Source organism: Pseudomonas sp. D2002 (assembly GCF_013385735.1).
Lineage (GTDB): Bacteria > Pseudomonadota > Gammaproteobacteria > Pseudomonadales > Pseudomonadaceae > Aquipseudomonas.
Genome location: NZ_JACAPL010000006.1, coordinates 1 through 115343, shown reverse-complemented (window position 1 = coordinate 115343; position 115343 = coordinate 1). Strand labels below are relative to the sequence as shown.

Below are 115343 nucleotides of genomic sequence, written 5' to 3'. Positions count from 1 at the left end.
GCCGCCGGCGTTTTCGCCCTTGCTTGCCGGCGCGGGTGTTTCGGCGGCCTGGGTCGGCGACCAACTGGTGCTACCGGCCACCAACATGGCCAGGGGCAAGGACTTCAACAGACTCATAAGCGGCTCCGGAACCCGGAAATATCTGGGCTCAGATATTCCATAAGGTTATTTATTTATGTTTTTACGAACATTTACTGCATAAGAGATAGCCTTTATAAGGAGTCGACCTAATGCATAGCCAATGCATTTCCCGGATATTTTTGATGTGAAAAATGCATATCGATTTGCGCCAGCTTCGCCACTTCATCGCCCTCGCTGAACAACGCAGTTTTGTCGCGGCGGCGTTGGCCGTGAACCTGTCGCAATCGGCGTTCAGCCGCAGCATCCAGGCGCTGGAACACAGCGCCGGCTGCCAGCTGGTGGACCGTGGTCGCAAAGACCTGGCGCCGACCAAACAAGGCCAGGTGTTGCTGGAACATGCGCGGCGGCTGGTCAGCGGCGCGCAGCAATTGGCCAACGAGATCAGCCAGTTCAACGGGCTGGAGGCCGGTGAGTTGCGCTTCGGTTGCGGCCCGGCACCGGCCGCCGGGTTGATCCCGCGTGCCATCGGCAGTTTTATCGGGCGTTACCCCAAGGCGCGCGTGCAGTTCCAGGTGGATGACTGGCAAAGCCTGAGCAAACGCCTGCTCAGCGAAGAGTTTGAATTTTTCGTCGCCGACACCCGCCATTTCGAAGCCAACCCGGACTACCACACCCACCGCCTGCGCGCGCGGCGCTGGTATTTTTGCTGCCGCGCCGGGCACCCGCTGGCCAACCGCGACAGCGTGAGCGCCGCCGAGCTGATGAGTTATCCGCTGGCCGTGACCATCCGCCCACCGAACCTGCGCAAGGTCATCGTCGACTTAAGCGGACGGCCCGATTACCTACCCAATGTGGAGTGCGAAAACGGCTACAGCCTGATGGGCGTGGTGCTGCGTTCGGACGCCATCGGCATCGTCAGCGCCAACAGCGATGTGCTGCACATGGCGCGGGGCGAGTTGGTGTGTTTGAAGATTGACGGGCTGGCCGAGGACTTGGAAGAGCGCTACACCCGCTACGGGATTGTCAGCCGCGCGGGGTATCGGTTGTCGCCGTTGGCGGAGGCGATGATTGAGCAGATCAAGCAGATCGATGAGGCGGATGAGGATGTGTGTGCGCTGGAGAATGTGGCTGTTTGAACTGACGCTATCGCAGGCAAGCCAGCTCCCACAGGGGAATGCATTCCCTGCATGAAACCCAGTCCTCAAATGCACTTGCCAGTGCACCTGCGAACAGCGAAAACCGTGGTCTTTCTTCTGTTCGGTGAAGCCCCATGTCCCAACCAAAACCTGTGCGCAATGTGCTCTACATCATGTGCGACCAACTGCGTCGCGATTACCTGTCGTGCTACGGCCACGCGCATTTGCACACGCCCAATATCGACCGCCTGGCCGCCGCCGGCGTGCGCTTCAGCCGTGCCTACACCCAGGGCACCATTTGCGGGCCGTCGCGGATGTCGGCGTATACCGGGCGTTATGTCAGCAGCCACCAGGTGGCGTGGAACGCGGTGCCGCTGCCGCTGGAAGAGTTGACGATTGGCGACTACCTGCGCCCCCACGGCATCCGTACCGCGCTGGTCGGCAAGACCCACGCCACGCCAAACGTGGAAGCCTTGCAGCGCCTGCACATCGACCCCGACAGCGCGCAAGCCGAACCGCTGAATGAAGTCGGCTTCGACGCCTATTTGCGCCACGACGGCATCTACCCCGACAGCCCGCTGTTCGAGGACAAACGCGAGTCCGCGCCCTACACCCATTACCTGCGTGAGAAAGGTTACGACGGCACCAACCCGTGGCATGAATGGGCCAATGCCGCAGAAGGCGAAGGCGGTGAACTACTCAGCGGCTGGCACATGCGCAACGCCGGGCTGCCCGCGCGGGTGGCCGAGGAACATTCAGAAACCGTCTACACCACCGACCGCGCCATCGACTTTATCCGCGAGCAGGCCGAGCAGCCGTGGTGTTTGCACCTCTCGTATATCAAGCCGCACTGGCCCTATATCGCCCCGGCGCCGTATCACGCGTTGTATGGCGCCGAGCATATCCAGGCGCCGATTCAGCCCCAGCAGGCCAGCGATCACCCGGTGTACCAAGCCTTCCGCCAACACCAGGAGAGCCTGAATTTCTCCCGTGATGAGGTGCGGCTGACGGTGATTCCAACCTACATGGGCCTGATCAAACAGATCGACGATCAACTTGGGCGGCTGTTCGATTTTCTGCAAAGCAATGGCCGTTGGGATGACACGCTGATTGTGTTCACCAGCGACCACGGCGACTTCCTTGGTGACCATTTCCTCGGCGAAAAAGAATTTTTGCTCGAGCCTGCGGTGGGCGTGCCATTGATCGTGCGCGACCCGCGCGCCAGTGCCGACGTCAGCCGTGGTTCGGTGGACGAACGCCTGGTGGAAACCATCGACGCCCTGCCTACTTTCCTTGACGCCCTGGGCCTGCCAAACGCCGACCACCGTTTGGAAGGCCGCTCGCTGATCCCGCTGCTGCACGGCCAGCCCATCACTTGGCGCAACTACGCCATCGCCGAATACGACTACGCCTTCCAGGCCCCGGCCCGTGAGCGTCTGGAGCAGCCCATCGACCGCTGCCGCATGACCATGGTGCGCAGCGAGCGCTGGAAATACCTGGCGTATGACGGCTTTCGCCCGCAGCTGTTTGATTTGGAAAAAGATCCCCAGGAGTTGAATGACCTGGGCGAAGATCCGGCGTATGCGGGGGTGCGCGAGACGCATGTGGGGTATTTGTTCGAATGGCTGCGCGGGTTGAAGCGGCGCACCACTATCAGCCACGCAGAGATCGATCAGCGTGGGCAATGGTTTCGGTATGGTGAGCCGGAGTCGGAAAAAGTGGTGCAGATAGGCGTCTGGTAAACACCACAAAACCAATGTGGGAGCGGGCTTGCTCGCGAATGCAGTCTGTCAGTTGATACATACATCGACTGACACTCCGCCTTCGCGAGCAAGCCCGCTCCCACATTTTGATCTTCCAACTTAGCCTAGAGCCCCTTTGTGGTCTGGCTCCGCTGCCCTTGCACACCCACCGGCACATCGCCCTTGAGCGTTACCCGGCGCACGATGCGTTCCTGGGTGCCGTAGTCGTCCACCGCGTAATGCTGGGTGGCGCGGTTGTCCCAGATCGCCACGTCGCCGGTGTTCCAGCGCCAGCGCACGGTGTTTTCCAGGCGGGTGACGTGGCTTTGCAGCAGGTTAAACAGTTGCGTCGAGTCCGCCTGGGAGTAGCCCTTCAGGCGCTTGACGAAGTGCCCCAGCAGCAAGGTTTTCTCGCCGCTGACCGGGTGCACACGCACCACCGGGTGTTCGGTTTCGTACACCGTGGAGGTGAAAATCTTGCGGTATTCTTCAAGCTTTTCCGCCGACACGTCCGGCTTGCGCCCGGCGTAGTCGTATTCGTTGCTGTGCACTGCCCACAGGTGGTCGGCAAGTGCGCGCAACTCGACGCTGAGGTCGTTGTAGGCGCTGGCGGTGTTGGCCCACACCGTGTCGCCACCGGACTTGGGCGCCAGCACCGACCGCAGGATCGAGGCTTTCGGGTAGGCGTCGACGAAGGTCACGTCGGTGTGCCAGGAATTGGCGCGCTGGCCGCGCGTACCGTCCAGCTCCAGCAGGAACCGCGTGCCGTCACGCACCGGCACGGTCGGGTGGGCAATCGGCTCGCCCAGCAGGTGCGCAAAGGCTTCCTGGCTCTGGTCATCGAGGTGGGTCTGCTCGCGGAAGAAGATCACTTTGTACTGCACCAGCGCCTGCTGGATGGCCTCGACAGTGGCGGCATCCAGGTCACCGGACAGTTTGATGCCACGGATCTCGGCGCCAATGCGGCCGGCGACCGGGTGGATGTCGAGTGCCTGGGCGACGGGTTGAACGGCTAATGCGGCGTTGCTCATGGTGATGCCCCTCATGTGCCTGCTGATGGTGGGATGCTTTCCAGCAACGCTCTATTCATATGCAATTTAGATCTAGCAAATGAATGAATGCTTCGTTGACGGAATAAGAGCTTGCATTTAAAACCTCAGCTCCCCGGGTCGCAAATGCCTTCGACCTATTTTTCAAATGCCGGGAAAGCATATGGATCTTCGCCAACTGCGCTACTTCATCGCCCTCAACGAACACCGCAGTTTCGTGCGCGCAGCGGACGCCATGGGCATCACCCAACCGGCGTTCAGCCGCAGCATCCAGGGGTTGGAGCAAGAGTTCGGCTGCGTGCTGGTCGACCGTGGCAATAAGGATTTGCGCCCCACGCCGGAAGGCCAGGTGGTGCTGCAACACGCGTTGAGCCTGGTGCACGGCGCCGCCCTGCTGAGCAGTGAAGTCACGCGCATGACCAAGCTCGACGCGGGCGACCTGCGCTTCGGCACCGGCCCGGCGCCGGCGGTCAAATTGGTGCCGGATGCAGTGGCGCGCTTTATCAGCGCCCACCCGAAAATCCGCACCAGTTTCCAGGTGGATAACTGGGAAAAACTCAGCCGCGCCTTGAGCCGCGAAGAGATCGAATTCTTTATCGCCGACATCCGCCAATTCGAAGCCGACCCGAACTTCCAGACGCGCGCGCTGACGCCCAAGCGCGGGGTGTTTTTCTGCCGGCCGGGGCATCCGCTGCTGGCCAAGGACAGCTTGTCGACCAACGACATGTTCGACTACCCGCTGGCCTCGCCGCTGATCTCACAAGGCATTCGCAAACTGCTGGCGAACCTGAGTGGGCGCATGGACTTTTCACCGAGCATTCAGACCGAACACTTCCCGGCATTGGTCAAGATTGTGCTGCAGTCCAACGCCATCGGCGTGGGCACCGAGGAAGCCTTTGCCGAAGACATCGCCCAAGGCACGCTGGTGCTGCTGCACTGGCGCAACCTGCCGCAGAACCTGGAGACCATGAGCGCGCGGTGCGGGATTGTCAGCCGCACAGGGTCGCGCTTGTCGCCGGCGGCGAAGGCGATGATTGAGACGTTGGTGGAGGTGGACAGGCAGGAGGTGAGTGTGGCGGTTTGACGGGCCTCATCGCGGGCAAGCCCGCTCCCACATTTTGACTGTGTTCACAGATCAAATGTGGGAGCTGGCTTGCCGGCGATAGCGATAGCCCAGACACCACCAGACTCAGAGCCCCGCCGCCGCCAGGTTCGGCGCCACCCAATCACTCACCTGAAACGACTTGCGGATCAGCCGCTCCTTGGACGCCAGATCCACCGCGTCCTGCAATTTGCCGAGGAACGCCGGGTCCAGGGTCGACGGGAAAATCTCGCTGAGTTTCTGGTCTTTCAAATCATTGGCCAGGATCACCGGCGGGTAACTGGCCCGCGTCGACACCAAGTCAATGTAGGCCTGCTTGTTGCTGTCATCAGTCAGCCATTGCACGGCTTGCTGTTGGGCCTTGAGCAACTTGGCTACGACCTGCGGGTGTTCGTCGACAAACTTGGCGCTGCCCACCAGAACTGCCTGCACGCTGCCGGCGCCACCGATGTCCTTGGTAGTCAGCGGTATCTCGGCCAGGCCCTTGGCTTGCAGCCCTGTGAGGCCTGAACCGCCCCAGGTGGCGTCAATCTGTTTGGCGGCCAGGGCGGCAATGGCGGCGCTGAAGTCCAGGTTGATGACTTTCAGGTCTTTTTCACTCAAACCCTGGCTGGCCAGCGCGCTGTCGAACGACAACTGGCTGGCCGTGCCACGGAACACCGCGACGCGCTTGCCCTTGAGGTCTTGCAAGGTCTTGATGCCGGAGCCCGGCACCACGCCGAGGTAGTGCTTCACACCGCGTGCCGAGGCGCTGAGCAGGCGAGTATCCAGGCCGTTGGAACGACCGATGATCGCGGCCAGGTCGCCGAGGTAAGCCAGGTCTACCTGGCCGTTGGCGAAGGCCTCATTGATCACCGGGCCGGCGCCCTTGAAGTAATTCCATTGGATCTTGATGCCCTGGTCGGCGAAGGCTTTTTCGAAGATCTGCTGGCTTTGCAGCACGTCGGTCACCCCGCCGCCGCTGTGCTGGCTGCCCGCACTGAGGTCGGGCACGGCGATGCGGATTTCCGTAAGGTCGGCCGCGTGCACCAGCCCGGCCAGGGCGGTGCCCGCGAACAGGCTGATCAGACGTTTGAAGGGCAGTTTCATAAGCGCAGCTCCTGGTGGGCGACGGTCGCCTGGGGAGCAGAAAGTAGGCACAGGCCGGACAAAACTTTAAATACTATAAATTCACAATTTAATAGCTTTTAGACCTATGCAGGCTAAAACGCAGGCTCCAGAGGGTTATGCATAAACAGCATCGAAAATATTCTTCGAATGCATTGGATGCGTGCCGGGCAGAGGCTTTAAATGATTTTTCTTATCCCACAATCATCTTGATTGCGTTTTTGTAAGATCGAAATCACATAACGCCCTCGGCGACAACGGAGGTCCTCCATGGCCCGAATTTCACTTTTGAGCCTACCTCTCGCGGCCCCCGGCAATAGCGCCGCACCGCGCTGGCCGAGGCTGAGCGAACGTTTATTGCCATGGTTGCTGCCACTGGGGCTGTTCGCACTCTGGTGGCTGGCCAGCCGTAATCATTGGATGAGTGAACAGATTCTGCCGCCGCCGTCGCTGGTGTGGAGCAGCGCCGTGGAACTGGCCGGCGGCGAGCTGTGGAGCCATTTGGCGATCAGCTTGCAGCGCCTGTTCTGGGGGCTGCTGGCGGGTGTCGGCGCAGGCGCCCTATTGGGTGCACTGCTGGGGTTCAGCGCCCGCGCCGAGCGCCTGATTTTTCCAACCTTCAGCGCGCTGTCGCAAGTGCCGACCCTGGCCTGGATCCCGCTGTTCATGGTGTTTTTCGGCATCGGCGAAACCCTGAAACTGGTGGTACTGGTGAAGGCCATCGTGGTGCCCGTCACCCTGCATACCTTGGTCGGCGTGCGCGACGCCCAGCCCAATTTGCGTGAAGCGGCGCGTGTGCTGCGCCTGCCGACTCATCTGTTGATCCGCCGCCTGATCCTGCCCGCCGCGCTGCCGGCGTTCATGGCCGGCGTACGCCTGGCCCTGGCGGCCGGGTGGACGTCGCTGTTGGCGGTGGAGTTGCTGGCCTCCAGCGAAGGCATCGGCTACCTGATGGTCTGGGCGCGCCAGCTGTTCATGCTCGATATCGTCTTTGTGTGCATTGTGGTTATTGGCGTGCTGGGCGTGGTGATGGACCGCGGCATCGGTTGGCTGGACCGCCAGTGGGTGCACTGGCCGCACCCGGCCACCGCGCAGATTCGTCGCGGGCCACGCTATGAAGGCTGGCAGCGCCTGCAACCGTGGCTGTTACCGCTGCTGTTGCTGGCGCTGTGGCAAGTGGCGACGCAACTTGGCTGGGTCGACCCGAACATTCTGGTCAGCCCGTGGGCGGTGCTGCAAACCACTGGTGCAGGCGTGCTGGATGGCAGCCTGTCCGGCGCCTTGGGCAAAAGCCTGGGGCGCACGTTGAGTGGCTTGCTGCTGGGTGGCGGCCTGGGCTTTGCCATGGGCCTGTGGCTGGGCCTGTCGCGGCGCAGTGAGCGGGTGCTCGGCCCGACCTTGGCCGCGCTGCGCCAGATCGCGATTTTTGCCTGGGTGCCGTTGCTCACGGCGTGGTTCGGTTTGGGTGAATTGGCCAAATCGGTGTTTATCGCCCTGGCGGCTTTTTTCCCGCTGTTTATCGCCACCCAACGCAGCGTCCTGAACCTCTCGCCGCAGTTGCGCGAGGCGGCGCAGGTGTTGCGCCTGAACCTGTTGCAACGCTTGCGCCGCCTGGTGTTGCCAGGCGCGGCGGCGGGGATTTTCGCCGGCCTGCGCCTGAGCCTGATCTACGCCTGGCTCGGCACCATCGGCGCGGAATATTTCATGCCGTCCAACGGCGGCATCGGCAGCCTGATGATCGGCGCCCAACAGCTATTGCGCATGGACGTGATCATGAGCGGCATGCTGCTGGTCGGCCTTACCGGCGCGACCCTCAATTTTATCGGCCAACGCATCGAAACCCGCGCAACCCGCTGGAGACACGCATGAACGCACCTATCGTCAGCTTCAACCATGTGGGCAAAACCTTCGACGTCGATGGCTTCGAACTGGAGGCTATTCGCGAATTCAACCTGGAGATTGCCGAGGGTGAATTCGTCGCGATTGTCGGTTCCAGTGGCTGCGGCAAATCCACCCTGCTGCGCCTGTTGGTTGGGCTCGATACGCAGTTTCGTGGCGAGATTCAGGTCGACGGCAAAGCGGTAAGCGGCATCGGTGGCGAGCGCGGCATCGTGTTCCAGGAACACCGCCTGTTCCCGTGGCTGACCGTGGCGCAAAACATCGGCCTGGGCCTGGTCAACGAGCCGCTGAGCGAGGCCGAGCGCAACCGGCGCATCAGCGATTTTATCGAGCTGGTGGGCCTCACTGACTTCACCCGCGCCTACCCTCATCAACTCTCCGGCGGCATGGCGCAGCGGGTGGCGATTGCCCGTGGGCTGGTGGCGAGCCCGCGCATCCTGTTGCTCGACGAACCCTTCGGCGCCCTTGATGCGCTGACGCGCCAGCAGATGCAGGACGAGCTCCTGGCGATTCGCGCCCGCGCCAAAATCACCACGGTGCTGGTGACCCACGATGTGGAAGAAGCGATTTTCCTCGCCGACCGCGTGGTGGTGATGGAGCCGCGACCGGGGCGGATCAAGCAAGTCGTGGATATCGCCCTGCCCCATCCGCGTCAGCGCAGCAGCTTTGAATTCCATCAACTGCGCGAAGAACTGCTGCACGAACTGATCAGCGACGGCCACTACCAGCCGCCCGTGCGCGAGCAGATTCGTGACCTGCCCTTGGCCTTTATTGCTTGCTGAACGCGAGTTCGGCCTCCGGCTGCGCCTGGCGTTCAAGCCGATTGGCGCGGGCGAAGGTACCGAAATCATTGAAGCGCACGCCCATCTCGCGCATTACGCTGTGCGCCACCTTGGCCGTCATCTGGCGGATGTAAAACGGCTCTTTCACCACAAAATGGTGGATGCCATGGGTGCTGCCGAAGTTGAAGCAGAACGCCTGCAGCGGCCACATCCACCACGGGTTGAGCACTTGGGTTTGCTGGATCACATTGCCCAGCTCCACATCGCCGTAGTAGTGCATGTTGGAGCTGACAAAGTGCAGGCAAAAAGTGCGCAACACGTTGGGGCCGATGATCACTACGGCGGCGATGTCGATCACCTGCATCATCTGCAATGTGCCGGCTGACCACTCGATCGGCGTGCCCGTCAGGCTGGCAATGCCATTGGCGGCATGGAAGCCGAGGAACACATACCACGCGCCCCAATGCAGTAGCGCCAGCGGTGCGTAAACCAGCAGGGAGCGCTTGAGAATCTTGAGTTTGTGCTGCCAGGTCTTGGCGCGCAGCATGCGGATAAAGGCCGACATGACGTTGTCACCCACCATCAGCAACCGCGCAATGCCCCACGGCTCGCCATTGGTGATGGCGCGTTCTTCCATGTCGGTCTCGGTGCCTGACACCTTGTGGTGATTGAGGTGCAGGTGGCGGCGGATCCACGGGTTGATGGTGCTCGGCCGCGCCAGCCACACCAGGCCCATCATCAGGTTGTGCGCAACGCGCTGCTTGCGAAAGTACATGCTGTGGATCAGGTCGTGTTCCAGCTCATGGGTCAGCGAGGCGAAGAAGGCGTTGAGCAGCAGGCACACCCACCAGGCCATATGCCCGGTCATGTACAGCGCCGCAGAGCCGAGCATGCCGAGCAAGGCAAACGCCAGAATGCCCGCGCCCAGCGCGTCCTGGTGCCGCAGCCAGGGGTGCTGCTGGCGCAACCTGAGGCCTTCGGCGAGCACCACTTCACGGATATGTGCTGAACGCTGTTGCGCGTTCATCTGTTGGGGACTTGCAGAAGTACCGTCCATGCTCCCATCCTCTTGTTTACTGATGCGTCCATCCTGCCCCAAGCGATCTGGCAGGACGCTAGCCCCGGACGCCAACTTGTTGACCGCAAGCGCCAATCGTCATGACCGAAGCCACTTCCCTCGCCAGCTGGACCCGCGCCCTGCGCAAACAGCTCGATGCCCTGAACCTCGACAGCGCCGCACTGTGCGCCCAGGCCGGACTTGACCCGCAGCAGATGGACGACCCGAATGCGCGCTACCCGTTGTCGGCCACCACACGCTTGTGGGCGCTGGCAGTGCAGGCCAGCGGCGACCCGGCCATTGGCCTGCGGGTGTCGCGGTTTGTCAGCCCCACCACCTTTCATGCCCTGGGGTATGCGCTGGTGGCCAGCGGCAGTCTGCGTGAGGTGTTTGAGCGGATCGTGCGTTACCACCAAGTGGTCAGCGATGCCCTGACACTGGAGCTTAGCCGAGAGGGCGAACGCTATCGCTTTCGTCTGCTGCAACCGCCCGGCAGCCCGGCGCCGGCGCTGGAAGCGATTGATGCGTTTGCGGCGATCTATGTGCGCACCTGCCGTAATCGTCTGGGCCGTGAATACGCGCCGTTGGCGGTGTACCTGCGGCGGCCGGAACCGGCTGATCCCAAGCCCTGGCACACGGTATTTCGCGCGCCGGTGTTTTTTGGCGCCGAGGAAGACCGCCTGGAGTTTGCCGCGCGGGATTTCGACAGCCACTTGGACGACGCCAACCCCGAGTTGGCCGAACACAATGAAACCGTGCTCAAACGCACCCTCGCCCAGTTGCAACCGCTGACCTGGGAGCGCAAGGTGCGCGCGATTATCGAGGCGCAGTTGCCCGAAGGTGAGCCCAGCGCCGAGCGGGTTGCCCAGGCGCTGCACTTGAGTTTGCGCAGCTTGCAGCGGCATTTGGCGGATGAAGGCTGCCGGTTTGATGCGCTGCTCAATGAGTGCCGGGAGAACCTGGCACTGCTGCACCTGCGCGATCCGCAGTGCTCATTGGCTGAGATCAGCCATTTGCTCGGGTTTGCCGATACCAGCAGTTTTAACCGGGCATTCAAGCGCTGGACGGGGCTGACGCCGGGGCAGTTTCGGGATGGGTTGCGGTAGGTAGATATTCGGTGACTGTAAGGGCCTCTTCGGGAGCAAGCCCCCTCCCACATTTGACGGTGTTCACACTTCAAAATGTGGGAGCTGGCTTGCCTGCGATGGCGATAGCCCCGGCAACCCATAACCGGGATCAGTCAGCGCCCACGATCCCGGCGCAATAATTTCCTTACCCGCGCCACCAGTGCCTTGGCATCAAACGGCTTGAGCAAATAATCATCCTCATGCAATTCCAATCCCCGCAACCGGTCCTCAATCCCGCCCGGCGTGGTCAGGAACAACATCGGCGTCTCACCCTTGAGCCGAATCGCCTGCTGCAACTTCCAGGCATTCAAGCCCGGCAGCATCACATCCAGAATCACCAGCTCGTATTCAGTGCTCTCAACCAGGCGCAACGCCGCCATGCCATTGGCCGCGACTTCGACACTGTAACCGGCCTCGTTCAAGCCCTGGGCCATCCGCCGTGCCTCTTCGGCTTCATGTTCCACTAACAGCACACGCATAACGCACCTCGATTGATCAGGCTTGCAGGCTAACACCCTCAGGTGTGCGCCGCCTCACGCAGTCGCGGCGCATCAAGGATTTCGATCTCGCCATAGCCCAGGCGCACGATGCCTTGGGCCTGCAAGTCCTTGAGCAACGCGTTGGTGGTTTGGCGTGACAGGCTCAACATCGCCGCCAGGTCTTCCTGGGGCAGTTGCAGCACACTTTTTGAGCGCTCGGTATCGCCATAACCTTCCACAATCATCAACAAACGATGGGCCAGGCGAACCGAAGCCGGCATCAGGCTCAACTGTTCGATGTTGATAAAGCTCAGGCGCAGTTTCTGGCTCATCAGCAGCGCCAGGTCGCGCCAGTACTGGGGCGACTCATCGAGGACTTTCAGCAGCGCGTGCTGCGGCACCTGCAACAGCGTGCACGGCCCGACGGCGCAGGCGTCGTGGGTGCGTGGCAGGCCGTCGAACAGGCATATTTCGCCAAACCAGTACGGCAGCTCCACCAGGCTCAACAGCGCTTCCTTGCCGTGCTCGTTCACCGCGCTGATGCGCAAGGTGCCGTCGAGTACGGCATACAGGCCACACGGCGGGTCGCCGCGCTTGAACAGATACTGCCCCGCCGCCAGCTGGCGCGGCCGGGCGTGGGCCAGCAGGCTATGCTGAAAAGCAGCAGGCAAGTGGCTGAACCACTGACCGGTGGCCAGCTGCGCGTGCCATTTCTGTGTGTCCATGAGCACTCCGAAGATTGTCGCCCAGCTGACAGTCAGTGGCAGGCCGACAGGGCATGATCAAACATCCTACAGGAGGAACAACAATGAAAAGCCTCGTCGACCACCTCAGTCAATACGCCGCCTACCACCGCGACCCGCGCAATATCGCCAGCCACTTTATCGGCATCCCGCTGATTGTCGTCGCCGTGGCGGTGCTGCTGTCACGCCCCGAATGGGCCGTCGGCAGCCTGTGGATATCTCCAGCGGTGCTGCTCGCGCTGTTTTCGGCGTGGTTTTACCTGCGCCTGGAATGGGCGCTGGGCGTGCTGATGACGCTGTTGATGGGCTTGTCGGTGTGGGCCGGGCACGTGTTGGCCGCGCAGAGCACAGCGGTGTGGCTGAGCAGCGGGATCGGGATGTTTGTGGTGGGCTGGGTGATTCAGTTTGTCGGCCACTATTACGAAGGCAGGAAGCCGGCGTTTGTGGACGACGTGTCGGGGCTGATTGTGGGGCCGTTGTTTGTGGTGGCGGAGTTGGCATTTCTGGTGGGGTTGCGGGGTGATCTGAAAAGCCAGATCGAGCAGCGCTCGGGGCCAGTGGAACGCCGCGATCTAAAGCCGAGCAAGGTCTAAATGTGGGAGCGGGCTTGCTCGCGAAAGCGGTAGATCAGTCGGTATATCTGTTGACTGACACTCCGCATTCGCGAGCAAGCCCGCTCCCACAGGGGTCTTACGGTGTTTTTAAGCTTTTTGCCAGACCTTGGGTTTGAAGAACAAGGTCTCGCCACGGGCCAAACCGGTCAGGCTGTCGTGGTCTTTCACCACTTCAGCCTCGATCAGCTCGCTTTGGCCTTCGACCTTCAAGGTCACCCGAGTCGTTGCACCGAGCGGCCGAATATCACGTACTTCAGCCGCATGGTGATCTTCCAGCTCATGCCGCGACAGTGACACTTCATGCGGACGGAACAGCACGTGCTGGTCCTCACCCAAATGCAGCCGGTTGGAATCCCCCAGGAAGTGGTACACAAAATCGCTGGCCGGGTTTTCGTAGACGTCGCCCGGTGAGCCGATCTGCTCGATCACGCCCTTGTTCATCACCACAATACGGTCGGCGACTTCCATGGCCTCTTCCTGGTCGTGAGTCACGAACACCGAGGTCAGGTTGATGTCTTCGTGCAGGCGCGCCAGCCAGCGGCGCAGTTCTTTACGCACCTTGGCGTCGAGGGCGCCGAAGGGTTCGTCCAGCAGCAGCACCTTGGGTTCTACCGCCAGGGCGCGGGCCAGGGCGATACGCTGGCGCTGGCCGCCGGAGAGCTGTTCCGGGTAGCGGTCCGACAGCCAATCGAGCTGCACCATGTTCAGCAGTTCGTGGACTTTTACCGCGATCTGGCTTTCATTCGGTCGCTGGTTTTTCGGCTTCATGCGCAGGCCGAAGGCGACGTTGTCGAACACGGTCATGTGGCGGAACAGCGCGTAGTGCTGGAACACAAAACCGACGTTGCGATCACGCACATCGTGGCCGGACACGTCCTCACCGTGGAACACGATGCTGCCGTCATCCGGGGTTTCCAGGCCGGCAATGATGCGCAGCAAGGTGGTCTTGCCGCAGCCGGACGGGCCCAGCAACGCCACCAGCTCGCCACTCTGGATGTCCAGATTGATGCTGTTCAGGGCCTTGAAGGCGTTGAAGTTCTTGCTGACATTACGGACTTCGATCGACATGACTTATTCCTCACCGGCGCTTTTGCGCAGGCGGTTGATACGGTTCTCGCTCCACTGCTTGAGCAGCAGGATGAAGAGCGCCAGGATCAGCAACAGGCTCGCGACGGCAAACGCGGCAACGTGGTTGTATTCGTTGTAGAGGATCTCGACATGCAGCGGCAGGGTGTTGGTCACGCCGCGAATGTGGCCGGACACCACCGACACCGCGCCGAACTCGCCCATCGCCCGTGCGGTACACAGCACCACGCCGTAGATCAGGCCCCATTTGATGTTCGGCACGGTCACGTGCCAGAACATCTGCCAGCCATTGGCGCCGAGCAGGCGCGCGGCCTCTTCTTCCTGGGTGCCCTGCTCCTGCATCAGCGGGATCAGTTCACGCGCCACAAACGGCACCGTCACGAAGATGGTCGCCAACACAATGCCCGGCAAGGCGAACACGATCTGGATGTCGTGGTCTTGCAGCCACGGGCCGAAGAAACCCTGGGCGCCGAACATCAACACGTAGACTAGACCTGCGATCACCGGCGACACCGAGAACGGCAGGTCGATCAGCGTGACCAGGATGCTCTTGCCACGGAACGAGTACTTGCTCACGCACCAAGCGGCGCTGACGCCGAACACCAGGTTGAGCGGCACCGAAATCACCACGGCGATCACCGTGAGTTTCAGCGCCGACAGTGCGTCGGGTTCCAGGATGGCAGTGAAAAACGCGCCGAGGCCATTCTTCAAACCCTGGGACACCACGATAAACAGTGGCAGCAGCAGGAACAGGAAGAACACCAGCCAGCCCAGGCTGATCAGGATACGTCGCGACACCGCGCTGCCACGGCGGGCAGCGTTGGCCGAGGACGCGGCGGAAATAGACGATTGGGACATGTTCCGCGCCTCCTTATGGACGTTCGATGCGCCGCTGCAACAAGTTGATCAGCAGCAGCAGGACAAAGGAAACCACCAGCATCAACACGCCAATGGAGGTGGCGCCGCGGTAGTCGTATTGGTCGAGTTTGACCATGATCAGCAACGGCAGAATCTCGGTTTTCATCGGCATGTTGCCGGCGATGAAGATCACCGAACCGTACTCACCCACGCCACGCGCGAAGGCCAGCGCGAAGCCGGTCAACCAGGCGGGCAGCAAGGCGGGCACGAGAATGTAGCGGAACACCTGCAAGGGCTTGGCGCCCAGGCAGGCGGCGGCTTCTTCGATTTCCCGCGGGATGTCGGCGAGTACCGGCTGCACCGTGCGCACCACGAACGGCAGCGTGACGAAGGTCAGCGCCAGGGTAATGCCCAGCGGGGTGTAGGCGATCTTGAAGCCCAGGTCGGCGGCGAACTGGCCGACCAGCCCGGTGGGCGTGTACAGCGCGGTCAGCGCGATACCGGCGACGGCGGTGGGCAGGGCGAATGGCAGGTCGATCATCGCATCGATGATCTTGCGACCGGGGAAGGTGTAGCGCACCAGCACCCAGGCCAGCAGCGTTCCGATCACGCCATTGATCAGCGCTGCGTAGAGCGCGGTGCTGAAGCTCAGTTTCAATGCCGCCAGCACGCGCGGTGCGGAAATAATGGCCCAGAACTGATCCCAAGTGAGTTGAGCGGCGTGTACGAACATCGCCGCGAGCGGGATGAGTACGATCAGGCTGAGGTACACCACGGTGTAGCCCAGCGTCAGCCCGAAGCCGGGTATGACGGGGGAAATACGACGCGACATAAGAGTCCTTGGTTAAAAGGTAGAAACCACTGTAGGAGCGCACTCTCTGCGGGACCTGGCTCTTCTGTGGGAGCCGGGCTTGCCCGCGATGCAGGCACCTCGGTGTGTCAGCCACACCAGGGTGATGCTATCGCAGGCAAGCCAGCTCCCACACGAGCCCAGCGCCTACAGAAAATCACGCTCCTACAGGTACTTTGGCTTACTGCGCCGAGTAAATCTGGTCGAACACGCCACCGTCGTTGAAGAATTTCGGTTGGGCAGTTTTCCAGCCGCCGAAGTCTTTGTCGATAGTCACCAGGTCCAGTTTCGGGAACTGCTGGGCGTATTTGGCGGCGACTTTCTCATCGCGTGGGCGGTAGAAGTTCTTCGCCGCAATCTCCTGGCCAGCCGGGCTGTACAGGTGCTTGAGGTATTCGGTAGCGATTTCGGTGTTGCCCTTTTTCTCGGCGTTCTTGTCGACCACGGCCACTGGAGGCTCGGCGAGGATCGACAGCGAAGGTACGACGATGTCGAACTTGTCGGCGCCGCCGTCTTCTTTCAGGGCCAGGAAGGCTTCGTTTTCCCAGGCCAGCAACACGTCACCCTGACCGTTGTTGACGAAGGTGATGGTCGAGCCCCGAGCACCGGTGTCGAGGATCGGCACGTGCTTGAACAGCTCTTTCACGTATTCCTGGGCCTTGGCTTCGCTGCCACCGGCTTTCAGGCCATAGGCCCAGGCGGCGAGGAAGTTCCAGCGCGCACCGCCGGAGGTTTTCGGGTTCGGGGTGATCACCGAAACGTCTTTCTTGATCAGGTCGCCCCAATCCTTGATGCCTTTAGGGTTGCCCTTGCGCACCAGGAACACGATGGTCGAGGTGTACGGGGTGCTGGCGTCCGGCAGGCGGGTTTGCCAGTTCTCCGGCAGGGTCTTGCCCAATTTGGCGATTTCGTCGATGTCACCGGCCAGGGCCAGGGTCACCACGTCGGCGCGCAGGCCGTCGATCACCGCTCGGCCTTGCTTGCCCGAGCCACCGTGGGATTGCTGGATCTTGACGTTGTCGCCGGGGTGGGACTGTTTCCAGAAGTTGGTGAACTCAGCGTTGTAGTCCTGGTACAGCTCACGGGTCGGGTCATACGAGACGTTAAGCAACTCGTAGTCCTTGGCAACAGCGGAACCGGCAAACACAGCGCTGGCCAGTGCGGCCAGGGCGTAACGGCGAATCGACGACATAGAAGGCTCCTGAAATTCTTGGGTGTTGGCTTTTCTTATAGTTGCGGGTCTATCGCCGGTGGTGCTTAAGCCGGTTTGTTGCCCGGGTTCTGCAAACGGAATTTTTCCTTGCGTTCGATCTGTACCACTTGGGCGTTGTGCACAGTGATTTCCACCGCGCCAAACCGCAGGTCGCGCAAGGCGCTCTGGATCTCACGCAAAATGGCTGCTTCGTCCTGGCCGTCGACGCTACGTAGAGATGCGCTCATGGTCTCGCTCCTGAAATGAATAGTGCCTGGCAGTGGCGGCACTGCTTGCGGCGTGAGGGCGATAGTAGATAAGCGCGGATATTCTTAAAAATACTATTTAAGAATGTTTATATAACCAGAAAGAATTTTCTGGCAGGACGTGGGGTTGCGCGGGTTTTTGCGACGTCAACACTGTAAATAAGCCGTGCCGAGATCAAAATGTGGGAGCGGGCTTGCTCGCGAAGGCGGTGGCTCAGCCACAGATTTATTGACTGACACTCCGCCTTCGCGAGCAAGCCCGCTCCCACATTTGATCGTATTTCAAGTCCGGATAGCAGGTGCCCGGTGCCAATCAATCTCCTGTGCCGGCATCGGCCGCCCAAACCAATACCCCTGGCCCAGATCGCACTCCTGCTCCAACAGGAACCGCGCCTGTTCCACTTGCTCGATCCCTTCGGCATGCACCTGCATGCCCATGCTTTTTGCCAGGGCGATCACCACGCGCACAATCGCCGCGTCGTCCTCATCCCACGGCAACCCGGCGACAAAGCCCTGGTCGATCTTGAGTTTCTGCACCGGCAGGCGCTTGAGGCGCAACAACGACGAATAGCCGGTGCCAAAATCATCGATGGCCAGGCGCAAGCCCAGCTCGCGCAGGCGGTGCAGTTGCTCAAGGGCGACTTCGGGGTCATCCATCACCGCGCTTTCGGTGACTTCCAACTCAAGGAACGCCGGATCGAGACCGGTGGCGTGCAGCACCTGGGCAACTTGCTCGTACAGCTCGCGCCGGGCGAACAGGCGGCTGGAGACATTCACCGCAACAAAGCTCAGCGGCGCGCCGTCCGCCAACCATTGGCACATCTGGCGACAGGCCTGATCCATCACCCAGGCGTCGATATCGGCTATCAGCCCGGTGCGTTCGGCGATGGGGATAAAATCCCCCGGTGGCACCAGGCCGCGCTCCGGATGCTGCCAGCGCACCAGCGCTTCGACGCCGATCAGGCGGCTGCCGTGCAGGTCATGCACCGGCTGGTAGTAGACGCGCAGTTCCTGTTGGTCGAGGGCACGGCGCAACTCGCTGGCGATTTCCACGCGGTTCTGCGCGTGGGCGGTCAACTCTTCGGTGTACAAGGCGTAGCTTTCGCGGCCGGCGCTCTTGGCCTTGAACAGTGCGGAGTCGGCATTGCGCAGCAGTTGCTGGGCGCTGAGGGCATCACTGGGGAACAGGCTGATGCCGATGCTGGCGCTGATAAACAGCTGGTGGCCATCAAAGATAAACGGCTGCTTCATCGCATCGAGCATGCGCTGGGCCAAGGCGGCGGCCTGCACCACCTGTGGACAACTTTCGGCCAGCACCGCGAACTCGTCGCCGCCCAGCCGCGCCAAAGTCACGCCGGGGCCGAACAGACCTTTGAGGCGCTCGCCCACCGCCTTGAGCAACTGGTCGCCGACGTTATGGCCGAGGCTGTCATTGATGATCTTGAAGTGGTCCAGGTCCAGCAACAGCAAGGCACAGCCACGTTTATGCACCTGCGCCGAGGCCAGTGCCTGCTCGGCACGGTCGGTGAACAGCAGGCGATTAGGCAGGTCGGTCAGCGGGTCGTGGTGAGCGAGGTGGGCCAGTTCGTGCTCGGAATCCTTGATGGCGCTGATGTCGGAAAACACCGCAACGTAGTGGCTGACCTTGCCTGAGTCGTCGTGGATCTCGCGAATGGTTTGCCACTGTGGATAAATTTCACCGCTTTTGCGTCGGTTCCAGATCTCGCCGCTCCATTCGCCCGTGCGCTCCAGGGTCTGGAACACCTGCTGGTAGAAACTCGACGAATGGCGCCCGGACTTGAACAGGCTCGGCCGTTCACCCATCACGTCCTCTCGGCTGTAGCCGGTGATCTCCATAAACGCCCGGTTGACGTGCACGATCAGCCCCTGGGCGTCAGTGACCAGCACGCCTTCTCGGGTGCAATCGAACACGGCGGCCGCCTGGCGCAGGCGTTCGCGGTTTTCTTTCAGCGGTTGCTGCAACTGGTGGGTACGCGCAAACCGCGCGCATAGCAGGTAAATCGCCAGCGCGCTGAGGGCCACCCACACATAGCCGCGCACCTGCAGCCAGCGCCCCAATGCCTGCGGGTCATCGAGAAAGTTGATCAATAGGTGGTGACTGAGCTGGAGCCACACAATGGAAACCAGCAGGTATACCAGCCCCACGCGCAGGGCACCTCGGTACGAAAACAGCATATGGTCAGTAATCCTTACCAAAAAAACAAAATCGCCCTACAAAGGCTGCGGATTATAGAATAAGAAACATCCAGTCACTTCTATCTGAAAGGGCGGCTGGTTTTCTCTGTAGGCTTAGTGATAATGCGTGAGCTGGTTTTTTCTTTATCTGAGGGCCATACAGCCTATGTGGTACAACGGTTTTCTTGACCTGTCAGCCTGGCAACTGGTGGCAGTCACTCTGTTGATGACCCACGTGACCATCGTTGGGGTCACCGTCTATCTGCACCGCTATTCAGCCCATCGCTCCCTGGAGCTCAATGCCGGCCTGAAACACTTCTTCCGCTTCTGGCTGTGGCTGACCACGGCGCAGAACACCCGCGAGTGGACCGCTATCCACCGCAAACACCACGCCAAATGCGAAACCGTTGACGACCCGCACAGCCCGGTCGTCAAAGGCCTGTCCACCGTGTTGCGCAAAGGCGCCGAGCTGTACCGCGCCGAGGCCGAAAACCCCGAGACCCTGCGTATCTACGGCAAAAACTGCCCGGATGACTGGATCGAACGCAAAATCTATACGCCTTACCCACTGTTGGGCGTGGCGATCATGGGCGTCATCGACCTGCTGCTGTTCGGCACCATCGGCATCACCATCTGGGCGATCCAGATGATGTGGATTCCCTTCTGGGCGGCCGGCGTGATCAACGGCCTGGGCCATGCCGTGGGCTATCGCAACTTCGAATGCCGTGACGCGGCCACCAACCTGGTGCCTTGGGGCATCATCGTCGGCGGCGAAGAGCTGCATAACAACCACCACACCTACCCCAACTCGGCCAAGCTGTCGGTGAAGAAGTGGGAGTTCGACCTGGGCTGGGCGTGGATCAAAGTGTTCAGCTTCCTGCGCCTGGCCAAAGTGCAGCGCGTGGCGCCCATCGCTCACCGTGTCGAAGGCAAAGGCCATCTGGACATGGACACCGCCATGGCGATCCTCAACAACCGCTTCCAGATCATGGCCCAGTACCGCAAGTTGGTGATTGGCCCGCTGGTCAAGCAGGAGCTGCAGAAGGTCGATCACTCGGTGCGCCACCAATTCCACCGCGCCAAGCGCCTGCTGTCGCGTGAAACCAGCTTGCTCGATGACCGCCACCATGTGCGTATCCAGAGCATGCTGGAGCACAGCCACGCGCTCACTGTGATCTACGAGAAGCGCCTGGCGCTGCAGCAGATCTGGCTGAAGACCAGCTCCAATGGCCACGACATGCTGGCCGCGATCAAGGAATGGGTGCACGAGGCCGAGGCCAGCGGCATCCAGTCCCTGCGCGATTTTGCCCACCAGCTGAAGACCTATTCGCTGCGCCCTGCAGCGGTCTGACCCGGCGTTCACAGCCCGCTTGTTGTGGTGAGCGGGCTTGCCACAACAAGCCCGCTCGCCACAGTAAAAACACGCAGCAAAACTAGCCCATTCTCCCCGAAAATCGGCCTACAACCGGTTTCTGACGCCATTTCTTAGTCAAGCCGCTCACGGAACTTCACCGCAATTCCCCTCTCTCAATGAACACTTCGCCATCATGGTGACCCTTGTAGTGATCGCTGCTCCATCCTGCGACGCGCCCAGAGAGAGTTGTACCGATGGTTCACGAAAACACCTGTTCACTCGATGCTCCTACTGCCGAGGCTCCTCGCCCGGCGGCGGCGGCCACCCTGTTGGCGCTCATGCACGCCCAGGGTGAGGTCGAACGGTTGAGCGAGCGCGAGCAGTTGCTGAGCTCGCTGCTGGTCAGTGTGAATGCCGTGTTGTGGGCCATTGATTGGGAAACGCGCCGCGTGCTGTACGTCAGCCCAGCCTACGAGCGCGTCTTTGGCCGTTCAGCCGGTTTGCTGCTTGCCGACCACCGCGAATGGCGCAACAGCATCCACCCCGAAGACCTCGACTACGCCGAACACAGCCTCGCCCGCGTGCTGGAGCAAGGCGCCGTGGAGGACCGCGAGTACCGCATCATCACCGCTGACGGGCAGATTCGCTGGCTGAGCGACAAGTGCTACATCAACCAACAGGTTGAGCCCGGTAAGCCGGTGATTGTGGTCGGCATGGCCGAAGACATCACCGAAAAGAAACAGATGGAGCTGGAGCTGCACCGCCTCGCCACCACCGATGTGCTGACGCAGAGCAGCAACCGCCGGCACTTTTTCGAATGCGCCAACCAGGCCTTCGACAGCGCCTGCGCCCAAGGCTCGCCATTGGCATTCCTGTTGCTGGACATCGATGATTTCAAGGACGTCAACGACAGCTACGGCCATCTGGAGGGCGATCAGGTGTTGCGGCGTATCGCCGAGAGCGGGCGCGGCGTATTGCGCCGTGGCGACCTGTTCGGGCGCATTGGCGGCGAAGAGTTCGCCGCCGTGTTGCCCGGTTGTGCGCCGGAGATGGCGTTGCAGGTGGCCGAGCGGCTGGGCAAGGAGATCCAGGCGCTGAGCTTCAGCTTTGAAGGCCGGCAGTTCACCGTGACCGTCAGCCAGGGCTTGGCCAGCTTGCGCGAAGAAGACTCAACCCTGGACAGCCTGTTTGCACGGGCCGATGCGGCGATGTATGAAGCCAAGCGCCAGGGCAAAAACCGCGTAATCGCGGGTTAACCCGAATCAAAAATGTGGGAGCGGGCTTGCTCGCGAATGCGGTGTGCCAGGCGCCGAAAATATTGACTGATCCACCGCATTCGCGAGCAAGCCCGCTCCCACACTTGATCCTCGTTATCAGCTAGGCTTTGCGCACCCGCGTCAGCTCTGACAACCCGACGCGCAGCAAGCGCGCCGTCTTACTGCCGGCCAGCGCTTCCAGCCCTTCGTGCTCAGTCAGGCGCGCCATTTGCGCCGCCAGGTTCATCACCAGCGATTCACGCGAATACACCCCGCCTTCGAGCGAGTAGATCGCCGCAATCAGCTGGCGCAGTTCCAACGGCAAGCGCCAACGCGCGCGCAAGGCCGAACCATAAGCCGCACCAAATGTGTCCAGCGACTCACCAATCGCTTCGTCGTCCAACGCCCCGCCACCCTGGCACCAGTCTTCCAGGCAACGCAACAACGCCAAATCGCCCAGCCGATGCAGAATACCGGCGCTGTAGCAGCGCTCGTGGTCCAGCTCCAGCATGCGTGCCAGGCGGCGGGCATAGTCGGCGGTGTCTTGGGACAACTGCCAATGGCGCTCGGCATACGCCAGCAGCGCCGGGTCACCCAACACGACGTTGTGCTTGAGCGCCAGGCCCAGGATCAGGTTCATGCTTTGCCCGGCCGCCAGCTTGTGCAGCGCCGCCGACAGCGTTTGTACCGGCGTGCCGTGATGGCCGGCGCTGTTGGCGGCGGCGATCAGTACGGCCGTGATTTGCGGGTCGATGCGCACCCGGTCTTCCAGCTGTTTAAGGTCCAGGCCATCGGGTGTGAGGCTGTGCTGGACGGCATCTTTGACGTCCACCCGCAACGGCGCGCCGTCGCAGGCGTCACGGCGGCGCTCCAGGAACACCGGCAAGGTCATGCCGGGCGCCAGCGGCGGGATCTCGCAATACACGCTTTCGCCTTCGTTCAGCAGCAAATCTTGCAGGCGCTGCGTGAGGCCTTCCATGTTCAGCGGTTTGGTCAGGTACGCCGTCGGCGCCAGGGGCAACGCTTCACGCACGCTGGCGCTGTCATTGCGACTGCTCAGCAGGATGAAGGGCAATGAGCGGCGCTTCTGGCGCACGCTGCGCAGCAAGCTCAGGCCATCAACGCCCGGCAGCTCCCAATCCGCCAGGATCAGGTCGTAGGTTTTATCTCGCAGCAGCGTGGCCGCTTGCTGCCCATCTGCACACACGTCCAGCCGTGCGTCGCAGCGCACATTCAACAACACTTGTTTGAGTAAGTCCCGCGACCAAGGGTCCGCCTCGGCAATCAGCACTCGGGGTACAGCCGGTAAATCAACAGCAGTCATCCAGCACGCTCCATCGGCAATGCTGCAACCTTAGACAATCAAGCCCCCTGCGTACAATGAACATGGCCTGAATGTGTTGCATCGGGCACAAAAAAACCCGCCGAAGCGGGTTTTTTCTGTCGATCAGGTCAGCTTGCGCTTACAGCTCGGAGAAGCACTCTTCGATGATCGCCAAACCTTTGTCCAACTGCTCGTCCGGCGAGGTCAGCGGGACCAGCACGCGCAACACGTTGCCGTAAGTGCCGCACGACAGCAGGATCAGGCCCTTGTCACGCGCCTTGGCCACCACGGAGGCAACGGCAGCGGCGTTCGGCTTGTGGCTGTCGCCACCTTCGAACAGCTCCACCGCGATCATCGCGCCCAGGGCACGCACTTCGCCGATCACCGGGTACTTGGCTTGAATGGCTTTCAGGCCAGTGACCAGGCGCTCGCCGACGGCCTTGCAGCGGTCCAGCAGGTGCTCTTCTTCGAACACTTCCATCACGGCCAGGGCCGCGGCGCACGCGATCGGGCTACCGGCGTAGGTGCCGCCCAGGCCGCCTGGGGCGATGGCGTCCATGTATTCAGCCTTGCCGCACACACCGGCCAACGGGAAGCCGCCGGCGATGGATTTGGCGAAGGTGGTCAGGTCGGCGGCAACGCCCATCTGTTCCATGGCGAAGAACGTACCGGTACGGCCTGCGCCAGTTTGCACTTCGTCGGCGATCAGCAGGATGCCGTGCTTGTCGCACAGTTCACGCAGGCGCTTCATGAAGGATTTAGGCGCGACGTAGAAGCCGCCTTCGCCCTGCACCGGCTCGATGATGATGGCAGCGATATCACGCGGCTCGGCATCGTTTTTGAAGATGCGTTCGATGCTGGCGATGGCATCGTCGTCGCTCACACCGTGCAGTTCGTTCGGGAACAGCGCACGGAACACGCCGCCTGGCATCAGGCCCATGCCGGCCGAGTAAGGCACGACTTTGCCGGTCAGGCCCAGGGTCATCATGGTGCGGCCGTGGTAGGCGCCGGTGAAGGCGATCACGCCGGCACGGCCAGTGGCAGCGCGGGCGATTTTCACGGCGTTTTCTACGGCTTCGGAACCGGTGGTGACCAGCAGGGTTTTCTTGGCGAAATCGCCTGGCACCTTGGCGTTGATTTTTTCACACAGTTCCACGTACGGCTCGTAGGCCAGAACCTGGAAGCAGGTGTGGGTCAGCTTGTTCAACTGTTCAGTCACGGCAGCGATAATTTTCGGGTGCACGTGGCCGGTGTTCAGCACGGCGATACCGCCGGCGAAGTCGATGAACTCGCGACCTTCAACGTCGGTCACGGTGGCGTTCTTCGCGGATTCGGCGAAGATCGGGTGAATCTGGCCAACACCGCGCGGTACAGCGGCTTCGCGGCGTTTCATCAGGGATGCGTTGGTCTTGCTCATAAAGTCCTCATTCGCCACTCATCGGGTGGCGTGGTCCAAGGAATACGTGGCGGGGAGGCAACTACGGCAGCATGCGATGATCGACTGCCACAGCTTTCCCGGCCACTACGAATAACGGTGTGAAACACGCAAAGGGTCAGCGCTCTCGTGCCCTCTGCGTTTGCTGCGATCTCTTACCGGTCAGATGCCCAGGCAGAGGTATTTGATTTCCAGGTAATCCTCGATCCCGTACTTGGAGCCTTCACGGCCCAGGCCCGAGGCCTTGATGCCGCCAAACGGCGCCACTTCGTTGGAGATCAACCCGGTGTTGACGCCGACCATGCCGTATTCCAGGGCTTCAGCCACACGGAACACACGGCCCAGGTCGCGGGCGTAGAAGTAGGATGCCAGGCCGAACTCGGTGTCGTTGGACATCGCGATCACTTCGGCTTCGTCTTTGAAGCGGAACAGCGGCGCCAGTGGGCCAAAGGTTTCTTCCTTGGCAACGGCGGCGTCTTTCGGCACGTCAACCAGGATGGTCGGCTCGAAGAAGTTGCCTTCCATCACCTTGCCACCGGCCAGCAGCTTGGCGCCTTTGCTCAGGGCATCAGCGATGTGCTCCTGAACCTTGGCCACGGCTTTTTCGTCAATCAGCGGGCCGGTGGTGGTGCCTTCTTCCAGACCGTTGCCGATCTTGAGTTTGGCCACGGCCACTTTGAGTTTCTCGGCGAACGCGTCGTACACCGAATCCTGAATGTACAGGCGGTTGGCGCAGACGCAGGTCTGGCCGTTGTTGCGGTATTTGGAAATGATCGCGCCTTCGACGGCCTTATCCAGATCTGCGTCGTCGAACACGATAAACGGCGCGTTGCCGCCCAGCTCCAGGGATACTTTCTTGATGTCCTTGGCGCATTCGGCCATCAGCTGGCGACCGATTTCAGTGGAGCCGGTGAAGGACAATTTACGCACGATCGGGTTGCTGGTCAGCTCGCCGCCGATGTCGCCGGCACTGCCGGTGACCACACTGAGCACGCCTTTAGGGATGCCGGCACGGTGCGCCAGCTCAACCAGGGCCAGAGCCGAGAACGGCGTTTGCGAAGCCGGCTTGATCACCATGGTGCAACCGGCGGCCAGGGCCGGGCCAGCTTTACGGGTGATCATCGCGGCCGGGAAGTTCCACGGCGTGATCGCAGCAGTTACGCCGATCGGCTGCTTGATCACGATCAGGCGCTTGTCGGGCTGGTGGCCGGGAATTACGTCACCGTAGATGCGCTTGGCCTCTTCGGCGAACCACTCGATAAAGGAGGCGGCGTAGACGATTTCGCCCTTGGCTTCGGCCAGTGGCTTGCCTTGTTCCAGGGTCATCAGGCGACCGAGGTCGTCCTGGTTTTCGATCAGCAGCTCGAACCAACGGCGCAGCTTGTTCGCGCGCTCCTTGGCGGTCAGCGCACGCCAAGCCGGCAGCGCCTTGTCGGCCGCTTCGATGGCGCGGCGGGTTTCGGCAGCGCCCATCTTCGGCACAGTGCCGAGAATCTCGCCCGTGGCCGGGTTGTTGACCTTGATGGTTTGACCGTTGTCCGCATCCACCCAAGCGCCATCGATAAAGGCTTGTTGGCGGAACAACTGGGTATCTTTGAGCTGCATGTCGGCTTTCCTTAACAGCACCGCGCGCACGCGGAGCGAATTAGAGTTGTTGAAAGGCGCCTTGTGGGCTGCCGTCAGGGAAATCAGCCCCAGCGCGCGGGAACAGTGAAAGAGCGCACGGGAGACAGAGCGTTTGAAATCTCAAACGAATCCTAGGATCAATGGGGGTACAGGGCAATAGTCTGTTCGAAAAAAAGAACGAAAACGGCGCATTTGCCGAATCTTTCTGATCAGCGTGATACGACCGGGTTCCAGCGCCTCGACCACCGGCACCCGGCGCAGGGCCGCTGTGCAGCAATTTCCTACCCATAAACGGCCAAAGACCGGCATGGACGCCCAAGGGCGACATGGGTATGATGTCGCCCGCACAAGCATCCGTAGCTCAGCTGGATAGAGTACTGCCCTCCGAAGGCAGGGGTCGTGGGTTCGAATCCCGCCGGGTGCACCATCTTCTTTCCCTTGTATTACAAAGGGATAGCGCTCCTGACAGAAACCTGTCCTAGTCCTGAAAATCGTTTTTGCCACAAATTTGCCACACTCAAAAGTGGCGGGAATGGTCGAAATGGCAACAATCAGGAATCGCGGCGAGTATCAGTGGGAAGCGCAAATACGCCGTAAGGGCTACCCAGCCCAGCGCAAAACCTTCGAAACCAAATCCGATGCCCAAGCTTGGGCACGCATGATCGAAAGCGAAATCGACCGGGGCATTTTTGTCTCTCGAGTTGAGGCTGAACGCACCGCCTTTCATCAACTTATTGATCGCTACATCTCCGAGATCGCTCCGAAGCACAAAGGCGCGTATTCGGAAATCAAACGCCTGGAAGCGCTCAAGCGGCACCCACTGGCGACACGCATCGTTGCGACCCTCACCTCTTCAGATTTTGCCCGCTACCGTGACGAGCGCTTGAAGATCCGCAAGGGCAATACGATGAAACGTGAGCTGGCTTTGTTTCAGTGCGTGATCGAGGTCGCTCGCCGCGAGTGGGGAATTCATTTGGCCGAGAATCCAGTCCGGATGGTCAGCCGCCCCAGCTACAACGACGAGCGCTCGCGACGGCTTGACCCAATTGAAGAGCAATACATGCTCAGCGCCCTAGAGCTTCGTGAGCGCCATGCTGATGGCACATATGCCGACGCATCGCACAATCCATGGATACGGCCCATCGTCCAACTGGCGATTGAGACAGCGATGCGCCGTGGCTAGATTTTCGAGTTGCGCTGGAAGCACGTGAACCTGGATCGTAGAACCGCGCACCTGCCCGCTACCAAAAACGGCCTGCCCAGAACCGTCCCGCTTTCACCGAAGGCTATTCAGTTTCTCAAGGATTTACCGCGCTCACTGTGCGGGCGAGTCTTCCCCACCACGGCTTATGCTCTCAAGAAGGCGTTTGTGAGAGGTCTGGAGCGTGCAAGGCTGAAATACTTGGGGGATTGCGACGTAGCGCAAGTCACGCCTCAGGAAGACTTCCTGATCAATCTGCGCTTTCACGACCTGCGGCATGAAGCGACCTGTCGGCTTGCGACCAAACTGCCGAATTTGATCGAGCTCGCGAGCGTTACGGGGCATCGGGAGGTGAACATGCTCAAGCGATACTACAACATTACTGCGGAGGAGCTAGCGGCCAAGTTGGGGTGATAACCAACCTCCGTCTTAACCGAGACACTATTTGAATTTAGTGCGCCTTGGTAAATCTTTGCATGTAGGTAGCCCGAAGCGAGGCTCCGCCGTCGCGGATATTCCGAAGCTATTGGTAGGGCCGCCACGCCAATAGGCAGATGGTTCAATCTCAGCAGCAGTTTCCGCAGCTGCGTAGTGGTGCTCTATCGTCTCGCCACCGGAGCACTGCACCTCCTTAAGCGCTGGTGGCTTGGAAATTTAAGCTCGTGCAGCTACAGTACGATATCAAAACGACATCAGACACGGTACAAGGACGAAAAATGACCAGTCAATATTCAAAAGTTCAAGCTCTGACATTGCTCTATAATCTCGCCCCACTAGTACCCGCAAGATTTTTGCAGCAATCATTTTGATGTGTAGCAACCGAACGTTACTGATGTCACGCCACAAAATCTGAGCGACTGCTGCTGACACTCTTACAGAATGTAGCGCATTCATTTAGCAAATCAGGGACAGTCATGGCCATAATCACATCTATACATACAGAACATTTGCACTTAAACATCGACATGCCATGGAATATGCCTACAAACAGGATAACATTGTTAACTGGACCAAATGGCTCTGGAAAAACACAGCTACTCAGCTCGACAGCTCGCTATTTAATTTCTACAAACTCATTAAAAAATAATAACTATTTAACAAACGTGACTTTCACAGGCCAACTTTCAAGTGTAATTTCACAAACATTTAGTCCGTTCTCAAGATTTCCTTCAGCAAAACGAGGTGTTCAGGTAAATTCATTTCTCTCTAGGCATGACCATGAGTTTTATACTTGCATTGGTATAAGCCAAACTAAAACCTATACCGCTAGAACACTCACCAGGCACACGCTAGAAGATGCACTCTACAGGCTGGCAGAAAGCGAAAATATTATATTTAACCTTTTCAGTATTATTAGAAACCTTGGATACAGAGAAAACTTTCGCCTTAAGTACAAGGGCAGGGAAGACCTGAATCACTTCCGGAGAATTATAAAAACACAGGGCATTTCGGAATTTGAACGCGAAATTCGTAAACTTGGCTATGGGCATCCAGGCTCGACAAGATCAAAACTAAGCCCAAGCCCTGACTACGACCTACTTGCATCAGCAATAGAAATCTCCGAGAGATTTCAATTATCATCGAACAATTATGAGCTAGACTTTAATCTTTACGAAAAAAACATCAATGATTTCGCGGCTTTTCAAAGCTTTGCGTTATTAAGAAGACTTGGATTACTAAGACTAGAAGGCTTTCTTCTATTTGACGAAAGAAATCCCATGCCTATGGATGTCACGCAAACCAGTTCCGGACAACAGCAAATGCTGTGCTCAATGCTCAGCTTGGCCAGCGCACTAAAAGATAATTCAATTGTACTTATTGACGAGCCTGAACTCAGCCTTCACCCCACATGGCAATATTTGTATATAGACAGCTTGTACGCAGTACTGAAGCAATTTCAAGGATGCCATATTCTTATTGCAACCCACTCTCCACTTATTGTCCAGCAAGGTGCGAAAAATGGGGCCGACATAATACAACTGCAAAATAAATTCCACCAAAACATACTCAACGATGATCTACATATAAAAAACCACATTTCAGTCGAAAGCACTCTTCTCAACGTATTTGAGACGCCGGTAACAGATAGCACTCACTTAGCGAACGAAATTCTCTCTGCCGTTGTAAGTGCCGAGGCGGACCCAAGCAATGTTGCGAACGCTCTACACACACTTCAAAACCTGTTAAAAATATATTCAAATCCGATAGCCGATGACAGAAAGTCCATTGAGCTCATCAAGCACGCTATCGACTGCCTCAGTTAACAGGTGTAATAATGTACAGACCAAGGGACAAAGCGACTCCCCCGGCTAAGCTTACGAAAATAAGCTCGGCAGAGCATGACATCCTAAAACAAAACGGACAAACCGATCATGAATTCTGGAATGTAAATACCGGTAATCATGTCGCTCTTATCAAAGATTTCCGCAAAGAAATAAAGTCTCACTACTGGCATATACAAGGTAGACGCTGCTGCTATTGCAGCAAGGAATTAGATGCACACCAAGGCAGTTTTGATGCTGAACATATCTTGCCAAAAGTCAATTTTCCACAGTTCATGTTTGAATTTATTAATTTAGCTATCGGCTGCAAAACCTGCAACAGTAGGAAAAGCGACAAGGACATACACAAAGGTGTGACCAACCTAACTGAAGTCCCATTAGACACCGCATATTACAGCATCATTCACCCTCACTTCGATGAGTGGACTGACCACCTTTGCTTTGATATCTATGGTAGAGTCGCACCAAAAAATGATGACGCAAAAGGTATCGCAACGATAAAAATATGCGGAATTACATTCCTTAACGCCGCCAGGCTTGCAGATTATTTCGACCCTGGGCAGAGGAAAGAAGTTCAGAAAGCCCTTGAGATTCTGTGTGGGGAAGACAACTCGGTAAAAAAGCTGAAGAAACTTAAATTATTGAGGCTTTTAGTCGACGACCACGGCCTTGAGAAGGCAGCGCCCATTCTCGATCTACTTGAAGCCGAATACAAAGATAGTGGAGGAAAATTTATTTAGCGCTCATTCCACTGAAATGCCTTTGGTTGCCGCTGCAGTACGGACTATAACTCGCTACTGATTTTAGCGGTTAATATGTATAGGTAACCATTGGCAGATTTTAATATGTACACTAATCGGTAACCTTAATCACTTCGCATCGGATAAGCGCCCTAGCTTCTGCGTCGGTTCGCAGTCGAGTAGACGCAGCCTGATCCCGCTCCAGTTGCCTGAACTGTAAGCGTCCAGGCATCCCGTCTTGCGCAGCTAAGCCGGTTGCCATCGATGCGGCAACAAATCCCCAATCTCACTCGCCCGCTGCGTCGGCAGGCGAGTAAGAACGTCCTTCAGATAAGCATATGCATCGTGGCCGTTGAGCTTGGCAGACTGGATCAAACTCATTAGCGCAGCAGCGCGTTGGCCACTGCGTAGTGAGCCAGCAAACAACCAGTTCTTGCGCCCGAGCGCCCATGGCCGTATCTGATTTTCGAGGTGGTTATTATCTATGGGCACCGTGCCGTCGTTCAGATAACGGCTCAACGCAGCCCAACGTTTAAGGCTTTAATCCAGCGCCTTGGTAATCCCCAAACCTTCATGCACACGCTCGCGCTGGGCGATCATCCAGGTATGAAACGCGTCCATCAGGGGCGCGGCTTTTTCCTGACGTATTCGTCGCCGGACATCCGGTTCCAAATCGCGGACTTCGCGTTCAACCTCATATAAAGCCACGATGTACCGCAACGCTTGCTCGGCCAGCACACTTTTTTTGGTGACGTGTAGGTCGTAGAACTTGCGGCGGGCGTGGGTCATGCAGCCGATTTCAGTGACGCCAAGTGCAAAACTGGCTTTGTAACCGCCGTAGTCGTGACAGACCAACTTGCCTTTCCAGTCGCCCAAAAAGTTACGGGCATATTCGCCAGAACGACCGGGGCTGAAGTCGTACACCACCGCGCTTATCTCGGCGAACGCGGTCGTGGCATAACCCCAAACATATGCTCGGTGGGTTTTCTTTTCACCCGGAGCCAGCATCTGTACCGGCGTTTCATCGACATGCACCACGTTGTGCTCAAGCACGACTTCGCGCAAGGCATCCACCAGTGGCTGTAATTGCACGCCGCAAGCGCCGACCCAACTGGCCAGCGTTGAACGAGGAATCGCGAGACCGGCACGCCCGAAGATTTGCTCCTGGCGGTACAGCGGCAAATGATCGGCGTATTTCGCAACCATTACCTGAGCCAGCAACCCGGCAGTCGGGATGCCTTTGTCGATCACCTGCGCCGGCACCGGCTCTTGAATCAGGGTCTCGCAGTTATTGCAGACCCATTTGCCACGAATATGCCGTTCGACGCTGAACACGCCCGGCGTGTAGTCGAGCTTTTCGCTGACGTCTTCGCCGATGCGCTTGAGGGCGCAGCCGCATTGGCATTGAGTGTTTTCACGCTCGCGATGAATCAGTGTGCGAGGAAACTCGGCAGGCAAAGCGGTGCGTTTGGGTTGCTGGCGGGCTACTGATTGCGCTGGTTTTGGTGCCAGGATTTCAAGCTCTGCTTCGATGGCGGCCAGGTCGGTCTCAATCAGGTCGTCGAGCAAGCTGGCCTGATCAGGGCTGAACGACTCGGAGCGTTTGGCAAAGCGGTGGCGTTTGAGCTGGGCTATTTCGTGAATGAGTTGCTGGTTGCGGGTCTTCTGATGAAGCACCTCTTTGTCGAGGCTCGCCAGCTGCATATCTAGATGCTCAACGCGGTTGAGCAACTGCGCAGCGAGGCTGCGCAGTTGTTAGGTGTCGAGCTGATCGAGAGGAGTAGTAGGAATCATGGTGATGACTCTGCCCGATCTGCTGATCGATGTATGTCATCCATGTCTCTTAATGGTTACGGATGGCTCCGTCAGACCCAATCCGTTGCCAGGGAAGACCGACCACCAGTGCATGGAGCTGCTCAGTATTTAGCTCCATTTTTGGTCACCATGCCGATCACTCGCCCAAGAAAACTTCCCCTGATGTAGGCGGCGTGCCGCCAACCAAACGCCCAGGCCGTCGTGCACCAACACTTTCATGCGATTGCCTCGGCGGTTGGCAAAGAGATAAGCACAGTGCGGCTGCGCCGCACCGAAGACGGCCACGACCCGGGCGAGAGCTTTCTCGGTGCCGGAGCGCGTATCCATCGGCTCGGTGGCCAGCCAAATTGCGTCTATGCGAATCACGAAGCAAGTCCACGGACAAAACGGACACACCCTTCAGGATCGGAATACGGCCATTTCACCGTGATAGTTTGCTCGCCAAATGGCAACTCGATGATCACCGATGGATCGACCTGTCTTTTCGGGGCGACCTTTACCGGAACGAACGCTGGCAGGGTTGCGGGTGGTGGATCTCGGAAAAGTGGCAGCCACTTACGGATCACGTTGGCATTGATGCCGTGACTGATGGCAACGCTGGAGATGGAGGCGCCGGGTTGCAGGCATTCCTGGACAACTTGGGCTTTAAACGACTTGGGGTAAGAGCTTCGTTGGCGCATTTAAGGGCTATCGCGTCCGCTTAAAAATAGGCGGACACCATCGCCCTTAATTTGGGAGGTCGGTAGGTGTGTTCACCGTTCGCTTACGCTGAAGAAATAAAATCGCCAATAGAAAAAAGGGCCCAATTGGGCCCTTAACTATAAATTTTTAATATAAAAATCAAACATCTCAGTGAAAAACCAAAACCCCGTTAAAATTGATTGCAAGCCACCAACATCGTTCACACATGACAATATTGAAAACCGCTTAAAAAGCTGACCCCTGCCTCAGAAATTAAAAATTAATCACTTAAGGTTATCATTAATATAGTCCGCTCGCGCACTATTCCCTGTTTCATCGACGCGTTTAAGAGCCTCATAAACCCGCTTGAGATAGGCACGCCCTTTTTTGCTTTTAGCAGCCTCATCAATAAGAGAAAGTGCTAAGGAAACATCTTCAGTGATTCGACCAAAAATTTCCGGATCAAGGTCGTAGTCTATGAATTTTTTTACTACTGTTTCTTTTAGTCTTGAACAATTATCCCAGTCGATCCAAGAGCCGCGCACCAAACGCGAACTTGCCAGCTTCTCTGTATCGCGCGCGAAACGTTGACTTTCGAACGCTCTATAAACTCTGTTGTAAGAGTACTGCAGCAACTCGGCTGGCGATCTGGACTTCCAACCCAGAGCTCTATTCAGAACAAATGCCGCAAGAAAATCTTCATCTAACCGCCCCAATGAACCTGAAGCACTTCGCAAAGCAATGAGCCAAGGGTCCTCTCCATAACTGTTTGGCACATCGTCGGGGGAAATTTGTTGAGCCATAATGACGAGAGTAGACATCTTGGTCAATTGACCAGATGCTAGCACCGATGCTAGTTTGTTTAGATCACGACATAAAACGAAAAGCCACTCCAGAACGGCCTTGGAATTTGACTTCTCTGACTCCAGCGCGAGAGCCAATTCAGACGACTCAACTTTATTAATAATCGTTGCTGCTGGCCCGACTCTACCAGCGGCAAGCAATGCATATATTGCGACCCCAGCGTCTTGATGAGAAATATGCTCCGCCAGCTGATCATCCACTTTTGGAATATTCCAAAAAGCTGGCAACTTCATTATGTCCGGTCTACGCTTGACTATATCTGTAACGATATCTGAATTAGCCTTCAGCCCCGAGACTAAAAGATCCGACTTAATCTCCGACAAAGCATGAGAAGCAATATTTGCAAGCGCACCTTCCGAATAAAGCGCAGCATGGAAACGATGGGGGGATCGCCGCCACAATTCGATACCAAGTTTGTTGCCCATATCTACTTGCTCTGACGGGTCACTCAGTTGTTCCACTGTATTTAGAAGAAACTCAAACACAACATTTTCTACTCGACCTGGCGACTTCATCGCCTGCCGCGTCACGAGCGAGCGGATCGCTCGAGCCTGCGTTCTCCCGCCGCTATCAAGTGTAACTAAGGCTAACACCGCAGAGGCTAAGTCCGGAGGCTGGCTTTTCAAAAGGCTTCTATGAAGCTCACACAGAGGCAACATAGCACTCCTACCACCATCGACGTCGCCCCCTGTACGTTTAAGGAATTCACGTAAAGTAGAGAGAGAAGGCGCCGTAAGATCCCCCAGCAATGGCAATATTTCATCGGAAACTATAGCTCCGCCCGCGACTACAGCGCTAGGAAACTTAGACCGAAGTTTGTGATCTTTCTCGGGTACGAATTGAAGGTCAAGCGCTACTCCTTTTCCGGATCTATCCATTCCAGAAAGAGTACAAAAACCAAACGAACGCCGTAATCTTGGCCATTGTTGCATCCAGATAGCTGTCGTTAGCTGTTCGTCTGCAAACGGCTCGCCCGCATCGGCTACTACCTGCCGCATGGGAAGAGAATATAACGCTTGAAGCAGCTGCTCAGCACGATCTGTACGATTAATTTCACAGGGGACCGTTTGAATCGGCAACGAAACGGGAGCGCTGTACTGAGCCTTGGTATCTGTGCCTGTGGGACGATTTAAGTTATCAATCAAAGCCTTAACCGAAACAAGTTTAGCCAAATCTGCATTGTCGATAATTAACGAGTGAGTCCAGACACAACCAGGACGGGGCATTTCAGGTGCTGCCCAAGTCCTTGAAAAAACGTACTTCCCACTATGCTCAAGTGGGTATCCTGTGAGATAGCCGCCATCCGAAGGTTTTATACCTGGACCAGACAGGTCACTCATCACTAACATCACGCGACCATCCGCAGCATCTAGCGAAAGTGAGCTAGCAATAAGTCTATGACCGTCGTTGTATCCATGCAGCGCCTGATGGACCAAGATTGTGGGCATTAGTCGATCAGCCATTTTAGCGGCTTGGTCAAATCGGAACAGAGGGCTCCTCCATCTACGACTTTGATCCTGTCGGAAGGGCGCTCAAGATCTCGAAGTCTGTCGGTCTCAGCAAAGCTTTCACCCTTATCTGGATCCTCATAGACACCGCCTTGAGCACTTAGTCCCCAAACTTTCCAGTTCCAAGAATCGCGTCCGCTACGCAAATATTGATTTAGAAGAGGTAGCTTGCTTTCAAGGATCTCCGCAGGCGTCAATCCATCACCTTCAACCTTGTCCCATGCTGAGATGAGAATAGCTAAACGCCTCCTGCCAATATTTAGCTCCCCCGACATGAGCATCTGCAGCAGATCCACGATCCTGACTTGGGTAGGAGCGAGATCGGCGCTCCATTCGACTGCCTCATTTTTTGAAGGTGCTATTCGCATTTTACTCTGCAACATATTCCACTCAACAAGCCAAGCCGGAAGCTTAATCGTGTCCCCGTTGATCATAAGGACGAGTGAAGATGCTGTAAGAGTTTCGAGCATTCCCTTGTCGAGCTCTCTGCGCTCCCACATCCGAGAGAAGTCCTCTCCAGGCAGATCCGGGAATGACACCTCAACCTTATGGTCATCGGCATCTTTGAGTCGCATTGTCACAGCTTTGGCACCGCTCACCTGAGTACGCTGCTGAATCGTTCCAGATCGCCACCGCTTGGCTAGAACATTCAGATGTTCATAATTACCTTGGCTGAGACCATCGAAAGAGAGAACAGTATTTGCGCCCCCCTCACGAACCATATGCCACAGCGCAGCGAGAAAAGTCGTCTTGCCGGAAGAGGGGAGTCCCATAACAGAAATATGAATTTTCCCACTCATTCTTCAGATCTCACATCAGTCAACAAGTCGATCATACGCTCGAAATCAGGAGACACATAATCAACCGACGCGTTTGCAGACACAGTCAAGTTTAGCCAGTACAGCAACAGGTCGGCGACCCCTTCTCCCCTACTGACATGTTTGCAGTCTTGTGGAGATGCCGCGACTATAAATTGCTTCACATCGCCGAGATAAGCTGCATGAGCCCTGATGATTGACTCCACCAGCTCACCGAAATCTCTCTGGACACGATCCGGATCCTGAGATATGACCACAGAATCCTTCTTTGTCAGAACAACTGCTAGCCTACATCCCTTGCGTATTGCCTTTGCTTCGATTAATGCATCCACTATATGAGGCGTTGCGGCCTTAACTTCATGCCGCATCTTCGGATCAGCCAGTTGGGAACCGTTGACCAACAGAGTGATGCAGTCTGCCCTACGGATCTCGTAAAATTGATCGGCCAACGAGATCTGATCGGTGACGGCGAGATAGTCCTCACCTGAGCGGTCGCTTATAAATACGGAAGTAATTCCAACACTTTCTTGATATATATCGAGATGAAAGAATGTCGCGTCTGCGCCACGGCTAGTTCTTTCTGTGTGTGGCGCTACGCCTCGGGAAACCACACGTGCGAGGTGGCAAACCTTCTCAAAACCAATCAGAGTCGACGACCCAGCGAATGCTGCCCCCGAGACAGGCCCCCCTTGAAGAAGGTCATACACTCCCGAGATCAAGCTGGTTTTACCGGAGTCATTCGGCCCTATGAGACCGATTGATTTAGATATGTTCCTTCGCTGAAGAATCGAAGTGTTAACTCGACTCAGCGCCTCACCCGAAGCAAGCGCGATGGTAGGTTCTGGTAGAGGCGCTGGAGCAGCTTGCTCTTCAGTCTCGGGAATGTCGTCGAGAGACAAGCCGCCAACATGGGGGCAGTCTTCAACTTCATATCCTTCAACGCATTTACCATCAGACTCTACTTTACATTCGGCGTTCGTGCAGTTTAACTCGTGGTTCGCCATTTATTCATCCACCTACAAGCAAGAAAAGGTGCTCGCGGTAAAAGAGCTCAGCAAGCTGAACTGATGACATCGAAGCGTCATCGGGTAAGCCAGTCATTGATGACCACACCGGCATCCACGCGTCGTCAGAGCCGATCTCGATTCTTTTTTCCAGTGCAAAATGTATAGGCGTAGTAACAGGAGAAATTCTGTTGGACTTACTAATTTCCGCGCCCCACTTGATATCGGCGGCATTGACAGAGTCCAATATATTAATAGACGACCCTGTAATACCACTCCTAGAAAACAGAGCAATTACCGACGCCGGCCCAGGTGATATGTGGGTAAGCTCCCCCAACTCTTTAGCAAAAACAAGTGGTTTCAATGCAGAATCAATATCAGCAAACGGGGTATCTACGGTCCAGCTATGGGCTCCGATTAACCACCACAGCATTTGCAACTCTTCTTCTCCCAGCGATATCTGGTGAGCGAGCTTTTTAGTCACTAAATTTTGATTATCTACAATCTCGCCCAAAGCTTTACTGGCAGCATCGCGAAGGCTATCTAGTTCATTCGTCAACTCATCTGGAGTCATGCTTGCTGAGGCGTCCGCTGAAACCTCGTACTCGATCGTCGGCTTTCCAATTTCGAGTTCTTTGGGGTCTGGACGCTCGTGCTTTTTCTTTGTGAACTCAACTAAAGCTTGCTTCGCAAGATTAACTAGATCCATAGGCAGCTCGACCGTACGCTTGCCTCCAAACGATGCATTCAGTACAGCTATAGCGGCATCTGGCAGCCTAGAAAACAGCCTTACGAGCACGGCGGCTGACAAGATCTGTAGTTCGCGCCGAGATTCTGCTGGGTCAAGAGGGGTGCTGTTACCGGATATGGTTGTCAATAATGTTTGGTGTTTCTTTGCCAAAACTTCGTTTTTACCGCCATTAGCTGGGGCCGCCGTGGCGAAGGCGTAACGGACTAGAACCTCTACAGTCGTGTAATCGGCAGTAGCGGAGGTATCAACCACCCCCTTCCATCTGCGCTTTGCAATCTCACCTTCATCCATAAAAGCTTCGGCATACCAATGCGCGAAATCGGCATTCATCTCCGGCGTCTTCGCCATACTTATCTCTCCAGTTTGGCGACTTCAGCCGCGATCTTTTCCATGATGTTCAACTCCGCGGCACGGATTAATGCTCGTCCATATCGCTCGGGCTCAGGAAGCTTCATTTCGCCCTCCAACAGCAGGTTGAATGACGTCACGATGTCTCGTCGCTGGCTGTTCGATAGGTCCCAGAAACGGTAGAGCAGGTCTCGAGTATCTTCCTCCCCCATGGTCGCCTCCGGATCCTGAATGACCTGCGCAATTGTCGAACACTCTTGAGATACGTCAACAGCCGAAATCGATCCGAAAGCTCCACTTTTAGGCGCGGGTATTTCGGCTTCCACCGGGACCAAAATCGAGGATGTAAAACTCTCTCTGTCCGAACTGGTCTGGATCGAGATAAATCGTTCTGGGTTATCCTGCAACCGGCGCTGAAACACCTCGACCTTCACACATCGCTCGGCTCCAGCGCCTTCCACTTGGAGTCTAATTAGATTGTAGCCCGGATTGTAGGGCTGTTCTTGACGCGAGGGATTTACCGCAGCAGCGCTGAACCGCACGTAGCTTGGGTCCATTATCAAACGCTGTTTGTGCTTGTGGCCAAACACATGGAAAGCGGCACGGGCGTTTAAGGCGTCATCTACGGCATCGCCATCAGCTAACCAATCAATAGGATGATGGCACAACACCATGTTGAGTGTGTTTGGTGCTGGATTGAGTGCCGTTTGTAACGGACTGAGGTACAGATCCCTTTCCTTGTCATCGTTTCCTTCACGACCGGATAGTAACGTCGAAGTCAGACCGTAAATCCTGAGATTAACACCGTTGTCTAAAGGGATGTCTTGATGCCAGAAAGGCTTTGAAGGCCATATCTGACATGCGAAGGGCGCAGCAAAGTCATTGTAGGCAGAATGGGCCTGGAGCAGGAGTTGACCAGTTGTTTCATCTCGCAACTGCTGCTTCAACTTCCATTCGCGCTGATCGAGAGGAGTAGAGGCAATTGCGTATTGGACGTTCTGAATCGGGACGCTTTTTCTGATGATTTCTCGATCTACATCGTGATTGCCAGGCACGACAAAAATGCGCTCTTTGGGACACCCCGAAATATCAGAAAGCTGCTCGATCCATGCTCGCGCTGTCTGATACTCGTCTGGCGCTGCCTTGAACGCAATATCACCACCAAGCAAAATTGCGCCAACGTTACCCAGCTTTTGAACTTGCTGGGCCAGATCCCGCATCATACGTGTTCGGATAGAAAACTCAGGATCCATCTCTTGAACGAGACAGTCCGGCGATTTGAAGTGAATATCAGAGATGTGCAGCATCAACATGAATGTTATTCCTCGCCGCGACTGGTTTACTCACGTCACGCGCCAACAAGATAGTTATATAAGAATGCTCACGAAAACCTTGTGGCCCTGAAGAGTCGGACCATCACCTATCAACTCCGCCCGTAACGTATCTCAGCTTGCGCTAGAGACAGCAGGCTAAATGCTAGGCCCAGTCTACACAACCAACCGCCCTGCGGTAGAGCTTTGATGTGGTCATTCTTCCGCCATGACTAAAACCTGAAAATTTTAGGTGATACAAATGTGTATCTGATCGCTTCCTACCAACATAAAGGAAGGCTACCAGCTAAGGCTTGCTACTACCGAATTAGCCTGATTTTGACTTTCACACAACGGCAAGATGACCACCATAAGAAACATCATTTCACGGGCGAAACAAACGCTACATATTGGGCCTAGCCGACCCTTCAGAAGCGTTACACCTGCTGGTTAAGTAACACTCTTCAAGGCCGACGCACAGAGACAGTGTTACCGTAATAATTCCCTATGAATACATAAGCTTAGAGATCGTCGTTACACCAGTAACATACGTAACACTGTGTTTTAGACGCATGCATACCCCCGCTCCCCGGAAGCATCATTTCCTCCAGCGAACGCCAGATTCGGCCCCCTATCGCAGGGGGACCCTGAGGCTTACTTTGAGACGCGGGGTCGGAAACCCGCGTGATCGTGTCAGCAGAAAAGTGCCCAGCTTAGTGAACAGGTGAACCGTGTGAACTGCTGTTCACCAGTGCATTTGCCCTATGAATCGAAAAGCCGCTGGGGACCCTGGGCATTTCGGATAGATACGGGGCATAGAACCCGCCGGATCTCGTTAGTGGCTGGGCTCCAAAGTTAGTTGACTGGTTGACCGAGTTGACCGGGCCAATCGTTCACCATCCTGAACGAAACCCATGACCGTTACAGATCAGGTAAGGATACCCTTTTCTTTTCAAGATCCTTTCAATTTCAACGTTTAAATTTCAGTAAGCTGGTGCGGCTGCCGCTACCACGATCCCGCGGGTTTCATGCCCCGTATTCGCAGGATATCCTCAGGGTCCCCAGCACATTTATCTACCCGTTTCAGTCGCCGCTATCATTTACCTGAGCAGCATCCGCCCATACTCGTTGACGAGGAGCGAAAAACTTGAGCCCGCTTAAAATTAAGGTCTACGAGGATGGAGACACGACCATATGGATCCCCGTCAGCAGCCGATCCCCTGAGAAGGAAGCGAGAGCACTCCTTCCGTTTGCAGGTTTGAAAGGCTTCTACAAGCACGGGTTCAAAGCTGCGCCTGAATCATCCTCGTATTTCAAAGCACTCGCGTCGATACAGCGCGCGTACCTTCTCAGGGAGAAAAAGATCTTCAGAGTAAAGATGGGTATTGAGGCTCAGCGACGGGACGCTTGGCGCCACGGTCAATCAAGCTCTTCCCTGCTTAGCCCTACGCTTGGCTGGGTAGAAATTCCCGTCAATAAACTGATGGATATTTCCCAGGAGGAATTGGCATTTGAACTCGAGAGCACAGGAGAGTGGTTAGTCTCTTCTAAACGTATCCAGAAAGATCCTGAGGGTCCGATGTTCCGTCAGACGTTTCGAGAGGACCGGACATTTCAACTCGAATTTAGGGCACGGGCCTTAGACTTGTGGGACGCCAAGTGCGCTCTGTCGGGGGCAACATGCGCACTGGAGGCAGCTCACATAAAAGGGGTTGCCGCGTGTAAATCAGATCTCATTGCCGAAGCGATAGACCCATTCAACAGCATAATATTGAACGTAGCGCTGCACGCCTTGCTTGACTCAGGCCTAATCTCATTCACTGATGAAGGGACTCTGTTGGTGTCAGATAATGTCAATGGACATGATCGAGCGGTGTACGGTTTAGAAACACCCCGGAAGGTTCATTTCCATCTTAAAGCCCTTCCCTACCTTGAATATCATCGAAACCATGTCTTTATGAACACCCTTAAGCCTGGTAAGCGAAATAGCCTTTAACCCCACGAAGGCGGTGGCCAGTAGGAAGCGCCGTGTATGCCCACGTGTATGCCTAACCGAGAAACCACTAAGCAGACCCAATAAATACGGGCATCTTACTATCCATTTCAAATGACGCCGGCACCAGATACAGATGAAAAAGCCCCAGGTCGAAAGAGCTGGGGCTTTTTTGTGGGTGAGATTTGGAATATTTGCCGTCTTTGTCTCTAAATGCTTCCCGGCACAGAGAGATGCTGCAAAAGAGTTACATTGCTTGCCGCTGAACAGCATAGAAAACACTCGATCAAGAACACTCAGGTTTTCAGTCTGAATCTCAAAAATAAAGGCGTGTAACACGGCTACCAAGGTGATTAATCGATGACGGGTGGTTATCCAAAACCTTGACTGAGCTATCAAGGACAACTCGGTCTGCTTCTATCGCGAGGCATGACTGCTACGGACCCACCTAAAGCCCTGGAGTATCTGGAGCGCGTCGGTTACTACCGCCTCAGCGGCTACTGGTTTGCCTTTCGAGAGCGCACCGAACTCAACTGAAGCCGGACTTGTTTCATGAAAGCTTTTCCATTCAGCTGGATGCCAAGACAGGGTTAACCAAACATCATGCATGGATCGGAAAACACGCTGCATTGATCAACCGCTCGAACGAAGATTTCATCCGCCATAAAAAGGAAAAGCACGGGCAATAAAAAACCCCTGAGCAGTCTCAGCACCGAAGCGCATCAACCGACAGGGGCCGTGTTGCGAAGAAGTATAAAGGCTTACGATCGCTCGTCAATCGGCAACAGTATTCATCGTCTTACCGTTTCTGCAACACCTCCAACCGCGCAGGCAAGTCTTCATTGGGGAAGCGCTTATGCAACGCCAGCAGCTTTTCATCCGCCGCTCGGGTTTCGCCAGCCAGGCGCAGATCCACAATCTCCTGCAGCCCCTGCTCCAACGACGGCAACACAATCGCCGCACGCTTGCTGACCTTTGCCGCCGGTTCATCCGCCAACACGCTGGCGGCCTCGGCCTGCACGGGCGGGGCGGCGGCCATGCGGGCCATGGGCGCGGGTGCCGAGAACGCTTGCGATGCCGGGCGGGCGGCTTCCTGGTGGAGCGTGGAGAAGGTGGCTGTGGAGATCTCCGGTTGCGGCACGGGTGAGCGCATCACTACGCCGAGCATCAGCGCTACGCCGGCGACGGTGGCGAATGCCATTTGCCAGCGCGGTTGGCGGCAGGCTTGCAGCCAGCGTTGCCACAGGTTCGGCTGTCGCGCGGGGGCTTCATGGCGGGCGGTGTTGAGGATGAAGGCGTCGAGGGACGCTGGCGGTTCGCCCAGGCTGTGTTGACGAAAATGCTGGAGCAGCTCGTCGTCAGGTGTTTGGCGTGAGTCGGTCATGCGGGTATCTCCTCGGCCAGCAGGCGGCGCAGTTTCTGCTGGGCGTAGCGCAGGCGGCTTTTTACGGTTTCCAGCGGAGCGCCAGTGAGGGCGGCGATTTGCGGCACTTCGAGGTCGCCGTGCAGGCGCAGCAGGAAGACTTCGCGCTGGTCTTCGGGCAAATCTTGCAGTGCAGCGTCGAGGCGCGCGTGGTCGCGGCTCAGGCTCAGTTGCTGCTCGGGGCCGGGGCTGTCATCGGGCTGGGCGTGCAGTTGCTCGTCGTAGCTGTCATGCAAAGGGTTATGCACGCCGTGCTTGCGCCAGTGGTCGATCAGGCGGTTGCGGGCAATCTGGAACAGCCATGTACGAAAACTCGCCCGGCCCTGTGGCTGGGTGCTGCTGCGGATCAGGCTGAGCCAGGTCTCCTGGTAAACCTCTTCGGCCAGCTCGGCCTTGTTGCTCAGGGACACCAGGAACCGGTACAGCCCTTGACGGTGCCGCGCGTACAAAACCTCGAACGCAGCGGCGTCACCGCTTCGGTAGCGGGCCAGCAGCGCTTCGTCGCTGGGTGAATCATCTGGTACGGCCATGTAGTGAGCGAACTCCTTTCTTACAGTCCAAACCGATCTATATGTGGGAGCGGGCTTGCTCGCGAAGGCAGTGGGTCAGTTTCCTAATGCATCAACTGACAACCTGCCTTCGCGAGCAAGCCCGCTCCCACATTGGTTGTCGTTAATGCTTAAGGCTCTGCGCCAACTCAACCAGTTGCACGAACTCGTTGCGCAACCCGAACGGGTCATCGCCGCGGGCCGAGCGGGCCAGTGCGGCGGTGTCCTGCAGGCTCATGTTGCCAGTGTAGCGGCCATCGCCCTTGAGCTGTTGGGCGAAGGCTGCAACGGCCGCCGAGAAACGCAGGTCGTCGCTGGCCTGGGTCGACACATTGCTGATGGGCCGCTCGAGCAACTGGCTGTTACCACCCGCCGCAGGCTTGTAGCGCACGCGCAGCATCGCCAACTCAGCCGATGTGTTTTCAGCCGCGGGCGCAGCGGCGTAGCGCAATGGCTCCAACCACCCCTTCTGGCCCTTCGGCACAATTTCGTACAGCGCGGTGACGGTATGCCCTGCGCCGATCTCGCCAGCGTCGACCTTGTCGTTGCTGAAATCCTCCCGCTTCAAGGCCCGGTTCTCATAGCCCAGCAACCGGTATTCACTGACCTGGGCCGGGTTGAATTCCACCTGCAATTTCACATCCCGCGCCACCACTGCCAGGGTTGAACTGAGCTGGTCGACGAGTACTTTTCGCGCCTCCCGCAGGTTGTCGATGTAGGCGTAATTACCATCGCCCGCGTCGGCCAATTGTTCCATCAAGTGTTCGTTGTAGTTGTCCACACCGAAGCCCAGGGTGGTCAGGGATACGCCGCTTTTACGCTGGTTGGCGGCCATCTGCTTGAGGCTGTCAAAATCGCTGACGCCGACATTGAAGTCACCGTCGGTGGCCAGCAGGATGCGGTTGATACCCTTATCGATAAAGCCGGCGCGGGCCATCTGGTAGGCCAATTCAATACCGGACGCCCCCGCCGTGGAGCCGCCAGCGGTAAGTTGGTCGATGGCGTTGCGGATCCTGGTTTTTTCACGCCCGGAGGTGGGTTCGAGCACCACGCGCGACTCACCGGCGTAGACCACCAACGCCACACGGTCCTGCTCGCGCAGCTGGTCCACCAACAATTTCAGCGTGCTTTTCACCAGCGGCAAGCCTTCGCGGCGGTCCATGGAGCCGGACACGTCCACCAGAAACACCAGGTTGGCCGGCGCCAGGTCCGCCACGGCGCGGTCGCAGGCCTTGATGCCGATGCGCAGCAGTCGGGTGTGCGGGTTCCATGGCGTGGGGGCGACTTCGGTGGTCACGCCAAACGGTGAGCCGTCGGTGGGCAGCGTGTAGTCATAAGGGAAGTAATTGACCATTTCCTCCAGGCGCACAGCGCCGTCAGGCGGCAGGCTACCCTGGTTGAGAAAACGTCTCACGTTGGCATAACTGCCGGTGTCGACGTCTGCACTGAAGGTCGAAACAGGCTGTTGTGCGACGCTGTAGACCGGGTTTTCGGGCAAGTTCTGGTAATGCTCTGAAGGTTCGACCCGATCCGGCATGGCTGCGTCGTGCATGACCCTTGGCGCAGCCAGTAACGCAGGGACCGCCGCTCGCTTGATCAAAGCCGCCTCGGGGCGGGGTGTGGCGGGGGTTGGCGCGGCAGGCTGGGCGGCCTCTTGAGAGGATGACAGCCCGCAACCGGCAAGCACCACCAGCAGCACGGTAACGACAACGCCGCCAGCGATGGGACGCAAGAATAAGGGAGCTTGTGGCATGGTGCTGAACCTCAACAGTTAATAATCCGTTCACAGGTTCAGACGCAAAACACCTCTGGTTCGGGTTAAGGATCGTCATTCCTCGCCACACGCTCGCCTTTCGGCAGTCAGCGCCTTGTCAGTTCAAAGAACAAAGAGTTGTCGGCACTTCAGCAAAACAAGTTTCAATATAACTTGATGGCCCGTAGGAAACTTCGACAACTAAGGCACTTCACTGTTATATTCTCTTCGCCGCGCTCTAAAACTCTTAACAACAATAATCACACTGTAAAATTTTCTGTATTTCCAAAGAAGACGTACTAAACACAATTTAAAAGCACACTTTTTTCTTCTGCGAGCAGTGCTTTTAAAATCAACACTCCACACAGGCTGTTTAACGCAAAAATAAACACAGCCGCTGTTACCAAGCATGACGCACTGCGCCATCAAGACACTCAAGAAACATATACCCCATTGGCAATTCATTTATAGAGTGCGAAGGTATTTCCAGCAAACGGACGTGCACTTCCCCTAAAAAAAAGGAATCCATCTCACAACAAAAACATGGATTGCGCTCATGCGAATTGACTTCAGGCCACTTGTATTTCAACAACCGAACCACGCGAAAAATAACCTGGGTCCGATTCTTCGACCGGCGCCTCAATACGCTCCCGGCCTCAGAATTCTTGGTCGATTCCTGCAGCCATTCTTTCGGCATCCATATATACGCCCTTTCGTACAACCGAGGACCCAGCAGCCCTACGTACGCCCCTTCACTGAGCCCCCCACAAGACGCCCGCAAAAGCCTACTACTACAACCCATCCCATCCCATCCGATACACCGACCAAGCGCAGTTGGGACGGTAAAGATCCCACGCTGCGCCCCGACGACCCGTATGTGGCCAACCTGAATAAACGCTCTTTCGATGCACGCCAGGCAAGCGACAACCTCACGCGGGGCAACACCCAGTGGGTTGACCGAAATGGCGACGGCAAAGTCTCGGTGGGTTACTCATTCAACCGAGGTTTCGGGCAGTTCAACCAGAACCAGCAAGCGATGGCGCGCCGTGCGGTACAGGCGTGGAGCGACGTGTCCAACCTGGTCTTCGAGGAAAATGGGTCACGCGCCGAGGGGAAAATGTCGTTTGGCATATCGGGAGTGCCCACCGCCGTCGGCGCCTACCCAGGTAACCGTCCCGACGCAGGCTCGACCCTGTACAACGCCACCCGAGTCACACCCTTCGACTTGATTCATGAGACAGGTCACGCTCTGGGGCTCAAACATGGCGGCAACTACAACGGCAGCTTGCGCCCAGACTCATGGAGCCACGCGCAGGACTCCCAGGCCCACACCGTCATGAGTTACTACAACGCGGCAAAAAGCGGCAAACGATTGGGGGGCGCCGACCCAGGGTCGCCCATGATGGATGACATTTCCGCCATGCAGAAACTCTACGGTGTGAATCGTCAAATCCGTCAGGGCGACACGACGTATGGGTTCAACTCCAACAGCCAGCGGGACCACTACACCCTCAAATCCAACCGGGAAGCTGCGGTGTTCTGCATCTGGGACGGTGGTGGCAATGACACCCTGGACGTCTCCGGCTACAGGGCCAACCAGACCATTAATCTGAGGGCGGGCTCGTACTCCGATGTCGGCGGGCTCAAGGGCAATGTGTCCATCGCCCGGGGCGTCACCGTGGAAAACGCCATAGGCGGTTCAGGCGACGACGCAATAATCGGTAACGACGCCGATAACCGCTTCACCGGCGGTGCTGGGGGCGACCGCATACGCGGCGGTGGCGGCGCGGATACGTTTGACTACAACAGCGCCAGCGACTCCACGCCGAACAACCCGGACACGCTGATGGATTTCACCAGTGGCAGCGACAAAATCGATGTGTCCAACGCCATGAAGAACGCCAATGTCTCCGCCCTGGCATTTGTCAGCGAAATGACCGGCAAGGCGGGTGATGCGGTTCTCCTGTTTGACCAGACCAGTGGAAAAGGCAGCGTGGCTATTGACCTGACAGGCGACGGCAAAGCCGACCTGCTGATACGCACCCACGGGGAGGTCAAACCCGGGGATATCATCGCAACCGCAAACATTGGCGACCTTGCTCAGCCGCTCGCTGACCCGAGTATTCAGTCCGCGCTTACACCCAACCAGCGAGTGCGCCGTTCGATTTCACACACTTACGAAAACGCCAGTGATTCGCCCTATCACAATAGCCATCTGATCAACGACTTCGTCAGTGGCAAAGACAACATCAATCTCACCGAGTTAATAAAAACTTCGGGCACATCACCCACCCGCTTTAGTTAAAGGCGTTAACCCCAGCAAAGTTCGTTTACCCATGAGCCATGAAGCTCACGCTTCACTTCGTCTATTAAAAGGATTCAAGTAGATGTTCTCTGTCAATCACAAAACTTACTCGGCACTTTCTTCATCCGAGTCCACCTATCAAGACACGCCCTTGGCGTCCTACACCACCGATCAAGCCGCGAGGCAGCTGCTGCGTACCAGCCACACCCGAGGCTTCAAATGGCAAGACAAGAACCGCGACGGCGTCATCGACATTGCCTATGAGTTTTTTACGCCACACAACCCGCACGCCGTCAGCAATGCCCCCGAAGGCGCCAGCGAATTAAGTGAGCAACAAAAGAAACGGGCGCGGATGGCCATGCAAGCCTGGGCCGATGTCGCCCGCATCAAATTCTCGGAGAACAGCACCAGCACCGAGGGCCGACTGACCCTGGGCCTTTACGACGGTGACGGCGAGTCCTATGCATCCCTGCCCTTTCCCATGGATTTCAAAAAAGGTGGCGAGGCGTGGCTGGATAACGGCCATGCCCGCCCCCAGTCCGACCGTTACGACCGGCAGGTCATGGCGCATGAAGTGGGTCATTCGCTGGGGCTGGATCATCCTGGGGACTTCACCCGGCAACCCGTCGCACGTCATTACCTTGAGGACACTCAAGCCTACAGCCTGATGAGCTACAACCCCGAGATCAGGAGTGGGCAAAACTTCTCGAAAAACGCTGAGTGGACCCACTACTCGGCGGCGCCCTTGCTGCACGACATTGCAGCGGTGCAGACGCTCTACGGCGCCAACTTCAACACCCGCAGCGGCGATACCGTTTACGGTTTCAATTCCAATACCGAGCGCGACTATTACAGCCTGACGTCGCCGCGGGACGCACCGGTTTTTTGCATATGGGACGGTGGTGGCAACGACACGTTGGACTGTTCCGGCTTCAACCAGAAGCAAACCCTCAACTTGAACGCCGAAGCGTTCTCCGATGTTGGCGGCATGAAAGGCAATGTCTCCATCGCCAAAGGCGTGACGGTGGAAAACGCCATTGGCGGCGCCCAGGACGACACGTTGATCGGCAACCACGCGAGCAATCGATTAAAGGGCGGGGGCGGCGCGGACACGCTGATGGGCGGCGGCGGCGCAGACGTATTTGTCTACGACAAGGCGAGTGACTCGACGGCGGCCAACGCTGACCTGATCACCGATTTTGTCAGTGGCCAAGACAGGATCGACCTCAGAGGCCTGAGCAAAAACACTCGCACGTCACTGCGGCTGGTAAACGCCTACACAGGGCGCACCGGCGACACCGTGGTGAAGTTCAACCCCTACAGCAGGCGGTACTTTGTCGCCATTGACCTTACCGGCAATGGCCACACGGACTTTCTGCTCAAGAGCACCCGATTGATCAGGCCTCACGATATCAGCGGCCTTATCACCCAACGATAACCTTTCAGGTAAACGCGCTGCTTGAGCCGCAAGGCGCAAGCCGTCGGGCTGCCTGTGCACGCTAACTGACAGAAGGTAAATAGCCATGGTCAGAATCAACCCGAACCCCGTCACTGCTTCTTTGAATACACAGGCTGCCGACTCACCCAGCCAACCGCCCACGCCTCCCTCAGGCCAGGGTAACAACAAGAGATCCTACAATACCGATCAGGCCGCCAAACAAATCACGCGATTGGGCTTTCGCTGGAAGGACCTCAATGGTGACGGCGTCATACCCATTGCCTACCGGTTTTTCACCCCGTCGCAAGCAACCTTCAATACGCCCAAGGGCGCCAATGAATTTACCGCTGCTCAGAAAGCCGACGCCGTACGCGCGATGCAGTACTGGTCGGACCTGGCCAATATCACCTTTGCACAGGATGCGCCCGACGCCGAAGGGCAGCTGTTATTAGGCAACGACTCCCAACTCGGCCTTGCCGGAACAGGCAGCTACCCCGGCATCTACAGTAACGGCACGCAGGTGTGGATCTCTTCGGATGGCATGGAACGGCCCTCCACCCAAGACGGTTTCGGGCAATGGCTTATTAACCACGAGATCGGGCATACCTTGGGGCTGATGCACCCCGGCCAATACAACGGTGACGGAGACTACGCCTCACGCGCCATCTATGCCGAAGACACCCGCGCCTACAGCATCATGAGCTACTGGTGGGAAGGCCTGCTCGGGCATGATTTTGCCAAGCACCGGCGCACCCACTACCCCTCCACGCCGATGATGGACGACATCACCGCCGTGCAAAAACTGTATGGCGCCAACTACAAGACCCGCAACACCGACACCACCTACGGCTTCAACTCCAACACCGGTCGTGACGCGTTCAGCCTGCGGTCCGCAGACGATGCCCCGGTGTTCTGCGTGTGGGATGGCGGCGGCAATGACACCCTGGACGTTTCCGGCTTCCATCAGAACCAGCGCATCAACCTCAACGCCCAGCATTTTTCCGATGTCGGCGGCATGAAAGGCAACGTCTCCATCGCCAGAGGCGTAACGATAGAAAATGCCATCGGCGGTTCTGGCGATGACCTGTTGACGGGTAACAACGCCAACAATCGCCTCAAAGGTGGCGCAGGAGCAGACCGACTGACCGGCGGCGCCGGGGCCGACACATTTGTCTACGACAAGGCCAGTGACTCCACCCTCAGTCGTTCCGACCTGCTGATGGACTTCAGCAGCGGGCTGGACAAGATTGATGTGTCCGGGGCGTTGCGTGAGGCGGGTGTCAACAGCCTGCGTTTTGTCCAACGCTTGAGCGGCCGGGCGGGCGAAGCGGTGTTGGGCTACAACCCGAGTACCCGGGAAAGCAGCCTCTCCATTGATCTGAATGGCAACGGCAGCGCCGACCTGTTCATCAGGAGCAGCAGTGCAATCAGGGCCAGCGATGTGATCTCCAATGGCGCCACTGTGCACCTTCCAGTGACGCCCCCACCACCTGTTCCGGCACCTGCACCTACCGTCACATCGCCTACTGTTTCGCGGACCAAACGCAATACCACTCCCTCGCAACGCGCGCCCTTCTCTGTGCAAAACTGGGCCAGTGGGTCGCTTGAGGGTTCGGCCATGCATGCCAGCGCCAAAGCGGTGGGCAGCATTCGCGAAGTGACCGTGCTGCGCGACTCGTGGGGCTACGAGCGGGTTCATTACAACACCTTGGGCACCGGTTCACTGATCGACGGGGGCGCCAGCGTATTGACCAACAAACATGTGCACGACGCCCTCGCCAAAGGCAGCAAGCTCGAGTTGTGGCTGGGTTACACAGAGGATGACAGCGGCCGCATGCGCGTGGAGCGCAAGGTGCCGCTGGATACCCGGCCGCTCAGTAGCGACGCCAACCTGGATTACGCCGAGTTGCGGGTCGACTTGCCTCAGGCGCAGATCAACGCCCTGGCCAAGCAGTTCTCGCCGCTCAAATTGGCCAATAACACCCAGGCCCAAGCCGGGCAAAAAATCTTTATGCCCAACCACGGTCAGCAAGGCCTTGGCATTGCCTTCCTTAACGCCGCCGGCAAACCCACCAGCGTTTTGGGGCAGAACTCCGACAGCGGCGCCCAGAGTTCTTTCTACCATGACGCCTACAAAATACCCGGCACGTCGGGCTCTCCGCTGATTTCGGCCGACACCGGGGAAATCATCGGGCTGCACTACGGTTCGATCATCGGCCAAGTGGGCAACAGCCGCGCCTCGATGGGCGCCGCGACGCGAGCAGAGCTGATCCAGCGGCACCGTAACCAAGCCCGCCAATGATGCCGGCACTCAGAGCCGCATCCGCAGCGAAGCCCCATTCAGTCAATGGTTCGATAGGAGTGATTACTTTGAAAACAAACCTCAGTATGCCTTTCAGTCAGCCTCATCCGATTGACACTCAGCCGGGCGAGGGATCCTCTCGCCCCCTCGGTCTGCAGCCGTCGAATCAAACCTCAAACCCGCATCGTTTTGTACCCCAGGCATTAGGCCAAAAGGTTCAGGAAAGTCGTCAATGGGCCACCTCGGCAGCGAGCGCTGCAAACACCCGTGGCAGCACGTATGACGCAACCCTGCGTGCAGACGATCCCTACTTAAACAGAGCAAACAGGCAGTCCTTTGACAAGCAACGGGCCATAGAGCAGCTCACGCGGCAGACAACCACATGGCAGGACTCGAACCGAAATAACAAAACCGAGATTTCCTACTACTTCAAAAACGAACGGGGTATGGGATTCAACGAATATCAAAAGCAAGAAGCCCGGCGTTCGATCCAGTCCTGGGGCGACGTGGCCAATTTGGCCTTCAAAGAAAACGGCGGCGCGGCAGAAGGGCAATTGACCTTCAAAATATTCAACGGCATCCCCTCTGCCGACGGCGCCTACCCTTATAGCCGCTACAACGGCGGTGTTGGCGGTGATACCCGCTACAACCAGTATCATGTAACACGACCCACCATGACCCACGAAATCGGTCACGCCCTTGGCCTGAGTCACCCAGGTGCCTACGACGGTAAACTAGACGATACGAAACGTGTCTACGCCCAAGACTCCAAAGCCCATAGCGTCATGAGCTATTACAACGCTCAAAGCAGTGGCAAAAATGCCAGTCACGGCCCATTGGCCCCCATGATGGATGACATCAGCACTATTCAACACAAGTACGGCGCCAACTATCAAACCCGCAGGGAAAACAACACCTATGGCTTCAACTCCAACACCGGGCGGGATTACTACTCACTGAACAGCAACCGCGACTTGGCCACTTTTTGCATCTGGGACGGCGCCGGCAACGACACGCTGGACGTCTCGGGTTACGGCACCAATCAAGTCGTGAACCTCAGGGCGGGTTCGTTCTCGGATGTGGGTCACGGTCAAGGCAACGTCTCAATCGCCCGGGGTGTCACGATCGAAAATGCCATCGGCGGCGCAGGCCATGATGCGCTGATCGGTAACGATGAGAATAACCGGCTCACCGGCGGGGGCGGCGCCGATCGACTACGCGGGGGCCGAGGTGCCGACAGTTTTGTGTATAACCGCGCCAGTGATTCCACGCCGCAAAACCCGGACGAAATCATGGATTTCACCAGCGGCAGCGACAAGATCGACGTGACGGGTGCGTTGCGCAGTGCGGGCCTGTCTTCCCTGTCTGTCGTCCGTGCCTGGAGCGGTAAAGCCGGTGAAGCGCAGCTCACTTACGACGAACGAAGCGGCATGGGTTCCGTGGCCATCGACCTGAATGGCAATGGCAGGGCTGACCTGTTTATCAAGACCCATGGGCAAGTCAGGCCAAGTGACCTCTTGCCCCACAGCGCTGCCAAAGTCACGACGCGCGAGACCTCAGGCGATGGTACAACCGTGGCAAAACCGCCTTTCATCTTCGACAGCGCCCGCGATTCGACCTATTCCAATGCTCGGTTACTGACGGATTTCACCAGCGGCATAGACAGCATTGATCTGCGCGGGGTGGAGAAAGAAGCCAATACACGCCTCAAGCTCGTTGAGGCATTTACCGGGCGCATAGGCGATACGATAGTGAAATACAACCCGCAAAGCGGCCGCTATTTCATCGCCATCGACCTGACCGGCAACCGTACGACGGACTTTCTAATAAAAAGTACGCAATTGATCAGCCCCAAGGACATCATGGTTCACTAACAGCGAACAAGCGGCGAAGCATTTACCAACCTGTAAGGGCCGGTAAACGCTCCTTCACAATTGCGTAGCCGGTTTAGTCCGTGCCGTACTTCGGGTTACGCGGCCCGTACAGAATCCCGGTGCGTTGCCCTGCCGACAGCAGGCGCGCACTGGTGATACCGGCAATCGGGTGCGCCGCATCGGTAGAACTGTTGATCACCTGCTTGACCGCCGCCGTGATCAGCATGCCCACCAGGCCGCCGCTGTTGTTGTTGCCTTCCTCGCTGGATGCACGTGCCGAACCGGTCCACAAGGTGGTGCCGGTGCGCAGGTCGACCAGTTTGGCCGAGGCCGTCACCGAGGTGTCGCTGGAGATCAGCATGTACTTGGTGCCGTACTCACTCACGGTGATGTACAGCGCCGCGTCCGCACCAAAGATGTCATGCAGCTTGGCCGGCGCCACGCCCTGAATATCGTTGGCAGTGGTCAGGCCGTTCTGGCGGAAGGTTTCGTCCACCAGAGCAATCGGCAGCACGTAGTAGCCGGCTTCGGCCAACGGGTAGGTGACTTGCGACACCATGCTGTAGGACGCCTGCACTTCCGGCGATTCATTGATCGGCGGCAGTACCAGGATCGACTTCGGCCGCGCCTGTTTGTAGGCCGTGTAATCAATGGTCTTGGGCGCTGCGCAACCGCCGAGCAAAGCCAGGGCCAGCAAGGCGCCGGTGAGTTTTAACAGGCTCATTTAGTGGCGACTCCGGTCTTGGCGTTTTTCAGCAAAAAGTCCATGTAGGAAGCAGACTCGGGGAACAGCGCCTTCTCGGTGCGCAACTCCTGCACCATCTGGTCATCCTTGCCCATGGTCATGTACAGCATGCCCAGGTGCGCGTGGTAACCCGGCGGCGCTTTGCGGCCACTGGCGTTGATCTTTTGCAGGTCGCGCTCCAGCGCCTCGACCTGCGCTTCCTTGGGCTCGCCCTTGAAGTATTCGTAAACCTGCGGCTGGTAGCTTTCCCACTGATACAGGGGTTGGGGCGCCGTGTGGCACCCGGCGACCGTCGCGATTGCTGTCAGCATCAGCGCCAACTTAACTGCCTTGCTCATCCGTGTACTGCTCCTTGAGGTGCTGCTGATCAGTTGCGCGGGTTCCAGGCGCCGGCGTTGATGCCGTCGACGAGGCGGTTGATGGCTTCGCGCATGGCCAGGTCCAGGACCTTGCCATTGAGGGTGGAGTCGTAGCTGGCGGTGCCGCCGAAGCCGACCACTTCGCGGTTGGACAGCGCGTACTCACCGGCGCCCTGAGTGGAATACACCACTTCGGAAGTGCTGATGTTGACGATGTTCAACGCGACTTTGGCGTAAGCCACTTGGGTTTTGCCACGGCCAAGAATGCCGAACAGCTGGCGGTCGCCGGTTTCTTTGCGGCCGAACTCGGTCACATCACCGGTCACCACGTAGTCAGCGCCCTTGAGCTTCTGCACGGTGCCTTTGATCGCGGCTTCCTGGGAGATTTCGCCCATGTTGTCGCGGTCCAGCACGCTGAAGCGGTTGGTCTGCTGCAGGTGAGTGATCAGGATGGTCTTGGCCTGGCCACCGAGGCGGTCAACGCCGTCGGAGAAGATGCCGCGCATGTAGCTCGAACGGTTATCGAACTTGCCCACGGCAATGGGTACGCGCACGCCGGAATAGGCGACGTTGGCGCTGGCGACTTGTTCCACCGGCATCGCGCGATTGCTCTCCGTGGCACAACCGGCCACGGTCAGCAGCGCTGCGGCGGTGAGGCCCGACAGCAGGATTTTGGACAGTGTTTTCACAGGGTGCTCCTAGAGTGAGAGTTCAGCCGTTGCAGCAGGTAACGCTAGCGGGACGGGATATTGCGTAAATCATCGACGATAAAACGGCTCAGCACGCCGGTGTAAAAGGACTCCACGCTCGAGTTGCCGGAGTTGGTCAGCACACCGGCCATGGTTTTCATGTTCTGCCAGTCGCCGCGGTAACCCGCGGGCATGAGCCCCTGGCGAGCTTGGGAAAAGTGCAGTATCTCGGCATCGGCCTTCTTGATCTTGACCGAATAGTTGAAGTCGACACTGGCGAGGATGGTGTTGTCGTCGACGATGGCGGTCATGAAGCCGCCTTGGGTGTCCTGGATGCGCCGCGTATAGATCACGTCAATGTCGAGCAGGTAGTCGGCCTTATCCTTACTGGTGGCGTAGCGCTTGGCCTGGAGCAGTCGATTGATCAGGTCGACGCCCAATTGCTGGCGAACCTTGTCATCCGGCAGAAAGCGCTCGTTCTTGCCCACAACGTCGACGTCGAAGGTGTCGAGCCAGTAAGTGGCAGTCTTGGGAATGGTGACCGGCGCCGGCGAGATGTAGTAATCCGGCTTGGAGGCGCAGCCGGCAATCAGGCAGATGGCCAAGAGAAAGGCAAAAACGCGCATTGCTTTATTCGTCCCTGAAAGGTGGCATGTTGCTCGTGCCGCGGCATTTTACGGGGTTGCCCAACGTACTCAAGCGGTTTCGGTGCGTAGAGCAGGCGGGCTGTTGATAACAATCGTCTTCGCCAGCATGTCACCCAGGCGACGGCGTATGCCGAACAACACAAAAAGGCCATCCAACAGGCTGAACAGCAGTTTGGGCACATTGCGCAAAAACGATTGGAACACGGTGCAGTTGGTGGGGTACGGGTAACCCACCACAGAGGTGCGGCACAGGCGTTTGCCCAGGCTTTGCCCATTGGGCAAGGCATCGCAGAACAGCATGTAACCTACCGCCAGCCAAAACAGCAGGAAGTGCAGGTAGTGAAACACCACGGCGCTGCCTGCTGAAGAAAAATACACCGCGACGTAATCCAGCCAACCCTTCAAGAACAGCAGGAAAAACACCACGGCCATGTCGATGACGTAGCCCAAAAGGCGCTTGCCTGGGCTGGCAAGGTCGTAGCCGGCGGAGGCCGAAACTGAGTCGTTCATAACGCTGTTGATCCCTACGGTGAGAAAGGAAGGTGTATGCCCCGATTGAAGCGGCGGTTTAACGCCTACTTGGGAATAATGATCGGAATAAACATCGGCGCAGGCGCCGGCGGCGGCTTGATCTGACCTTCGCTTTCCACCACGGTGATGCCTTTGCCTTTCAGGGTGTCGAACAACCGCTCGGTCGCTGCACCGTCGTCGTAGCCACCGTCATCAATGGTCACGCTAAAGCCCAACAGACGCTGGCTTTCGGTGAGTTGCACCTGCCGCGCGCGGAAGAACGACCAGATCGAAATCTTCTTCAGGGCCGACAACTTCACGTTGGCCAGCGACTCATACTTCATGGTCTTGCCGTTCCAACCCATCACGTACAGGTCGTTGGCCGTGAGCGCAAACGTGCAGAAGTAATAAGCGCCCGTATTGGAGTTGGGCGTGGTCATCACCACGGCGCAACGGCCATGTTGAACAATGGGGTCCGTGATGCCTGGGAAGTCTTTCACCAGGTCGGAGGGGTACTGCGCGCGGTCGTAATACACCGTCGCCCGGTCGTAGGGTGTGGTGTTGCAGCCGGCAAGTAACAGCGCAACACCCAGCAAAATCCATGCAGCAAAACGCATTGAGTACTCCCTAGGGCAACTGGTTTTTTAACGCAGCTGCACTGTCCATAAATGCTGAGCCTTTGAAGTGATGGCTCTGAGCCACTAGCGTATCGGCAACCCCGTCAAATACATGAGCAATGCTTTTTCGCTTCATCGACGGGCGGCCGCGTTGGCGAACTGCTCAAGCTGCGGTGTGATGCCGTCATCGGAGCTACTCGTATCCATACCGTGTTTATCTCCCGTCAAAAGAACGAGGGTAACGTGAGGAAAAGCATCAACGCCCACAGCGCCGCGCCCGGCACCATGATCAGGTAGTTCCAGACATTGAAGCGGGCATTGCTCGAGCCATCGGCATCACCGGCCGCAAAGTTGAGCATCGCCTGGCCCTTTTGCATCAGGTAAGCGCGCAGCGGGATCGAGATAAACAGCCAGACCGCAACCGCTGCCGTGCTTTCAATGTGATCAGACAGTCTGTCGACGATATGCGCCGCCACCGTGATCACCACCAGCATCGTCGCCCACTGCTCAAAATCAAAAATATACGAGCGGCCCGTGATGCGAATCTGATGGTCGGCGCGCCGGTACAGCTTATGCACAAAGAAAATACACAGCAGCCCGCGTGCCCAGGGCCAGATGTCGGCCTGGGTGGCCTTCTTGTAGTTGCTCCAGTGCTTGAAGGACCAGAAATACATATAAAGGCCCAAGCTCAGGACCGACAAAATAAACAGCTTTCGCTCGGCGATGACGTAAAACTCAGGCGTGACCTGTGGGGCAACTTCAAGATTGGCAGTGGGGGTGGCGAAAACGTTTTCGGTCATTGTTCAGTCCTTGATGATGAAGTTGAAGCCGCCGGTAAAGGCAGCGCTCAATGCGCTTCGCGCTCGCGCTGCTCGGCGCAAATCTGCTCCCAGCCTTTCACGACAGTGCCGGTGTATTTGCCACAGGTCGCGCCCTCCAGATTCGCGTCGAGCTCGTCGCGCTCAGGCGCAAGCCACAGCGCTTCAACCAGATAGGCCGCGCCCGCTGCCAGCACCAGTACCACGGCCAAGCGTGTTGCCAGGTAGCGCGCCGTGGCCCGCGGCGTGCGTGAGCGCTCGAACACAAACGCGAACAGCAGCCCAATGGCGCCCATCAGGAAAACACCCAGCGCCGAGCCGAAAGCGCCGGCGGTGGAGCTGTCGAAGTAGGCCCACGCCAACATAGAGACGCTTGCACTGACGAACATCAGCAGCAGGCAAATTCCCTGCACTAACCGCCATCCCATTACAGGCCGACCTTGAGAGACCGCTCAGACGACCAGGAATCCTGGCCAGCCGGCAATAGCGGCTCGGCAGGAATGCGGTATTTACCAAATGCGGCGATTACGGCCTGGTCTACCTCAGCGTTGCCCGAGCTTTGGATCAATGCGATGTGCGGCACATTCGAACCCGATTTGCCTTGCACTTGCAGCGTCACCGGTTTGCTGACGCTGGCGCGTTGGACGTGCTTGTTCAAGGCAATCTCGATGTCCATCGTCGTGCGATTCAGGCTCTTGCGACTGGTATCACTCCAGACGTCGTTGTAGCGCTGCGTCTGTTCAGGCGTCAGCACCGGCCCTTGAGCGCGAATGCGCTGAATGCCCTTCCACGCGACATCGCCGGCATGCTGGCTGGCCTCCACGTAATACATCATGGCCCCGAACAAATCCTGCGGGCCACCGCGACCCTCCTCCATCAATTTGGCCAAGGCGAGCTTACTTTTATCGCTGTCGCTGCTGGTCAGCGCCAACTGATAAAGCCGGCGCGCCTCCACGTCGTTGCGCGCTTGCCCGTGGCCCTCCTCGGCCATACGCGCCAGCCTCTCGTAACCGATCCCATCCACGGCGGCGACGGACTCATAGAGCGATTTGGCCTTGGCAAAATCTTGCGGTACGCCGCCACGACCGGTTTCGTACAAACCACCGAGCGCAGTCTTACAGCGCACGTTGCCGTTATCGCTTGCGTTACGAATGGATTGAACCTCGTCTGCTGTGAGGCTTTTCGCGCCCTCAGACAGCACGCATTGGACGTTGGCCAGGCTCTGTTCAAAGGAGCTGGGTGGTGCGGAGGCTTGACAGCCTGCGACGAAACCCACGATTGCCAGTACAACCATTGCCTTGTTCATGGGATGCATCCGTGTAATCAGAAAATAGAGAGCAGGCCAGCATTAACGCACTCGCAGGCTTATTTGAGTTCTTTCACCAGATACCCACTGGTGATCTGCGTAATACCCGTGAGTGCGCGGCGCAACGCCTCGGGGTCGGTGCGATACGTGAGCGGCGTGTAGCCGTAGACATTCTGGCCATTGAACGGCGTGACCGTCTCCACCGTGCGCCAGAGCATCTCGTCGCCACGGTCCATGCGCGCCACCACCGTGAGCGTCGGGTACACCACGCTGCTGAAACCCTGGGTCAGGCGAAAGCCCCACTCGCCCACCGTGAGCTCAATTTGCGCGTCGGCCGGCTCATCGTCACCCACGACTTTGAGCGATGAGGTTTTACCCAGGGCATCGATAAAGCCCTGCTTGAGCAACACACCCAAGTCGATGTTTTCGGCGTCCATCACCGTGAGGATCGCCGCAGGCGTCGACATTTCGGCCAGTTGCCCAACCTTCATGCCACCGGCAAACCCCGCGCCGCTCAAAGCCGCCGTGCCCAGCTTGCCCGCGCCGCTGGCCATGCCGACGCCCGCGCCAAGCCCGGCGCCCAGTGCCGCGCCCCAGGCTTGTTCACGGCCCATGTAGACCATGTTCTTTTGCCACTTCACGGGCAAAACCTTGACCGTTTTGACCTGCGCACGGTGTTCGGGCGTGAGGGGCTGGCTGACGCAGCCGCCGAGGATGAGGGTGGAAAGCAGAATCAGTAGAAGGTTTTTCACATCAGTCCTTTAATGTTTTATTCAAGTTGAAGTCGTTATGCGACTTGCCTGCCGCCTTCAAGAACCCAGCAGCAAACTCCGCATCCACGTTTAACAACAACTCCAGCACATCATAAATTTTCCAGCGATGCGGCTCCGGGTTCGCAGCCATCGCCAGCAGATGCTCACGCAGTGCAGGTAGGTATTCGTTGAATTGGTTGCGGCTGACCAACCAAAACATATCGGCGATTTCAAAGGGGCGTTCATTCGACAAATGAATGATTTTAACAATCGGCGCATAGATTTCAGCCCGTGCTCTTTTACCCTCACCCGCATCGGCCAACCTGCAAAAGTAACCAACCAACGACCTCAGCACAAACTTGTACGTCTCATCGTGGCCGTGCAGCCGATGTGAATCAAACCCTTCGAACGTCTGGACGTTGTCAATGATATGAGCGGTATAACTCAAGCCTTCTTGCACGCCCCAACTCGTCAGCAAACGCGCGGCCAACAGCCGCACACCGTCATCGGGATGAGTCCTGAGCAACGCCGTTACGCCGGCGACGCGAGCGTCGGGAATATCTTCCGGGTCCAGGTCTGTCGCATCCACAGCATAATCGGCATGCGGGGGCACGAAGTGCAGCAGGTCATTGAGTTTATCGTCCACGTCTTATCCTCGAGCAGCGCCGGGCTTTGCGGCGTCATAGATGTCGGCAAGGCTGGCCAGAAGGGGTTGCACGTAATGGCAGCCCTGACAAACGATGCGTTCAGGGCGCACGAACAGCAACAACGACCGGGCCTGGGGCCCGGCCGCTTCAAGCGTGTTTAACTCACTTGCTTTCTTTTGCCACGGTGCCCAAGGACGCGTCCTTGACCAGATAACGGCCTTCCACATCGCTCAGCACTTTGAGGCTGTTGCGTGCCACGGCGAAGCCCATTTCGACTTCCTGCTTGAGGTAAACCACCTCACCCGCCTTGACGTTGATCGGCATGTCAGCCCAGTTTTCAGCTTTGGAGCTGATCACGTGCTGGCCCGGCGTCACGAAGAAATAAATGTACTGGTTGCCACGGTTGTAGCCCATCTCCGAGTCGGCTTCCTTGTCATCCAGGAACACGTTGAAGCGCACCATCATCCCCACGTTGCTTGGGCGTACCACGTACACCAGGCCTTTGTCGGCGACAGCAGCCTTGGGCAGCGAGTAGTTCGCCACGTCCGCCTGCATTTTCTCCACCGACGGTGTCGAGGAGCAGCCAAACAGCGTGGCCAGGGACAATACAACAGCAGCTTTGCAGAACAACTTGATCATGTACTTCTTCCTTGTGGTGTAACGGTAGAGCGGGTTGATGCGACGGCGATTGACCGGCGCGGGTGCGTTGATGCGTTTAATCATCGCCAATGTGTCGGCCAGGGAGCTGAAGACATGAGGCGGTGTGTGTGGGCCAGTACTTTGATGCCTTGCGTGGGTTTGGGTGGGGGGCTTATAGTCCGGCCCGTCGCCCAACAAGGGCGATCGGGTTTGGCGACCCGACGACCGTGTGCGAAAGCTTTCTGCTTGCTTGCAGGGGCTTTCGTACCCGCATCACTGCTTTATGGCAGCTGTGCGCGGGAGACCTTCGGGTCTGCCGGAACTCGGTCCCGGTTCGCCAACCTGCGTACAGCTGTCACCCATTCGTTTGGCGACGAAAGGAGACGGCTTCACTTTACTGACCGAGATTTCAAATGAACCAATACATGCCCCTTACGGGTCACGACAGCACCGTCCCCGCTCTGCTCATCGACACCTGTGCGCCCCTCGACGTCCTCCACGACGCCGCCGTGTACCGGATTCGAGCCGTCACCCAACTGCTGGAAAACCTGGCCTTTCGCGAACAGCTCAGCAGCGATGCTGTGGTGCTTCAAGACTTCGCCCAATTGCTGGCCATTCCGCTGCGCGATGGGTGTGATTTGCTTGATGTCATCATGCGCAGGCTCCATGCCGACCCCTCCTGAGTAGAAACCGGGCGGCCCTGGCGCCGCCCAACTGATACGCGCAACGTCACCCATACAACTGACGAAAATACGCATCAACCCAATCGCTGGACCAAAAAGACCGTTCAGAAAATTCAAACGACTCACACACCGCGATGCAGCCTCTGAGTGGCGCCGGTATATCCTCAATGCTCGCCGTAATAGTGGGCAGCAAATACCTGAAATAATCCCCTATCTGGCTCTGCCCCTCATAGCCCACCGGGTAATCTTCATTGGCCACACTGCCTTCAACCCCATGGTAAACATAAAACCCTTTGACCGACGGCACGTTATATTCCGTCAACGCCGACTCCGCTGACGAGTGCTCACCTATCAATGCTTCTACGTCTGCTCTTCGAGCAAGGTGCCGATAGGTGCGAGCGGAATACAGGCCAAGTATCGTTTCACCTTGTTTGCTCTCAGGGTAGGTATCGAACTCGGCAGACTCCTCCCACAGGTATTCGCTCAATCGATCCAACTTCGACTCTACATCAGGCAGCGCTAACAACACGGCCGGCAAACGGCCAAAGCAGTTATTCACCATCACGGCGATTGCGCCTGCCTTGTCCATGGCGAACCACGTGACAATCTCGCCAAAGCCGGGGGTCCAGTCTTTATTGATAGACATTTATTACCGTCCGTTCGTGTGTATTGGCTGCAATAAGGGAAGCGGATTTACTTAAGCGACAGAGGACGTTAGACAATTAGATAAGCCTCCCCTATTTTCGCATTTACCGGCTATATCTCGTGTTATCGCGCCACCGACCGCCACGTCACCAGCCCTTCCAAGCCATGTTCAGACTTCAGGAATTTGAGTACATTTTGCGCCTCGGCTTTTTCTTCAAACGGCCCCGCGTAAAGGTGTGGCGGCTCATCAAGCACTGTCGGCACATCGATGAGCGCCATCTGTGCCGCCATCCGTTCAAACGCCTCATCCGTATCGGCCGTCATACGCGCTACCCAACCGCTGCGATCTCTCAAGGCAATCGGCTCCACTTGCGCCCCGCAGTGCTTACAGCGAGAGGCCGCCGCCTGGATGGATTGATTGCAGGCTGGGCAAGGCCGCAGGTCCGGGTGCACCAGAGCGTCAACACCGGTCTTTGCCAGCCGGGGCATTAACAACACAGCGACCAGGGCGAACGCGGAAAGGAAGAGCGAGATCGCAAACCACCGGGGACCTGAGCGCCCGCGTGTGCTTGCAACGTAAGCCGTGACGGCTGCGATAATGAGCCAGAAGGGGAGTGAGGTACCCATTAGACTTCCTTGTTTGAGTGAGTGGTGCGCCTGTTGAACAAGCAGGTAAAGGAAGAACAGTGGGCCGAATTACTTAAGTGGCGGAGCATTTCGATTAGATAAATCGTCCCCTTTTCATTTTTTAAGCTCCCGGCCACAAGGATTGATCATCTGCATGATCTCTGTATTGGTTGTATAGACAACGGCAGAAGTCCTCGCAACATAAGTTGTCTCACTGGTCCGCCCGGTAGCTTCCACAAAATTACCCTCTGGCCCCACATAGGCTTTTTTTCCTTGCGGCACCATGACGTCGAGCATGAGCTTTTTTTTCCTCATATCCGGTTTATTGTGCACATCGACTGTCCAAACCTGCAGCGCATACTCTTGGGTGAATAAATAGAAATTTGGTGAGGTCTCTCTGGACTCGAAGAGGTGAGCGCACATGACGTCACTGACCATGACTGTTAAGTCGGGTTTATAGTGCTGACTGCTATAACTGACAAGTATCAGTCTTGTGCGCGTCTGTACCGCCAGTGCGTCCTGTGGATGACACGGTGTCATGTCACCATAAGGATAGGTGCACCAAGTCACCTGAGTCATCGTAACAATCTCGTCAGGCCTTACGGAAAGATCCTTTTGGATGGAAATCTGATCCTCGGGCTTTTCGTAGGGAATGCCTGAGCAGCCTGTTAATAGTGTGAAATTGAACAGGATGGCTAGGTAAAGACCTTTTCGGTATAGGTTCCCATATTTCATTGTCGAAGTTCCTTTTCTGCTGCCATGGCTTTTCAACCACTGCTAAATGGACAACCCGGGGTTGGAAAAATTTGGGTCATAACACAATACGAACACTAAGGCATTATTAAGGTCGTGATCTGACCTCGTTTACTCAACTGCTGCTCTGATTCAAAACATTTATTTCGCGCCAATGTATACTTTCTGGCAAATCCTGATTTTGACTAAACAGAGAAAAGACCTCAATCACATCATCAATATTAAACCATTCATCTTTTCTCAATTCAACGCGCCCTCCTCCAAACGACAGTAAAGTCCCATCTTCAAAGTTCGTGCTGGAATTTGAATGAAAACCTCTAAACCGCTTTTTATTTTTAGCGTCATATCGTTCAATGAAACAAGTATACCTACCTCCCGCCACTTGCAAGTAGCTACCTTCATCGTCGGTAATACATGCGAATGAGCTAGGACCATAGCTTTTTAATTTTTTTAGCGTTTTTATAAGCTGCGCCTGACTAACATCAGCTATTACAGGACTATTTTCGGCTTCGAGCTTCATACTTCCACAACAATAAATTGGCAGATTTATTTAAACCACAAAACACTTCTATTCAACATAGTCTGCCCGCACTCTTGGTTAGTCCTATCCCAAAAAACTGTGGGCCATCCTATTTTAACTTTTTGCTGCATCCCTTACACACTTCCAGCTTTATTTCTGACATGCACATAAGTAACAAGTCGACTTTCTGCATCATAATGAACGGTTATCACTTTCTGCTTTAATGAAAACTCACAGCCAGGACTTGTAGGTGCTCTTCCGGGAATACGTATGGAGGGTACATCCCGCACAGGCTGCCCAAGAAGATTGATTGAATCGTCGACAGTCTCAATATCTAGACACTCCCTTTTTGTTTCGGAGTCAGCCTGAAAATACTCCTCCGTGGCCTGATAATAAACTCTGTAAGCCGCAATAACTCCGTCGCCACCGGATTGAAAGTAGATACCGCATTCTGGCAACTTTAAAAACTCATCATCTTCAACTTTAGCGTAATCAACCATCGGCATTGACTTCCTAAAGTTCGCTAAAGCCTCAATCAATGATCCGCCTAAATATTCATTTGGATTCATACTTAATATCCATCCCCAAAGGAAGCAATAAGGAAATAGGGGGCAGACCACCAATTTCTCTATTCGTTTTTACTCACACTTTTTTTGGCGTCCTGATACACCCCAAAAAGTGGTCTGCCACCTATTTCTCTCTAGAAACCAAATAAACACGCCACTTTTCGCCAATTTCATTCTGCGCTAATCTGAATAAGAGGCGAGTAAAGTCGAACACCTCAACAAACAGCCTTTCAACTTCCGACGAAGCATCAAGATTGGCAAGCGCTTGCTCTTGTGAAAATCCCTTCAAATTTCGTAGTCCATGGGCCATCACGGACAGTAGATACGCAGTTTTTATTGATACAGATGATATGAACGGGGGCAGGCTTAACCAGTAAGTCCTATGCTTCGCCTGCAATTTTGCCGTCAGCAAATCCGACCTTCGCAGTATCTGCTGCTTTTGGACCTAATCAGCAGCTGTAAAAAAATGCTTATCTAGATCAACAGGAGGAAACTGACTAGGTAGAATTTTTGACGAAATATCTCTGCTAAGCAGCTTTAAAAGAAACTCAACACAGCCGAAGTTGTAGACCTCCTCTTCCCCCTGATCCGAGCTATGAATAGCAACTTTCCATGAGTCTGGCTCTCCATCAACCAACCAAACGAGGGTTTCTCCATTATCCGTTACCGCCCAAGGAAGAAAAGAACCTTCCTCTGGGTAATCTGGTCTTGGATAGTCCGATAAAAACTCCTGCTTCATTACAGCGTATGCGCCTATAAAGTATTTGCTTTTTTCAAAATTTAAATTTGGATTTTTTGAAAGCGGGTTTAACACCCATACGAAATCGTCTACTGCCCCACATCCGTAAATTGATATGAACTGTTTAAAATCATTCGGTAATCGCAGACTTCCCTCAGATTCAAAGGTCGCCCAAGCCGCATTATCAAAGATTCGCTGAGAAGGTGGCGAAAGAAGACTAATCAGCTTATTTATCATTCTTACTTAACTCCACTCACGTTCGGAATCGATACATCAAGAGTAAAACCGCCTGACCCACGAGCAGACAACGTTACGCCAGTTGGCATTGGGTTTTAACCTGCATAAATAGGTGCCACCCTGTAGCTTACTGTTTTAAATAGTGTAAATAGGGATCAGACTACGATTACACAGTTCTATTTACACGGTAAATCTCGAAAACTTAAAAAATCCGTATCTTTTTTCGAAAAAAAAGCTGAGTTATTAAAGAGCTAATTCTAAAAACCACATATCGACCAACTAAAAATCACGCCCCATAAAAGCGTGGTTTGAGCCCGTCTCACCCTATTTTTACTTTAAATCCCCTCACCAAATCACAATCAAAAAGTTACGTAGATTCCCTTTTTTTCACGAACAGCTCGCTCAAGGAGTTCCGTATACTCTTTTAAACTATCAAGCAACTCGTTTCCGAGCTCCCAATCAGCCTCTTTAATTTTAATCAAACTTTCGCCTACTTCATTTTCTGACTGAAAGTAAGAACCCATTTTCCCAGGATCAAAAAAATGCCCATCCACGCCTAATGGCAGGCCTAAAAAAGGCGAAAAATCCAATTTTCTAAAGTTAGAAATTGACTCTTGAAAGGTTTCCCACTCACCGCCGAATCCCTGATCATCTGTAGGCGTATAATATTTTGTAAGCGCAAAGTCTCCGTACTGATGGATATCTCTATCCTCAATCATGTCCTCCCACGTTTCATCCAGTGGCTCGCCTTCGTATGGATCAACTAAAACACTTTTATTATCTACAATGAAATTTCGAACCTTATCAAAATCTCCCGAGCACAAAGACGACTCAAGCAGCGGTTTGAGCTCACGAGTGAAGGCACTTAAGTCAAAAATAAATGCCTTATGCTCGAAGCTCATAACTTAATACTCCTAGTTTTTTTTGGTAAAAACTCATGGAGCGAATGTAAATTTGTTCTCACAGGTGATCCTGTTTTTGGGTCATAGCGTTGTATGCCTATTGTTTCCGGCAACACTCCCTTCCAAAATAGAGCGAACGCTATCGTGCAACTCTTGGACGACAAATCGTTCTATCAATTTGCCGCCATCGCTCACAATCGTTCCTAAAAACCATAATGAAACTCACCTACCCTGTTTCACCTATCAGCTTTTGTCACATCAGAGTAACAACCAAATTTTGGAATTTTCTCATAATTTCTAGATGGTTCAAAACTTGATCTAGCCTCTTCAAGCTCATGGGGATTAAACTTTTCCCGCCTAATAACAAGGCCACCCTCCTCATTAAAAATGTAGCACTCCCCACCTATAACCTCGTCGCCATCCCCTTGAAATTCACGATGAGTCGCCATAGTCAAAAACAGGTTATCCGCATCTATGACTTGAAATTGGTAGCTCAGATACTCACGACATTTTTTATCTAAAAAACCGACACTAACCATCCCTCTATCTATAGATAACTCAACAAAGCAAGATGGCGCGGAGTCCGACCCAATAAGAGCCGTATATGACTCACCCGAGAGATGCCTAGAATGTGCCAAAGCTTCATCCATAGGTTCTATCGCAACCTTCTTCATCCGAAACCAAGACTTACAGTAATAAATAGGCAGCCCCATCAATACACCTTCCCATTAGTATCTCTAATTAAAACCCCTGCCTTATTCGCAGAGTCCAAAATGGCTTTTGGAATCACTCCATTCTGGGGAGGGACCTCTAGAATAACAGTACCTTGCAATTTTTGACCGCCCAAAGACCCACTAGAAGGGACTTTCGCAATGGTCGCGCCAGATGGATATTTCGTAACAGCCTCACTTATATAGCTCTTTGCTGTCGCCTCTGAAACCTCAGAAAGCTGTGTCAGTTTACGAGAGACGATTTCGCCTTTTATGGGATTATACGAATCAACACGATAATAGCCATTCCCGTCAGGTCGCTGAATATAAACTTCATTATTCGGGTAGCTTTTAGACTGTACCTTATTAAACTCATTACCCGCATCAAGCCGTTGCAGCCATTCAGGCTTAGACGATAGAGCTACAACATCATCTACCTTCCCGGCAGCGCTACCAGTTGCTTTCGCACCAAAATACCCCTCCGGCAGCGCACACGGCCCCGTATTGTGCACCCACGTCTTCAGATCCCCAACGTAGAACGTATGCCCCACATCAACCGTCAGGTTGTACGTCTTGCCCACTGGCAGGTAAAGCTCCAGCGACTCAACCTCAGATGACGTGTTGTCCGTATCGCCATCTGCCAGGGATTGCAGCAGGTCCCCGGGCTTCAGATCGATTACAGAGATAAAGTCGCGCTTGGCCGGTACATAGAACGGGTGGCCGGGGGTGACCAGTAGGGTTTCGCCTTGTGCTTTGCCGTCGGCGCGAACGCTTTTCAGCTTGAGGCGGTAAATCGGTTGGTCGGAGCGTTGATGGGTGGCCAGAATTTTAGCGGCGAAGGGTTTGCCGCCTTTTTCGGGTTTGCTCCAGACCACGTCGCCGACTTTGAGCGACTCGATAGTGCGGTCGCCGTTGGGGGTCGAGACTTTGGTGCCGGCCGCGAAGCAGCAAGGCTCTTTGTAGTTCGAGAGAACAATGTCATTGCGTCGGGTGGCGAACAGGTCATCGGCCCTGGCGAAGCTGCCCACATCACCGGTGTAGACGGTTTGCTCGTATTTCCCAATCGAGGTGGTCGGGGCTGTCGCAGTGGCGCCTGGGCGCTCGAAGCGCACGGCCGAGTCGAGGCTGGTGGGGTTCAGGCCATAGTTGGGGATGTCATCCGCAACGCGTGCGATGCCGCTGCTGCCAAGCGCTTCCTGGCGCCCCACGCTGGCCAAACCGACGTCGCTACGGGCCACAAGTGCGCCGTCGGCCCTGACGACGCTTGAAACCTCGCCAAACTTGGAAACCTGCCCAAATCGGCCGGAAGGCGTGATCATGGTTAAACCATCAGTCAACAACTCAGTGACTTGCGCCGCTGACTCATAGCTGTTGCCTTGCAAGTTCGAGACAAATTCCCTGCCCTTCTGCCTGGTGATAATTTGGCCGCCGCGGTCCACCGAGGGGTCGGCAATCGGCCCCAACAGGGCGTCGGTCACTTCCAGTGGGCTGCTATTACCTAAAAACCCACCGGCAACCTTGGAAAAGCCTTGCACTTGCCCCCATATACTGCGGCCAGCCCCTACCGCCAGGCCTTTGGCAATGTCGACGTAGTCAGTCGGTTTGCCGCTGTAATCCAGGTTAGTCTCGTAGAAATCCACCAACCCTTGGGTGTTGAGCCCTTTCGGATCACCCAGGTAGTCGATGTTGATAGTGCTGTCTTTGAAAGCCGTAGGCCGAGTCGTGCGGAAATCAAGAATCAAGGCCGCTGTTTCATTACCGCTGTACCCACTCGAGCGCCCGTCTGCAGAAGCGTCAGTTCGGGCGTATTGGTTTGCAATAGGCGCAAGCGCAATGCCCAGATTCTGCAAAGTAAGCGTGTCGATAGCGTCTACGTCTTTTTGCGAGATTGACTTGCTCCAGCCCTCATCGGTGTTGTACGCCAGAGCAACGCCCATCAGGCGCGTGGCTTCCTCAACGCTGATCTGCTTCTGTTCCGCCAGCACGGGTGCTTGCTTTTCAATCAGCTCAGGCGCACTTGGGTGCAGCTGCTCGTTGTACCGCTCAACATTGCCCGCTACCCACGCGGCGTCATTCGGGTTGCCGTTAACCAGAGACCCGGCGGCGATACCGATGAGTTGCGCGGTGGCGACTCTGAATTGATCATCGGTGACGAAGCGCTCATCCAGGTACTTACCGAGGTTTTTGTTCGCAATCGCCGTCAAGCCTTCAGCCGCACCGGCGGCGATGGCGCCGGTTTTGAAGTCGCCGCCTCGGGCCGCTGTAAGCGCACCACCGAGGAGCGCATGCAGCAAGACCTTCTGCGTCGAGCCAGGGCTCAGGTCCAGCTCGCTCGCGAGGTTGCCAATGCCATTGTTGCCGGCCGCCGCAGCAAGGTCGAAACCTTGCGACACCAAGGCCGAGCCGAGGTTGTCTTTCAAGCTGCCGCCGTTGATGGCGGTGGAGATGCCACTTTCGATCACCGCATGCGTGCCGCCGCGCAGCACCGCATCCTGGGCTTTCTGCCAGCTGAGCCAATCACTGGAATAGCCCGGGTTCTGTACCGGCCCCGCCGTGGTGACTTTCGCGCCCGCACCCTCGGCCGGGCTTGCGCCCTTGAACCAATTGCTGTCTGCGTAGTTCAACGCCCCGGTTGCCAGCCCGGCGATGGCGGCGTTTTTCAAGCTGCTGCTGCTGAAGGTGTCCTTTAGCGCAAGGCCGAGGTTGCCTTTGTTATTGATGGTACTCACAGCACCGGTACTGGCCAGCGAGGTCAGTGCGGCGGTGGCCATCATGTTGCCAAGCCCGGCACTGGTGGCTGCTACGGCCGCCGACGTACTGGTCGCCGCAACCGCAGCTGTGCCGGCGGCCATGGTAGAACCGGCGCCTACCGCACTACCCGCTGACGCTGCCAATGCGCTCGCGCCACCTGCCGTCACGATGGTGACGATGATGATGACCGCCAGCATGGCCCCCTGGCCCATGCCCGAGTTGCTGTACTTGAAGGAGTCATGCAGCTCTTTTACCTGGCGCCAATCCACGTCGCCGCGCTTCTCGGCTTCTTTGATCCAGGCCAATTGCGGGTCGGCCTTGACCATGGTGTCGATGGTCTGGCTGACGGTTTGCTGGTCGACTTGCTTGACGTCGATTTTCAGGCCATCGACGGCCTCGATGACGGTCTGCCCCTTTGCAACCAGCTCGCTCTGGCGCAGGGTTTCATCGGTTTTGCCTTTGCCCTTCATCGAGAACCAAGCCATGTCGCTCTTGCTCTTGGTATGGCTCTCGTCGTGATAGTCCTTCACGCCTTCAAACGTCACGGCGCCGCCGCTTTTCAGGATCAGGTCGTTGCCGCTGTTGAGCTTGGCGACCTGGTACAGCTGGTCGCCGTTGCTGACCAGGGTCAGGTTGCCTGCGGTCTTGATCTCAGTGCCGACGTTGGTGGTCTGGGTGACTTCGTCGCGCTTGGCTTTTTTCGCGCCCCAACCACCGTTCTCCTTCATGTCATACAACGTATGCGTGCTGTTCTGCGCCGCCAGCAGGTTCAACTTATCGCCGCTGTACAGATACGCTTCATTGCCCGCACTGATCTTGCTCGCCACCAGCGTCGTATCGCGCCCGGCCTGGCTGGTAAAGTTCGCGCCCGCCGTCAGTACGCTGGCTACTTGCGTGGTCTGCTCATCCGCTGTCTTGATGCGTTTTTTGCCGTCTTTTTCTTTGCCTTCGACGTTGTGCATGTCGCTGACGGAGGCGACGTTGAGGTCGCGCCCGGCCTGGATGTTCAGGTCTTTGCCGGCGGTGGCGTTGCTGCCGATGATGTTGACGTCTTGCCCGGCCTGCATGTTGAGGTTGCCGCCCGCCGTGACGGTGGCGGCGAGGTTTTTGACGTCGGTGGTGATGGTGGATTTTTCGCCGCCGTCGATGGTTTTGTGGATCACGCTGGTATCGCTGGCGGCGACCAGGTTGAGGTCGCGGCCGGCGGTGAGGTTGGCGTCGTTACCGGCGACCAGTGCGCCGTGGTTGTTGAGGTCGCGCCCGGCGTCAATGGCCAGGTTGCCACGCGCGGTGATGGTGCTCGCGCTGGCGTCGGTGAGGGTGCGCATGCCCACGCCTTCACGCACTTGGATCGCGGTGTTGTCGTTGGTGATGTCGCCTTTGATGCTGGCAAGGCTGACTTGGCTGCCCCGAATTTCGCCGCCCATGGCGTTGCGAATACTGTCCTGGGCCAGCAGGCTCAGGTTGTTGCCGGCTTCCATCAGGCCGCCGTTGTAGATGCTGCCGCTGCTGACGGCGGAGAGGTTGTTGCTGGCGCGCAGGGTGCCGACGTTGACCAGGTCGCCACCGGTGACCAGGTTGAGGTCACGGCCCTGGATCAGGCTGTTGCCGCGCACGTTGCGCGATTCGGCCTGGGCCAGGTAGAGCACCGGCACGAGCACGGTCTGGCCATCGACCACGCGGTTTTCCATCCACACGATGTCGTGGGTCAGGGCGCCGACTTGCTGGCTGGTGAGCGTCACGCCGACGCTCAGGCGCAGGGCGTCTTTGCTGGCCAGAGCGTTGTCCATCAGGTAGCGGAATTGGTCGGCGTCGCTGAGCAAGCCACCGGCGAGGAAGCGCTGGCCGGTTTGCGCAATTACCGCGTCACGGATCAGGCGGGTTTCGTATTGGCCATCGCCGAGGCGGCGCCAGGCGTTGTCGGAATTGAAGCCGAGTTTGCCGAGCATGTAGTCGGAGCTGAAGAAGCCCGATGCACTGGTGAACTCCGGGTTGGTTTCGATCAGGTAGTGGCTGGTAGGGTCGGCACTTTTGACGAACAGGCCGTAGTCGCCCTTGGGCAGTTGGAAGTACGGCGAGGTGGTCGGGTCGACCGGCGCGAACGGCGTGCCGGTGTAGTCCACGGGCACAAAGCCGCCGCCCGGAGTGAGCGTGACCACGGGCAACACGCTGCCGGGCGCCTGGGCGCTGGCATCGTTAACGTGCTTGCTGAGGTTGATATTGATGCCGCCGACGGGGATGCCGGTCTGGTCGTTGCCGAGGGTGCCGGTCAGTTGCGCCAGGGTGTTGTCGTGCAGCGTACCGTTTTGAATTTTGTTGGTGACGTTGGACAGGTCGACGGTGCCGCCGGCCTGCAGGACGGCGTCGTAGGCGAGGCCACCGTTGGGGGTCCAGGTGGTGACGTCGCTCGTTTGCCGGAACGGTGCGCTGTTGGGTGACAGCGCTTTGAGGGCTTCAAATTTCGCCTGGTCAAAATTACCGGCCGCCGTCGCGTTGTTGAAGGTCGGCACGTCGACGTATTCCATGCGCTCCCACAGGTGCTTGTCTACATGCCCGGGGGTGTTGATCACGATTTTGCGTTGCCCGGTGCGTGTGCCGGAGCCTTCGTTGAGCAATTCCTGGGCGGTGATGCTCAAGTTACCGTTAGCGGCCATCAGGCTGTTGCGGTTCTGCACCGTGTCGCCTTGCAGCAGCAGGTCTTTGCCAGCTACCAGCCGCGCCGAAGCCGAATCCTGGATCGCGGCTTCAAGGTAGGTCTCATTGATGGTGATGGTGCCGCGCCGCCAGCTGTCCTTCTCGCCGCAGTGCTGCCCGCACACCCAGCTCAAGCTGCCGGTCTGGAGGGTTTGCCCCAGCTCGAACTTGTCTTTGGCGTTTTCGATAAAGCCGGCGCTGATGCCGATGTAGCCTTCGCTTTCCACCGTGCCGGAGCGGTTGCTGAACAGCACCGCACGCCCGCCATCGACGCCTGCAAATGTAAAGTTGCCTTTGCTGTAGACGTCGCCATAGCTGTTGGCGAAGCCATTGGCGCGCAGGGACAGGTCGCCCCCGCTGAACAGCAGCGAATCGGCGCCGTTGGTAATGCCGTTGACGGCGGTGAGGTTCACCGCACCTTGAGCGCCCAGCGTGCCACGGTTGCCGATTTGTGCCGCGGCGATATCCAGCTGCTGACGCGCCGTCAGGAAACCAAGGCTGTCGAGGGTGCCCGCCAGTTTGATCTGGGTGTTGTTGCCCGCCAGGCGCCCGCCGTTCTGGCTGAGGTTGTTGGCCGTGACGCTGAGATTTTGCTGGGTGGCAATGCGGCCGCTGTTGGCCAGGTCACCGCTGAGCGTGATGCTCAGGTCGCCGTCGCTGAGCAGCTCGCCGCCGTTGTCGAGGCTGGCCACGTCGATGATCAAGCCCTTGCTGCTGGCCATGCGGTCGCCGGCCTTGAGGGCCAGGCCTTGGGTGCTTTTGTAGGTGAGGGCTTCATTAAGTTGCACGCGGCCCAGGCCGTCTACGCTGCCGAACGCCCAGTCGGCGGTGCCCAGGCCATTGATGGTGCCCTGGCTGCCGGTGAGGCTGGCGGTGTTGAGCCGGAACAGGCCGTTGCCGGCGTGCTGCAACTGGCCGCCCTGGTTGTTCAGGTGCGTGGTGTCGAGGCTGAAGGCGGTGCTGCCGAATTCGAGGGTGCCGTTTTGGTTGTTCAGCGTGCCGCTGAGGTTGAGGCGGCTAGTGGCACCGCCCAGCGCGCGCAGTTGCCCGCCTGCGCTGTTGTCGAGGTTGCCGCCATCAAGGGTCAGGCCCTGGTTGGCTTCGATCAGGCCGCCTCGGTTGGTGAGGGTGTCGCGTGAGGTGAGGCTGAGCTGATTGCCGCTGATCTGGCCATTGCCACTGTTGTCGAGCGTGGCGCCGGTGATCGTCACCTGTTCTTTACCGAACAGTTTGCCGCCACGGTTGGCCAGGGCTTCGACGGTCAATTGCAGGTTGCCGAGCAGGCTGGCCATCAAGCCGCCGCTGCTGTTGTCGACCGTGTTGGCCGTGACGGTGAGGGTATCGCCCTGCACGGTGCCGCCGAGGTTATCCAGGCTGGCGGTGTCGAGCTGAGTGTGGGCGCCGCCGCTGAGGATCAAGCCTTTGCGGTTGCTCACGTCCTGGCCGCTGTAGCTCAGGCCCTGGTTGCCGGCCAGCAGTTGGCCGGCGTCGTTGTTCAGGTGCTGGGCCGCGATGTCCAGGCGCTTGCCGCGCACGGTGCCGCCGCCGTTGTTCAGGGTGGTGAGGGCTTTGACCAGCACGCTGCGTTCGCCCGCGTCGATCACACCGCCCGCGTTGGTCAGCAGGTCGCTGACGTTCAGCGTCACGTCGCCGCCGTTGCTGACCAGCGAGCCTTGGTTGCTGTTGTTGAGGGTCTGCGCAGTGACGTCAACCGATGTGCCGATCAGGATGCCGGCGCTGTTGTCCAGGCGCTCGCCTTGCAGCTGCAACAGGCCTTCGCTTTGGATACGGCCTTGGGCGTTGAGCAACTGGCCTGGCCCCTTGAGCAGCAGGCTCACACCCGGCGCGCCACCGGCCAGCAGGCCGGCGTTGCGGTTGTCGAGGCCCGAGGCACGCACGTCGAGGTAGTCACCCACCACACGCCCGGCGCGGTTGTCGATGTTGCCGCCGCTCACATCAAGCAACAGCTGTTTGCCGACGATTACGCCGTTTTGGTTATCCAGGTTCGCAGCGTGCAGCTCGACATCGCCCTGCCCTGCCTGCAAGCGGCCCTGGGCGTTGTTGAGCTGTTGGGCGGTGGCGAGGGTCAGCTTGCCGGTGTTGGCACTCAACACGCCGTTGGCGTTGCTGCTGACGCTGCCGGCGTGGAGGTTCAGGTCGGTACTGGCCTGGGCGTAACCCTGGTAGTTGTTGAAGGCATTGGCGACGGTGAGGTTCAGCGCGCCGTTATCGGCCTGGATCAGGCCTTTGAGGCTGTTGTCAAGGTCGCCGGCATTCACCGTGAGCGCACCGGCGACCAGCACGCCGTTCTGGTTATTCAGGTTGCCCGCATTCACGGTCAGGTTGCTGGCGATGATTTGGCCGCTGTTGTTGTTCAGGTCGGTGCTGGTCAACACCAGGCTGCCGCCAGACATTTCGATGCGGCCTTGGCGGTTGTCCAGGGACGCGCTGTCGAGGGTCGCGGCCTGGCCTTCGCCGAAGCGAATCAGCCCGCCGACGTTAACGATGGCCGGCGCGTTGAGCGCCAGGTGTTGCTCGCCGTACACACGGGCGGTGGCGCCTCTGTTGGTCAGCTTGTCGGTGCTGACGCTGACGGTTTTGGCCTGGATGATTGCGCCCTGGTTGGTCAGCGTTTGCGCGGCGGTGATCGCCAAGGCGCGGCTGGCCAACAGGTTGCCGCTGGTGTTGAGGGTTTGCGTGTTCACCACCAGGTCGCCGGTGGCGTTGCGGCTGTTATCCGCCGCGACGCCCGCCTCGATGATGCCGGGGTTGGTGATGCTGGCCGCGTTGAGTTCGATGCGCTGGCCGGCGGCCACGCTCTGCTGGTTGACCAAGGCTTGGGCGCTGGTCACCTGCATGTTGCCGGTGGCGTAGACCTTGTCGGTGAGGTTGACGTTTTGCGCGGTGACTTTGATGTTACCGGTGGCCGACGTCTGCGCCATGCTCAAGTGGCCATTGGCATCCAGCTGGATATCGCCGCCGCTGGCGGCCAGCGTGCCGTCGAGCTTCACGCCCACACCGGCTTCGGTGCCGACCAGTTTGATCGCGCCGGCGTACATGCCGCCCAACGCCGAGGAGTCGATAGCCAGCTCCGGCTTGGCGCTGCCGTCGTCGGCGCGCGCGGTGGCTTTCAGGCTTTGGGCATCGACGTCGTTGCGCCCGGCGATCACGGTCAATTCGCGCGCGTTGATCTGCGCATTGATCTTGGCCGAGCGGGTGATGATTTCGAAGCGGTCGACGTTACTCGCGTTCAGGCCCTGGCCGTCGATGGTCACGGCGCCGCCATCGACCTGATAGCGCTCCAGGCGGCCATTCTGGTCAAGGATGGGCTTGCCGGTGGTCAGCGTGGCATTGGGGGTGTTGATAAAGCCGCAACCGCTGCAGGTGATGCCGTAAGGGTTGGCGACGATGACTTTGGCCGACTGGCCCGCCACTTCGGTGAAACCGCGCAACTGGCTGGGGCTGCCGCCGTTGACCTCGTTGAGGATAACGTTGGCCGCGCCGCCCTTGAGGTTGGGGTTGCCGATGATGTAGCCGCCCAGCTGGGTGTTGGTCACCGCGCCCGTGGCGTTGTTGAGGATCACGCCGTTGGGGCCGACGTTGTAGTCCTTGAATTGGTTATGCGACAAGCCACTGCCATTGGGCGTGGCGATGTTCACCACGGGCACGCCATTGCCCGCCTGGCCGACGGTGGTGCCCGGCGCGCTGACCACAATGCCTTCGGCCTGTGCCAGCAACGGCTGCCAGAACAGCGCGTTGGCCAGGATCAGCACCAGGCCGCGCTTGGGCAAGCCGAAGAACGAGTCTCGCGGCTTCAGCGCAGCAGAAGGTTGGCGAGCCAGGAAGGCAAAGTGGCGAACATCCATTGTCATAGTCTCGATGTAACGGGGCGTTGAATTACAGGAAGAAATCCATGCGGAAGTAGATCGGCGCTTCGCGCTCGCTCATCACTGCCGGGCGTTCCAGAGAATGCGCAAAGGTCACGCTGGTGCTGACGTATTTGCCGCGGGCGAACAACTCCAACGAGTTGCTTGAGACCCGGCCGTGCACTTCGCCGTTGTAACGGCCATTGCTGATCACGCCTTGGTCGTAGCCGACGCTGGCGCCGTATTCGGCAAAGGCCGGGCGCATCCAGTCCCAGGTCACCGGGCGCGCCCAGCGCACGTCGTTGCGCCAGTAACCGCCGCTGTCGCCGGTGAGTTGCTGGTCTTTGAACCCGCGCACCGAAGCCGAGCCGCCCAGGCTCATGCGCTGGGGGCTGAACAGGATGTCTTCGCTGCGCTGGCCGGTGGCCAGGCTGGAGAAACTGAACGACTCGCCCCACAGGCTGAACGGCTGCAAGTAGCTGACGGTGGCGGTGTATTTGCGATAGCGCGCACTCGGCAGGCGGTTGCCGTAGGCGTCGCGCTCGTTGTTGGCTTGGGCATCGAACGCGCCGATGCCGTTTTGCATGCCCAGGTCGACGTTGACGAACGCATTGCCGATGCGCCGGCCGTGGTTGATGCCCCATTGCAGCTCGCTGAGGCGGTTGCTGCTGGGCTCGGTGCGGATATCGAGGATGTAGTTGTTGGTGCGCAAATGCGCCACGCCGACGTTGACCGACGTCTTGCTCACGTCGTCACGATGGATCACCCGCTCGGCGCGAAACTGATGGTTTTCGTTGTCGCCGTTCTGCTTGAATTTGAAGCCGTTGGTCACGCCATACGTGCGGTAATCACTCTCGCTGTAGGTGTAGCTGAAGTTCCACCAGCCCCACGGCACGTTGTAGTAGAGCATGCTGTTTTTCGAGGTTTTCTGGTGGTCGCTGACGGCGTCGTGGCCGCCACGCAGCATCAATTGGTCGGCCAGGCCAAGCGGGCTGTCCCACTCAAGGCCGGCGCCCCACTGCTGTTCGCCGGTGCTTTTCTGGCCGTCGTTATTACGCGACAGGCTGGCGCGCCAGGGCTTTTGCGCGGTGTTTTTGACCACCACGTCGCTGCCGCCGATCTGTTGGCCGGGGGTCAGTTCCATTTGCGCCTGTTTGGAGGGCAAACGGTTCAACTGGTCCACCAGTTGTTCGACTTCACGCAGGTTCAGCGCCTCGCCGACCTTGCCGGGAAAGGCCATGGCCAATTCGCGGTCCGTCACCGTGCTGCCTTCGGCGCTTTTCAAGGCTTCGAGTTTGCCTTCCACCACCAGCACTTGCAGATGGCCGGTGGAGAGGTCTTGTTGCGGCAGGTAGGCGCGGCTGGTGACGCGGCCCTTGGTGATGTAGTAGTCGGTGATGACCTTGAGCAACTCATTGAGCTGCGAAACGCCCACGCATTTGCCGATGTAGGGCTTGAGCAGGCGCTCGCGGTCTGAGGCTGCCAGGCTGTCGGCGCCCTTGAGTTCGATGTCTTTGATCGGGAAGCAGCGCGTGTCCGCGGGCAGGGCCGGAGCCTGGGGCTTGGCTTCTTTACCGGGCAGGTCCTGGAGTTCTTGCAACCGGCGTTGCTGCTCTTCGAGCAGGCGGTTTTGCCGGTCACGGATCAGGTCTTGATCCCCTGGCGTGGGGGCGGCGGTGGCACTGTTCAGGCTCAAGCAAGCGAGCAGAAAAGTGCACAGCAAATACCGAGTCCGTGGCAATAACGAAGACATGTTCGATCCATCGAAAATCAAGGGGCGGCAAACTAACATCGAACTAGTGCGGATCCAAGAAGTTGGACTAGTTGCACATCCGTACTAGTTAAATCTGCAAGCCATTGATAAATAACAACAAATAATTATCAAAAAACGGTTGAGCCAGTCACTGGAAGTTTTATTCCGACAAGCGGCAACTGTTTTGATAGCGATTCGATCAAGCGCTGATGAAATGCCACTAGTTGGCCATCAACTACGTGTCGAGTTAGGTTAGTACCGAGGAATAGAGAAAAGTTCGCGGTTGTTTTGTGAATTGGATCCCATTTATCGGATTAGTCTGGTGCAGCGCTTTCTGCTAAATGTGGGATCTGGCTTGCCTGCGATGGCTGATCGTTCCCACGCTCCGCGTGGGAATGCCGCCCCGGACGCTCCGCGTCCAAAGGTTGCGCCGATCTCAAGAGTTGTGCAGTGACGCGGAGCGTCACGGGATGCGTTCCCACGCGGAGCGTGGGAACGATCAAGGTCCTCAGCCTGCGCCTTTGTCTTTTTCCTGCCCCGGCACCAGCGTCAGCCCTGGGCGCTCCACGTCGCGGGACACATGCGACTTCACATCTTCCACGCCGCCCTCTTCGTCGTTGTGGATCACCAGCACGCCGGGCTTGCGAAACTGCTCCAGGTGGCCGTCACCCAGGTTGAAACTTTCACTCAGGCTCTTATCGCTGAGCGCATTGGCCTCGGCACGGCGCTGGGCGAACTTGCGCCCGCGACGTTGCTGATAACGCGCCCAGCTGATCAGGATCACCGCATTGAACAGCGCGATCCAGAAGTAGATTTGCAAGGTGTTGAGCGCCGCAAAAATCGGCGCCTCAATGCGCGGGCCGCCGTGGGTTTCCAGCATCGCGGTAATCCCGCGCGCCAGCAGCCAAACCAGCCCAGCCCAGGCCAGCAGGGTCAACAGTACATCGATGACCCACATCACTGAATTTTGGCGAGTTCTGACCAGTTTCATGGTCACGCCTCCTCTTCGCTAGGTTTAATACCGCGGTCCGGGCTGACCCAGCGTGCGCGCTTCTGATGCTGGTTGAACAGCACCTTGGGAAAGCTGACCAACGTGGTGAGCAGGCTCACCAGCCAGAACACCATCGGGTACCACACGGTCCAGAACAGGGTTTTCCACAGGTCTTTTTCGTAGCGCCGGTCAATCAGGATGCTGACTGCAAATTGCAGCAGGCACACCATCGCCAGCACCAGCCCGGTAAACGCCGGTGGCACCAGCGAGTCCACGGCAATCGCCTGTGGCAGCACCATGAACTTGCCCAAGCCCCAGAAGATCACCGACAGCAGGAAGGTGAAGGCCCAACCGGTGGACAGGCAGTATTCGAACAGCAGCGGCCACAGGTAGCGATGGCGCCATTGCCAGATGCCACGGATGTTTTTGAACAGTACCTCGGCGCCGCCCTGGGCCCAGCGCAGGCGTTGTTTCCACAGGCCGCCGACGGTTTCGGGCATGAGGATCCAGCACAAGGCGCGCGGCTCATAGAAGATTGCCCAGTGATCGAGCTGCAGCTTCCAACTGACATCGATGTCCTCGGTGATCATGTCGGTGCTCCAGTAGTCGATGCGGTCCAGCGCTTTCTTGCGAAACGCAACGACCACACCCGAAACCGTGAAGATCCGACCGAACACCCGCTGGGTGCGCTTGATCAAGCCGATGATCGAGGAGAACTCGCCCACCTGCACCCGGCCGATCAAGGTCGAGCGCGTGCGGATGCGTGGGTTGCCGGTCACGGCACCGAGGCGCGGGTTATCCAGCATCGGCGCAACCATATAGGCCGCCGCATTTTTATCCAGCAAGGCGTCGCCGTCGATGCACACCAGGTATTCACTGCGCGCGGCCACAGCGCCCATGCGCAAGGCCACGGCCTTGCCCTGGTTCTGCGCCAGGTGCAGCACCCGCAGGCGTGGGTGTTCCAATGCCAGGGCATCGAGTACCGCGGCGGTGTTGTCCTTGGAGCCGTCATTGACGGCGATCACTTCGATGTTCGGGTACAGCTGGTCCAGCGCCGCGTGAATAGTATCGGCGGCGTTATCACCCTCGTTGTAGCAAGGGATGATGATCGAGATCAGCGGGTTGCCGGCCAGGATCGGCGCCGGGGTGTCTTCCTTCCACGGCCAGTGACGTTCCCAGTGCAGCCAGAAGTACAGCCCGCCGGCGATCCACAACGCCGACATGAACAGCGGGTAGAAGAACACGAAGTCCATCAGGAACTGCCCGGTGACCAGGAAGATCAGGCCAAGGGGCACACCCAACACCAGCGCCAACACGAATAAAGCCAGGATTCTGTCGAACATGGTCAAGGGTTCCATTGGTTGGAAAGGGCCGGACGTACCGTCTTCAGGTCCGGCGAGTTTTCCAGGAAGTTGTCCGGGTAGTAGCCAAAACTCCTGACCCCCTGGCGTTTGAGCACACCCATCCATTCGGCCATCTGTGCGCCGTCGATGTCCGGCGCGTCCTTGGTCCGCCAGTCCTTGGCTTGCAGTTCAAATACGGTGCGTTGCAAGGCATCAGGGCGCGCCTTGACCGTGGCCACGAGTTTTTCCAGCCAGGCATTGGAGTTTTTCAGCGTCTCGCCTTCCATCAGCGGCATGGCCATCGGCGCGGTCCAGTCGTAGGTCTGGAGGAAGTCATCAAGGTTCTGCGCGAACCAGGCTTCGCTGGCCGGGTTGAGCATCGGCTCGGCGAAGATATTGCGCGCGGTCTGTACCTGCGGCCCACGAATGGCACGCACCTTACCCGCCAGCTCCTGGGTGAAGTCGATCAGGTAGCGGCTCTTGAAGCGCGTCCAGCGTTGCATCACGGCCGGGTCGGCACGCAGCGCGGCGATGCTGTTCGGCAGGCCGTTGGCGGCATAGGCCTTGAGCGCGGCGGAGCTGGCGTCTTCGAAGTCCGAGAGGATCGCGTCGTCGTGGAACAGCACGCCGTCAATCGCCGTGTTGCGCGCCAGGTCTTCGTAGATTTCACCGATTTGCTGACGCACTTTCGGGTCAAACGGCGACAGGCGTTTGTACTGGTCCGGGTCGAGGCCGACCTGGCCGGTTTTCGGGTCCATGCGGGTCACGCGCGGCAAGGACGGGTCCAGGGCAAAACTGAGCACCGGCATCCACGCGTAGATCGCCACATGGCCACGGGTGCGCAGTTGCCAGGTCACGCGGTTGAACAGGTCGCGGCGCACCGGCAGGTAGCGGTTGGGGAAGTACAGCGAGTGCACCAGGCCGTCGCCCTTGGGGTCGGCGAAGGCTTGCAGGAACACGGTGCTGGCGCCCATATCGACGACGCGCTGCACCAACTGGTCGAGGTTGCGCGCCTCTTGGGCCGGGTCCGGGTCGTAGACGTTGTCGAGGTCGACGTGCAGCACGCGCATCGAGGTCTTGGCCTGGGTGCCGACGATGGCGTTGGCGTAATGCTCGCCATCCGGGTCGGAGGCCACCAGGAAGCGCGGGCTGCTCTTGAGGTTGGCGAGGTCATCAAGGCCGTCGTCCAGGGTCAGGGCCATCTTGTAGCCCTGCTCGCCGACGACTGCCAGCGAGGTGCCGTCGGCGGCGCCGTAAGGCCACACCCACACGCGCGGCGCCTTGCCGGTGACGGCACGCAGCTTGTTGGAGATAGCCGTTACGTCGGCACGCATCCGCGCCTGAAACTGCGCTTCGGTTTCATATTTGCCGGTGGCCGCATCATACCGGCGCGTTGCCGCGGCCGGCTCGAGGTTGCCCTGCGGGTTGGCCAGGATGCCGGTGTGGCTGGCGTCGGTGTGGGCGGCGATTTCCACCAGGTGCGACTTGGAAATCTCGCGCACCTGCTCCCAGGTCAAGAAGTCGGAACGCGCCCGTGGCGTGCCGGCAAAGTCCACCGGCTTATTCAGTGGCGTATCAATCCAATACCCCACCGGGGCGAGAATCGCCGGCCAGTTGTACGCACGCAGGATCGGCATCACACGGGTATAGAAGCTCGAATAGCCATCGTCGAAGCTCAGCATCACGGCTTTGGGCGGCAGCTCAGGCCCGCCGCTGCGTGCGGCCAGGATCTGGTCAACGCTGACCGCTTGGTAGCCGTTTTCACGCAGCCAGGCCAGCTGGTCGATCAAACGCTCGGTGCGCACCGCCACCACCGCCTGATCGGGGTCGCGGTCTTCAATGTCGTGGTAGGCAATGCCCAGGAAATGGTTTTTCGGCCACGGCGCTTCACGGGCCGGTGTCGGCCGCTCGGCGGGGGGCGTGTACGGCGCGGGTTGCTGGGCACAGGCACCCGCCAGCAATACACCGAGGACCAATAAACAACGGCTGAGAACGGTCATTGTCAGGCTCTTCTAGAAACGGTAAGTGAGGTCGATGAGCAAGCGCAGATCGCGTTCGCGATCACCGTCATAAGGTCGGCTGATCAGGCTCAGGTTGGCGCCGGCTTCGAGCACGTCGTTCCAGCGAACGCGTTGGCCGTAGCCGATCAAACCGACACCGCCGGTGGAATAATCGCGCTGGCTATAGGTACCCGCACCGACTTGGAACTGCTGACTCCACTGGGTCTCGTAGCGGTGATAGAGCACATGATTGACGGTAACGGTAGGCAACACGCTAAGGTCAGACTTGGGGTTGAAGTACACCGTGTCTTCCTTGGTGTTGTGGCTGGCGCCGACTTCCAGGCCCAGGTCCACTTGCACATGCGGCGAGCTGTAGATGCCTTCGCGGCCGGTGAGCAGCGCTTCGAGCCGGTTGTTGCCGTCGCTGAAGTGCGACGGGCTGACGGACAGTTTCCACTCACGGCTTTCGTTGGCGCGCCAGCGGATAAAACCGCTGCCGCCGTTGGCCGTGACGTCGGCATTCAGCGCCCGCAATGGCGTGGTCGTCAGCAGGTAGCCGAGGCTGCCGCCGTATTGCCAGTTGTCGTTGATGTCGCGGGCAATCGACACGCTCGCGCCTTGCTTGGAGCCATAGCCGTAGGAGTGGTTGGAGACTTCGGCTTCGAGCGTCATGTCGCGGGTGCGACGCTCCACGCCCACGACTTGCCAGCGATGCTGGCCGGTGCCTTCGTTAAAGTCAGCCGTGGCATACCCGGCACCGGCGAACACGCGCCAGTCTTCGTCGATGGGCGGGGTGTAAATCCGACTTTCAATGCCCCAGTCACGGCTGCCCGCGACTGCGCCAACGTCATTGTTGCCGCCACCGCCGTAGCTTTTGCCGGTGTAGGCTTCGACACGCAGTTCGGCCATGTCATGCACATCGCGCAGGCGGCTCAAGCGCTGCACTTGGCGGTTGTCCGGGTTGCGGGCCAGCACGTCGTCGGTCAGCGCATCCATTTGCCGCCATTCCTGCAGGTCCATGGCGGTGTAGGCCTGGGACACTTCCAGGCCGATATCACGCGGGGCCTGGGCCTCGGTTTCCTTGAGGGTGCCTTCGGCACGGCGCGGCCAATCACGGGCGCGGTACATATCGGCCTGGGCCAGGCGCAGGCCGACGTTGCCCGGGGCTTTGGCCACCAAGGCTTCCAGGCCGGTTTCGCTGCCCGGCAGGTCACCGCCGTAAGTGCCGGCCTGGGCCGACAATTGTTGCGCGTCCATCCAGCTGTCGTTGGGGTTGCCGATGGGCAAGCCCTTGAGTTCGACGCGAGGGTTCTGGGTGTTCGCGAGGTTGCTGGCGACTTCGCGCGCCTCCATCACTTTGTCGCTTTCCAGCAGCGAGTAGAACAACGCGGTGCTGTCTTCGACGTGATCGCCGGGGTCGGCGTCCGGCGCCGTTAGCGCCTGGCGATACAACGGCTCGGCTTTTTCCGGCTGGCGTTGATCGAGGTAAGCGGCGGCTACCCAGCGCACGGCGTAGGTTGGCAATTGCACGCCTTCGCCCTTGAGGGTTTCGTAGTCGCGGATCACTTCAGCGGTGCGCGCACGCGCCTTGAGGGCGCCCAGCCGGTCGATGCGCCAGCGCACCACGTCGTCGTGTGCGCTGGGGTCTGGGGCCCAGCGCGCGAGCAGTTTGTCGTAGTCATTAAGGGCGCGATCGGCGATCACGTAGCGTTCTTTCTCGGTGCGCGTGGCGAACTCGGCCATGCGCACGCGCTCGGCGGCGAGGTCGCCTTCCAGGCGGCGCTGGGTCACCGCGTCGAGCACGCCAGGGTGTTTGGCCGACAGGCGCAACGCCGGCTCCGGCAACCGCGCCTTTTGCAGGGCGACGATGTATTCGCGGACCACTTCGGGTTTGTCGCCGGCGCGGATAAAGGCCTGGTCGAACTCGAACAGCGCGTCGTAGTTCAAGCCCGCGCGGGTCAGCGCGTAGCCCAGCGCCATGCGGCGGTTGGGGTCATTCGGTTGCGCCGCCACCAGTGCCCGTGTGCGTTGCACCGCTTCATTGGTTTGGCCGCCGTCGGCCTGGGTCAGCGCCTGGCCCAGTTGCAGGTCAACATTATTCGGCTCACGCAGCAGCGCCTGCTGATACACCGCCAAGGCCTGCGGCCATTGCTTTTGATTGCGATAAGTACGGGCCACCGTGGCGAGCGCCTGGGTGGTCAGGTTGCGATTCTTGCCCTGGGCCTCGTACACCTTCAGCACTTCGGCGTCTTGCCCGGCCCAGCCGGCAATCACAATGTGATCGCTGATCTGGCCCGGCGTCTGGCGCTCGGACGGCAGTTGGCGCAGTTGCGTGAGGGCTGGCGTGAAGTTGCCGTTGCGCGCCTGAATGATCAAGGCGTCGTAGGCAGAGTCTGCAAAAGCGAGGCTGGGCATCAGCAGCTGACTGCACAAGGCCGCACCGATGAGCAGTCGCAACCGGCCTGAAGCACTGAGTGGTAGGTTTCGCAGCATATCGTGAGCTTCCTTACACACGGAAAGCTGTAACGATAGGTGGTCCTGAGCGTTTTGCATCAGGGTGTCGGCGTCTAGTGACCCGACCTAGCTTTCCTGTAGGAACTATCCCCTAGGAATGTAGGGAAAGGCCCAATTCAGAACAATTGTTCAGAATTGCCCACCCACCAGAAAAGCCAATGGGGGAGCAGACTTACCCGAGCTGACCGGTCACCGTCGGCCTATACGCCGACTGTTTGACCGCTGCCTCAGGCAACCCTGCTCCCCCATTTATTTATTTCCGACGGGTGTCGGAAATCTTACTGCGCGCCGCTGACAGCACCCACTTTGGCCATCACAAAGCCAATGAATTGCTCAACGGTCATCTTCTGGCCGTTGAAGGTCACTTCATTGTTGGCGTAATGCAGCTTGGAAACCACGTCAGTGCCCACCAGGGTCGCCAGTTGCGTGCCGACGGCCATGCCGCTGACCATCTCGGCCGCCCCCTGGGATTGCTGCTCGATGGCTTTAGGGTCGGTCACGCCGCCTACCTGCGCTTGCAGGGCCGCAACGTCGGCAATCATGGGCTTGGACAGGGTCAGGTTGGCATCCAGCAGTGCGATGACCTGCTTGCCCAGCTCAACCGGTGGCAGCTCCATCGAAGCGGGTTTGGTCAGGTCCACGATCAGGTTGAATTTGCTTTCGCCGTGGGTGGTTTTCAACGACAGGTTTTCCACCGCCACTTGCGGCTTGGCAGCCAGCACCTGGTTGACGTTGGTCTCGGCCAGGGTCTGCTCGGCTTCGGTCAGTTGCAGCTCAGGCACCGGCTGGCCGGCAGCGGCAGCGGCTTGCACCGGCTGCATCTTGTCCTGGTACAGCTTGGTCAGCACCAGCATGGCCGGAATATCGACGTTCTTCATGCTCAGGGCCATCGCGGCCGAGCCCACAGGCTTACCTTGGTAGCCGATCTCGTCGATCTTGTAGTCAATGCGGCCGGCCAGGTTGTTGTCTTTGGTTTCGCTGGTGTCTTTCTGCTCGAAACCCTTGAGGGTCAGCACGGCTTTCTGTGGGCCGAAGGTGACTTTGGTGTCGGTCAGCTCAACGGTGTTCTGCCCGGTGTAGAAACCGAAGCTGGATTTTTCCAGGTTGCTGGCTACGGTCAGGCCGGACAGCTCAGCGTCGAACGGCACGCCATTGGCGTCGATTACCGCGACTTTCAGGCTGTTCATGTAACCGTTAGCCTTGACCTTCTGGCCTTCGGCGCTGCTGTCGAAGTCCAGGTTGGCGCCGGAGAAGCTCACCGACGACTTGTCGTCCTTGAGCTCCAGAGGCAGCAGCTCGACGTTGCCATCGACTGAGCGGTTGTAGCCGATATTGGCCACGCCTTTAAGCGGCGACACGTCTTTGCTGGCGGCGAACCATTTTTCGGTGGTGGCGTTTTTTTCCAGCGCGTAGTGACTGGTGGCCATGACCGGCAGCCATTTCAGCGACACCAGGCGCGAAAACGGCAGCGGGCCGTGTTCGATGTGGTCGACGAACAGCAGTTCAGGGTTCGGGTTGTCTTCACCGAATACACTGCCCTGGCCTTTAAGGCGGTAGTGCGCGGTGCTGCTGAACAGGCCACGGTCCAGGGACACCAGCTCCAGGCTCACGCTGCCGTCGACGCCGGCCATGGAGGTCTGCAGTTCCTTGTTGGCGCTCTGGATCGCGGTTTGCAACACCGGCTCCAGCTGCTTACCGGTGTACCAGGCGCCGCCTGCACTGACGACGCCGACGGCGACAACGAAACCCAAAAGAACAACTGCTGGCTTATTCATGAAGTGACCTGATCAAATCCTGTGAGAAGTGGGCTGTCTTCCTTGAACCCCGAGGGGGTTGGCTCAAGCCCGCCGAAAACGGGGGAAGATTAGCACTGGCGGCCGCGAACGGCCCAGCTTTTCAGAGGGGTCAGGCCTGCAGTTGGTTCACGTGTACTCCAATTCAATCTCATCGAGCTGGTGATCAAAACTCTTCAAGCGTGCGGTCCAGGTGTACACCAACACCTCAAACTCGCGGTGTATCACGGCATTGCTCGGGGTGTCGGCCTTGGGGTTACAGAAATCCAGTTGATAGCGCTCGCGGGCCATGGCATTGGCCACGTCGGACAATTCCCGGGCGTTATTCAGCCAATGCCTACCGTCGGCGACCTGCTGGTCGAGCAGCACACATTGTTTTTTCAGGGCTTCGAGGCTTTTTTCCAGGGGCGTGCCGGTGAGTTCGCCCATGACTTCCTGGAAGGTGCGCCCGGGCTGCCAGTAACTGCCCCAGAAATAGCGGTCGAACACGGTTTCGACACGGCGCAGGGCGACTTTGGTGTCCCAGATCGCCACGCGGGTCTTGCCCTGTTCGAGCAGCCTTCGTTTCACCCGTTGGTTTTGGTAAGACGCCCACGCCACGACGCCGATGGACAAGGTGCCGATCACCAGGCACGCGCTGTCGAGGAACACCATGGCCTTGTCGAGTTGATGGGCAAGCATGACGCCGTAGAAATAGGCAGCCGATAACAACACCAGTGCGAAGAGCACGCACCAGAAAGCGGGAGCATAAGGGTTTTTCATTATTGGAATCCCCATGAGCAAACGCGAGCAGTGTCAGGTGAGCCGTCACCGCGGCTCACCTGACAAAGCATAGCTTTTAGCTCAGGGTTTGCCGGGCTGTGACGCTTGCGTTCGTCCGCTTTCCCAACCACCGCCCAAGGCCAGGAACAGATCGATCTGGCTCATGGCAACCTGGGTGTTCGCCGCCGCCAGTTGCGCACGCACATCGGTGTAGGTGCGCGTGGCTTGCAGGTCGGCCAGGAACGACGCGCGACCGGCCTGGAAGAAGCGGTGCGTCTGCTCTGACGCTTCCTTGGCGGACGCACCGGCATCGGCCAGCGCGTCGCGGCGTTGCAACTGCGCGGTGTACTGCGCAAGGCCGGTCTGGGTCTCGCGGATGGCGTTGAGCACCACGCCGTCGAAGTGCGCCAGGGCGCCCTGGGTCGCGGCTTCGGCTTCGTGGATGCGCGCGCGGGCGCCGTTGGTCGGCACCGACCAGCTGATCAGCGGGCCAAAGCCCCAGCGGTTGGTGGCCGGCGTGCCCAAGTCGTCAAGAATACCGACGGTGCCCACCGTGGCGCCGATGCTGATGTCCGGGTACAGCGCGCCGGTGGCCACGCCGATACGCGCGGTGGCGGCGGCCAGTTGGCGTTCGGCCTGGCGAATGTCGGGGCGGCGCTTGAGCAGCGCGGCGCCGTCACCCACCGGCAGCAACTGGGCGATGTGCGGCAGCTCGGCGCAAGTGCCGGTGCCCGACGGCAGTTGGTCGACCGGCTTGGCCAGCAGCATCGACAAACGGAACAAGCCTGCCTGGCGCGCTGCTTCGTAGCGCGGCATGTCGGCACGCAAGGATTTGTATTGGGTTTGCGAACGGGTCACCTGGGTTTCATCACCGCGCCCGGCGTCGCGCAGGCGTTGGGTGAGCTTGGTGCTCTGGGCCTGCAGGTCGAGGGACTCGTTGGCAATCGCCAGTTCTTCGTTGGCCGCACACACTTGGGTGTAGGAGCGCACCACGTCGGCGACCAGCGTAATGCGCGCAATATCCGCAGCAGCCTGGGCGGCGTCGGTGGTGGCCTGGGCGCTTTCGATGCCGCGTTGCAAGGTGCCGAACAAGTCAAACTGGTAGGACGTGCTGATGCTGGCGCTGCCGATATTGGCCACCGGGACTTTTTCCGTCAGCAAATAGGCTTCACCCGACTCCTGCAAACGCTGGGCCTCAGCTTTTGCGCCAGCGCTCCAACCGCCGGCGGATTGCGCCTCTTGGGTCTGGAAGCGCGCGCGTTGCAGGTTGGCTGCGGCCACACGCAAGTCGGTGTTGGACGCCATGGCCTGACGCACCAACTCATCCAGGCGCGGGTCTTTGTAGAGTTTCCACCAGTCGGCCGGCACCGGTGCCGACACCACGTTGTGGCCCTCGCCCGCGATCTGCCCTTGCAGGTCGCCGCGGTTGATGGCGGACTTCTCCGGCAGTGTGTAATCCGGGCCGACTACCTGGCAGGCCGACAGCAGCAAACCCAAGCCGGCCGTGGCCAGCAGCGCCGCCGGTTTCATGGTTTTTCTCCCTGCCGGGCTTTTTCTTTGGCGGCGGTCTCGTCGTCGATGATCGACACCGTCGCCGTACGCCCGGCGATCATGCGGAAGTCTGCCGGCACATCATCAAAGGCGATGCGCACCGGAATCCGCTGGGCCAGGCGCACCCAGCTGAACGCCGGGTTGACGTTAGGCAACAGGTTGGAGCCGCTGCTGCGGTCGCGGTCTTCGATACCGGCGACGATGCTCTGCACATGGCCACGCAAGCGTGCGTTGTCACCAATCACACGGATGTCGACAGCCATGCCGACGTGAATACCGTCGAGCTTGGTCTCTTCGAAGTAGCCGTCGATGTGGAACGAGTTGCTGTCCACCACCGACAACACCGGGCGCCCGGCGGTGACGAACTCTTGAGCACGCGGCGCACGGTCGTTGACGTAGCCGTCCACCGGGCTGCGGATCACCGAGCGGTCGAGGTTGAGCTGGGCGGCGTCCACCGTCACCTGCGCCTCGGCCAAGGCCGATTGGGCACGGGCCACGCGGGATTGGCTTTCTTCCAGTTGCTCGCTCGGCACCAGGTTGCCAAGGCCACGGTTACGCTTGTACTCGCGCTGGGCCTGCGCCAGGGTTTCCTGGCGGTCGGCCACGGCGGCCTGGGCTTGGCGCAGCGCCAGCTTGAAGCGGTCCTGGTCGACGGCGAAGAGCACCTGGCCTTTGGTCACCAGCTGGTTGTCGCGCACGTCGACCTGCTGGATCAACCCGGACACGTCCGGGGCGATCTGCACGATGTCGGCACGGATATGCCCGTCACGGGTCCAGGGCGCAAACATGTAGTACATGACCATGCGCCACACAACGACGACAGCGAAGGTCACTATCAATAACGTCAGGACAACACGGCCGATGGTCAAAAAAGGTTTTTTCATGTCATGAGGTATCGACTGAGTGAGTCCACCGCGCCGAGCAACAGCGCGTAGAGCCCCACATTGAACAATGCCCGGTGCCAGACCAGGCGATAGAAGTGAATGCGCGTCAACAGCCCGTGCACCACCAGAAACAACACGTACGTAATGCCCATCAGCACCAGCAGCGTGGGCAGGAACACCCCGCTGATATCCAGATCACCGATCATAAAGGCGCTCCATCAGGCAGCGGCGCTTCCATTTCGGTGCCGCCAATAAATTCCACGCCCGGCAGCAACGACAGGCGCAAGCCGGCCAGTGCGTGCAGCAGATGCAGGCGGGTATCGTCTTCGTCTTGCAAGCCTTGGCCGTTGAGGGCGCGGCGTGTGCGGTCGAGTGTCATCAGCAGACCGCTTGGCGCGGGCAAGCGTTCACCGGCCTTCAGGCACGCCTTGAAGTAACCGCCAACGCCTTCGACAACCTGGTTGAGCAACACCCGTGGCACGCCGTAGATGCGTGGCGAGTACGCCAGCAGGTCGAGCAGGTTCAGTGCCACACGCAGATCACGCAGGGCGGTGCCGGTGTCCTGGTTGATCAGCGCCAGGCGCGGCAGGTGCTGCATCAGGCGGTCGAGCATTTGCGCGGCCATGTGCCGGTGTTCGGCCAGGGTCGCAGGCTCGGTCAGGGTGACGATGTCGCGCCAGCTGAAGCGGGTCAGGCGCTTGGCCGCAAGTTCGGCGCCGAACGGCCGCGCGATCAACGTCCACACAAAGGCGAACAACAGGCCCACAGGCCCGGCCAGGTTGACGTTGGCAAAGTTCAGGAAGTCCGCGTCATACGCGCCCTGGATGCTGATAAACGACGAGGTGTTCACCAGCGTCAGCAGCATGCCGAGGTAGAAACGCGGCTGCACGGTGAGCGTGCCGATGCAAATAAACGGCACCGCAAACGCCAGCACCAGCATCGGGAAATCGTGCAGGTTCGGCAGCACCAGAAACAGGTAGAGGCTGGCGAACAACACCGACATCGCGGTCCAGAAAAAGAACCGGTAGATCTGCGGCGCCGGGTCGTCCATCGAGGCGAAAAAGCTGCAGGCCACGGCTGCCAGAATCACTGCGCTGCCGCCGTCGGTCCAGCCCAGCAGAATCCACAGCACCGAGGCGACGATGATCGCGGTGACGGTGGAAAACGCCGAGTAGAACATCAGGCCACGGTCGAGGAACGGCGTAAGCCGGCCCAGGCGCCAGTGGCGGTACACGGCGCGCCAGGTGTCCTGGCTTTCGCACTGGATGGCGGCTTGCAGGCTGCGGCAGTCTTGCCACAGGTCGATCCACTCCGCCAGGCGATACAGCGCGTTGGAGAACAGCAGCGTGTGACGGTCGTCCAGCGCTTCGCCTTGGGGTTGCAGGGCGTCGACCTGATCACGCAGCACGCGCCAGCTTTCCAGCGGGGCAGTTTGCGTGGTGGTTTCCAGCCATTGGCGGGTGGCCTCCAGCACCGGCGTGATGCGCTCGAGAAACTCCGGCGCGCGGTGTTCGATGGCATACAGCGCGTCGTCGAGCGCATCCACCACCGGCAGCAGGTGAATCATGCGCCCGCGCAGTTCCTTGGTGTTACGCACCGTCTGCGGGCGCGCGCCTTCGTGGGGCAACTGGCCGATCATCAATTCGAGGGTGTTGAACGTGGCGACCATGCCGCTGCGCAGCGTGCTGATTTCTTCAGTTTCCACATTGCGCGTGAGGAAGCGCAGGCTGTAGACCTGCGCGTCGGCAAACCACTTGGCCACCGAGCCGTCGAACACTGGCATCAGGCGACGCGGCCAGAACATCGCGCCCACCACGGCCGCCACGGCGATGCCGAGGAAGATTTCTTCGGTGCGTGCCTCGGCCACATCCCACACCGCCAGGGGGTTATCCACCACGGGCAGCGCGATCAGCGGCAAGGTGTAGCCGGCCAGCATCAGCGCATAGTTGTTGGCGGTGCGCAGGTGCATGGACAGGAACAGCAGAATGCCGGTCCACAGCGCAATCACCACCACCAGCACATACGGCGACTGCACGAACATCGGCACAAAAACCACCGCCGCCGCCGCGCCCATGAAAGTGCCGATGGCGCGGTACAGCGCCTTGGAGCTGGTGGGGCCGACAAATGGGCTGGAGACGATATACACCGTGGCCATCGCCCAATACGGACGCGGCATTTGCATGAGCATGGCGATGTACAGCGCGATCATCGACGCGGCGAACGTACGCACCCCGTAGAACCAGTCGCGAGCGGGCGGGAAGCCGGTAAAAAATCCGTTCAAGAGGTTGCCTCAGCCGCCTCAAAGGCCCGCAGTACACGCAACGCCGCTTCAAGATCGCTTTGGGCAATGTCCGCCAACACGTCTTTGCGCAGGCGCACCAGTTGCACCTCCACCGCTTGCACCAGCTCACGGCCGCGCTCGGTCAGGCTCAAGGCCTTGGCGCGGCGGTCGTGCACGTCTTCGGTACGGCACACGTAGCCGCCGGCGCACAGCTGATCGAGCAGGCGCACCAGCGACGGGCTTTCCATGCCGGAGGCCTGGGCGACCTTTACCTGGTGCACACCATCGCCCAAGCGGCCGATCATCAACAACGGCACGGCGCAGGCTTCGGAAATACCGTAGCTCACCAGCGTGGTCTGGCAGATTTTGCGCCAGTTACGGGCGCCCACCACCATGCTGCTGCTGAGGTTCATCTGGAGTTGTTCGAGGGTTTGAGGCACTGGAGTGTTCGCATACAGTTAGTTTGCTAACTATCAATATGGTGGATGGATCCAAAGCCGTCAAGTTTTGAAACAAATTTGTGATGGGTGGCGCTGGGAGGTGTGGGTAAGTAAAGCGGGTTTGCGCGCGGGTGTTGGATTTTCAGCGACTGCTGCAACACCACGAAACGAATGTGGGAGCGGGCTTGCTCGCGAATGCGGTGGATCAGTCGCCGAATTGACCGGCTGACACACCGCATTCGCGAGCAAGCCCGCTCCCACATTTGGATCAGTTTTTGGCTTCAGGTCTGCTGTTCGACCTGAGCATCCAGGCGGCGCTGAACTTCACCCATCATGCGTCTGCAAATAACGGGCTTCTCACTCGGACGGCTATCGTCCCCAACCGTTTAGTCGACAGGAACTTGCTCTATTCCTTCGAGCATCACCCTACCCGCTTCCTCTTCAATAAACTCAAACACCTCCTCCGGCACGCTGTACTGAAACTGCTTGCGTCGATGCTTCGAAACCTTGCCTTCGTTATCCAGGCACATCATCACCAGCTTCGACAAATCACTGCCACGCACATCGAAGCGCAGGTTTACGGCCTTGATGACTTGGTCGTAGCGACCGAGAAATTCAGTTTCTTCGCGCAGTTCCACTTCCAGTGCACGGCGGGCCATCTGCAGGGTGAATTCGACGCAGCGGGTAGCGTCCCAATAGCGGTAGATCGACGGGTGGCCAACAAAGTCGAAGGCCATTTGATCGCCGTCCAGCCACGTGACGTTCCAGAATTCACGCGTCGGTTGGGAGAACGTTTTGAGTGCCTCCAGATAGGCGGGCTCTTCGTGCTTCATCGCAACGGACACTGGCAACAGCAGGCCATTTTCCAGTGCGCCGTAGTGGCAGAGCGTCTGATGGATCAAAAACCGCGACAGGCGCCCATTGCCGTCCATGAAAGGGTGCAGGAATACAAAGCCAAACGCGGTGACGGCAGCCGCAACAAGCGGGTCGACCTCGCGTACAGGCTGATTGGCGAAAGCCATCAGCTCTTCCATCAGTTCCTGACACAGTTCAGCAGCCGGTGGCACATAGCTCACGCCCGCAGCACCGCGAAGGCCGTTGTGCAGGTGGTTTTGTTCGTGACGAAACGCGGCAGCTTTATCGAAGGGGTTGGAGACAGTGCTGTTTTGCAGCTCCACCAGGTAATCCTCAGTCAGCAGCCGGCCTTCGTGAGCCTGGCGTAACAGCTGAACAAAGCGGCGGGATTTTTCTTCGCTGGGTTGTTCTTTTTCGATGGCGAACGAGTCGCGTGTTTCGTGGAGATAGGCCCACTGAATCGCACGGTCCATCATTTCGGGAGGCAGGGTGGCCATGAAGGACTTGGCGCGGCCCAGCACATCAAGCGACAACAACGCATCCACCTCGGGCGTTCGCTCCACGGTGGCACAGTAATGCAGAGACCCCAAACCGTTGAAGTCCACGCGCCAGCGACTGTTACGGATGCTGGGGCCGGTTACGTAGCGTTCAGGGTCGAATAAAGCAACGACGCGTCCCCGAACGGGAACGGCATAATCCAGAGCCTGCCCTGTAAAACCCTCCCATAGAAAACAGGCTTTGCGGATAAACGCACCATTAGGCGACTCTGCCAACCCAGCGAGAAATGGCTCTGGCCCAAGCCGTTCAAAAGCTTGGGCGAGTACGGCTAGATTTATACCTTCATGTTTAAGTGCAAACAGCACATGCTCAAACAATGCATGTTGCGCGGGGGCCACGGCGGCGGGTACAGCCAGACAATTTCCGATCAGCGTGATTCTGGTCACAGGCTTAATCATCGCCACGCGACGAGGCGCGATAACCTTTAGATCCAGCGCCTCACAAAGATGGGCATAGCCGACTGTTGCCAAGGTGAATCCCCTCAGAAAAAAATCACTGAGGCGATTAAAGCTCAGATTTTTTTACCACTCACTATTTTTTTTTACAAAAACGTCTTATTGAAAAGATTTTTTTACACCTCACGCCCTCTGCGCAACAACACATTCAGCTCATCCACTACCTCTGCCCAGTCGGCATCCTCTCGAATCTCTTCGCGCAAAAACGCCCTCTGACTGGGCGTCCAGAAAAACGCATCCGCCAGGTGCAGTTCAGGCTTCAGCGGTGAATGAACCGTCACAAACCGCTCAATACTCACCGGGTCATCCGGCAGCCCAAGCTGTTTGAACAGTGACGGCAGGCTGTGCACTGGCGATTCCATGGCTGGCTCCTATGAAGACGGTTCCTGCGAGTCTAGCCCACGCGCCAGCCAGGCCAACAACCGCAAGGGGTTGGCCCGGTACAGGTGTTCCGGGCATGTACTTAATGCCGAGGCTTGATTAACGGCAACCCTCGGGCTGCGAGGGCTCTGGCCCGCGGCACAGCACAAACAAGCGCGCCCGTGCCCCGCCGCCGTCCTGCTGCAAAAGCTGGCGCCAGTCGGCGGGAATCGGGGCGAAATCATCCGGCATTTCATTGCTGCTGATCAGCCAGACGCGGTGCGTATCGGCGGGTAATGCCGACAAACGGTCCAGGTAAATACGCCCGCCGTCCTGATCCACCAACGTGCCGAAGCCATAGGCGTTCGGTCGGGTCGGGGTGCCGTCGGGTTTGGGTGGGGTGAAGAGCTGCAATTGGGCGTCGGTCTGGTCGTAATACACGTAGCTCAGGTACCACATCATGTCACTGAGAACGATGCGGTCGTCTTCCTGGTAATTGCGATTGACGAACTCCACCGGCACGTTGAATTGATCATGCTCGTCCACAGCGGCATTGTTCTTCAGGCCCAGCAGTTCCACGCCGACGAACAGTACGAACAACGCCGCGCCCAGCCATGCCAAGCGCGGGGGCAAGCGGTCGATGGCCAACGCCACCAGAATCGGCAAGCCCAGTGCATACACCGTCAGGTAGCGCTCGATGAACACCGGCGAAACAAACGACACCGCATACACCAGCAGCAGCGGCAATAAAAAGAACAGCGCCAGCAGGCAAGCCGGGCGATAGCGCTCACGATCACGCCAGGCGGTGGCACCCACCACCGTGATCAACATCACAGGGAACAGCCAGAACAGCGGCGGCCAGAAGCCAATACCTTCATCCTGAAGCATGAACTGCCAGACCATCGACGGCACGGAAACCAGCGAAACCGGGTCTTCCCAGCCAATGTCACCGCCCACCTTGAGCTGCTCAACGTGTTGGATAAGGTCCAGCAGGTTCGGCAGCCACGGCAGGTACAACGCGACGATCAGCACGTTGGCGCACCACCACGACGGGCGAATGATCAAGCGTTGGCCGGGTGCCTGGGAGCGGCACAACACGCCCAGGTAAGCCCAATGCACCAGCACACACAGCGCGGTGAAATAGTGGGTGTAGAACGCGGCCGCCATCAGCACGACATAGGCGGCCAGGTACCGCGTGCGCTCGGGTTGGCGCACCCAGTACACCAGCGCCAGCGTGGCGCCCAGCAACCACACGGCCAGCAGTGAGTACATGCGCACTTCCTGGCTGTAACGCACCGCCGTCGGAAACAACGCCAGCAGCACGCCCGCCAGCACGGCAGCGCGACGCGTGGACAGCTGCCGCGTGAGCCAGATGCCCAGCCCCACCGCCGCTACGCCGGGCAGGGCACTCATGCCGCGAATCGACCAGATCCCATCGCCAAACAGCTCGATCCACCCGCGCAGCATGAAGAAGTACAGCGGCGGGTGCACATCATGGGCGGCGTGAAACCACAGGTCCTCCATGGCGTACTCGCTGAGCAGCAGGCTCGAACCTTCGTCGCCCCAGATCGCCGAAGCGGTCAGGCCATAAAAACGCACCGCCATGGCCAGCGCCAGAATCGGCACCCACCACAACCGGCTGAGCCAGCCGGCGCCTTCCCAGGCGCCCGAGAGGCGATTGACTGCGGGAAACGTCCCAATTTTGTCGTCTTGCTCTACCACAGACCGTCGCACCTCAATTCCCCTGATACCGCCCATTTCCCGGGCAAACCCTGCACACGTGCAAACAAGCGCCACTCTAGGACAAAAGCCCCGGTTTCGCTCGCTGATTTGCAACCGTCGGGCGGCACGCTGCGGGATTTGACTTGAACCTCATAAACCTGCGACTGCGCCTGGATTTCGCTGAGCATTGCCACGACCAAAAATCGGACAAATCAGCAATTTGTGTAGGCCTTCACCGAAGCCGCTGTCGGATCAAGCTATGATTGGCACCCTCCAAGGACTCAGGATCAAGGACACGTCATGCGCATCGGTTTTCTGTCACCCCTGGCACTGGCCCTGCTTGCCGGCATTTCCCTACCGGCCCAGGCCAGTTCGGACGACTCGTGTTACCCCGACTGGCGGGTGTCGCGTGACACGCTGGATCCCTGCAATAACCTGCCGTTCCTGAGCCCAGGCAATGACAGCCGGGCCAACCTGCGTTTATTGCTGGCCGACAAGAAAGCCGCGCCGCTGGCGCCCAATGCCTTGAGCGAAGATGACCTGGCCGAGGGTTTTGGCCCGGTGCCGTTCCCGGTGTATCGCCTGGTGCCGCGTGGCGAAGCCGAGCCCGTCACATCCGACGCCCCCAAAACCTCGCCACTCGATGCACTGCTTGAACCGCTGGGCATCAAGCGCGACGACGCTAAAGCCGCCGGCGATGCGTTCCTCAATGGCGAAGGCAGCCGCTGCCGCAGCAACGATGAGAACAGCGCTGCCGCGTTTATCCGCCAAGTGATCAAGGCCGACATGCCAGCCGCCGAACGCGATCTGCTGGTGAAGGCGCGCCTGCAATTGCTCACCGCCTGCGAATGGGTGGGCCCGGTGGTCGAGCCGCCGCAAGATATCCAATCGAGCGAAGGCCAGCTGTTTCGCACGTACCTGCAAGCCGCCGCCGACTTCTACACCGGCCGCTTCACCGACGCCGGGCCTGGCTTCGTCGCCACCCAGAACGCCACTTCGCCCTGGCTGAAGGAAACCGCGCTGTACATGACCGCGCGCAACGCACTCAACCAGGCCCAGGCCAACACCTATGACGAAGACGGCGTGCCGCACCTCGACCGTGTGGATAAACCTGCGCTCGCCGAGGCCGAAAAGGGTTTCGACGCTTATCTGAAAACTTATCCACAGGGCGACTACAGCGCCTCTGCACGCGGCTTGCTGCGCCGGGTGTACTGGCTGGCGGACAATAACGAAAAACTCGCCGAAGCGTTTGCCTGGCAACTGACCCAGGCCACCGACGAGCAGCGCAATGTGTCGGTGGATGAATTGGTCGAAGAGGCCGACCTCAAGCTGTTGATGGTCAATAGCGACACCGTCAAGACGCCGATGATCCAGCTCGTCAGCGACCTGATGGTGATGCGTGGCGGCAACCAGCCCGCGCTCAGCCGCGCCGACCTTGAGAAGCAAAAAGCAGCGTTTGCCGATGAGCCGGCGTTTTACGACTACCTGTTAGCCGTGAGCGCGCTGTACGTCGAGCATCAACCGGATGCCGCCTTGAAGCAGTTGCCGCAAAGCGTGCCGTCTAGCCTGAATTACTTCGCCTTCAGCCAACAAACCCTGCGCGCCCTGGCACTGGAAGCCAAGCAAGACTGGAAAGGCGCACAAGACCTGTGGCTGCAACTGCTGCCGCTGGCCAAATTGCCGCTGCAACGCGACCAGTTGGAATTGGCCCTGGCTCTCAACTACGAGCGCAGCGGCCAGCTGGCCAAGGTGTTCGCGGCGGATTCGCCAATCAGCGCCAAGCAAGTGCGTTATATCCTGCTGCGCAACGTTGCCGGGCCGGACTTGCTGCGCCAGCAGATCGCCAAGGCCGACGACCCGGTGGAACGCCAGACCGCACAATTCGTGCTGCTCTATAAAGACTTGCTGCGCGGCCAGTTCGCCACCTTCGCCGATGACCTCAAGCAACTGCCAACGCGGGCACCTGAAGACAAACTGGGCACCAGCCTGGGCTACGTCTACAGCGGCGGCCAGAGCTTGAAGCTGTTCCAGTGGAACGGCGACAAAGCAGAATCCGGCTACAGCTGCCCGGCCATCGCGCAAACCGCCGCCACCTTGCAAACCGATGCGAAAAACCCGCAGGCCCTGAACTGCTTCGGTGAGTTCATCCTGCGCAATAACCTCGACGGCATGCCCCTGGAACAGGCACGCGCCGCCAGCAGCCTGGGCAGCACCGCGGCGCAATTCCCCGGTGAAACCTTCTCGCGGCTTAACGGCTACAAGCAGGTGATCGCCAACGCCAAGGCGCCGAAGAACGACAAGGCCTACGCACTGTTCCGCGCCATCAACTGCTATGCCCCGGCCGGCTACAACAGCTGCGGCGGCGATGACGTTGAGCCCGCCGTGCGCAAGGCGTGGTTCCGCCAGCTGAAAAGCGGCTTTGCCGACACCCAGTGGGGCAAATCGCTGCAGTACTACTGGTGAAACACCTGTGGCTCGGCTTGCTGCTGCTGGCAAGCCCGGCCTTTGGTGCCGTGGACGCTCGCGACTACGACGCCTTCTGGCTGTGGAGTGGCGTCACCCCGCAGCCGGTGCTTAAACAGGCCAACACCCTGTACATCCTGCAAGGCCAGATCAACTCCACCCGCCGCGCACCCGAGCGCGGCGTGCAACTGATCGCCCAGGGCATCGGCATACCGCGCCTCACCCGTGGCGAGGTCTGGGTGGTCTACCGCGCCCACACCCTGCACTGGCCGGAGCGGGTCTACACCCAACTGCTCGGCCAGGTGCAACGCTGGCGCGACGCGGGCAACCCGGTGGTCGGCATCCAGATCGACTTCGACGCCCGCACCCAGTACCTGCACGAATACGCCGACTTCCTGCGCGACCTGCGCCACCGCCTGCCCGCCGACTTGAAGCTGAGCATCACCGGGCTGATGGACTGGAGCAGCAACGCCGACCCAGGCGCCATCGCCCAGCTCAAAGGCGTGGTGGATGAAGTGGTGGTGCAGACCTATCAAGGGCGCCACAGCATCCCGGATTACGCGGCGTATTTGCCGCGCATGAACCGGCTGGGATTGCCGTTCAAGGTGGGGCTGATTCAGGGTGGCGTGTGGGAGGCGCCGGGGTATTTGAAGGGGAATGAGTGGTTTCGCGGGTATGTGGTGTTTTTGCAAAACCAGTGAGCCACGCACGGTTTCCATGTGGGAGCGGGCTTGCTCGCGAAGGCGATGGGTGACGCAACAACGAAGCCCCATCCTAGACCGCTTTCGCGAGCAAGCCCGCTCCCACAATTTGATCGAGTTCGACTGTAGAACCGTTATCGACCGGCGGTTTGCAGCGGATACACCGACTCCCACCCGCCACCCAACGCCTTATACAACCCAACCATGGCCAGCGACACGCCCGTGGAGCTTTCCACCCACTGTTCCTGCGTCGCCAGCAGCGCGCTCTGCACCGTGAGCACGTTGACGAAATCCACCACGCCTTCGACGTATTGATGTTGCGCTGTGCTCAGTGCGATCTGGTTCTGGCGTACCGCTTCGGCGAGGCTGTCGCGGCGCAGTTGGCTGGCGTTGTAGCGGGTCAGCTGGTCGTCGATTTCATGCCAGGCGCGCAGCACGGTTTGCTGGTAGGCAAGCGCGGCTTCCTGTTGCTGGGCTTCGCGCAGGTTCAACATGCCTTGCAGGCGCCCGCCGTTGAACAGCGGCAGGCTGAATTGCGGGCCAAAGGCGAACGCGCGCGAGCCCCACGAGCCGAAATCCGACAGTTGCAAGGCCTGGGAGCCGAGGCTGCCCGACAGGGTGATGCGCGGGTAGAAGTCGCCCTTGGCCACGCCGATGTTAGCGGTGGCGGCGCGCAGGCGCGCTTCGGCCTGGCGGATGTCGGGGCGGCGCTCGGCCAACTCCGACGGCAAGCCGATGGCAACCTGACGCTGGGTTTGCGGCACGGCGGCGTCCTTGGACAACTGCGCGTGCAGGGCTTGGGGCGGCTCGCCCATCAACAGGCTCAGGGCGTTGATCAACTGGTCCTGGCGCTGCTGCAGCTCCGGCAGGCGCGCTTCGATGGCGGCGACCTGGGCGGCGGCTTCGGCCACGTCCAGGTCGGTCGCCACGCCGTCGGCCAGGCGCAATTGCGAGAGCTTGAGGCTGTGGCGCGCAACGTCGAGGTTCTGCTCGGTGACGGCGCGGGTGTTCTGCACGCCGCGTAGCTGGATGTAGTCCTGCGCGGTCTCGGCGAGTACCGACAGCAGTACGGCGCGGCGGTCGTTTTCGGCCACTTGCAGGGTGGCGTCGGCGGCTTCGGTTTCGCGTTTTACGCGGCCCCAGAAGTCCAGCTCCCAGGCGGCGGAGAAGCCCATGTCCCATTGGTTGTAGGCGGACTGGCCATTCTCACCGGACGGGTCGCTCAAGCCTTTGCCACTGTTGCGTTGACGCAGGTAGTCGCCGGTGGCGTTGACGTTGGGATAACGCTCGGCGGTGGTCACCTGGCGCACGGCGCGGCTTTGTTGCAGGCGGCTGCTGGCGAGTTTCAGGTCGAGGTTGTCGGTGAGCGCACGACGGGTGAGCGCCGAGAGTTGCTCGTCGTGGAACACGTCCCACCAACGCTCCTGCAACGGGTCCGTCACCGCGCGGCTGGCGGCTTGGCGGCCCTGGGGTTCGGCCCACTGAGTGACTTGCGGGCCTTGGGGCTTCTGGAAGTCCGGGCCGACGGTGCAGGCGCTGAGGCTGATCAGGCTCAAGGTGAGCCAGGCGAAGTGTCTCATTGCTGCGCTACCTCACGCGGCTGCGTGACCGGCTGGGTGTCGACGCTGGCTTCCACCGACATGCCGACGCGCAGGCGCTCGGTCAGCGGCTGGTTGGGCTCAAGGATGATTTTTACCGGAATGCGCTGCACCACTTTGGTGAAGTTGCCGGTGGCGTTGTCGGGCTTAACCGAGGCAAAAGTCACACCGGTAGCGGGCGCCAGGCTTTCGAGATGGCCGTTGAGCAGCTCGCCGTCGAGGCTGTCGACGCGCACCTGCACGGCTTGGCCGGCGTGCATATGCGACAGTTGGGTTTCCTGGAAATTGGCCACCACATAGGCCTCGGCCAGCGGCACTACCGCGAGGATCTTGCTGCCCGGCGTCACATACGCACCCACCCGCACCGCGCGCTCGCCGACCATGCCGTCCACCGGCGCGACGATGCGCGTGTAGGACAGCTGATAGCTGGCCATTTCCAATGCCGCCTGGGCGCGCTTGAGTCCACCTTCGGCGGCATCGCGCTGGGCGGTGAGGATTTCCACCTGCTTGCGCTCGGCCGCCAGCACCGCCGTGGCATTCGCCAGGCGCGCGGTGGCCTGGTCGATGCGGGTCTTGGCCTGCTGGGCGTTCTGCACAGTGCCCGCGCCCACGCCGGCGAGGTGGTTGTAGCGGTTCAGCTCGTGCTCGGCGAAGGCCACTTCGGCGCGGTCTGCCGACACGGTGGCCTGGGCCTGGGCGATTACCGAGCTTTGGCGCTCAAGGGTCGCGGTAGCGTTTTTCAGTTGAGCCTGGGCGACCAGGGTATCGGCGTCGGCGGCTTGGGCGGCGGCGCGAAAGTCGCGGTCGTCGATCAGCGCCAACAGTTGGCCGGCCTTGACGCGCTGGTTGTCTTCCACCAGCACTTCCTTGATGAAGCCCGCCACGCGCGGCGCCACCAGGGTGAAGTCGGCGGCGACGAAGGCGTCGTTGGTGGTCTGGCGCTTGCTGCCCAGCACGCCCGGCACGACCAGGTAAACCAGTACGCCGACGGCAAACACGGCAATAACGGAGACGGCAATTTTGTCTTTGCGTTTCATGAGAAGTCCTTTCAGTCAGGTCGGTGCGCGCGGTGGAAAAATCCGCGTCGGCATCCAGAAAATCAGCAGGATCAACGCCACCGCGACGGCGGCCATGACGTAATAAAGATCCGCAGAGGTCAGCACCATGGCCTGTTCGTGCAGGCGGTGAGCGAGGCCCGGCGCGTCGCCGTCGGCCAGGGGCGAATTGCCCAGGCCGTCCACCAACATCGTCGAGTGAAAGTGCAGACGCTGCGTGGTCAGCGTGTCCAGCACGGCGGTGGCGATCACGGCGGCGAGGCCTTTGACGGTGTTGAACCAGGCCGAGGCGAACGGCCCGTCCATCGGTTGGATGCTGCCGGTAGAAAGCATCAGCAGTGGCAACACGGCCATGGGCTGACCGAAGATTTGCAGCAGGTACAGGCCATAGAAATCGTCGCGAATCCACTCCGACGTCAGGTGCGCGCTGCCCACGCAGCACAGCACCAGCATGCTCAGGCCGAGCCCCAGCACCCAACGGCAGTCGACCCAACGCAGGTTGCACAGCGCCGCCACCAGCGGCAGCGCGATCAACTGCGGCAGCGCCATCAGCAGCATCACCGGCGCAGTTTGCAGCGGCCGGTAACCCTGCACCTGAGCAAGGAAACTCGACGGAATGATGATCACCGAGGTCAGCACCATCAGCACGCCCGCCAGCACGATCAAGGCAAATGCCAGGTTGCGCAGGCCGAGCATCTGCAACTTGAAGAACGGAATCGGCTGCGACCATTCATTGATCAGAAACAGCACCAGCAACAGCGTGCCGCCACTGAGCAAAAACGTGATCAGGCCGGACTCGAACCAGTCCAGGCGATTGCCTTGCAACAGCCCGATCACCAGCATGCAGATTGCCGGGAAGCCGGTCAGCAGACCACGCCAATTGAACTGCTTGAAGCGCTCCAGGCGCAGTGGGTCCTGGGGCAAGCCGTAGGCCACGGCGGCCATCGCCAGCAGGCATGGCGCGACAATCTGCCAGAACGCCCATTGCCAGCCGACGTATTCGGTCCACAGCGCCGCCAACGGCGTGCCCAGGCTCGGGCCGAAGGTGGCGGTGAGCGCATAGCCGGCCAGGCCATACAGCTTGACGTTGGCCGGCAGAAAACGCAGCGCCACGGTCATCAGCATCGGCGGTAACGCGCCACCGGCCAGTCCTTGCACGGTGCGCAGCACCAGCAGGCTTTCGTAGTTCGGCGCAAATGGGCACAGGATGCCCAGCACGGTGAACAAACCGATGGCGCAGAGGGTGAAGCGGCGCAGGGAAAACGTCACCGAACACCACGGCGCGAAGGCCATGGCCGCCACTGAAGTGGCGGTGTAGGCGGCGACCAGCCAGGTGCCTTCGTCAAAGCCGATATACAGCGCACCCCGGATATCAGCGAGGGCGACCTTGGTGACCATCTCGTTAAGGCCGGACACCAGCACCGCCAGCAATACGCCGACCAGGCCGATGATAATGCGCGGGCCGAACACGGGAGGGTTGAGCGCAGTGGGTTGGGCTGCAGCCTGTAGGGCGGGGGCAGCGAGGGAAGTCATGAACGGGTAACTCGGGGTTAGAAATACCCGAGCAGTTTAATCAGGCGAACCCATGACAAAAAGTTACTTGTTGGCAGCTTATAAGTGCACCATACGCAACTGTTGGCCACCGTTTGACCCTGTGGGAGCTGGGCTTGCCCGCGATGCAAACAACTCGGCCCGCCTGCAAACGTGCGGTGATGCTATCGCAGGCAAGTCAACTCCCACATGTTGACCCCGTGTTGTCGATCGTTCCCACGCTCTGCGTGGGAACGCCTCATGGGGCGCTCCGCGCCCCGCCAGCCCGCGCGGAGTTCGGACCTTGCGCGCAGGTGACGCAGAGCGTCACGGGCTGCATTCCCACGTGGAACGTGGGAACGATCCAGTGCAGGTGAGATTCAGGTGGGCTGCGCTTCGAGCCAGGTGGCGTGGCAGCTTTCGCGCATGGTTTCGCGCAGCCATTTGTGGGCCGGGTCTTTGTCGAAGCGTGGGTGCCAGGATTGCGCCAACATCAGCGTCGGCAGGGAGATCGGCAACTGGAAGGCACGCAGCGGCAGCTTCAGGCGATTGGCACTCAGCAGGGCTTCCTTGGGCACCGGCAGCAGCAGGTCGGAATCGGGCAGCATGAACATCGCGCCATGAAAGCCCGGTGCGATCATTGCCACGCGGCGCTCCAGGCCCAGGGCATTCAGCGCGGTGTCGATTGGCCCACGGGCGATGCCACGACGCGAAATACTGATGTGGGAGTAGCTGGCGAATCGCGCGGCGGTGATTTCTTCGTCGAACAGCGGGTGGTCTTCGCGCGCAAGGCCAACGAAGGTGGTGGAAAACAGGTTTTGCACCTTCACTTCAGGGCTGGGCGGCCTGGAATTACTCACTCGCAGGTCCAGCCGCCCTTCACGCAGCGCCTCGTCGTCGGTGTCGCCTTCGGGCACGAAGCACAGCTCGCACAACGGCGCCACGCGCTCCATGGTGTCGAACAGCCGACCGCCGTAGACGCCGATAAAGAAGTCATTGGCGCGCACACTGAAGCGGCGGCGCAAGGTGCTCAGGTCAACCTCATCCGCCGAACGAAACAGCAACGCCGCCTGCTCCACCACGTTGCGCACCTGGCCTTGCAGTTGCAGCGCCTTGGGCGTCGGCACGAGGCCGCGACCGGCGCGCACCAGGATCGGATCACCGACCGCCTCGCGAATGCGCGTGAGGGTGCGACTCATGGCGGCCGGGCTCAGGTTCATCCGCCGTGCGGCGCCGACCACACTGCCCTCGTCGAGCAAGGCGTCGAGGGCGACCAGCAGGTTCATGTCCGGTAATTGCATGCCAAGCACTCATGGTCGGTGGAGAGTGAATTGCGTGCAATCGTAGCAGGATTAAAACCGCGGGTTCAGCGCTGCATGCCCCAGCGTTTCACCGTCAGCCGTTCGAACGTGTCGAACACCAGGTTTTCCACCAGCAAGCCGATCAGAATCACCACGGCCAAACCGGCAAACACTTTGTCGGTGTACAGCTCATTGCGGTTCTGGAAGATGTACCAGCCCAACCCGCCTTTGCCGCTGGTGGCGCCGAACACCAACTCGGCGGCGATCAGCGTGCGCCAGGCAAATGCCCAACCAATCTTGAGCCCGGCGAGGATCGACGGCAGCGCCGCCGGGATCAGGATGAACAGCACGAAACGCATGCCCTTGAGGCCATAGTTGCGGCCCGCCATGCGCAGGGTTTCGGAGACGCCGAGAAACCCGGAATAGGTGTTCAGCGCCAAGGCCCACAGCACCGAATGCACCAGCACAAAAATCAGGCTGTTCTGCCCCAGGCCGAACCACAGCAGCGCCAGCGGCAGCAAGGCGATGGCCGGCAGCGGGTTGAACATCGAGGTCAGCGTGCTCAGCAGGTCGCGGCCCAACTGCGTCGACACCGCCAACGTGGTCAGGGCGAATGCCAGCACGATGCCGATCAGGTAGCCCTTGATCAGCACCGCCAGCGAGATGCTCACTTTACTGAGCAACTCACCGCTGAGCAGGCCATCGTAGAGCGCGTGAAAGGTCTGCAGAAAGCTCGGCAACAGCAGGTCGTTGTTCTGATAGCGCGCGACGGCCTCCCAGAGAATGGCGAGCACGATCAGGATCAGGCCCTTGCGCAGCCAACCTTGTTGCCACAGGCGCTGGCGCAGCGGCAACTCACGTTCGACGGGGACGCTGAGCAGCGGTTCGAGGTTTACTTCAAATTCCTGGCGCATACGTCGGCCTCTCAGTAAGCGATGCGGATATCGGCGAAACCCAACTCACGTTCGGCCTCGGGCGCTTCATCGAACAGCAGGCGATGAATACGCCGCGCCGACGCCTGGAATTCCACACCGCCGAGGCTGTGCAGGTCGTATTGATGGCTGTGGATTTCGGCACGCACACGCCCTGGGTGCGGCGACAGCAACAGGATGCGATTGCCCACCACCAGCGCTTCTTCGATGGAGTGGGTGACGAACAACAGGGTGAAGCGCACCTCTTCCCAGAGCAGCAGCAATTCTTCCTGCATCTTGCGCCGTGTCAGGGCGTCGAGCGCGGCAAAGGGCTCGTCCATCAGCAGGATTTTCGGCTGCATGGCCAAGGCGCGCGCGATGGCCACGCGGGCTTTCATGCCGCCGGAAAGGGTATGCGGGTACGCATCGGCGAACGCACTCAAGCCAACTTTTTCGAGGTAGTGCAGCGCGCGTTCTTCGGCTTCGCGACGCTTCAAGGTTTTCGACGCCAGCAGTGGGAACATCACGTTCTGCTTGACGGTTTTCCACGGCGGCAGCTGGTCGAATTCCTGGAATACCACGATGCGATCCGGGCCGGGCTGTTCGACCTTTTGCCCCAGTAATCGAATCTCGCCTTCGCAGGGTGTGATAAACCCGGCAATCGACTTGAGCAAGGTGGATTTGCCGCAGCCCGAAGGGCCGAGCAGCACGTAGCGGTCGGCCGGGTCGATCTCGAAACTGACTTGGTGGGTGGCGCGTACCACACGCTCGGGCGTGCGGTACTCGAGGCTGACGTTATCCACCGCCAGTAACGGACCGGCAGTGTTCAGGTTGCTGGCCGCGTGGCCTTGCAGGGGCGCGTTCATTTCATTTCTCTTGCCGGGGAATCAGAAAGGCGCGTCGCCCTGGATGGTGGTGCGAAACAGCTTGCGGCGCAGATGGCTTGGGCAACCGGCGGCCAGGTGGATCAGCGAGCGGTTGTCCCAGAACACCAGGTCGTGGGGCTGCCACTGGTGGCGGTAGATATTGTGCGGCAACACGCTGTGGGCATAGAGCTGGGCCAGCAGGTCGCGGCTTTCGTCTTCCGGCAGGCCAACGATGCGCGTGGTGAAGCCTTCGCTGACGAACAGCGCCTTGCGGCCGTTTTCGGGGTGGGTGCGCACAATCGGGTGCACCACTTCGGCGACCTGGGCGAGCTGCTCAGGCGTGAGGGTTGGGCGCCAGTTGCCTTCGAATTTGGTTTCGCTGTAGCGCGCGGTGTAGGAATGCGCAGCGCTGCGGCCTTCCACGGCTTTACGCAGGTGCTCGGGCAGTTGGTCCCAGGCTTTGTGCATGTCGGCGAACAGCGTGTCGCCGCCTTCGGACGGCAGCTCCTGGGCATGCAGCATCGAGCCGAGGCTGGGCAGTTCTTTGTATGACAGGTCCGAGTGCCAGAATTTGCCCGCGTCGCCCAGGCCGACGGATTGGCCGTTTTCGATGATGTTGGAGACGATCAGGATTTCCGGGTGGTTGGCCAGCAGGAACTGTTTGAGCACATGAATCTGCAGCACGCCGAAGCGGCGACTGAAGGCGATCTGTTGTTCGGGAGTGATGCGCTGGTCGCGGAACACTACGACATGGTGGTCCAGGTGGGCGCGGTGAATGCGCGCGAAATCCTGGTCGTTGACCGCGCGGGACAAGTCCAGGCCGACGATCTCGGCGCCGACGCTGCCGGGAAAGGGGCGGATGTCGAAGGATTGAGCGGTAGAGGTCGCTGTTGGAACAGTAGAGGTGGCGGACATGAGGGCACTCCCGGTCGGACAGGGGAGTGACTTTATAGATATAAGAACGGGCGATTAAATACCGTTAGTGAATATCGATATGGCGTTTTGCGGTAGGCATTAGGAAACATGGTGATGCTGATGGCCCCTTCGCGAGCAAGCCCGCTCCCACATTTGAAATGCATTCCAAGGTGGGAGCGGGCTTGCTCGCGAAGGCGTCGGTACAGGCGATGGAGATTACCGCTCGTGCAACGCCTCGGCCCGCGCCTTGATGATCGGCTTGAGCAGGTAGCTCAGGATGCTTTTCTTGCCGGTGATGATGTCCACCGAGGCCACCATGCCGGGGATGATCAGCAACGGCTTCTCATCGGTGCCCAGATGGCTGCGATCCGTGCGCAAGGTGATCATGTAGTAGGTGGTTTTCTTGTCTTCATCGGTGATGGTGTCGGCACCGATGCGTTCGAGCTTGGCCTTCAGGCCGCCATAGATGGTGTAGTCATAGGCGGTGAATTTGACGATCGCTTCCTGCCCTGGGTGCAGGAAGGCGATGTCTTGCGGGCGGATCTTGGCTTCCACCAGCAGGGTGTCGTTAAGCGGCACGATTTCGACCATGTCGCTGCCCGGCTGGATCACGCCGCCGACGGTGTTGACCAGCAGCTGCTTGACGATGCCGCGCACCGGCGAGGTGACCAGCGTACGGCTGACCCGGTCTTCGAGGGCGCGGCCGGTGGATTCGGCCTTGTTCAGTTCGGTGCGCGCTTCGTTGAGCTGGGTCAGCGCTTCGCTGCGGAATTTGCCACGGGTTTCGTCGATCTTGCGCTGCACTTCCTTGATCGCCGACTCGGCGCGGGGAATCGCCAACGTGGTGGCGTCCAACTGACCACGGGTTTCCATCTCGGCGCGCTTGAGGCGCAGCACTTCCACCGGCGATACCGCGCCCTGGGCCACCAACGGCTCGGACATGTTGATTTCCTGGCGTTGCAGCGACAACTGGCTGCGGTACTGGCCTTGCTTGGAGGTGAACTCGCGCAGTTCCTGTTGGCGCTGCACCAGTTGCTCCTGCAAGCCACCGACTTCGTCTTTCAACTGCTGGCGGCGGCTTTCATACAGCGAGCGCTCGTTGGCGGCCTGGCTTGGCGCGGCCTTGAGCACGTCGTCGGGGATGTTCAGCGGGCGGTCGTCCACTTGCGCACTCAGGCGCTCGACGCGCAGTTGCATGGCCAGGCGCAAGGCTTCGGTTTCACCGGCGTTGGAGACGAACCGCGTGTCATCGAGGCGAATCAGCGGCGCGCCGGCTTCGACGATCTGGCCTTCCTTGACGAACAGCTCGGAGACGATACCGCCTTCCAGGTTCTGAATTTTTTGCAGCTTGGACGACGGAATCGCCTTGCCGTCGCCACGGGTGACTTCGTCGATGCTGGAGAAACCGGCCCACACAACCAAAAACACGAAGAACGCGATGATCGCCCAGATGGTCAGGCGGATAACTCGCGGTGCATCTTCGATCAGCGCTTTGTTGACCTCGGGCAGGGGTTGGCCCTGCAGCGAGTCGGTGCCTTTGAAATAGCGGCCGACCGCGCTTTTGATGGAGTTAAGCAACACTGATCTGCCCCTTTTTCAACGCTTCCATAACCACGGCTTTCGGGCCGTCCGCGAGGATCTGCCCACGGTCGACCACCAGCAGCCGGTCCACCAGGGAGAGCAGTGAGGCACGGTGCGTGACCAGCACCACGGTCTTGTTTTGCACCACGGCTTGCAGGCGTTGTTTCAAGCGTTCTTCACCGGTGTTGTCCATGGCGCTGGTGGGTTCGTCCAGCAGCAAGATGGGCGGGTTGAGCAGCAATGCGCGGGCAAGGGCGACGTTCTGGCGCTGGCCGCCGGACAGGTTCTGCCCACGCTCGCCGACTTGCAGTTCATAACCTTGAGGGTGCAAGCGCGCGAATTCGTGCACGCCGGCCAGTTCGGCGGCTTGCAGGACCATTTCGTCTTCGACGTAACGCGCACCGGACACCAGGTTGTCGCGCAGGGTGCCGGCGAGCAATTGGATGTCTTGGGCGACGTAGCCGATGTTATGGCGCAGTTCGCTCACGTCGATCTGGCGTACGTCCACACCGTCCACCAGCAAGGCGCCGGAGTCGGGCTGGTAAAGGCCGACGATCAGTTTGGCCAGGGAGCTTTTGCCCGAGCCGCTACGGCCGATGATGCCGATTTTCTCGCCGGGCTTGATCACCAGGTTGATATTTTTCAGCGCGGCGTTCTGTTGGTTCGGGTAGGTGAAGTTCAGGCCCCGGCACTCGATGGCACCTTGCAGAGTGCGACGGCTCATGGGGCGCTCTTCGAAATTGCGCTCCTGGGGCAGCTCCATCATCTGGTCCACCGAGGTCATGGTGACCTTGGCCTGCTGGTAGCGGGTCAGCAGGCCCGACAGCGAAGCCAGCGGGCTCAGGGCGCGGCCACTGAGCATGTAGCAGGCGATCAGGCCGCCCATGCTGAGGTTGCCGTCGATGATCTGGTACACGCCGAACACGATCATGATCACGCCGGCCAGTTGCTGGATCAGCAGGGTCATGTTCATCGACAGGCCCGACAGCAACTTCACGCGCAGCTCAAGCCGGCTGAGGGTGCCGATGGTCTGCTCCCAACCGTACTGGCGTTCGCTCTCGGCGTTGTTGACCTTGACTGCGTCCAGCCCGGCGAGGGTTTCGATCAGGCTGGACTGGCGCTCGGCGGCCAGGGCCATGGTTCGTTCCATGGTCGCCACCAGCGGTTTTTGCAGGGCGTAGCCGATGCCCAGGGCAATCGGGAAGGCCAGCACCGGAATCCACACCAAGTGGCCGCCGAGGATGGCGATCACCAGGAAAATCAGCAGGGTGAACGGCAGGTCAATCAGGCTGGTGAGGGTCAGCGACGCGAGGAAATCACGCAGGCTCTGAAACTCATGGATGTTCTGCGCAAAGCTGCCGACCCGCGCCGGGCGGTATTTCATGGACATGCCGACGATGCGCTCGAACAGCGTGGCCGAGATGATCAGGTCGGTCTTTTTACCGGCCAGGTCCAGGCACAGGCTGCGTAGGCTTTTGAGGATCAGGTCGAACAGGTACGCGCCGCAGATACCCACGGCCAGCACCCACAAGGTCGCCGTGGCCTGGTTCGGCACCACACGGTCGTACACGTTCATCACAAACAGCGGCGCGGCCATGGCGATGATGTTGATCAGGAAGCTCGCGGCGATGGCGTCGGTGTAGAGCCAGCGCGAACGCTTGAGGGTGTCGCGAAACCACGAACGCGCCCGAGGAATCAGGGTGCCGTGGTTGACGTCGAATTTATGTTGCGGCTGGGCGAAGAAGACTTTGCCGATGTAGTCGTCGGCCAACAGCTCGCGCTTGACCAGCACTTCACCGCCGTCGCTTTCGCTGAGCAGGACCCGCGCTTCGTCTTCGCCTTGCCAACCGACCAGCACGGTACTGCGACCGTCCTTGAGCAACAGCAGCGCCGGCAGGGCAATCGTCGGGATCTGTTCCAGCTTGCGTTGCAGCACCCGGCCCTGCAGCCCGGCACGCGCGGCTGCGCGTGAGAGCAAGTCGGCACTCAAGCGCTGCGAGGGCAGCGGCAGGCCGGTGGTGAGCATGGCCGCACTGGCCGGTTTTTGATGCAGGGCACAGAGCGCCAACAGCCCGTCGAGTAACGGGTCGTCGTGCAGCGTGCGTGGATCATGACTGAGATGAACTCGACTGACTTCGGATTCCACGCGCTGCACTCTCGACTAACAGTTGGGGCTATTGGGGTGACTCAATTCATCCCAGGCAGTTGGACTTTTGGCTTCACGTCGTTCTGGACGACGGAGGCCATCGGTGCGACCACTCCCTGGCTTTTGAGCAATTCGCCCATGGTCGCCTTGATTCGATATTGAGTAAATAACTGAATGTTCTTGATCTCTTCCAAACGACGGGAAGCGGTGAACAATTCGTTCTCGCTGTCGAGCAAGTCGAGCAGGGTACGCTGGCCCAGGCTGAACTGCTGTTGGTAGGACGTGCGCACGCGGGTGCTGTGATCCACGTATTGCTGGGCGACCGGCAATTGCGCGTTGGCGTTGTTCAAGGCGTTCCAGGCCAGGCCCAGTTCTTCGTTGAGTTGGCGCAAAGCATTGTTGCGGATATCCAGCGCCTGGCTGGCCTGGTAAGACTTGGATTGCAGGTCAGCCTTGTTGCTGCCACCGGCAAACAGGTTGAAGCGCATGCGCACCATGGCTTCCCAACCGTTGCTGTGACCAGCGTCGCCGCCGACGTTGTTGTCGGCATTAGTGCCAAGCTCCGCATCAAAGCGCGGGTAAAAGGTGGACTTGGCCGCTTCGTACTGACTTTCGGCAGCGGAAATATCCGACTCGGCCGAACGCAGGACGGGGCTGTTGTCGAGCATCTGGCGGCGCGCTTCGTTGAAGTCAGCCGGCAGCATGGCCATGAACGGCGCCGGGCGCTCGAGCTGGTCGGGCATCTGGCCGACGGCGCTGAGGTAATTGACTTGAGAGTCGGCCAGGTTGGTCTGCTCGGTGATCAGGTTGTTGCGGGCCTGGGCCAGACGCGCTTCGGCCTGGTCCTGGTCGGCACCATTACCAACGCCGCGCTGGGTGCGCAGCTTGATCTGGTCGTAGATACGTTCGTGGTTGCGCAGGTTTTCTTCAGCCAGGCGCACGAACTCACGGCGAGTCAGCACATCCAGGTACACCTGGGCGACGGTCAACCCGGTGCGCTCGGAAGTACCCAGCAAGGAGTAAGCGCGGGAATTGACGTTGGCTTGTTGACGCCCGACTTCGCTGGAAGTGGCGAAGCCGTCAAAAATCATCTGCTGCAAACGCAGGCTGGATTCGCCCCGGTTGTGCGTGTCCCACTGGTTGCCGTTCGGGCCGCTGACGGCGCGAGTGTTGGAATCGTCAGTACCTTCACGGCCATAACCGGCGTTCAAATCAACGCGAGGCAGGTAACCACCTTGGGCGGCGCGCAATTGGTAATCGGCGGCGATACGGCTGTTCACACCGGCCTGAATTTCCGGGTGCACATCTAATGCCTGCTGCATGGCCTGGGGCAATGTTTGGGCTTGTACAAAACTGGCGGCGAGAGCGAACGGTATAGCCATAAACAGGTGCAGACGCATTTAAAAATTCCCCAGGACTTCTTGTCTCAAATCACAGCGATTGGCCTCGCTGAGTCGGATAATGGCTACCGTAATGACCGTACGTCGGAAAGTTCAAAAAGCGGAACTGCTTCACACATGTAGGACGGTTCGCCGCATAAATATCAATGTGACATTACGGGGCCAATTGTTTAGGATGGCGACCATAAGGTCAATAGTTTGGCATAAACTAGATAGCGAATAAATCTAGCCAAATATTTGACGCCAGTAACTTCTTAGCCTACGCCCCTTTTGTTTGGCCCTCCCCCCGAGCGGCCACATGGAAGTCATCAGAAACGGATCGCCGGAGAAATCTTTAATGAGCAGTGTTGTTGCCATCGTCAAAAGCATTGTTGGTCAAGTTTTCGTTATTTCTCCGGAAGGGGCGCGCCGCGTACTGGTAGAAGGTGATCGCCTGTTCGCGGGCGACCAGATCGACACCGGCATGTCCGGCTCGGTCAGCCTGGAACTGGCTGATGGCCGTACGCTGGACCTGGGTCGCGATACTCAGTGGAGCGCCGATATGCCGGACTCCAGCCTCGACCTGGCGGCGGCCACCGAGCAAGCCGCGCCGTCGGTTGCCGAACTGCAGCAAGCCATCGCCGCCGGCGCCGACCCGACCACCGACCTGGAAGCCACTGCCGCAGGCGCAACCGCTGCCGGTAATGGCGCGGCGGGCGGCGGTCACAGCTTCGTGGTGCTGGACGCGACCGCCGGCCGCGTCGACCCGACTATCGGCTTCCCGACCGGCCCGCTGGGCCAGGCCGGTACGACCCAAACTCAGCTGGCTGGCGCCCAAGGCACCACCGCCTCCGGCAATCTGGTGCTGCAGGCGTCGACCCTGACCCTGAGTGCAACCCCGACCATCACCGAAGCCGGCGGCGTGCTGACCTACACCGCCACCGTGACGCAGCCGTCGACCAGCAACCTGAGCATCACCTTGTCCAACGGCGCGGTGATCACCATCGTGGCTGGCCAAACCACCGGCACCGTCAACGTACCGCTGGCGCCGAACGACAGCCCATACATCGACCCAAGCCAGATCAGCGTGACCGTCACCGGCACCACCGGCGGCAACAACCTGGTGCTGACCATCGACCCTAACCCGGCCGTGACTCAGATTACCGACACCATCGACACCACCACCGTCACCCTGACGGCGGGCGAGACGGTGACCGAAGGTGGCCAGATCACCTACACCGCCACCCTGACCAACCCGGCGCAGACGCCGGTGACCATCACCTTGAGCAATGGCTCGGTGATTACCATCAAGGCAGGCGAATCGGTCGGTACGGTGGTCGTGGACACCCCGGCTAACGACGTCTACAACAACGGCTCTACCGTCAGCACGACGATTACCGGCGCAACCGGCGGCAACTTTGAAAACCTCGTGCCGAGCACTACGCCTGCGGTGACTACGATTGTTGATTCGATCGATAACACCACTATTTCTCTGACTGCTGATAAGGCTTCAGTGGTTGAAGGTGGGGAGATTACCTACACCGCGACCTTGACTAACAAGGCGCAGACTGACGTTACCGTTACGCTTTCGAATGGTCAGACGATCATTATTAAAGCTGGTGAAACGGTGGGCTCGACGGTGTTTCAGACGCCGGCTAACGATGTTTACAACAACGGTTCGACTGTCAGCACCACCATCGCCAAGACCGAGGGCGGTAACTTCGAGAACTTGGTGACCGATCCGAAAGCGGCTGAAACCACGATTACTGATTCGATCGACAACACCACGGTTTCTCTGACTGCCGATAAAGCATCGGTGGTTGAAGGTGGTGAGATTACCTACACCGCGACTTTGACCAACAAAGCGCAGACTGACGTTACCGTTACGCTTTCG

General features: G+C 58.8%; 93 protein-coding genes, 1 tRNA gene and 1 pseudogene (1 of these 95 running past the window's edge). 23 read left to right on the top strand and 72 right to left on the bottom strand.

The genetic code is table 11. The features are described from left to right. Positions 1-117: the 5' end (the start) of a TonB-dependent receptor gene (locus HX783_RS13510; RefSeq protein WP_177017193.1), read on the bottom strand. It extends 2199 nt beyond the left edge of the window; the window shows 117 of its 2316 coding nt (coding positions 1-117); it begins with the start codon at positions 115-117; its stop codon lies off the left edge, out of view. 155 nt (positions 118-272) lie between these two features. On the opposite strand from HX783_RS13510, the gene HX783_RS13505 reads away from it, so the two are divergent. Then, positions 273-1217 (top strand): LysR family transcriptional regulator, encoded by a 945-nt coding sequence (locus tag HX783_RS13505; protein WP_159953628.1) that lies wholly within the window; start codon positions 273-275, stop codon positions 1215-1217. Positions 1218-1351: 134 nt separating this feature from the next. Next, entirely contained in the window at positions 1352-2959 is a 1608-nt protein-coding gene (locus HX783_RS13500) for an alkaline phosphatase family protein (RefSeq protein WP_177017192.1), read from the top strand. Positions 2960-3084: 125 nt separating this feature from the next. On the opposite strand, the gene HX783_RS13495 is transcribed toward HX783_RS13500, so the two are convergent. Beyond that, complete coding sequence (locus HX783_RS13495) at positions 3085-3990, bottom strand: TauD/TfdA family dioxygenase (protein ID WP_177017191.1); 906 nt, start codon at positions 3988-3990, stop codon at positions 3085-3087. 181 nt (positions 3991-4171) lie between these two features. Between HX783_RS13495 and HX783_RS13490 the strand changes: the two genes are divergently transcribed. Continuing rightward, positions 4172-5092 carry a LysR family transcriptional regulator gene (locus HX783_RS13490; protein WP_159953625.1) on the top strand — a complete coding sequence of 307 codons (921 nt, stop codon included), beginning with the start codon at positions 4172-4174 and terminating at the stop codon, positions 5090-5092. A 105-nt stretch (positions 5093-5197) separates the two neighbouring features. Here HX783_RS13490 and HX783_RS13485 read toward each other — a convergent pair whose 3' ends face one another. Further along, positions 5198-6199: an ABC transporter substrate-binding protein gene (locus HX783_RS13485; RefSeq protein ID WP_177017190.1), complete on the bottom strand. Its 1002-nt coding sequence runs from the start codon at positions 6197-6199 to the stop codon at positions 5198-5200. Between the two features lie 288 nt (positions 6200-6487). On the opposite strand from HX783_RS13485, the gene HX783_RS13480 reads away from it, so the two are divergent. Next, positions 6488-8086, top strand: coding sequence for an ABC transporter permease (locus HX783_RS13480; protein WP_177017189.1), 1599 nt, complete (start codon positions 6488-6490; stop codon positions 8084-8086). Further along, entirely contained in the window at positions 8083-8898 is an 816-nt protein-coding gene (locus tag HX783_RS13475; protein ID WP_177017188.1) for an ABC transporter ATP-binding protein, read from the top strand. The genes HX783_RS13480 and HX783_RS13475 overlap by 4 nt, the downstream gene beginning before the upstream one ends. Here HX783_RS13475 and HX783_RS13470 read toward each other — a convergent pair. Continuing rightward, positions 8885-9955, bottom strand: coding sequence for a fatty acid desaturase (locus HX783_RS13470; protein ID WP_177017187.1), 1071 nt, complete (start codon positions 9953-9955; stop codon positions 8885-8887). The genes HX783_RS13475 and HX783_RS13470 overlap by 14 nt on opposite strands. Positions 9956-10056: 101 nt before the next feature. Between HX783_RS13470 and HX783_RS13465 the strand changes: the two genes are divergently transcribed. After that, complete coding sequence (locus HX783_RS13465; RefSeq protein ID WP_177017186.1) at positions 10057-11061, top strand: AraC family transcriptional regulator; 1005 nt, start codon at positions 10057-10059, stop codon at positions 11059-11061. A gap of 134 nt (positions 11062-11195) precedes the next feature. Here the strand turns inward: HX783_RS13465 and HX783_RS13460 are convergent, their stop codons facing one another. Continuing rightward, entirely contained in the window at positions 11196-11561 is a 366-nt protein-coding gene (locus HX783_RS13460) for a response regulator (RefSeq protein WP_159953619.1), read from the bottom strand. A 38-nt stretch (positions 11562-11599) separates the two neighbouring features. Continuing rightward, positions 11600-12286 (bottom strand): Crp/Fnr family transcriptional regulator, encoded by a 687-nt coding sequence (locus HX783_RS13455; protein WP_177017185.1) that lies wholly within the window; start codon positions 12284-12286, stop codon positions 11600-11602. An 83-nt stretch (positions 12287-12369) separates the two neighbouring features. Between HX783_RS13455 and HX783_RS13450 the strand changes: the two genes are divergently transcribed. Then, the gene (locus HX783_RS13450; RefSeq protein ID WP_177017184.1) at positions 12370-12897 is read left to right on the top strand and encodes a DUF962 domain-containing protein; all 528 of its coding nucleotides are present in this window, start codon (positions 12370-12372) and stop codon (positions 12895-12897) included. 108 nt (positions 12898-13005) lie between these two features. On the opposite strand, the gene HX783_RS13445 is transcribed toward HX783_RS13450, so the two are convergent. The 6 genes from HX783_RS13445 to dibA form a co-directional block, all read right to left on the bottom strand. Beyond that, entirely contained in the window at positions 13006-13986 is a 981-nt protein-coding gene (locus HX783_RS13445) for a sulfate/molybdate ABC transporter ATP-binding protein (RefSeq protein ID WP_046034569.1), read from the bottom strand. Positions 13987-13989: 3 nt separating this feature from the next. After that, a complete protein-coding gene (gene cysW, locus HX783_RS13440) occupies positions 13990-14862 on the bottom strand; it encodes a sulfate ABC transporter permease subunit CysW (protein WP_159953616.1) in 873 nt (290 codons plus the stop codon). A 13-nt stretch (positions 14863-14875) separates the two neighbouring features. Next, positions 14876-15694, bottom strand: coding sequence for a sulfate ABC transporter permease subunit CysT (gene cysT, locus HX783_RS13435; RefSeq protein ID WP_159953615.1), 819 nt, complete (start codon positions 15692-15694; stop codon positions 14876-14878). A gap of 199 nt (positions 15695-15893) precedes the next feature. Further along, positions 15894-16904 carry a sulfate ABC transporter substrate-binding protein gene (locus HX783_RS13430; protein WP_159953614.1) on the bottom strand — a complete coding sequence of 337 codons (1011 nt, stop codon included), beginning with the start codon at positions 16902-16904 and terminating at the stop codon, positions 15894-15896. 65 nt (positions 16905-16969) lie between these two features. Next, the gene (oscA, locus tag HX783_RS13425) at positions 16970-17152 is read right to left on the bottom strand and encodes a sulfur starvation response protein OscA (RefSeq protein WP_010565387.1); all 183 of its coding nucleotides are present in this window, start codon (positions 17150-17152) and stop codon (positions 16970-16972) included. Between the two features lie 300 nt (positions 17153-17452). Then, positions 17453-19366, bottom strand: a complete 1914-nt coding sequence (gene dibA, locus HX783_RS13420; protein ID WP_177017183.1) for a phosphodiesterase DibA — start codon at positions 19364-19366, stop codon at positions 17453-17455. A 166-nt stretch (positions 19367-19532) separates the two neighbouring features. Between dibA and desA the strand changes: the two genes are divergently transcribed. Both desA and HX783_RS13410 read left to right on the top strand, forming a co-directional pair. After that, entirely contained in the window at positions 19533-20717 is a 1185-nt protein-coding gene (gene desA, locus HX783_RS13415) for a delta-9 fatty acid desaturase DesA (RefSeq protein WP_159953612.1), read from the top strand. A 257-nt stretch (positions 20718-20974) separates the two neighbouring features. Continuing rightward, the gene (locus HX783_RS13410) at positions 20975-21976 is read left to right on the top strand and encodes a sensor domain-containing diguanylate cyclase (RefSeq protein ID WP_177017182.1); all 1002 of its coding nucleotides are present in this window, start codon (positions 20975-20977) and stop codon (positions 21974-21976) included. Between the two features lie 121 nt (positions 21977-22097). On the opposite strand, the gene HX783_RS13405 is transcribed toward HX783_RS13410, so the two are convergent. The 3 genes from HX783_RS13405 to gabD form a co-directional block, all read right to left on the bottom strand. Then, positions 22098-23300: an HDOD domain-containing protein gene (locus HX783_RS13405; protein ID WP_177017181.1), complete on the bottom strand. Its 1203-nt coding sequence runs from the start codon at positions 23298-23300 to the stop codon at positions 22098-22100. A 139-nt stretch (positions 23301-23439) separates the two neighbouring features. Further along, on the bottom strand, positions 23440-24717 hold the full coding sequence (gene gabT, locus HX783_RS13400; protein WP_106577350.1) for a 4-aminobutyrate--2-oxoglutarate transaminase: 1278 nt from the start codon (positions 24715-24717) through the stop codon (positions 23440-23442). Between the two features lie 180 nt (positions 24718-24897). After that, complete coding sequence (gene gabD, locus HX783_RS13395; protein ID WP_177017180.1) at positions 24898-26340, bottom strand: NADP-dependent succinate-semialdehyde dehydrogenase; 1443 nt, start codon at positions 26338-26340, stop codon at positions 24898-24900. A 371-nt stretch (positions 26341-26711) separates the two neighbouring features. Here gabD and HX783_RS13390 point away from each other — a divergent pair. The 5 genes from HX783_RS13390 to HX783_RS13375 all read left to right on the top strand — a co-directional run bounded on the left by HX783_RS13390 (position 26712) and on the right by HX783_RS13375 (position 30584). Further along, positions 26712-26788: transfer RNA gene (locus HX783_RS13390), tRNA-Arg, on the top strand. Between the two features lie 105 nt (positions 26789-26893). After that, positions 26894-27544, top strand: a complete 651-nt coding sequence (locus HX783_RS29970; RefSeq protein ID WP_256347162.1) for a Shufflon-specific DNA recombinase — start codon at positions 26894-26896, stop codon at positions 27542-27544. 9 nt (positions 27545-27553) lie between these two features. Then, the gene (locus HX783_RS29965; RefSeq protein WP_256347161.1) at positions 27554-27976 is read left to right on the top strand and encodes a site-specific integrase; all 423 of its coding nucleotides are present in this window, start codon (positions 27554-27556) and stop codon (positions 27974-27976) included. A 500-nt stretch (positions 27977-28476) separates the two neighbouring features. After that, positions 28477-29826 carry an ATP-binding protein gene (locus HX783_RS13380; protein WP_177017179.1) on the top strand — a complete coding sequence of 450 codons (1350 nt, stop codon included), beginning with the start codon at positions 28477-28479 and terminating at the stop codon, positions 29824-29826. Positions 29827-29837: 11 nt separating this feature from the next. Next, positions 29838-30584, top strand: a complete 747-nt coding sequence (locus HX783_RS13375; protein WP_177017178.1) for a hypothetical protein — start codon at positions 29838-29840, stop codon at positions 30582-30584. Between the two features lie 246 nt (positions 30585-30830). On the opposite strand, the pseudogene HX783_RS13370 reads toward HX783_RS13375, so the two are convergent. The 8 genes and pseudogenes from HX783_RS13370 to HX783_RS13335 all read right to left on the bottom strand — a co-directional run bounded on the left by HX783_RS13370 (position 30831) and on the right by HX783_RS13335 (position 39686). Continuing rightward, positions 30831-32336 (bottom strand): annotated as a pseudogene (locus HX783_RS13370) (IS66 family transposase). A 171-nt stretch (positions 32337-32507) separates the two neighbouring features. Next, entirely contained in the window at positions 32508-32765 is a 258-nt protein-coding gene (gene tnpB, locus HX783_RS13365; protein ID WP_177017177.1) for an IS66 family insertion sequence element accessory protein TnpB, read from the bottom strand. Further along, positions 32762-33079: a transposase gene (locus tag HX783_RS13360; protein ID WP_177017176.1), complete on the bottom strand. Its 318-nt coding sequence runs from the start codon at positions 33077-33079 to the stop codon at positions 32762-32764. The genes tnpB and HX783_RS13360 overlap by 4 nt, the downstream gene beginning before the upstream one ends. Before the next feature lie 285 nt (positions 33080-33364). Further along, the gene (locus HX783_RS13355; protein WP_177017175.1) at positions 33365-35392 is read right to left on the bottom strand and encodes a hypothetical protein; all 2028 of its coding nucleotides are present in this window, start codon (positions 35390-35392) and stop codon (positions 33365-33367) included. Continuing rightward, positions 35392-36252, bottom strand: coding sequence for a hypothetical protein (locus tag HX783_RS13350; protein WP_177017174.1), 861 nt, complete (start codon positions 36250-36252; stop codon positions 35392-35394). The genes HX783_RS13355 and HX783_RS13350 overlap by 1 nt, the downstream gene beginning before the upstream one ends. After that, positions 36249-37274 carry a hypothetical protein gene (locus HX783_RS13345; protein WP_177017173.1) on the bottom strand — a complete coding sequence of 342 codons (1026 nt, stop codon included), beginning with the start codon at positions 37272-37274 and terminating at the stop codon, positions 36249-36251. The genes HX783_RS13350 and HX783_RS13345 overlap by 4 nt, the downstream gene beginning before the upstream one ends. Positions 37275-37278: 4 nt before the next feature. Beyond that, positions 37279-38373, bottom strand: a complete 1095-nt coding sequence (locus tag HX783_RS13340) for a GTPase-associated system all-helical protein GASH (protein WP_177017172.1) — start codon at positions 38371-38373, stop codon at positions 37279-37281. A gap of 2 nt (positions 38374-38375) precedes the next feature. Beyond that, positions 38376-39686 (bottom strand): metallophosphoesterase, encoded by a 1311-nt coding sequence (locus tag HX783_RS13335; protein ID WP_177017171.1) that lies wholly within the window; start codon positions 39684-39686, stop codon positions 38376-38378. Between the two features lie 1144 nt (positions 39687-40830). Between HX783_RS13335 and HX783_RS13330 the strand changes: the two genes are divergently transcribed. Next, a complete protein-coding gene (locus HX783_RS13330; protein WP_177017170.1) occupies positions 40831-41679 on the top strand; it encodes an HNH endonuclease in 849 nt (282 codons plus the stop codon). Positions 41680-42475: 796 nt separating this feature from the next. Here the strand turns inward: HX783_RS13330 and HX783_RS13320 are convergent. The 3 genes from HX783_RS13320 to HX783_RS13310 all read right to left on the bottom strand — a co-directional run bounded on the left by HX783_RS13320 (position 42476) and on the right by HX783_RS13310 (position 45400). Then, the gene (locus HX783_RS13320; RefSeq protein WP_177017169.1) at positions 42476-43060 is read right to left on the bottom strand and encodes a hypothetical protein; all 585 of its coding nucleotides are present in this window, start codon (positions 43058-43060) and stop codon (positions 42476-42478) included. Then, positions 43057-43629 (bottom strand): RNA polymerase sigma factor, encoded by a 573-nt coding sequence (locus HX783_RS13315; RefSeq protein WP_159953603.1) that lies wholly within the window; start codon positions 43627-43629, stop codon positions 43057-43059. Before HX783_RS13315 ends, HX783_RS13320 begins: the two co-directional genes overlap by 4 nt. Positions 43630-43771: 142 nt before the next feature. Beyond that, on the bottom strand, positions 43772-45400 hold the full coding sequence (locus HX783_RS13310) for a VWA domain-containing protein (protein WP_177017168.1): 1629 nt from the start codon (positions 45398-45400) through the stop codon (positions 43772-43774). Between the two features lie 877 nt (positions 45401-46277). Here HX783_RS13310 and HX783_RS13305 point away from each other — a divergent pair. The 4 genes from HX783_RS13305 to HX783_RS13290 all read left to right on the top strand — a co-directional run bounded on the left by HX783_RS13305 (position 46278) and on the right by HX783_RS13290 (position 53319). Beyond that, entirely contained in the window at positions 46278-47705 is a 1428-nt protein-coding gene (locus tag HX783_RS13305; protein ID WP_177017167.1) for a M10 family metallopeptidase C-terminal domain-containing protein, read from the top strand. Positions 47706-47787: 82 nt separating this feature from the next. Continuing rightward, positions 47788-49143: a M10 family metallopeptidase C-terminal domain-containing protein gene (locus tag HX783_RS13300; protein WP_177017166.1), complete on the top strand. Its 1356-nt coding sequence runs from the start codon at positions 47788-47790 to the stop codon at positions 49141-49143. A gap of 85 nt (positions 49144-49228) precedes the next feature. After that, a complete protein-coding gene (locus HX783_RS13295; protein WP_177017165.1) occupies positions 49229-51445 on the top strand; it encodes a M10 family metallopeptidase C-terminal domain-containing protein in 2217 nt (738 codons plus the stop codon). A 68-nt stretch (positions 51446-51513) separates the two neighbouring features. Next, positions 51514-53319, top strand: coding sequence for a M10 family metallopeptidase C-terminal domain-containing protein (locus tag HX783_RS13290; RefSeq protein ID WP_256347160.1), 1806 nt, complete (start codon positions 51514-51516; stop codon positions 53317-53319). Positions 53320-53392: 73 nt separating this feature from the next. Here the strand turns inward: HX783_RS13290 and HX783_RS13285 are convergent, their stop codons facing one another. From HX783_RS13285 to HX783_RS13230, 12 genes are all read right to left on the bottom strand, one after another. After that, complete coding sequence (locus HX783_RS13285) at positions 53393-54043, bottom strand: DUF799 domain-containing protein (protein WP_083355843.1); 651 nt, start codon at positions 54041-54043, stop codon at positions 53393-53395. Further along, entirely contained in the window at positions 54040-54402 is a 363-nt protein-coding gene (locus HX783_RS13280; protein ID WP_083355844.1) for a DUF4810 domain-containing protein, read from the bottom strand. The genes HX783_RS13285 and HX783_RS13280 overlap by 4 nt, the downstream gene beginning before the upstream one ends. Before the next feature lie 29 nt (positions 54403-54431). After that, positions 54432-55112, bottom strand: a complete 681-nt coding sequence (locus HX783_RS13275; RefSeq protein ID WP_098465532.1) for a CsgG/HfaB family protein — start codon at positions 55110-55112, stop codon at positions 54432-54434. 44 nt (positions 55113-55156) lie between these two features. Next, complete coding sequence (locus HX783_RS13270) at positions 55157-55738, bottom strand: hypothetical protein (RefSeq protein ID WP_177017164.1); 582 nt, start codon at positions 55736-55738, stop codon at positions 55157-55159. 69 nt (positions 55739-55807) lie between these two features. Beyond that, positions 55808-56269 (bottom strand): RDD family protein, encoded by a 462-nt coding sequence (locus tag HX783_RS13265; protein ID WP_177017163.1) that lies wholly within the window; start codon positions 56267-56269, stop codon positions 55808-55810. A 65-nt stretch (positions 56270-56334) separates the two neighbouring features. After that, positions 56335-56886, bottom strand: a complete 552-nt coding sequence (locus HX783_RS13260) for a hypothetical protein (RefSeq protein ID WP_177017162.1) — start codon at positions 56884-56886, stop codon at positions 56335-56337. 224 nt (positions 56887-57110) lie between these two features. After that, positions 57111-57686, bottom strand: coding sequence for a hypothetical protein (locus HX783_RS13255; RefSeq protein WP_159953594.1), 576 nt, complete (start codon positions 57684-57686; stop codon positions 57111-57113). Positions 57687-57733: 47 nt separating this feature from the next. Beyond that, positions 57734-58132: a hypothetical protein gene (locus HX783_RS13250; protein ID WP_177017161.1), complete on the bottom strand. Its 399-nt coding sequence runs from the start codon at positions 58130-58132 to the stop codon at positions 57734-57736. Further along, a complete protein-coding gene (locus HX783_RS13245; RefSeq protein ID WP_177017160.1) occupies positions 58132-59010 on the bottom strand; it encodes a tetratricopeptide repeat protein in 879 nt (292 codons plus the stop codon). Before HX783_RS13245 ends, HX783_RS13250 begins: the two co-directional genes overlap by 1 nt. A gap of 59 nt (positions 59011-59069) precedes the next feature. Next, positions 59070-59762 carry a hypothetical protein gene (locus HX783_RS13240; RefSeq protein WP_145159659.1) on the bottom strand — a complete coding sequence of 231 codons (693 nt, stop codon included), beginning with the start codon at positions 59760-59762 and terminating at the stop codon, positions 59070-59072. A gap of 1 nt (position 59763) precedes the next feature. Beyond that, entirely contained in the window at positions 59764-60408 is a 645-nt protein-coding gene (locus HX783_RS13235) for a hypothetical protein (RefSeq protein WP_177017159.1), read from the bottom strand. Between the two features lie 163 nt (positions 60409-60571). Next, positions 60572-60964 carry a DUF2846 domain-containing protein gene (locus HX783_RS13230; RefSeq protein ID WP_169876735.1) on the bottom strand — a complete coding sequence of 131 codons (393 nt, stop codon included), beginning with the start codon at positions 60962-60964 and terminating at the stop codon, positions 60572-60574. Positions 60965-61473: 509 nt separating this feature from the next. Between HX783_RS13230 and HX783_RS13225 the strand changes: the two genes are divergently transcribed. Then, positions 61474-61731: a hypothetical protein gene (locus tag HX783_RS13225; RefSeq protein ID WP_083360333.1), complete on the top strand. Its 258-nt coding sequence runs from the start codon at positions 61474-61476 to the stop codon at positions 61729-61731. 46 nt (positions 61732-61777) lie between these two features. Here the strand turns inward: HX783_RS13225 and HX783_RS13220 are convergent, their stop codons facing one another. From HX783_RS13220 to HX783_RS13105, 24 genes are all read right to left on the bottom strand, one after another. Beyond that, positions 61778-62377, bottom strand: a complete 600-nt coding sequence (locus HX783_RS13220; protein ID WP_177017158.1) for a hypothetical protein — start codon at positions 62375-62377, stop codon at positions 61778-61780. Positions 62378-62499: 122 nt separating this feature from the next. After that, on the bottom strand, positions 62500-62700 hold the full coding sequence (locus HX783_RS29960) for an SPOR domain-containing protein (protein WP_256347159.1): 201 nt from the start codon (positions 62698-62700) through the stop codon (positions 62500-62502). A gap of 417 nt (positions 62701-63117) precedes the next feature. Continuing rightward, complete coding sequence (locus HX783_RS13210; protein ID WP_177017156.1) at positions 63118-63738, bottom strand: hypothetical protein; 621 nt, start codon at positions 63736-63738, stop codon at positions 63118-63120. A 133-nt stretch (positions 63739-63871) separates the two neighbouring features. Beyond that, the gene (locus HX783_RS13205; RefSeq protein WP_177017155.1) at positions 63872-64276 is read right to left on the bottom strand and encodes a hypothetical protein; all 405 of its coding nucleotides are present in this window, start codon (positions 64274-64276) and stop codon (positions 63872-63874) included. Between the two features lie 134 nt (positions 64277-64410). Continuing rightward, on the bottom strand, positions 64411-64845 hold the full coding sequence (locus tag HX783_RS13200) for a hypothetical protein (protein WP_177017154.1): 435 nt from the start codon (positions 64843-64845) through the stop codon (positions 64411-64413). Between the two features lie 442 nt (positions 64846-65287). Next, on the bottom strand, positions 65288-65818 hold the full coding sequence (locus tag HX783_RS13195) for an SMI1/KNR4 family protein (RefSeq protein WP_177017153.1): 531 nt from the start codon (positions 65816-65818) through the stop codon (positions 65288-65290). Between the two features lie 359 nt (positions 65819-66177). Further along, complete coding sequence (locus tag HX783_RS13190) at positions 66178-66720, bottom strand: hypothetical protein (protein WP_177017152.1); 543 nt, start codon at positions 66718-66720, stop codon at positions 66178-66180. Between the two features lie 236 nt (positions 66721-66956). After that, complete coding sequence (locus tag HX783_RS13185; RefSeq protein WP_177017151.1) at positions 66957-67433, bottom strand: lytic transglycosylase; 477 nt, start codon at positions 67431-67433, stop codon at positions 66957-66959. Then, a complete protein-coding gene (locus tag HX783_RS13180) occupies positions 67433-76741 on the bottom strand; it encodes a DUF637 domain-containing protein (protein WP_177017150.1) in 9309 nt (3102 codons plus the stop codon). The genes HX783_RS13185 and HX783_RS13180 overlap by 1 nt, the downstream gene beginning before the upstream one ends. A gap of 31 nt (positions 76742-76772) precedes the next feature. Further along, positions 76773-78494 (bottom strand): ShlB/FhaC/HecB family hemolysin secretion/activation protein, encoded by a 1722-nt coding sequence (locus HX783_RS13175; protein ID WP_177017149.1) that lies wholly within the window; start codon positions 78492-78494, stop codon positions 76773-76775. Positions 78495-79002: 508 nt separating this feature from the next. Beyond that, on the bottom strand, positions 79003-79485 hold the full coding sequence (gene pgaD / locus HX783_RS13170; protein ID WP_159953582.1) for a poly-beta-1,6-N-acetyl-D-glucosamine biosynthesis protein PgaD: 483 nt from the start codon (positions 79483-79485) through the stop codon (positions 79003-79005). 2 nt (positions 79486-79487) lie between these two features. Beyond that, complete coding sequence (gene pgaC, locus HX783_RS13165; RefSeq protein WP_177017148.1) at positions 79488-80828, bottom strand: poly-beta-1,6-N-acetyl-D-glucosamine synthase; 1341 nt, start codon at positions 80826-80828, stop codon at positions 79488-79490. Between the two features lie 2 nt (positions 80829-80830). Continuing rightward, a complete protein-coding gene (gene pgaB, locus HX783_RS13160; RefSeq protein ID WP_177017147.1) occupies positions 80831-82828 on the bottom strand; it encodes a poly-beta-1,6-N-acetyl-D-glucosamine N-deacetylase PgaB in 1998 nt (665 codons plus the stop codon). Positions 82829-82840: 12 nt separating this feature from the next. Next, complete coding sequence (gene pgaA, locus HX783_RS13155) at positions 82841-85321, bottom strand: poly-beta-1,6 N-acetyl-D-glucosamine export porin PgaA (protein ID WP_177017146.1); 2481 nt, start codon at positions 85319-85321, stop codon at positions 82841-82843. A 299-nt stretch (positions 85322-85620) separates the two neighbouring features. Then, complete coding sequence (locus HX783_RS13150) at positions 85621-87117, bottom strand: YdgA family protein (protein ID WP_177017145.1); 1497 nt, start codon at positions 87115-87117, stop codon at positions 85621-85623. Between the two features lie 147 nt (positions 87118-87264). After that, positions 87265-87897 carry an NADH:ubiquinone oxidoreductase subunit N gene (locus HX783_RS13145; RefSeq protein WP_159953577.1) on the bottom strand — a complete coding sequence of 211 codons (633 nt, stop codon included), beginning with the start codon at positions 87895-87897 and terminating at the stop codon, positions 87265-87267. An 81-nt stretch (positions 87898-87978) separates the two neighbouring features. After that, positions 87979-89427 (bottom strand): efflux transporter outer membrane subunit, encoded by a 1449-nt coding sequence (locus tag HX783_RS13140; RefSeq protein WP_159953576.1) that lies wholly within the window; start codon positions 89425-89427, stop codon positions 87979-87981. After that, positions 89424-90332: an efflux RND transporter periplasmic adaptor subunit gene (locus HX783_RS13135; RefSeq protein WP_159953575.1), complete on the bottom strand. Its 909-nt coding sequence runs from the start codon at positions 90330-90332 to the stop codon at positions 89424-89426. Before HX783_RS13135 ends, HX783_RS13140 begins: the two co-directional genes overlap by 4 nt. Then, on the bottom strand, positions 90329-90538 hold the full coding sequence (locus tag HX783_RS13130) for a DUF1656 domain-containing protein (protein WP_016969155.1): 210 nt from the start codon (positions 90536-90538) through the stop codon (positions 90329-90331). The genes HX783_RS13135 and HX783_RS13130 overlap by 4 nt, the downstream gene beginning before the upstream one ends. Then, positions 90535-92613, bottom strand: a complete 2079-nt coding sequence (locus HX783_RS13125; protein WP_177017144.1) for an FUSC family protein — start codon at positions 92611-92613, stop codon at positions 90535-90537. The genes HX783_RS13130 and HX783_RS13125 overlap by 4 nt, the downstream gene beginning before the upstream one ends. Further along, positions 92610-93026, bottom strand: coding sequence for a MarR family winged helix-turn-helix transcriptional regulator (locus HX783_RS13120; RefSeq protein ID WP_159953573.1), 417 nt, complete (start codon positions 93024-93026; stop codon positions 92610-92612). The genes HX783_RS13125 and HX783_RS13120 overlap by 4 nt, the downstream gene beginning before the upstream one ends. Before the next feature lie 413 nt (positions 93027-93439). Then, positions 93440-94936 carry a Fic family protein gene (locus HX783_RS13115; protein WP_177017143.1) on the bottom strand — a complete coding sequence of 499 codons (1497 nt, stop codon included), beginning with the start codon at positions 94934-94936 and terminating at the stop codon, positions 93440-93442. Positions 94937-95037: 101 nt separating this feature from the next. After that, complete coding sequence (locus tag HX783_RS13110) at positions 95038-95283, bottom strand: DUF2789 domain-containing protein (protein ID WP_177017142.1); 246 nt, start codon at positions 95281-95283, stop codon at positions 95038-95040. 118 nt (positions 95284-95401) lie between these two features. Then, positions 95402-97015, bottom strand: a complete 1614-nt coding sequence (locus tag HX783_RS13105) for a glycosyltransferase family 39 protein (RefSeq protein ID WP_177017141.1) — start codon at positions 97013-97015, stop codon at positions 95402-95404. A 288-nt stretch (positions 97016-97303) separates the two neighbouring features. On the opposite strand from HX783_RS13105, the gene HX783_RS13100 reads away from it, so the two are divergent. Continuing rightward, the gene (locus HX783_RS13100; RefSeq protein ID WP_177017140.1) at positions 97304-99466 is read left to right on the top strand and encodes an outer membrane assembly lipoprotein YfiO; all 2163 of its coding nucleotides are present in this window, start codon (positions 97304-97306) and stop codon (positions 99464-99466) included. Beyond that, entirely contained in the window at positions 99463-100167 is a 705-nt protein-coding gene (locus HX783_RS13095; protein ID WP_177017139.1) for a DUF3142 domain-containing protein, read from the top strand. The genes HX783_RS13100 and HX783_RS13095 overlap by 4 nt, the downstream gene beginning before the upstream one ends. A gap of 134 nt (positions 100168-100301) precedes the next feature. Here the strand turns inward: HX783_RS13095 and HX783_RS13090 are convergent, their stop codons facing one another. From HX783_RS13090 to HX783_RS13045, 10 genes are all read right to left on the bottom strand, one after another. Beyond that, positions 100302-101747: an efflux transporter outer membrane subunit gene (locus tag HX783_RS13090; protein WP_177017138.1), complete on the bottom strand. Its 1446-nt coding sequence runs from the start codon at positions 101745-101747 to the stop codon at positions 100302-100304. Next, entirely contained in the window at positions 101744-102802 is a 1059-nt protein-coding gene (locus HX783_RS13085) for an HlyD family secretion protein (RefSeq protein ID WP_177017137.1), read from the bottom strand. The genes HX783_RS13090 and HX783_RS13085 overlap by 4 nt, the downstream gene beginning before the upstream one ends. A gap of 15 nt (positions 102803-102817) precedes the next feature. Beyond that, positions 102818-104353 carry an MFS transporter gene (locus HX783_RS13080; protein WP_177017136.1) on the bottom strand — a complete coding sequence of 512 codons (1536 nt, stop codon included), beginning with the start codon at positions 104351-104353 and terminating at the stop codon, positions 102818-102820. 377 nt (positions 104354-104730) lie between these two features. Next, positions 104731-105651, bottom strand: a complete 921-nt coding sequence (locus HX783_RS13075) for a LysR family transcriptional regulator (RefSeq protein ID WP_177017135.1) — start codon at positions 105649-105651, stop codon at positions 104731-104733. 65 nt (positions 105652-105716) lie between these two features. After that, positions 105717-106565 carry an ABC transporter permease gene (locus HX783_RS13070; protein ID WP_177017134.1) on the bottom strand — a complete coding sequence of 283 codons (849 nt, stop codon included), beginning with the start codon at positions 106563-106565 and terminating at the stop codon, positions 105717-105719. An 11-nt stretch (positions 106566-106576) separates the two neighbouring features. Continuing rightward, a complete protein-coding gene (locus HX783_RS13065) occupies positions 106577-107428 on the bottom strand; it encodes an ABC transporter ATP-binding protein (protein ID WP_159953564.1) in 852 nt (283 codons plus the stop codon). Between the two features lie 21 nt (positions 107429-107449). Continuing rightward, complete coding sequence (locus HX783_RS13060) at positions 107450-108343, bottom strand: TauD/TfdA family dioxygenase (protein WP_177017133.1); 894 nt, start codon at positions 108341-108343, stop codon at positions 107450-107452. Between the two features lie 216 nt (positions 108344-108559). Then, a complete protein-coding gene (locus HX783_RS13055) occupies positions 108560-109924 on the bottom strand; it encodes an HlyD family type I secretion periplasmic adaptor subunit (RefSeq protein ID WP_159953562.1) in 1365 nt (454 codons plus the stop codon). Next, complete coding sequence (locus HX783_RS13050) at positions 109914-112070, bottom strand: type I secretion system permease/ATPase (protein ID WP_177017132.1); 2157 nt, start codon at positions 112068-112070, stop codon at positions 109914-109916. The genes HX783_RS13055 and HX783_RS13050 overlap by 11 nt, the downstream gene beginning before the upstream one ends. 41 nt (positions 112071-112111) lie before the next feature. Continuing rightward, the gene (locus tag HX783_RS13045) at positions 112112-113470 is read right to left on the bottom strand and encodes a TolC family outer membrane protein (RefSeq protein ID WP_177017131.1); all 1359 of its coding nucleotides are present in this window, start codon (positions 113468-113470) and stop codon (positions 112112-112114) included. Between the two features lie 337 nt (positions 113471-113807). Here HX783_RS13045 and HX783_RS13040 point away from each other — a divergent pair. Further along, the coding region (locus HX783_RS13040) for a retention module-containing protein (protein WP_177017130.1) at positions 113808-115343 on the top strand (1536 nt) is incomplete at its 3' end.

What these genes read in the sequence shown, in the direction of transcription:
- pgaD (WP_159953582.1), bottom strand. Translation starts at nt 79,485, where the DNA reads ATGAAACTGGTCAGAACTCGCCAAAATTCAGTGATGTGGGTCATCGAT.
- HX783_RS13085 (WP_177017137.1), bottom strand. Translation starts at nt 102,802, where the DNA reads ATGAAACGCAAAGACAAAATTGCCGTCTCCGTTATTGCCGTGTTTGCC.
- HX783_RS13210 (WP_177017156.1), bottom strand. Translation starts at nt 63,738, where the DNA reads ATGAAATATGGGAACCTATACCGAAAAGGTCTTTACCTAGCCATCCTG.
- HX783_RS13310 (WP_177017168.1), bottom strand. Translation starts at nt 45,400, where the DNA reads ATGCCACAAGCTCCCTTATTCTTGCGTCCCATCGCTGGCGGCGTTGTC.
- HX783_RS13100 (WP_177017140.1), top strand. Translation starts at nt 97,304, where the DNA reads ATGCGCATCGGTTTTCTGTCACCCCTGGCACTGGCCCTGCTTGCCGGC.
- HX783_RS13345 (WP_177017173.1), bottom strand. Translation starts at nt 37,274, where the DNA reads ATGGCGAACCACGAGTTAAACTGCACGAACGCCGAATGTAAAGTAGAG.
- HX783_RS13475 (WP_177017188.1), top strand. Translation starts at nt 8,083, where the DNA reads ATGAACGCACCTATCGTCAGCTTCAACCATGTGGGCAAAACCTTCGAC.
- HX783_RS13135 (WP_159953575.1), bottom strand. Translation starts at nt 90,332, where the DNA reads ATGAAAAAACCTTTTTTGACCATCGGCCGTGTTGTCCTGACGTTATTG.
- HX783_RS13470 (WP_177017187.1), bottom strand. Translation starts at nt 9,955, where the DNA reads ATGGACGGTACTTCTGCAAGTCCCCAACAGATGAACGCGCAACAGCGT.
- HX783_RS13340 (WP_177017172.1), bottom strand. Translation starts at nt 38,373, where the DNA reads ATGGCGAAGACGCCGGAGATGAATGCCGATTTCGCGCATTGGTATGCC.
- dibA (WP_177017183.1), bottom strand. Translation starts at nt 19,366, where the DNA reads ATGCTGTTTTCGTACCGAGGTGCCCTGCGCGTGGGGCTGGTATACCTG.
- HX783_RS13090 (WP_177017138.1), bottom strand. Translation starts at nt 101,747, where the DNA reads ATGAGACACTTCGCCTGGCTCACCTTGAGCCTGATCAGCCTCAGCGCC.
- HX783_RS13080 (WP_177017136.1), bottom strand. Translation starts at nt 104,353, where the DNA reads ATGACTTCCCTCGCTGCCCCCGCCCTACAGGCTGCAGCCCAACCCACT.
- HX783_RS13445 (WP_046034569.1), bottom strand. Translation starts at nt 13,986, where the DNA reads ATGTCGATCGAAGTCCGTAATGTCAGCAAGAACTTCAACGCCTTCAAG.
- HX783_RS13195 (WP_177017153.1), bottom strand. Translation starts at nt 65,818, where the DNA reads ATGATAAATAAGCTGATTAGTCTTCTTTCGCCACCTTCTCAGCGAATC.
- HX783_RS13200 (WP_177017154.1), bottom strand. Translation starts at nt 64,845, where the DNA reads ATGAATCCAAATGAATATTTAGGCGGATCATTGATTGAGGCTTTAGCG.
- HX783_RS13220 (WP_177017158.1), bottom strand. Translation starts at nt 62,377, where the DNA reads ATGTCTATCAATAAAGACTGGACCCCCGGCTTTGGCGAGATTGTCACG.
- desA (WP_159953612.1), top strand. Translation starts at nt 19,533, where the DNA reads ATGTGGTACAACGGTTTTCTTGACCTGTCAGCCTGGCAACTGGTGGCA.
- HX783_RS13495 (WP_177017191.1), bottom strand. Translation starts at nt 3,990, where the DNA reads ATGAGCAACGCCGCATTAGCCGTTCAACCCGTCGCCCAGGCACTCGAC.
- HX783_RS13245 (WP_177017160.1), bottom strand. Translation starts at nt 59,010, where the DNA reads ATGAACAAGGCAATGGTTGTACTGGCAATCGTGGGTTTCGTCGCAGGC.
- HX783_RS29960 (WP_256347159.1), bottom strand. Translation starts at nt 62,700, where the DNA reads ATGACGGCCGATACGGATGAGGCGTTTGAACGGATGGCGGCACAGATG.
- pgaC (WP_177017148.1), bottom strand. Translation starts at nt 80,828, where the DNA reads ATGTTCGACAGAATCCTGGCTTTATTCGTGTTGGCGCTGGTGTTGGGT.
- HX783_RS13260 (WP_177017162.1), bottom strand. Translation starts at nt 56,886, where the DNA reads ATGCGTTTTGCTGCATGGATTTTGCTGGGTGTTGCGCTGTTACTTGCC.
- pgaB (WP_177017147.1), bottom strand. Translation starts at nt 82,828, where the DNA reads ATGACCGTTCTCAGCCGTTGTTTATTGGTCCTCGGTGTATTGCTGGCG.
- HX783_RS13500 (WP_177017192.1), top strand. Translation starts at nt 1,352, where the DNA reads ATGTCCCAACCAAAACCTGTGCGCAATGTGCTCTACATCATGTGCGAC.
- HX783_RS13150 (WP_177017145.1), bottom strand. Translation starts at nt 87,117, where the DNA reads ATGAATAAGCCAGCAGTTGTTCTTTTGGGTTTCGTTGTCGCCGTCGGC.
- HX783_RS13110 (WP_177017142.1), bottom strand. Translation starts at nt 95,283, where the DNA reads ATGGAATCGCCAGTGCACAGCCTGCCGTCACTGTTCAAACAGCTTGGG.
- HX783_RS13205 (WP_177017155.1), bottom strand. Translation starts at nt 64,276, where the DNA reads ATGAAGCTCGAAGCCGAAAATAGTCCTGTAATAGCTGATGTTAGTCAG.
- HX783_RS13270 (WP_177017164.1), bottom strand. Translation starts at nt 55,738, where the DNA reads ATGCGCGTTTTTGCCTTTCTCTTGGCCATCTGCCTGATTGCCGGCTGC.
- HX783_RS13180 (WP_177017150.1), bottom strand. Translation starts at nt 76,741, where the DNA reads ATGGATGTTCGCCACTTTGCCTTCCTGGCTCGCCAACCTTCTGCTGCG.
- HX783_RS13460 (WP_159953619.1), bottom strand. Translation starts at nt 11,561, where the DNA reads ATGCGTGTGCTGTTAGTGGAACATGAAGCCGAAGAGGCACGGCGGATG.
- oscA (WP_010565387.1), bottom strand. Translation starts at nt 17,152, where the DNA reads ATGAGCGCATCTCTACGTAGCGTCGACGGCCAGGACGAAGCAGCCATT.
- HX783_RS13075 (WP_177017135.1), bottom strand. Translation starts at nt 105,651, where the DNA reads ATGCAATTACCGGACATGAACCTGCTGGTCGCCCTCGACGCCTTGCTC.
- HX783_RS13315 (WP_159953603.1), bottom strand. Translation starts at nt 43,629, where the DNA reads ATGGCCGTACCAGATGATTCACCCAGCGACGAAGCGCTGCTGGCCCGC.
- HX783_RS13505 (WP_159953628.1), top strand. Translation starts at nt 273, where the DNA reads ATGCATATCGATTTGCGCCAGCTTCGCCACTTCATCGCCCTCGCTGAA.
- HX783_RS13490 (WP_159953625.1), top strand. Translation starts at nt 4,172, where the DNA reads ATGGATCTTCGCCAACTGCGCTACTTCATCGCCCTCAACGAACACCGC.
- HX783_RS13430 (WP_159953614.1), bottom strand. Translation starts at nt 16,904, where the DNA reads ATGTCGTCGATTCGCCGTTACGCCCTGGCCGCACTGGCCAGCGCTGTG.
- HX783_RS13355 (WP_177017175.1), bottom strand. Translation starts at nt 35,392, where the DNA reads ATGCCCACAATCTTGGTCCATCAGGCGCTGCATGGATACAACGACGGT.
- HX783_RS29970 (WP_256347162.1), top strand. Translation starts at nt 26,894, where the DNA reads ATGGTCGAAATGGCAACAATCAGGAATCGCGGCGAGTATCAGTGGGAA.
- cysT (WP_159953615.1), bottom strand. Translation starts at nt 15,694, where the DNA reads ATGTCGCGTCGTATTTCCCCCGTCATACCCGGCTTCGGGCTGACGCTG.
- HX783_RS13380 (WP_177017179.1), top strand. Translation starts at nt 28,477, where the DNA reads ATGGCCATAATCACATCTATACATACAGAACATTTGCACTTAAACATC.
- gabD (WP_177017180.1), bottom strand. Translation starts at nt 26,340, where the DNA reads ATGCAGCTCAAAGATACCCAGTTGTTCCGCCAACAAGCCTTTATCGAT.
- HX783_RS13320 (WP_177017169.1), bottom strand. Translation starts at nt 43,060, where the DNA reads ATGACCGACTCACGCCAAACACCTGACGACGAGCTGCTCCAGCATTTT.
- HX783_RS13175 (WP_177017149.1), bottom strand. Translation starts at nt 78,494, where the DNA reads ATGTCTTCGTTATTGCCACGGACTCGGTATTTGCTGTGCACTTTTCTG.
- HX783_RS13255 (WP_159953594.1), bottom strand. Translation starts at nt 57,686, where the DNA reads ATGACCGAAAACGTTTTCGCCACCCCCACTGCCAATCTTGAAGTTGCC.
- pgaA (WP_177017146.1), bottom strand. Translation starts at nt 85,321, where the DNA reads ATGCTGCGAAACCTACCACTCAGTGCTTCAGGCCGGTTGCGACTGCTC.
- HX783_RS13350 (WP_177017174.1), bottom strand. Translation starts at nt 36,252, where the DNA reads ATGAGTGGGAAAATTCATATTTCTGTTATGGGACTCCCCTCTTCCGGC.
- HX783_RS13250 (WP_177017161.1), bottom strand. Translation starts at nt 58,132, where the DNA reads ATGGGATGGCGGTTAGTGCAGGGAATTTGCCTGCTGCTGATGTTCGTC.
- HX783_RS13130 (WP_016969155.1), bottom strand. Translation starts at nt 90,538, where the DNA reads ATGATCGGTGATCTGGATATCAGCGGGGTGTTCCTGCCCACGCTGCTG.
- cysW (WP_159953616.1), bottom strand. Translation starts at nt 14,862, where the DNA reads ATGTCCCAATCGTCTATTTCCGCCGCGTCCTCGGCCAACGCTGCCCGC.
- HX783_RS13485 (WP_177017190.1), bottom strand. Translation starts at nt 6,199, where the DNA reads ATGAAACTGCCCTTCAAACGTCTGATCAGCCTGTTCGCGGGCACCGCC.
- HX783_RS13285 (WP_083355843.1), bottom strand. Translation starts at nt 54,043, where the DNA reads ATGAGCCTGTTAAAACTCACCGGCGCCTTGCTGGCCCTGGCTTTGCTC.
- HX783_RS13225 (WP_083360333.1), top strand. Translation starts at nt 61,474, where the DNA reads ATGCCCCTTACGGGTCACGACAGCACCGTCCCCGCTCTGCTCATCGAC.
- HX783_RS13120 (WP_159953573.1), bottom strand. Translation starts at nt 93,026, where the DNA reads ATGAACCTCAGCAGCAGCATGGTGGTGGGCGCCCGTAACTGGCGCAAA.
- HX783_RS13455 (WP_177017185.1), bottom strand. Translation starts at nt 12,286, where the DNA reads ATGGACACACAGAAATGGCACGCGCAGCTGGCCACCGGTCAGTGGTTC.
- HX783_RS13060 (WP_177017133.1), bottom strand. Translation starts at nt 108,343, where the DNA reads ATGTCCGCCACCTCTACTGTTCCAACAGCGACCTCTACCGCTCAATCC.
- HX783_RS13480 (WP_177017189.1), top strand. Translation starts at nt 6,488, where the DNA reads ATGGCCCGAATTTCACTTTTGAGCCTACCTCTCGCGGCCCCCGGCAAT.
- HX783_RS13335 (WP_177017171.1), bottom strand. Translation starts at nt 39,686, where the DNA reads ATGTTGATGCTGCACATCTCTGATATTCACTTCAAATCGCCGGACTGT.
- HX783_RS13360 (WP_177017176.1), bottom strand. Translation starts at nt 33,079, where the DNA reads ATGCGCCAACGAAGCTCTTACCCCAAGTCGTTTAAAGCCCAAGTTGTC.
- gabT (WP_106577350.1), bottom strand. Translation starts at nt 24,717, where the DNA reads ATGAGCAAGACCAACGCATCCCTGATGAAACGCCGCGAAGCCGCTGTA.
- HX783_RS13045 (WP_177017131.1), bottom strand. Translation starts at nt 113,470, where the DNA reads ATGCGTCTGCACCTGTTTATGGCTATACCGTTCGCTCTCGCCGCCAGT.
- HX783_RS13450 (WP_177017184.1), top strand. Translation starts at nt 12,370, where the DNA reads ATGAAAAGCCTCGTCGACCACCTCAGTCAATACGCCGCCTACCACCGC.
- HX783_RS13190 (WP_177017152.1), bottom strand. Translation starts at nt 66,720, where the DNA reads ATGAGCTTCGAGCATAAGGCATTTATTTTTGACTTAAGTGCCTTCACT.
- HX783_RS13410 (WP_177017182.1), top strand. Translation starts at nt 20,975, where the DNA reads ATGGTTCACGAAAACACCTGTTCACTCGATGCTCCTACTGCCGAGGCT.
- HX783_RS13230 (WP_169876735.1), bottom strand. Translation starts at nt 60,964, where the DNA reads ATGCAGGCGGACGTGGCGAACTACTCGCTGCCCAAGGCTGCTGTCGCC.
- HX783_RS13065 (WP_159953564.1), bottom strand. Translation starts at nt 107,428, where the DNA reads ATGAACGCGCCCCTGCAAGGCCACGCGGCCAGCAACCTGAACACTGCC.
- HX783_RS13145 (WP_159953577.1), bottom strand. Translation starts at nt 87,897, where the DNA reads ATGAAAAACCCTTATGCTCCCGCTTTCTGGTGCGTGCTCTTCGCACTG.
- HX783_RS13185 (WP_177017151.1), bottom strand. Translation starts at nt 67,433, where the DNA reads ATGGGGCTGCCTATTTATTACTGTAAGTCTTGGTTTCGGATGAAGAAG.
- HX783_RS13300 (WP_177017166.1), top strand. Translation starts at nt 47,788, where the DNA reads ATGTTCTCTGTCAATCACAAAACTTACTCGGCACTTTCTTCATCCGAG.
- HX783_RS13405 (WP_177017181.1), bottom strand. Translation starts at nt 23,300, where the DNA reads ATGACTGCTGTTGATTTACCGGCTGTACCCCGAGTGCTGATTGCCGAG.
- HX783_RS13295 (WP_177017165.1), top strand. Translation starts at nt 49,229, where the DNA reads ATGGTCAGAATCAACCCGAACCCCGTCACTGCTTCTTTGAATACACAG.
- HX783_RS13070 (WP_177017134.1), bottom strand. Translation starts at nt 106,565, where the DNA reads ATGCGCCAGGAATTTGAAGTAAACCTCGAACCGCTGCTCAGCGTCCCC.
- HX783_RS13375 (WP_177017178.1), top strand. Translation starts at nt 29,838, where the DNA reads ATGTACAGACCAAGGGACAAAGCGACTCCCCCGGCTAAGCTTACGAAA.
- HX783_RS13465 (WP_177017186.1), top strand. Translation starts at nt 10,057, where the DNA reads ATGACCGAAGCCACTTCCCTCGCCAGCTGGACCCGCGCCCTGCGCAAA.
- HX783_RS13265 (WP_177017163.1), bottom strand. Translation starts at nt 56,269, where the DNA reads ATGAACGACTCAGTTTCGGCCTCCGCCGGCTACGACCTTGCCAGCCCA.
- HX783_RS13280 (WP_083355844.1), bottom strand. Translation starts at nt 54,402, where the DNA reads ATGAGCAAGGCAGTTAAGTTGGCGCTGATGCTGACAGCAATCGCGACG.
- HX783_RS13140 (WP_159953576.1), bottom strand. Translation starts at nt 89,427, where the DNA reads ATGAAACCGGCGGCGCTGCTGGCCACGGCCGGCTTGGGTTTGCTGCTG.